Below are 114,425 nucleotides of genomic sequence, written 5' to 3' on the forward strand. Positions count from 1 at the left end.
CTGCCGCTCCTGGAACTGGTGGGCGCCGAAGCGCCCGCCGGCCCGCGCATAGGGCGATTCCATCTCGCTCAGATGGAAGGTGGAGATCGGCTGCACATTGGCCGGGTCGGCCGCGTCCATCACCCACAGGAAGGCATGCGGCTGGCCGGGCGTGTGGTCGTGCTCCTCGTCGATGATGAGCGCGAGCTCGCGCCCCGCCACCGGCTGCGCCAGCCGGAAGAAAGTGTGCGTCGGCTCGGGGATCGGCGGATGGTAGTTGAAGCTGCCGAGCGTGCGCGGCTTGGCGATGTCCGACACGTCGATCGTGTAGGCGCCCGCGTACCAGCAGCCCGCCCACATGATGTCGCCGACGCGCAGCGCGTGGTGGAGCCGGTGGCGCTGGCCCGGCCAGGACGGCACCTCGCCCGCCGCCACGTGCTGGCCCGGCATGTGCCAGCGCGACACCTCGCGCGGGCGGGTCGGGTCGGCAAGATCGTAGATGACGAGGATGTTGCCGACATAGCCTTCCATCTCGGTCGAGATGTAGGCGTAGCGCTCGTCCATGTCGAAGCGGTGCACGCCGATGCCGCCGGTGCGCACATAGGCGAGTTCGCGCGGATTGGCGGGGTCGGCGATGCTCCACACGCGGAAGCCGCCGTCCTGGTAGCCGCGCGCCATGCCCGCGCGCAGGTCCGCCACTTCGTGCGCCTTCACGCCCACAGCGGCGGCGATCTCGCCATCCTCGGGCGGGCGCCCGAGGCCGGCGGCGAGCTCCGCCGTCACCTCGGCGAGGCGCTCGCCCTTGCGGTAGAAATGCCGCTTGTGGCGCTCGACATTGGTGATCATCAGATCGCCCGCCACCCGCACCTTGTGGGTGTGCGAGTAGCCGTCCCGCGGGGCGATGGAGGCGACGAGCCGCGGCTCGCGCGGATCGCGCACGTCGTAGATGCTGGTGCCGAGCGGCGGCGACATGTGGCCGACATAGGCGTAGCCGTTCTCGACCGTCACCTGCCCGCCGCCCGGAATATCGAGGCGGGCGAGCGGGGTGACGTTGCGGCTGTGCCGCGTGCTGAGCGGTCCCGAAAGCGTCATGACCGGTGCTCCTCTCAGGCCGAGGCCAGCGACGCGCGGTTACGGCGCCACTTGGCGAAAGAGGGGATCAGCAGCGAGCAGGCCAGGGCAACCCAGAGCACGTTGCCGACCGGCGAGGAGAAGAACACCAGCGGATCGTCGCCGCTGATGCGCAGCGCCCGCATCACGTTGGCTTCCAGCATCGGGCCGAGGATCACGCCGATCAGCACCGCCACCACGTTGTAGCCGGTGCGCCGGCACAGATAGCCGATCACACCGAAGACGAGGGTGAGCCACAGGTCGAACATGTAGCCGCGCGGGGCGAAGGCGCCGACGAGGGTGAAGGCGATGATGATCGGCGCCAGCACGGTCGTCGGGATCAGCACCAGGCGCGAGACGTAGCGCGTCAGCGGCAGGGTGGTGAACAGCATCACCGCGTAGGCGACCATCATGGTGACGAACACGCCGTAGCCCATGCCCGGGTTCTGGATGAACAGGCGCGGGCCGAGCTGGACGCCGTGATAGGTCAGCACGATCAGCATCACCGCCGCGGTGGTGCCGCCGGGCACGCCGATGACGAGCAGCGGGATCAGGTCGCCCGAGGAGCAGCCATTATTGGCCGATTCCGGCGCGATCACGCCCTCGGGGATGCCGGTGCCGTACTTCTCCGGCGTCTTCGAGAACAGGCGCGACTGCTGGTAGGCGACGAAGGCGGCGATGGAGGCGCCGGCGCCGGGGATAATGCCGATGACGAGCCCGACAAGGCTGGTCCAGATCATGTGCCAGGTGCGGGCGAAGGCCATCTGCACCCCTTCCCAGGTCTCCTTCCATCCCGCCTGCTTCATCAGCTCGCGGCCCTTGTCGCTGAGGACCGAGGAGCTCTCCATCATGGTCAGCGCCTCGGAGATCGCGAACACGCCGATCAGCACCGCGATCAGCGGCACGCCGTCATAGAGCTCGATGAAGCCGAAGGTGGCGCGCGGGGTCGAATAGATGTGGTCGGCGCCGATGGCCCCGATCAGCAGGCCGAGGAAACCGGCGATCAGCCCCTTCAGCATGTTGTCGGAGGCGACCGAGGCGATCAGCGTGATGCCGAACAGCAGCACCACCACCATCTCGACGCTGTGCATGTAGTAGGCAAGGCGCGAGATGTAGGGCAGCAGGAAGATCGACAGGCCCGCCGTCACCATGCCGCCGACGGTGGAGGAGACGAAGGACAGCACCAGCGCCTGCTGGCCAAGGCCCTTACGGGCCATCGGATAGCCGTCGAGGCATGTCGCTGCCGCGCCGCCATTGCCGGGAATGTTCAGCAGGATCGAGGTGATGCCGCCGCCCATATGCGAGGCGACAAACAGCGAGATCATGAAGATCAGCGCCACGTCGACATGCACCGCCAGGGTGAAGGGCAGCAGGAGGATGATGGTGTTGGCGGCGCCGAAGCCGGGCATGGCGCCGATGATGATGCCGATCGTGGTGCCGATGACGATCAGCCACAGATAGCTGAAGTTCAGCGCGAACTGATCGGCGAGGATGCTCATACTGATGTGCATGTCGGGTCTCCCGTCCCCAGCCGTCTCAGAGGCCGGTCAGCGCCGCGACGAGGCGCTCGAAGGGTCCGGGCGGAAAGGCGGTACGCAGGATGAGGATGAAGAGCACGTAGCCGAACAGGGCGAGCCCCGCGGCGACGAGCGCGGCACGGCGCGGCGTCATCCGTTCGAGCCACAGGAAGCTCGCGAACAGGAAGCCGAAGGTGCTGAGGGTGAAGCCCGCCCAGGGGATGAGCGCGACGTTCGCCACGGTGAGCGCGAACAGCGATCCGCGCACGACGGCGAGCTTGTGGGACTCGTAGAGGCTGCGCAGCTCGAGATAGTGCGTGCCGCGCAGCAGGCCGATGGCGGTGCGCAGCGCGAAGATGGCGATGAGCAGGAACAGGACGACGGCGCAGAAGACGCCGCTGATCTTCGCCTCCCAGGCGAGATCCTTGATGGAAATCAGGTAGTAGGTCGCGAAGGCGGCGCCGAGGATCGGGATGATCCAGTCGGCACCGGTGGCGACCTTGCCGTCGCGGTCGTTCTTCATGGCGGATTCCTGCGCAGTCGGCCAACGGGACGAGGCGCGCGAGCCGGCGCCGGCCGCGCGCCCGGGGGCGCTTACCGGGCGGCGACCATCAGGAGGCGCTCGCCCGGACGCTCATGCGAGCACGCTCACCTGGAGCGAACTCACCTGGAGCGAACTCACCTGGAGCGAACTCACTTGGAAGCGGTCAGGAGCGAACGGTAGCGACCGGCCAGGGCGATGAATTCCTTGGCGGATTCATCGCACGAGGCGGCGTCGCCGTACTGGATGAACTCCCACGGCGTGCCGGCCTTCTCGGCGATCTCCTTGTATTCGGGATCGGTGAAGACCTTCTGCATGGTGTCGGTCAGCTTCTTCACCCGGTCCGGATATTCCTTGACCGCCTTGGCGTGGATGGCGATCGCGCGCTGGCCGGACATGGGCGGGATCTTGGTGCCGAACACCTGGTTCACCGGCGGCGCGTCATTGGTGAGCTTGGGCGCGTTGTTCTTGTTGTTGAACACGGTGAGGAACCGGATCTGGTCGCCAAGGCCGAGCGAGGTCGACAGGAAGGTCGCGCAGCCGTCCACCTCGCCGGTGATCGCCGCCGAACGGGCCGGGCCGCCGCCGCCATAGGGGATCATGCGCACCTTCATGCCGGTCGCCTCGGCGAGGGCGAGCACGCCGATCGTCGAGGGGTGCGGCAGGCGGCTGGTCGAGAGCGTGATCTCGCGCTTCTTGCCTTCCTCGACCAGGTCCTGAATGGTCTTGAACTTGCTGTCGGCCGCCACCCAGATGACGGAATCGTCGACGTCCATGCTGCCGATATAGACGAAGTCCTCGGGATACTTGTAGTGCACGTTCTGGGTCGCATACATGATCATCTCCGGGCCGATATTGCCGAAGAGGATGTTGTAGGCGTTGGGCTCGCGCTTAGAGATGAACACCTCGTAGCCGACCTGACCGGACGCGCCGGGGAAGTAGGAATACTCGAAATTGGCGCCGAGATATTTCGCCCAGACGCGGTCGAAGGCGCGCGCGGCCTGATCGACGCCGCCGCCCTCGCCGGTCGGCACCAGCACCTGCATCGGCTTGTCGGGGAAATCGTCGGCAGCACGGGCAGCCGAGGACAGCAGGCCGGGCGACGCCGCCGCGCCCAGAGCCGCCGCGCCGGACAGCATGAAATGGCGGCGATTGAGACTGAGTTTCATGAGGAACCTCCCTAGGCGGCGATCTGCGCGCCGTTTGGCCGCCCACCCGGCGGCGATGACTCGTCCGGACCATATCCAGACCTATTGGGTTTTGGTTATATATTGGTCGCCTGCCGAGTCAAGAATCTCGACGGAGACTCTCCGTCGGAAGTCGCATGCGCCTCCCCGCCCCGGCCGGACGTCGCGCCGTGCCATGGGAAGGCTTGGTGGACGTCGGCAGCCGTCGGCCGGCAATGCCTTTGTCACTCATACCTATCGTAGTGATGACGCTTCGGAAATTCCATCGGCGCGGCCGATCTGCCGGCCGGCGGACCGCATCGCCGGGCGGCGCGGGCCCGGTCGCGGTGCGGCCGAATTGGCCGCCCGTCGCACGTCAACCATTTGTCATATTGGTTGGCCGCATCCGGCCAAGCGACCGGCTGGCGCGCTATCGCGCCGCGCGGCGGCAACCGTCCGATGCCGGCAAGGCCGGTGCGGGCGGCGACCATTCCTGCACAGGAGACGCCGGGGCGTGATGCTTGGTCAGAAGCCGAGCAGCTCGCCGGCCGTGGCGAGGACGAGCAGCGTCGCAGCGGCAACGATGACGGCGCTGGTCGCCTTCACGAGGCGCCGGTCGGACGCCGCGACCACGTCGTCCCCGGCCTCGAAGCGCGCGCGAAGATGGGCACGGTGCAGCAGGGCGCCGGCCATGGTGCCGAGCAGCAACGCGGCGCACAGATGGAGCAGGCTCTCGGCGTTCATGCCGACCCGTACCAGCAGGAGCGCGACCAGCATCGCCAGCAGCCCGGTCCGCGACCAGGAAAGCCCCGTCCGCTCGGGCTGGAGCCCGGGATCGCCCTTCAGTCGCTCCCCGCGCGGCGGCGCGCCCGGCATCAGCCCACCATCACCAGCAGTGCGAGCCCCACGGCGAGGAAGGCCGTGAAGGCGGAGAGGATGGGAAGCAGGCGGCTGCGCGGCAGGTCCGCCTCGTGCCGCATCGCCTGCTCCGCCCGCTCCCAGCGCGTATAGGCCATGGCGCCGAGCCAGCCGCCGGCGCAGAACAAGATCAGCGAGAGCGCGAGCCGCAGATGGGCCGGGCCGAGATGCGAGGCGAACTGGTCGACCGCCGTCGCACCGGCGATCAGCGCCAGCGCGGTGCGAATCCAGGCGAGGAAGGTCCGCTCATTGGCGAGCGAGAAGCGGTAGTCGGGCCGGATGCCCCGCTCCCACCAGCGCGAGCGCTCCTGAGGATGCACGGATCTCGTCACGGCCGTTGCCCGCGGGATCGATCTGCGAGGAGTGATGCTGCACGGGACATCAGAGCGCCTCCGCCTCCAGCACCTGGCGTTGTTCGCCGCGCAGGTCGTCGAGCACGATCGAGGCCCCCTTCTCGCCGATCATCAGCGTCGCCGCATTGGTGTTGGCGGAGGTGATCTTCGGCATCACCGAGGCGTCGATCACCCGAAGCCCTTCGACGCCGCGCACCTTCAGCCGCGGGTCGACCACCGAGCCGCTATCCGCGCCCATGCGGCAGGTGCCGACGGCATGGAACACCGTGCCGCCCATATGCCGGATCGCGTCCCACAGCGCCTCGTCGCCGGCGACCGCGCTTCCCGGCACCACTTCCTCGTCCCAGAGCGGGCGGAAGGCCGACTGCTCGTTGATCTCGCGCAGCATGTTCACGCCCTCGACGATGGTCTTGCGGTCGATCTCGCGCTCGAAATAGCGCGGGGCGATGCGCGGCGCGGCGAGCGGGTCGTCGCCCGTGATCCGCACGAAGCCTCGGCTTTCGGGATGGCATTGCCAGACGGAACTCGTGAAGCCGGAATAGGCGTGCAGCGGCGTGCCCGGCTTGTCGACGGAGAGCGGCATGACGTTGAACTGCACGTCCGGCCGGCCGTTCATGGCGTAGGAGGTGCAGGCCGCGCCGCCGACCTGCCCGGCGCCCACCGTCAGGGGTCCTTTGCCGGCAAAAAGCCACTCGGCACCCATCTGCGCCAGCTTGAACGGGTTGCGGACGTCGTCGTTGAGCGACAGCTTGCGGTTCATCCGCACGATCAGCCGCATCTGGTAGTGGTCCTGCAAATTCTCGCCGACCTCCGGCGCGTCGACCGTCACCGCGATGCCGAGGGAACGCAGGTGCTCGGCCGGGCCGATGCCGGAGAGCTGGAGAAGCTGCGGCGACTGGATCGCGCCGGCCGAGAGGATCACCTCGCGGGCGGCCCGGATCGTCCGCCGCTCGCCGCCGGCGAGATATTCGATGCCGACCGCCCGGCCGTTCTCGATCAGCACGCGCGTGACGTGGGCGCCGGTCATCAGGTCGATATTCGGCCGCTTCAGCGCCGGATGGAGGAAGGTGGTGGCGGCGCTGGCGCGCCAGCGGCTGCCGATGGAGAGCTGGTAGGAGCCGACGCCGTAGGTCGTCGCGCCGTTGAAGTCCGGATTGTAGGGCAGGCCGTACTGCTGCGCTGCCTTGAGCCACAGCGCGCAGGCCTCGTTCTCGTTGCGCAGCTCGGAGACGGTGAGCTCGCCGTCGCGGCCGTGGAAGCGGTCCTCCCCATTGGGGAAGCTTTCCAGGTGCCGGAAATGCGGCAGCACGTCCTGATAGGACCAGCCGACGGCGCCGAGCTGCTGCCAGTCGTCGAAATCGTCCTTCTGGCCGCGGATGAAGATCAGCCCGTTGATCGAGCTCGACCCGCCGACGATCCGCCCGCGCGGCCAGACCACGTTGCGCCCGCCACTCCCTTCGGAGGGCTCGGTGTCGAAGACGCGCGAGAAGCGCGGGTCGTAGATGGTGCGGAAATAGCCGACCGGCAGGCGCAGCCAGTAGTTCCGGTCGCGGCCGCCGGCCTCGACCACGAGAACCCGGTTGTCCTCGTCGGCGGAGAGGCGGTTCGCCACCACCGAACCGGCCGAGCCGGAGCCGACGACGATGAAGTCGTATTCCTTCTGTCGCACGCGTGCCTCCTCGTGAATGTCCCGTTTTCCGGTGCCCGCCGGCATCCCCGCCCCCATCCGTGGGAAGCCAGGGCGGCGTCAGAACCGGACGTCCCGGGACCAGACCAGATAGCGGGAGAAATCGTCGATCATGGCGTCCTCGACGCCGATGCCGGGCGAGGTGTTCAGCTTCACGCGGCCATCGCGCAGCGTGTCGAACACGATGGCGGCAACCTCGCTGCGGATCGGGTTGGGGTTGAAATCGACCTCGACCAGGCCCGATCCGTCGCCGACCGCCGCCTTGACGTGGCAGGAGGTGAGCAGGCCCACGCCGCCACCCAGCCAATGCGGGCAGAAGGTCAGGCCCCGCTGCGCCAGCGAGCGGCCGACCGCGAAGATGCGGCCGACGCCGCCCCACCGCCCGAGGTCCGGCTGCACCACCCGCACATGCCGCGTCTCGGCCAGCGCGTCGAAGTCGCGCTGGCTGGTGTAGTTCTCGCCCGCCGCGAGCGGCGTGCGCATGGCGTCGCCGAGCTGGCGCCACTCATCGTCGGCGGCGGGATGGCACAGCGGCTCCTCGAGCCAGCGCAGCCCCGCATCGTCCGCCGTGGGGGCGAAGGCGAGCGCCTCGTCGAGATCCCAGGCCTGGTTGGCGTCGGCCATCAGCAGGCGGTCGTCGCCGATAAGCTGGCGCGCGCCGAGCAGATTCGCCCGGTCGAGCGCGGGATCGAAGCCGATCTTGATCTTGCAGCCGCCATAGCCGGCCTCGATGGCCGCCGCCGCCGTCTCCGGTGCGCCGGTGGGGTTGATGCCGCTGGCATAGACCGCGACGTCCCCGGCGGCGTCCGGCGCGAGGAAGGTCGCGAGCGATACCCCCGCCCGGCGGGCGGCAAGGTCCTGCAGCGCACATTCGAGGCCGGCCACGCAATGGGCCAACGGGCCCGGCTCGCCGGACTGGATGGCGAGCACGCGCAGCCTTTCGGTGAGCCAGGTCCACAGCGCGGCGGGCTGGTCGACGAGCCCGCTGCCACCGACCAGCGGCAGCACCACCGTCTCCAGCAGCCGCGCCCGGTGCTCGGCGCCGACGCTCGGGTAGTTGCACCACACCTCGCCATAGCCGAACGCCCCGTCATCGTCCTCGACGCGGACGAGGACGGAAGGCCGGTCATGCATGATGCCGAAGGACGTTCGGACCGGCGGTTCGGCGGGGACCCGGTGAACGAGAATCGTCGCGCGCATGGCGTTCTCTGCTAAGAGTACTGGTTATAGATGGCGTGCTCGGTCGTGTAGAAGGCGGCGGCCGAGGCGCCCACCGAGTAGGAGCCGAGGCCGGATTCGCCGATGCCGCCGAAGGGCATGTGGCTGTCCGGCACCGTGCCGTGGTTGATGTGGATCATTCCGCTCTTCACCTCGTCGATGAAGCGGTTGATCAGGTCATTGCGGTTGCTGAACAGCGCCGAGGTCAGGCCGTAGGGCGTGCCGTTCACGATCGCCAGCGCGTCGTCGAAGCTGGCGTACCTCATCACCGAGATGACGGGGCCGAAGATCTCCTCGCGGGCGATCCGCATCTCCGGCGTCACGTGGTCGAAGATGGTCGGGGCGTAGAAGCGCCCGTCCGGCCGGTCCGCCACCTCGCATCGCGCGCCGCCGAGCACCAGCGTCGCGCCGGCGGCCCTGCCCTCCTCCACCATCTCGGCCACCTTGGCGAGCTGGCCGTCGGTGGTGATGGCGCCGATGTCGGTATCGTCCGCCATGCCGTCGCCGATCCTGAAGGCGGCGCAGCGCCGGCGGAGCGCCTCGACGAGTTCGTCGGCGATCTCCTCGGCGACGATCACGCGGCTCACCGCCGTGCAGCGCTGGCCGGCACACTGCATCGCCGCGCCGACGATGGCGCCGACCGCCTTGTCCATGTCCGCCACGTCGTTGACGACCGCAGCGTTCTTGCCGCCAAGTTCCAGCGAGACCTCGGCGAGCTGATCGGCGGCGGCTTCCGCCACCTTCCGGCCGACGCCGATCGAGCCGGTGAAGGTGATGCCCTCCAGCCCCGACCGGCACAGCGCCGCCCCGAGCGGCCCTTCGCCGACGACGACCTGCACGAGACCGTCCGGCAGGTGCCGGGCCGCCAGCGCCTCGACGATCAGCGCCGCGCTCGGCGTGAATTCCGAAGGCTTCAGGATGATGGCGTTTCCGAACACCAGCGCCGGCGCGATCTTGCGCATGGGCGTGAGGATCGGGAAGTTCCACGGGGTGATCGCCCCGATCACCCCACGCGGGCGGCGGACGACCATGTTGCGCACGCCCGGCCGCGCCGAGGCGACACCCTGCGTGCCGACGGACATGCCATGCGCCGCCATCGCCCGCGCCTCGGAGACCGCCTTCAGCGTCTCCGCCCGCGCCTCGCGGATCGGCTTGCCCTGCTCGCGGGTGATCGCGGCGGCGATCTCCCCGGCGGCCTCGGCAATCGCTGCGAAGAAGGTCTCGAGGCGCTGCACCCGCTCGGCCATCGGCACCTTGCGCCAGACCTCGAAGCCGGCGCGGGCCCTGTCGACGATGGCCGGCAGGTCCGAAGGCTCGGTCATCGCGACCTCGGCGACCACCGTGGACGGCGCCGCCGGGTTGACCACCTTCATGGTGCGTGCGGGCCTGTGCGCCTGATGAAGCATGCGGTGTCTCCTGGTCTGTCCCGCGCAGCAGCGCGGAACGTGGGCGAGAAATCAGCGGCCTTGGTGCTGGCGTCACGAGTGACGCCCGGCGAGCGCGCAAGGCGGCTCCTGCGCGGCGGCGGGGAGCGCCGTCGCGGGGATCGATGTCGTTCGTCGGGCGGGCAGCCAGCGGCGCGCGGGGGCGCCGCCGCGCGAAGGCCGTTCAGCCCACCGCCTTGAGGAACAGGCTCGGATCGAAGTATTTCGACGCCGGCACGGCGTCGGAAATGCCGCCGATCTTGGCGTAGAAGTCGGTCACGCGGTTGAGCCAGGCCGTGACCGTGCCGTCCTTGTACATCTCGGCCCACTTCTCGGCCGGGAACAGCTTCTCCGCCTTGAACTGCTCCGTGAGCTCGGAGAGCGGCACGTCGGGATACTGCGTCTGCTGCAGCATCTTCAGCGTCGCGTCGGTGTTCTCGATGAGTTCCTTGTTGGCCGGCAGCCAGGTCTTGATGATGCGCTCCAGTACGTCCTTGCGCTCGTCGTAGAAGTCGTTGCGCGCCGCCCAGCCGCCGAGGATCGCCGCGTCGGGGTAGAACTTGGAGGCGTCGACCAGCATCTTCGCGTCCTTCACCCGCTCGCGGACCTGCAGGTTGAAGGGCACCCACAGCGCCACCGCCGGCACCGCGCCGGAGATGAAGGCGGTGGTGGCGTCCGGCATGCGCTGGTTGATGATCTGCACGTCGGACTTGGGATCGATGCCGTTCGCCCGCAGCGCGGTGTCGAGGAAGACGTGGGCGGTGGTGCCGATCGAGGTGGCGATGCGCTTGCCCTTGAGGTCGGCGAAGGACGACACGCCCATGGCCGGGTTGACCCAGAGCTGGGCGGTCGCGAACTCGACGCTGTTGATCAGGAACGCCTTGCCCTGCCCGCGCGAGGGGAAATTGGAGATGACGGCGCCGGTGGCGAGCACGTCGATCGAGCCGCCGACCATCGCCTGGAAGATCTCGAGGCCGGTGTAGAAGCGCGTGAAGGTCGGCTTCAGCCCCTGCTTCTCCCATTCCCCCTGATGCTGCGCGGTCCAGATCTGGCCGTCGACCGCGAGCGTGTGGAGATAGCCGACGCGGATCGGATCGGTGGAGCCGGCCGCGCGCACGATCGCCGGCGCGGCGAGGGTCATGAGGCCGCCGGCGGCCGCGGTCCTGAGCACGTCTCTTCTGTTCAACGTCATGTCGTCCTCCCGTGTTTCGTCTTGCCGTCTGGCTTTCTTGTTTTCAGCGCAGCTCTTGCTGCTGCGCGTATTGCTGCATGACCAGATCGCGCAGGTGGCGGCGCATCTCGATGAATTCGTGCGTGTCGAGAAGCTCGCGGTCGCGCTGGTCGCTGAAGGGAACGCGGATCTCCTCGACCACGCGCGAGGGCCGCGCCGAGATCACCAGGATCCGGTTGGACAGGTAGATCGCCTCCTCCACCGAGTGGGTGATGAGCAGAGCGGTCTTGCGTTCCGACTGCATGATGCCGAGGAGCAGGTCGTGCATGGCGCTGCGCGTCTGCGCATCCAGCGCGCCGAACGGCTCGTCCATCAGCAGAAAGTGGGGATTGGCGGCATAGGCGCGGGCGAGCGCGAGGCGCTGGCGCATGCCGCCGGACAGGTTCTTGGGCCAGGCGTCACGGAAATCGCCGAGGCGCATCAGCGCGATGTACTTCTCGACCGTCTCGCGCTTCTCCTCCTTCGACATGCCGCGCTTCACGCGCAGATCGAGGCCGAAGCGGATGTTCTGCTCGACGGTGAGCCAGGGGAACACGCCGTAGTCCTGGAACATGACCCCGCGGTCGGGGCCGGGGCCGTTCACGCGGTTGCCCTCCAGCAGCACCTCGCCACGGTCGGGCTCGGTGAAGCCGGCGAGCATGTTCATCATCGTGGTCTTGCCGCAGCCGGACGGGCCGACCAGCGAGATGAAGTCGCCTTCATTGATGTCGAAGGAGACGCCGTGGACCACCTCGATACGGCCATAGGTCTTGTACACGTCCCGGAACTGAACCTTGACGTCCGGGCTGTGCGCCGATGCGGCCGGTTCGCAGAGCTGAAAGCTAGCGGAAGCGTTCATTGTGCAACTCGGTCCTGCCAGTTGAGGAAATTGCGGGTGATCGCCCGCAGCACCGAGTCCATCAGCAGCGCGAAGAAGCCGATGGTGACGATGCCGGCATAGATGGTGGTGAGCTGAAAGAAGGCGCTGGCGTTCTGGATGACGGCGCCGATGCCGTTCTGCGCCGCCACCAGCTCGGAGGCGACGAGCGTCGCCCAGGCCACGCCGAGCGCGACGCGGGTCGCCGTCAGCACATGGGGAATGGTGAGCGGGATGATGACCTTGTAGAAGATCTCCCAGTCGGTCGCCCCAAGCGTGCGCGCCACCCGGACGAACAGCGGGTTGATCTGCGACATGCCCTCGTACATCACGATCACGCCGGCGAAGAAGGCGGCGTAGAAGAGGATCGCGACCTTCGCCACTTCGCCGATGCCGAGATAGACGATCACCAGCGGGATGAGCGCGATCGGCGGCAGGGCGCGGAAGAAGTTGACGAGCGGGTCGACGAAGCGCCGCACGCCGCGGTTCCAGCCGATCAGGAAGCCGACCGGCACCGCCAGCAGCATGCCGAAGAACAGGCCGAGCAGCACGCGGCGGACCGACATCCACGCGTCGAGCAGGAAGCCGCCGTCAAGGCTGCGGCGCCAGATCTCCACGAAGACGGCGTGGGGCGGCGGCAGCAGGCCCTGATCGACAAGGCCGCTCCAGCGCACCAGGTACCAGATCGTGATGGCGGCTATGAAGGGGAGCAGTCGCCATCCGAACTCTGCCAGTCGTTGCATTCGTTCCTCCCAGAGGAGCGCCCCGGCTTCTTGTTGTTGAGTGCGAACTGGACATCGATCCGCACATATTCACCCGGGTAGCGCGCGTAAGTGTGGGCAATAACCTGGTCGTTCCGATCGATGAGCGTGCGCATGATCTCGACGACGGGGGCGCCGAGCGCGATGCCCAGCGCGCGCGCCGACGTTTCGTCGGCGTTGGAAAACAGGATCCGCTGGCGGACCTCCTCGACGAGCTCGGCATGGCGCTCCGCCAGCACCAGCACCACCGGCACGGAGGCGAAGCGCTCGGCGTCGAGCTCGTAGACGTCCTCGCGCAGGTTGATGTCGATCAGGCAGTAGGGCTCGTCGGCGCGCGTGTGCACGCGCTGGAACCAGACGAACTCGCCCTCGGCCGATCCCGCCAGCACGCCCTGCAGGCTCGTCCCCGGCCGACGGTCCATCGGCGCGACGAGCTTGGGCGTGATGTTGCGCAGGCTGGCGAGAAGCCCGTCCCAGGTGGTGGGCAGGTCATGCGAGCGCCGCTCCGGCAGCGCGGCCCGCACGAAGGTGCCGCGCCCGCGATAGCGCTCGATCAGCCCTTCCTCCTCCAGCATTTCGAGCGCCTCGCGCACCGTCGCGCGGGAGAGGTCGAGCTCCGCCTGGAGGTCCTCGATCACCGGAAGCTGGCTGCCCGGCGCCCAGATGCCGCGCTCGATCTTGAGGCGCATCTGGCCCGCCGCCTGGATGTAGAGCGGCTGCCGGCTCCGGATGTAGAGGTTCGTATCAGTCATAAAGTTCGTATATGCGTACTTTATGATATTGGCAATGGGCGACGCACGTTTCGGGGCAAAAAGGCGGGCACCGGCTGCCCATCACGCGCTCATTATCGAGAATGTCGGCGAAGTGCCGCGCGCTTGACCGTCATGCATTCCGGAGAGGACGCGGCCGAAGCGGCTGAGGTGAGCGGCGCGGATGGCGGAGTTTCGCGCCGGGCACTCCCTTAGCTATTGAGCAATCACGCCGCGCGCCCGCAGCGCCGGCTTTCAGCGCGGAGGGCTGACGTCCCGGGCGAGACGCATGGCCCGGCCGGACCCACGTCTCGAATTATCGATAATTATCGACAGCCCCTCGCATCCATTGCGGCCGATTGACCTAAGTCATTGTCATAGCAAATATTTTAGTTCGCAAGCCACCGTTTGCCGCGCTCAAGCTTTGTGCACAGCATACCAGCACATTTCGGCCGCCGAACCGCCAATGCCGTCGGCCATATAACCGTTCATATCCAATATCTTACGCCCACATCCTGAGCCGTTTTCCGGCTGCTGGCACGATTGCTGCTAACCCAGGGGCGAACCCGCATTCCCGCTTTCGTGGAACATGATGCCTTCACAGCCCAATGGCCGGACCGCCGCGGCGAGTCCGGCCCCCGCCGACCCGTTGTCTGCCCCGCCCGGTCCCGCGACCGGCACCCCGCTCGTGCGCCTCTCCGGCGTGCGCAAGGTGTTCAACCAGCTCGAGGCGATCCGCAATATCTCGCTCGACATCGGCGACGGCGCCTTCGTCAGCCTGCTCGGCCCCTCCGGCTGCGGCAAGAGCACGCTGCTGATGATGATCGCCGGGCTGGTGCGCCCCACCTCCGGCGAGATCCGGGTGAACGGCGAAGTCGTCACCGGGCCGCGCGCGGATGTCGGCGTGGTGTTCCAGAGCCCGGTGCTGCTGCCCTGGCGCACGGTGCTCGACAACGTGCTCTTCCCCGTCGAGCTGCTGAAGCTGTCGAAGGCGAAGTACCGCGAGCGGGCGATGGAGCTGCTCGCCATGGCCAAGCTCGCCGACTTCGCCGGCGCCCTGCCGCGGGAGCTGTCCGGCGGCATGCGCCAGCGCGCCGCGATCTGCCGGGCGCTGATCCACAACCCGTCCACCCTGCTGATGGACGAGCCCTTCAGCGCCCTCGACGCCATTACCCGCGACGACATGTCGGTCGAGCTGCTGCGCATCTGGCAGGCCAACCGCAAGACCGTGGTGTTCGTCACCCATTCGATCCGCGAGGCCGCTTTCCTGTCCGACCGCGTGCTGGTGATGGGGCGGCGGCCCGCCACCCTGGTCGAGGACATCACCATCGACCTGCCGCGGCCGCGCCACATCGCGATGACGGAAGAAGAGAGTTTCAACGGCTATGTCAGGCGCCTGCGCCGCAGCATCGAGGCGAGCCATGCGGACGCTCCTTGACCGTTTCGTCTGGCCGCTGGCGGTGCCGGTGGGCCTGCTCGTCCTGTGGGAGGTGGCGACCCGGGCGCTCGGCATCCGCAGCATCATCCTGCCGCCACCCTCGGAAATCATCGAGGTGATGGTCACCCGCTACGATCTCATCCTCACCCATCTGTGGCCCTCGCTCTACCTCACGCTTACCGGCTTCGCGCTCTCGGCGGTGGGCGGGGTGCTGGTGGCGGTGCTCATCACCACCTCGCCGCTGCTGCGCAAGACCCTCTACCCGACCATCGTCGTCTCCCAGGTGGTGCCCAAGATCTCGATCGCGCCGCTGTTCGTGGTGTGGTTCGGCACCGGCATGACGTCGAGCCTGATGCTGGCGGTGCTGGTCGCCTTCTTCCCCATGACCATCAACGCCGCGATGGGCTTCCAGTCGGTGGACGAGGACATATTGCGCATGGCCCGCACCTATATGGGCTCGCGCTGGCAGATCTTCTGGAAGATCCAGATGCCGCACGCCCTGCCCTTCATCTTCTCGGGGATGAAGATCTCCATCACGCTCGCCATCATCGGCGTGATCGTGTCCGAGTTCGTCGCCTCGCAGGACGGCATCGGCTACCTGATCAAGTTCGCCGGCGGCCTGCTCGACACGCCGTTGATGATGGCGGCGATCACCGCGCTGAGCCTCACCGGCCTCGTGCTCTACTGGCTGATCGCCGAGGCCGAGCGCCTCACCGTCTACTGGCAGTCGACATCCGAGTTCGGCTCGGGCGGCCAGGTGTAGCGGCGATGAAGCATCTCGACGCCACGCCCTCCACCGTCCATTTCGGCTTCCACGACGCGTGCCTGCCGCCGGTCATGGAAGTCGATCCGGGCGAGGAGATCGTCATCTCCAGCGTCTCGGCTGATCCCGACGACGCGGTGCCCGCGCACTGGCTGCCGGCGGGGATCGCGGACATCTACGCCCATGCCCCGCGCGGCACCGGCCCGCACATCCTCACCGGTCCGGTCCATGTGCGCGGGGCGAAGGCCGGCGATACGCTGGTGGTGGACATTCTCGACATCCGCCTGACCCAACCCTACGGCTACAACATCGTCAGCCCGATGAAAGGCATGTTCCCGCAGGAACAGCCGACCCAGCGCACCACCTTCATGCCGACCGACCTCGACACCGGCCTGGTCGAGGTGGCGAGCGGCATCCGCATTCCCACGCGCCCCTTCTTCGGCCAGCTCCTGGTGGCGCCGCCGCCCGAATGGGGCCGGCTCGACAGCCGCCCGCCCAACCGGCACGGCGGCAATCTCGACAACAAGGAACTGGTGAAGGGCACGCGCGTACTGCTCCCGGTGTGGAACGAGGGCGCGCTCTTCAGCGCCGGCGACGGCCACGCCGCGCAGGGCGACGGCGAGATCAACCAGACCGCCATCGAGACCAGCATGGAAGGTCGCTTCCGCCTCTCCCTCCTCAAGGGGCGCAGCGTCGAATGGCCGGTCGCGGTCACGCCCACGCACCTGCTCGCCATGGCCTTCCACGAAGACCTCGACGACGCGGCGCGGCTCGCCATGCGCGCGCTCATCGCCCTGATGGAGGAAGCCGGCCTTTCCTTCCACGACGCCTACCGCCTCGGCAGCGTCGCGGCGGACCTTCGCATCACCCAGTTCGTCAACGGCAATCGTGGCGTGCACGCCATGCTGCCGCTCGAGATCGCCCGCGCCCTGCCGCGCCCCCCAGATTTCCTGCCCGCACCCGGAGAGCTTTCATGACCGTCGACCGGCGTTCCTTTCTCAAATTCGCAGGCACCGCAGGCGCAGGCTCCGCGCTCGGTCTTTCCATGCCGACGATCCTTCGCGCGGCATCGCTGCAGCCGGTGAAGCTGACGCTGCCCTGGCTGCCACTCGGCACCTTCTCCTATGCCTTCGTCGCCAAGAAGATGGGCTTCTGGGAGCAGCGCGGGCTCGACGTTACCATCGACCGCGGCTTCGGCTCCGGCAAGGTGTGCGTGCCGGTCGACCAGGGCCAGTACGAGTTCGGCATCCTCGACCTCGCGGTGATGATGAACTGCGCCGCGCGCAGCCTGTCGCTCACCGCCATCGCCGGCATCTGGCCGAAATGCCCGATCGGCATCTTCTCGCTGAAGGAATACGGCATCACCAAGCCGTCGGACCTCGAAGGCGAGCGCGTGGCCTTCAACGTCAGCTCGGGCGACTTCCAGCTCTGGCCGGCCTTCGTCAAGGCGACGGGCATCGACGACAAGAAGGTCACCAAGGTCACCATGGACCCCGGCGCCCTGATCAAGGTGCTGGTGGAGAAGCAGGTGAAGGCCGAGGGCAATTTCTACGGCTCCATCGCCCCGAGCCTGTGGGCCAACGGGCTCGAGATCAACTCGATCTTCTACGAGGACTACGGCATCAAGGCCTTCTCCAACGTGCTCGCCGCCAGCGAAGCCACGGTGAAGGACAAGCCCGAGCTCTGCCAGGCCTTCGTCGACGGCATGATGGACGGGCTGAAATACGTCTACCTCAACCCCGAGAAGTCCGTGCAGCTCCACATGGAGAGCGTGAAGGAGTTCCAGGGCGGCAACGCCATGAACGAGAAGGTGGTCGAATACGGCCAGGCGGTCAGCACCGCCCTTGGTCTCGTCCCCTCGGTAAAGGCGAACGGGCTCGGCTACATGGACCCGGCGCTGATCCAGGCCACCATGGACACGGTGAAGAACTACATGGGCGTGGAGAACCTGCCCCCTGCCGACAAGCTCTTCACCAACGCCTTCGTCGGCTCGGTGAAGGTGGACGACGCCCAGTGGTCGGCGATCGAGGCGCGCTCCGAGAAGTACATGCCCAGGAAGGCCTGACGTTCGATGTCCATGGAACGAAGCGGACATGCGCGCGCCGACGCCTCGGGCGTGGGCGCGGCGGTCCTGCGCAAGGAGGACGCGCGCTTCCTGGAAGGGCGCGGCCAATATGTCGCCGACATCCGCCTGCCGGGCACGCTCGAGGTCGCCTTCGTGCGCAGCCCGGTGGCGCATGCCCGGCTCAAGGCGGTGCACGTGCCGGCGGACCTCGAAGGCCGGGTGTTCACGGCAGAGGATCTGGCCGATGTGAAGCCGATCCGCGCGGCGACCGCCCTGCCCGGCTTCAAGCATTCCTCCGAGCCTGTGCTCGCCAGCGGCAAGATCCGCTATGTGGGCGAGATCATCGCCATGTGCGTGGCCCCGAGCCGGGCCGAGGCTGAGGACATCGCGGCGCGCGTCGGGCTCGACTATGAGGAGCTTCCCGCCGTGGCCGACGTCGCGCGCGCCATGGCGCCGGACGCGCCGCTCGTGCACGAGGAGTGGAGCGACAACGTCTTCGTCACCTTCAGCGAGGATGCGGGCGGCGACATCGACCGGGTCGCCGCCGAGGCCGCCATCACCGTGACGCGCGAGATCCGCACCGCGCGGCACTGCATGTTCCCGATGGAGGGGCGCGGCGTCCTCGCCCATATGGATACCCGGCTCGATTTCCTGACCGTCATCTCGGCGACGCAGATGCCGCATGTGGTGCAGCATGGGTTTGCCGAATGCCTCGGCCTGCCCGACGGCAAGGTGCGGGTGATCTCGCCCGACGTCGGCGGCGGCTTCGGCTACAAGGGCCTGCTGCTGCGCGAGGAGGTGGCGCTCGCCTGGCTCACCCGCCGCCTCGGCGTGCCGGTGCGCTGGCTGGAGGACTGCCGCGAACACCTCACCGCCAACGCCAATTGCCGCGAGCATGCCTATGCCATCACCGGCTACGCGGATAGCGAGGGCCGGCTGCTCGGCCTCGACTGCGTGGCGCATGTCGATGCCGGCGCCTATTCGGTCTACCCGACCTCCTCGGCGCTGGAGGCGGCGCAGGTGGCGAACCTCCTGCCCGGCCCTTACGACCTGCCGGTCTATCGCTGCCGCTCCCATGCGGTGGCGAGCAACAAATGCCCGATCCTGCCCTATCGCGGGGTGGCGCGCACCGGCGTGTGCCTGGCGCTGGAGACGGTGCTCGACGCCATCGCCGTCGAAGCCGGCATCGAGCCGTGGGAGCTGCGCCTGCGCAATCTCGTCGGGCCGGAGCGCATGCCGTTCGAGAACGTGCTGAAGAAGCATTTCGACAGCGGCGACTATCCGCAGTGCCTGCGCCGCGCGGTGGACGCCATCGACCTGCCGGCCATCCGCGAGCGCCAGAAGGCGCCCGAAGCGGACGGGCGGCGGATCGGCGTCGGCCTCGCCATCTTCTGCGAGCAGGGCGCCCACGGCACCTCGGTGCTGGCCTCGTGGGGGCGGCCCGTGGTGCCCGGCTACGAGCAGGCGACGGCGAGGCTTACCGCCGATGGCGAGCTCGAGATCCGCGTCGGCACCCACTCGCACGGCCAGGGGCACGAGACCACTTACGCCCAGATCGCGCACGAGATCCTCGGCCTGCCGCTGGAGCGTATCAAGGTGTTTCAGGGCGACACGCTGCTGGTGCCGTTCTCCACCGGCACCTGGGGCTCGCGCTCCATCGTCATGGGCGGCGGGGCTGTGGCGGAGGCCTCGCGCGCGCTGGCCCGGCGCATTGGCGCCATCGGCGCGTGGCTGCTGCAGGCCGAGGCCGATACGGTCGAGGTCGGCGCGGGCATGGTGCGCGGCGGCGAGGCCAGCGTCTCCTTCGGCGAGGTGGCCCGCGCCTGGTATCTCCAGCCGCAGCAGCTTCCGCCCGGCGTCGACACGACGGGGCTGGAGGTCACCGCCGGCTACCGCGCCGAACGCGACAGCGGCACCTTCTCCTACGCCACCCATGCGGCGCTGGTCGCCGTCGATACGGAGACCGGGCTGGTCGAGATCCTCGACTATGTGGTGGTCGAGGACGGCGGCGTGCTGGTCAATCCGATGATCGTCGACGGGCAGATTACCGGCGGCACGGCGCAGGGCATCGGCACCGGGCTCTTCGAGGCGATGCCCTTCGATTCCGAGGGCCAGCCGCTCGCCTCCACCCTGCTCGACTACCTGCTGCCCGGCGCGGCGGACGTGCCGGACATCCGCATCCTGCACATGGAGACGCCCTCCCCCTACACCGCCTTCGGCGTAAAGGGCATCGGCGAAGGCGGGGCGGTGGCGCCACCGGCGGCCCTCGTCTCCGCCGTCAACGACGCGCTGCGCCCGCTCGGCGTCGCCTTCTGCGACGTGCCGCTCACCCCCGACGCCATTCTCGGCGCCATACTGGCGGCGGGCGAGAAATGAAGCCGGCGCCGTTCGACTATACGCGCCCGGCAAGCGTGAGCGAGGCGGCGGCCGCGCTCGCCGCCGGCGAGGGAGGCGCGAAGCTCATCGCCGGCGGCCAGTCGCTCGGGCCCATGCTCAACCTGCGGCTGGTGCAGCCGCGCCTGCTGGTCGACGTGGCCGGCATCGAGGCGCTCCACGCCTTCGAGGAGACGGCGGACGCGCTGCGCATCGGCGCCGGCATCACCGCCGCCAATATCGAGGACCAGCGGATCGACACCGGCGCCGTCCCGCTGCTGCAGCGGGTGGCCGCGGGCATCGCCTACCGTGCGGTGCGCAACCGGGGCACCGTCGGCGGCAGCCTGTGCCATGCCGACCCGGCCGCCGACTGGGTGAACCTGATGCCGGCGCTCGGCGCGCGCTACGAGCTCGTCGGCCCGCGCGGGCGGCGCACCGTCGCCGCGGCCGACTTCATGACGGCGGCGTTCGAGACCGTGCTCGCCCCCGACGAGGTCCTCGCGACCGTCGTGATCCCGAAGCCGTCCCCCGGCGCGCGCTTCGGCCACGTCAAGATCGCGCGCAAGACGGGCAAGTTCGCCATGGCCATCGCGGTCGTGGTGTCCGACCCCGGGCGCGGCGTCTTTCGCGCTTTGATCGGCGCCACGCATGGGCGCCCGCTGGTCATTGAGGACGCGGCGAGCCTGCTCGGCAGCGACGGCAACACGCCCGATACCGCCCGGATCGCCGCCCTGCTGGCGGAGGCCGGCATTACCGAGCCCGCCGCCCGGCAGCTCCACCTGACGGCCCTGCGCCGCGCAGCGGCAGAAGCGTTTTCGAAGGCCCTTCCATCGTGACCGACATTCGCCTTTCCGTGAACGGGCGCCCCATTGCGGGCGCCTGCGAACCACGGACCCATCTCGCCGATTTCCTGCGCGACAGGCTCGACCTTACCGGCACGCATCTGCGCTGCGAGCAGGGCGTGTGCGGCGCCTGCACCGTGCTGATCGATGGCGCGCCGGCGCGCTCCTGCATCAACTACGCGGTGAACTGCCAGGGCGCCGAGGTCACCACCATCGAGGGCTTCGGCGGCGACCAGGTGATGAGCCGGCTACGCACTGCCTTCCACGAGGAGCACGCGCTCCAGTGCGGCTTCTGCACGCCGGGCATGCTGGTGACGGCGCGGGACATCGTGCTGCGCCTGCCGGAGGCGAACCCCGCGCAGGTGCGCACGGAACTGTCCGGCAATCTGTGCCGCTGCACCGGCTATGCCGGCATCGTGCGCGCCATCTGCCGCGTTCTCGACGAGCGCCGCGGCGCCGCCCCCGTCTCCGCCGGCCGTCTCGGCCCGGTGGGTGCCCGCCCGGGCGCCTCGGTGGCGAGCGAACGGCAGGCAACGCCCGCGGCGGGGACCGCGCCGGCCGCCGTTTCGGGCACGGGGGAACTCGGCCTCGGCGGACGCCAGCCGAATCTGGAGACGGCGCTGTCCTTCACCGTCCGGCGCCCGGTCCACGAGGTCTGGGCGGTGCTCGGCGACATTCCGCGCGTGGCGCGCTGCATGCCCGGCGCAAGCCTGTCCGCGCCCCCGTCCGACGGGCATGTGGAAGGGCGCATGAGCGTGAAGGTCGGGCCCATCGCCACCAATTTCGCCGGCACCGCGCGCATCGTGCGGCAGGAGGCGGAACAGCGCGGCACCCTGTACGGCGCGGGGCGCGACGGCCTCAGCGGCTCCACCGCGCGCGCCGAGGTCGCCTATGCGCTCGCCGCAGCCGGACCGGACGCGACCCGGATCGACATCACGCTGAAGACGGTGCTGGCCGGCCCGCTGGCGCAGTTCGGCCGCAGCGGCATCGTGAAGGAGCTGATGGCGCGCCTCGCCGAGCAGTTCGCCCGGCGGCTCGAGCAGACGCTGGAGCACGGCACACTGGACGACGAGGCCATGCCCGAGGCATCCCTGCGGCCGCTGGCGCTGATCGCCGGCCTCATCGCCGACAAGTTCCGCTCCCTGTTCAGGAGGGCCCGCTGAGGCGGGTGCGCTATGATGAAGATTGCCATTCCCGACCTCGTCTCCCCCTCCTATTTCCCCGCCGAGGCGGCCGTCGAGCTCGGCTGCTTCGCGGCCTATGGCGTCGACGCCGAGATCGAGCTCATCTCCCCGGTGGAGCGCGCCTATGAGGCGATGCGCGAGGGGGCGGTGGACATCGTCGCCGGCTCCGCCCATTCGGCGCTCTCCGCCTTCCCGCGCTGGGAAGGGGTGAAGCTGCTCTGCGCCCAGTCCCAGGGCATGTACTGGTTCCTCATCATGAACGCCGCCCTCGGCGCCACGCGCGGCGACATGAACGCGGTGAAGGGCCGGCGGATCGGCGCCGCGCCGTGGGTCGGGATGGGGCTGAAGCAGATGCTGATCCGCTCCGGCATCGATCTCGAGCGCGACCGCGTCACCATCGCGCCGACGCCGGGGTCGCTGGAGCCGCGGGTGAATTTCGGCCTCGCCGCCGTCCGCGCGCTGGAGGCGGGCATCGTCGACGGCTTCTGGGCCAACGGCATGGGCGCGGCGATCGCCACCGAGACCGGCGTCGGCACGCTGGTGCTCGACGCGCGCCGCGGCGACGGGCCGAAGGAGGCGTTCAACTACACGATGGCGACGCTCGCGACCACGGACCGGCTGCTGGCGGAAAATCGCGAGCTGGCGGAGATCGCCGTGCGCGCCGTGACCGACGCGCAGAAGATCCTCATCGCCGATCCCGGCCGGGCGCGGGAGGTGGGCGAGAAGCTGTTCCCCGAGGAGGTCGGGCGGATCGAGGCCCTGATCCGGCGCGACATTCCCTTCTACCAGGCCAATCTCACGCCCGAATTCGTCGCCGGCATGAACGACTTCGCTCGCGACCTCGGCATCCTCGACGTCGACGTGCCCTATTCCGCCGTCGTCGCCGAGGGCATGGAACGGCTGTGGTGAGCGGCGCGCGATCCCGGCGCGCGCGGAAGGCGCCGGCGCTCAGTCCGATGTGAGGTCGGTCAGCCTCACATCGGCGTCGTCCAGCGTCACCATGTGGCGCTCGGCCGTGTCGTCGATGTGCCGCGTCAGCGTGGCGACGGCCCGCGCCTGGTCGCCCTTCGTCACCAGCTCGAACATCGCCTCGTGGTCGGGCTTGCCGGTCGCGTCCACGGAGAGGCTGCGCGCATTGATGCGGCGGTAGCGGTCGATCTCGTCGTACCAGCGGCGCGCGAGGTCGACCATGGCGGGCATGCCCGAGCCCTCGACGAGCGAGAGGTGGAACTCCCGGTGCAGGCGCTCCCACTCGACGTTCTGCGGCCTGAGGTCCCCCACCTGCGCGTCGAAGGGCTGGAAGTCGGTGAAGGCGCGCTCCACCCGGCGCAGCCATTCCGGCCCGCCATTGCGCATCGCGGCGGCCAGCAGCCACGGCTCCACCCGGCGGCGCAGCAGCAGGAGATGGACGAGCCGGCTGCTGTCGGCGCCCGAGACCTGGAAACCGTGCTGGGCCTCGGCGACGACCAGCCCCTCCCCCACGAGGCACCACAGCGCCTCGCGCACGGGCGTCGCGCCCACGCCGTAGCGCTCGGCGAGCGCACGCACGGACAGGCGCGCCCCCGGCTCCAGCGCTGCGGTGAGCACGTCGCGCTTGATCGCCTGGCGCAGCGTGTTGGTCAGCGTGTCGGCCGCGTTCTCCGGCAGGGCGGCACCCTGGAGAACCGAGGCGATCTCATCCTTGCGGCGCTTCGCCATGAGCCCATCAATCCTGACCACGCGCGGGGGACGCATGGCCGCAAACCCGCCTGCCGGGCACGCATCGCCCGAGGCTCCTGCAAAATCGGTTTTTCGGGCGGCGCGATCAAGCGCCAAACCGCGGACCGGCGCGAAAGCCGGTCCGGCGGCAGAGCGGATTGCCTACGCCTCGGCCAGCCGGTAACCGACGCCCGGCTCGGTGATGATGAAGCGCGGGTCGGCGGCATCGTCGCCCAGCTTGTCGCGTATATGGCCGATGGCGATGCGCAGATAATGGGTATCGTCGGCATGGGCCGGGCCCCACACGGTCGTCAGGAACTGGCGGTGGGCGATCAGCCGGCCGGGATGGCGGGCGAGCAGTGCCAGCACGTCGAACTCCTTGCGGGTCAGCTTCACCTCGCGCCCCTCCATCCGCACCGCCCGGTTGGCGAAGTTGACGCTGAGCGGGCCGATCACCTGTTCGGCGGGCTCGGCCGCGCGGTCGAGGCGATTGCGCAGCAGCGCGCGCAGGCGCGCGAGCAGCTCGCCGGTGGCGAAGGGCTTGGTCACGTAGTCGTCCGCCCCGGCATCGAGCGCCGCGATCTTCTCGCCCTCGGCGTCGCGCACCGACAGGACAAGGATCGGCACCCGCGACCATCCGCGAATGGCCGCGATCACCGCCTTGCCGTCCATATCCGGCAGGCCGAGGTCGAGCACCACGCAGTCGGGCGCCGAGGTCGCCGCGAGCTCGATCCCCGCGCGCCCGCGGTCCGCCTCGAGGCTGTCATAGCCGCCGCTCGCCAGCGCGATCTTCAGGAAGCGCCGTATCGGCGCATCGTCCTCGACGACGAGGATGCGGGCGGAGGGGGTCGCGGCAGGGGTCTCGGTCATGCGCCGTCGTCCAAAGGCGTGGCGGCAAGCGGCAGCCGCAGCGTGATGGCGGCACCGCGCCCGCCGGCCCCGGCCTGAGCCTTCACCCGCCCGCCATGAGCTTCCACAAGCCCGCGCACGATGGCAAGGCCGAGCCCGGTGCCGGCGGGTCGCGCATCGCCCTGCGTGACGCGGTGGAACAGGTCGAACACGCGCTCGCGCTCGCCTTCGGGAATGCCCGGCCCCTCGTCGGCAACGGTGACTTCGGCCTCCCCGCCCTCGGCGCGCGCGGAAAGCGAGATGGTGGTGCCCGGCGGGGCGTATTTGGCGGCGTTCTCCAGCACGTTGGTCAGGGCCTGTCCGATCAGCACCGGGTCGACATCGAGCATGGGCAGGTCGCGCGGGATCGCCACTTCCACCCGGTGCCCGGCGAGGATGCGCGCGAGGTCGCTGCGCACCCGCCCGACGATCTCGCCGAGCTCGACCGGCGCGCGTTTGGGACTGAGCGCCCCGTGCCCGAGGCGCGTCATGTCGAGCAGGTTCTGCACGTAGCGGTCGAGCCGTCTCGCCTCGTCGAGCGCGGTGAGGACCAGTTCGCGCCGGTCCGCCGCATTGAGCGTCCCGGCCTCGTCCTCGGCGAGGGTCGAGACGGTGCCGATCACCGTGGCGAGCGGGGTGCGCAGATCGTGGCTCACCGAATTGAGCAGCGCGCCGCGCAGGCGCTCGCTCTCGGCCGAGACGCGGGCATCGGCCAGTTCCTCGGCGAGGCGTGCCCGCTCGATCGCCACCGCCACCTGGTCCTCGACCGCGAGTAGCAGCCGCCGCGTCTCGGGATCGAGCCCCCGGCTGCGGTCGCGGAACCGCACGCCGATGACGCCCAGCGCCCGCTCGCCGGCGGCGAGGGGCACGAACAGCCATTCGCTCATCGGCAATGTCGCGGTGCCCGAGCCGGCCGGCTCGTTCTTCTCGAATGCCCACCGCGCCGCGCCCTCCGCCCCCGCGTCCAGCTCCTCGATGGTGGGATGGCCCTGCACCTGCTCGAGCGTACCAGCCGCGTCCGGCATCAGGATCAGCGACTGGCAATCGAGCGTCGCCGCGATGTGGTAGGCGCCGGCCCAGAGCACGTCGTCGGAATTGCCGGCCGCAGCGATCTTGCGGGCGAAGTCATACAGCGTCTCGGTACGCCTCTGGGCGGCCCGCACGGTCTCGACCTGCGCCTTCAGCCGGCCGGCCAGCGTGCCGGTGAACACCGCGCCGACGAGAAAAACGAGGATCGAGACGATGTCCTCGGGATTGCTGACCGCGAGGGTGTAGTAGGGCTCGGTGTAGAAGAAATTGTACGCCATCGAGCCCAGCGCCGTCGCCACCAGCGAGGCCGCCAGCCCGTGCCGGGCGCCCACCACCAGCACCGCGGTGAGGTAGATCGCCGAGATCGCCCCGCCCGGTATCGCGTCCCACATGGCGATCGGCCAGGCGGCAAGGCTGGCGACCGCGATCGCCGCCACCGCCAGCGCATAGCCGCGCCAGTCCGGCTCCAGCAGGTGCGCGCGCCCCGCACCGCGCCGGGCTGGGCGGCCATGGGCGGTCACCACCGTCACCTCGAAGTCGGTCGCCTCGTCCAGCAGCCGGTCGGCGACGTGCTCGCGGAACAGGAACACCAGCCGGTCGCGCCAGGAGGCGCGCGAGCGCGCCCGGCCGACTACCACCCGCGAGACGTTGCGCGCCCGCGCATAGTGCAGGAGCTCGGCGACGACGTCGGATTCGGCGTGCAGCGTCGCCGTCTCCGCCCCCAGCGTCTCGGCGAGGCGCAGCGCGTCCATGGTCGCGGCGCGCGCGCCGGCCGGCATCGCCTCGTGGCGCGGGGTGAGAACGGTGGCGACGATCCAGGGGATCCTCGCCCGCTCCGCCATGCGCTTGCCCGCCCGCACCAGCGCCTTGGCGACCGGCGCCTCGTTGACGCAGACGAGGAGGCGCTCCTCGGTCGGCCAGGGGCCGCGAACCGCATTGGCCTGCATGTAGGCCAGCATCTCCGCGTCCACCCGGCTCGCCGCCGTGCGCAGGGCGAGCTCGCGCAGCGCCGTCAGGTTGCCGCGCGAGAAGAAATTGTCGAGCGCCCGCCCGACCTGATGGGGCACGTAGACCTTGCCCTCCTTCAGGCGCTTGATCAGCTCCTCCGGCGGCAGGTCGATCAGCTCGATATCGTCGGCCCGCTGCAGCACCTGGTCCGGCACCGTCTCGGCGACCTTCACCCCGGTGATGCGCGCGACGATGTCGTTGAGGCTCTCAATGTGCTGGATGTTGAGCGTGGTGGTGACGTCGATGCCGGCGTCCAGCACCTCTAGCACGTCCTGCCAACGCTTGGGATGGCGCGATCCGGGGGCGTTGGTGTGGGCGAACTCGTCGATGAGGGCGAGCTGCGGGCGGCGGGCGAGCAGCGCGTCGAGGTCGAGCTCGCTCAGCGTCTGCCCGCGATACTCGACCATCCGGCGCGGAAGTTGCTCGAGCGTGCCGAGCAGGCCGGCGGTCTCCGCGCGGCCATGGGTCTCGACCAGCGCCACCACCACGTCGACGCCGGCGCGCTGGCGGGCGCGCGCTTCGCCGATCATGGCGAAGGTCTTGCCGACCCCGGGTGCGGCGCCGAGGAAGACCTTCAGCCGGCCGGGGCCGCCGCGCTGGCGCGCCTCGGTGCGGGCCTCCTCCAGAAAAGCCTCCGGAGCGGGGCGCTCGTCGGCGGTGCTCGCCATCGGGACGTGCCTTGCGCGTCAGTGATCGAGGCCGTCGAGGGCGAGGTTGAGCGCCAGCACGTTGACGCGCGGCTCGCCGAGAAGGCCGAAGGTGCGCCCCATGATATGGCGGGCGACGAGCCCGCGCACCAGCGCTTCGTCGAGCCCACGCGCCTTCGCCACCCGCGCGACCTGGAACAGCGCCGCCGCGGGCGAGATGTCCGGGTCGAGGCCGGAGGCGGAGGCCGTTGCGAGGTCCGCCGGCACCGGGCCGCCGCCGAGCGCGGCGACGCGCGTGCGCACCTCGTCCGCCAGCGCGGCCGAGCTCGGGCCGAGATTGGAGCCGGCCGAACTTGCGCCGTTATAGGGGCTGGCGACGCTCGCCGAGGGTTGGTTCGGATCGGGACCCATGGTCGCCGAGGGCCGGCCGTGGAAATAGCGTTCGGCGGCGAAGGCCTGGCCGACGAGCGCCGACCCGACGACCCGGCCCTCGACCGTCACCGGCGAGCCATTGGCGGCGGAGGGAAACGCGGCCTGCGCCAGGCCGGTGATCGCCAGCGGATAGGCGAGGCCGGTGAGCAGGGTGAACAGCGCCAACAGCACCAGCGCGGGACGCAGATGGGGGATCATGGCTCTCTCCGTTCAGGCGAGGTGCAGGAGGTCGACCAGAAGGTCGATCGCCTTGATGCCGATGAAGGGCACGACGAGCCCGCCCAGCCCGTAGATCATCAGGTTGCGGCCCAGCAGGGTCGCGGCGGGCGCGGGCGAATAGCGCACGCCCTTCAGCGCGATCGGGATCAGCGCGACGATGACCAGCGCGTTGAAGATGATGGCGGACAGGATGGCCGATTGCGGCGTGCCGAGCCCCATCACGTCGAGCACCGCGAGACCCGGATAGGCGGTCACGAACAGCGCCGGCAGGATGGCGAAGTACTTAGCCACGTCGTTCGCCACCGAGAAGGTGGTGAGCGCCCCGCGCGAGATGAGGAGCTGCTTGCCGACCATGACGATCTCGATGAGCTTGGTCGGGTCGCTGTCGAGGTCGATCAGGTTGCCCGCCTCCTTGGCGGCGGGCGTGCCCGAATTCATCGCCACGCCGACATCGGCCTGCGCTAGCGCCGGCGCGTCGTTGGAGCCGTCGCCGCACATGGCGACGAGGCGGCCCTCCGCCTGCTCGCGACGGATCAGCTCCAGCTTCCGCTCCGGCGTCGCCTCGGCGAGGAAGTCGTCCACGCCCGCCTCGGCGGCGATGGCGGCGGCGGTGAGCGGGTTGTCGCCGGTGATCATCACCGTGCGGATGCCCATGCGCCGCAGCTCGGCGAAGCGCTCGCGGATGGCGGGCTTCACCACGTCCTTAAGATGGATCACCCCGAACACGCGTCCGTCCCGCGCCACCACCAGCGGCGTGCCGCCGGAGGAGCCGATGCGCTTGACGATCTGGTCGACCGCCGGGCTCAGCGGCGCGCCGGTGAGGGCCGCCATGGCGTCCGAGGCGCCCTTGCGGATGGTGGCGCCGCCGGGAAGGTCGACGCCCGACATGCGGGTATGGGCGCTGAAGGGCACGAAATTCGCCGCGCCCGCCTGCGCGGCGTCGAAGCCGAAGTCGCGCGCCGCCAGATCGACGATCGAGCGTCCCTCCGGCGTGTCGTCGGCGAGCGAGGCGAGGAAGGCGGCCTCGGCGAGCTGGCGCGCGGAGATGCCCGGCGCCGGCTCGAAGGCGTCCGCCATGCGGTTGCCGAAGGTGATGGTGCCGGTCTTGTCGAGCAGCAGCACGTCGATGTCGCCCGCCGCCTCCACCGCCCGGCCGGACTTGGCGATGACGTTCGCCTTCACCAGCCGGTCCATGCCGGCGATGCCGATGGCCGAGAGCAGCCCGCCGATGGTGGTCGGGATCAGGGTGACGAACAGCGCCGCGAGATAGACCACCGGAATGGTCGTGCCGGACCAGGCGGCGAAGAAGGGTAGCGTCGTCACCACCAGCAGGAAGACGAGGGTGAGGCCCGCGAGCAGGATGTCGAGGGCGATCTCGTTCGGCGTCTTCTGGCGCTTCGCCCCTTCCACCAGGGCGATCATGCGGTCGAGGAAGGTCTCGCCGGGTCGGGCGGTGACGCGCACCACCAGCCAGTCGGAGACCAGGCGCGTGCCGCCGGTGAGCGAGGAGCGGTCGCCGCCGGATTCGCGGATCACCGGTGCGCTTTCGCCGGTGATGGCGCTCTCGTCCACCGAGGCCACGCCCTCCACCACCTCGCCGTCGGTGGGGACGATGTCGCCCGCCTCGACGAGGATCAGCTCGCCGATCTCGAGCCGATCGACGTCGCGTACGCGGAACCCGGTGCGCTGCTGCGGGTCGGCGATCACCTTCGCCTGCACGCTCGAGCGGGTGGCGCGGAAGGCGTCGGCGCGGGCCCTGCCCCGCCCCTCGGCGACCGCCTCGGCGAAATTGGCGAACAGCACCGTGAACCACAGCCATACGGTGATCTGCAGGCCGATGGTGAAGGCCGGCCCGCCCTGAAGGCCCTCGCGCACCACCAGCACGGTGGAGAGGAGGCTCACCAGCGCGGTGGAGAAGATCACCGGGTTGCGCGCCAGCGACCTCGGATCGAACTTGCGCAGCGCCTGGCCCATGGCCGGGACGATGATGTCCGGCGCCAGCAGGCCGAACTCGACGGGAGAATGCTTGCTCATGGGATGCCTCTAGAAGGTCCGGCCGGCCAGCAGCGAAACCTGTTCCGCGATAGGGCCGAGGGCGAGGACGGGCAGGAAGGTGAGCGCGCCCACGATGAGGATGGTGGCGATGAGGAGCGTCACGAACAGCGCGCCATGGGTGGGAAAGGTGCCGGCGGTCTCCGCCGCGGTCTTCTTGGCGGCGAGGCTGCCGGCGATGGCGAGGATGGGGATGATGTAGCCGTAGCGCCCGAGCATCATGGCGATGCCGAGAAAGGTGTCGTGCCAGGGCGTGTCGGCGGAAAAGCCGGCGAAGGCGGAGCCGTTGTTCCCCGTCGCCGAAGAATAGGCGTAGAGCAGCTCCGACAGGCCGTGCGGCCCCGGATTGGGCGCCGAGCCCTGCGCCGTGCCGGCCGCGATGGCGAGCGCGGCGAGGACCAGCACGCCGAGCGGCATGACGAGCAGCGTCACCGCGGCGAGCTTCACCTCGCGGGCCTCGATCTTCTTGCCGAGATATTCGGGCGTGCGCCCGACCATCAGCCCGGCGAGGAAGACGGTGAGGACCACGAACAGCAGCATGCCGGTGAGCCCGACGCCGACCCCGCCGAACACCACTTCGCCGAGCTGGATGTTGAGCATGGCGACGAGCCCGCCCAGCGGCGTGAAGCTGTCATGCATGGCGTTCACCGAGCCGTTGGAGGCGGCGGTGGTGGCAGCCGCCCACAGCGTCGAGCCGAGGAGGCCGAACCGCACCTCCTTGCCTTCCATGTTGCCGGACACGGTCTCCACCAGCCCCGCCTGCAGCGGATTGCCGGCCCGTTCGGCGGCGTAGATGGCGGCGAAGCCCGCCAGGAACAGCAGCGCCATGGCGGCGAACAGCGCCCGCCCCTGCCGGCGGTCGCCCACCATGCGGCCATAGGTGAAGCAGAAGCCGGCCGGCAGGGCGAGAATGGCCAGCGTCGAGATGAAATTGCTCAGCGCGGTCGGGTTTTCCAGCGGGTGGGCCGAGTTGACGTTGAAGAAGCCGCCGCCATTGGTGCCGAGCTGCTTGATGGCGACCTGGCTCGCCACCGGGCCGAGCGCGATAGTCTGCTTCGCGCCCTCCAGCGTCGTCGCGTCGAAGGCGGCGGCGAGCGTCTGCGGCATGCCGCAAATGGCGAAGACGAGCGCGAGGAGGACGGCGCCCGGCAGCAGCACGTAGAGCGTGGCGCGGACGAGATCGACCCAGAAACTGCCGATCGCCCTCGCCTGCCGCCCGGCGAAGCCCCGCGCCACGGCGGCCGCGACCGCCATGCCGGTGGCGCCGGAGAGGAAGTTCTGCGTCGTGAGGCCCGCCATCTGGCTGAAATTGGAGAGCGTGGTCTCCCCGCCATAGGCCTGCCAGTTGGTGTTGGTGACGAAGGAAATGGCGGTGTTGAAGGCGAGCCGGGGGGACAGGCCGGCGAAGCCCTGCGGGTTGAGCGGCAAATGGCCCTGCCCCACCAGCACGAGGAACAGCAGCGCGAAGCCCGCCGCGTTGAAGACGAGCAGCGCGAGCGCGTAGGCGCTCCAGTACTGGCTCTGCCGCGCGCCGGCACCCGCCGCGCCGAGCAGCGCCCGCTCGACCGGCGCGAGGAAGCGCACCTCGCCGGCGAAGACCGCCGCCATATAGGCGCCAAGCGGGACGGCGATGGCCGTCAGCAGGACCGCATAGAGGACGAACTGAAGGAGATCGCTGGTCATGGCGCGCCCTCAGAACAGCTCGGGGCGCAGCAGCGCCGCGAGCAGATAGACAAAGAGGAGGACGGCCACGCCGAGGCCGAGGACGAGATCGAGGGGGATGGATGAAAAGGCCATGGCGCGCCTCACAGACGGTCTGCTGCGAGGACCGCCGCGCCGGCAAGGGCGAAGAGCACCAGCCCGCCGCCGAGATAGATGAGCATGTCCATGATGGTGAGCTCCGGTTCCGATGACCCGGAGCTACCCGTGAGCGGCGTAAAGGCGATAGGCGGAAACGTGGGAAGCGCGTAACGCCGGCGTAAAGCCGAGCGGCGCCTGCGTGTCGTGGCGCCGAGGGGGGCGGCTTCCGGCCTCAGTCGCGCGCGGTCAGCCCTTCGCGCCGGCTCCCGCGCGGCTGGGACGGAGGGTGAGCGCGGCCATCGCCTCGCTAGCCGCGCGCAGGCCGGTCTCATAGGCGCCGTGGGCGGTCGAGAAATCGGTCGGGTGGGTCGCCTCGCCGGCGAAGAACAGGCGGTCCTCGAACGGCCGGGCGAGCACGAGACGGGCCGGCGCACAGCCCGGCTGCGCATAGCTGTAGCCGCCGCCGATGGTGGGCGTGGCGGCCCATTCGGAGGCCATGAAGGGCCGCAGGCAGCCGCGCACCGAGGCGCCGAACAGCCCGGCAAGCTCGTCGATGGCGCGCGCATAGGCCGCCTCGTGGCCTTCCGCCTCCGCGGTACGGGCACCGGTGCCGCCGAGGAAGCACTCGATCACCGGCCGGCCCAGCGGGCGGATGTAGTAGGCACCGGTGGCGGGATCGTCGATGGCGCCGAGCACATGGGTCTCGGGTTCGAAGGGGCCGGTTCCGACGATCTCGAGGAACAGCTTCTCGTTGCGGCCGAGCGGCAGGCGCGTCGCCGCCTCGCGCCAGGGGTCGAGGCCGGCCGGCCACGCGATGGAATCGCCCGCCAGCACATGGGTCGAGGCGGTGACGATGGCGGCCCGACAGCGCACCGTGCCGGCCGGCGTCGCCAGCGCCACGCCATCCGCCTTGAGCGCGACCGCCTCGACCGGCGTCGCGAGCCGGAGCGGCGTATCGGCCGGAAGGCTGCTCGCGATCAGCGTTCCGTACCCCACCCGCGCCCGCCAGTTCCGATAGGTGGAGGCCTCGCTATAGGCGAGATAGTCGCGCGCGGAGATGCGCTCCAGCTCGTCCCCGCTGATATAGCCGCTGAGCGCCTGCAGATAGGCGGTCCAGCGCCCGCCCGGCTCCAGCGCGTCGGAGGCCCGGTCGCTTGCCGGAGGCTCAGCGGCCAGCCGCTCGCTCCAGTCGTCGAAGGCCTGCCGGGCCGCCCGCCACTGCTCGGCCGGGGCGCCGAGATCGCCAAATTGCGCACCCCAGCCGGGTTCGCTGCGATCGATGGCGAAACCCGCCTGTTCCGCGATGCCGCACCACGGGTTGCGGTCGGCCGAATGCAGCCAGCCGCAGCCGAGATCGACCGCGATTCCCGCCGCCTCGCGGGTCCAGGCACGGCCGCCGACGCGTGGGAGCGCTTCCAGCACCAGCACGGACAGCCCGGTGCCGGCAAGGCGCCGCGCCGCCCCTACGCCGGCCGCACCGGCGCCGATGATCGCGATATCGGCATCGTAGGCCATGGCGGATTCCCGATTGCTGGATGGAGCGAGCCTGACGACCGGCTACTCCCGAACGGCCGCACGGCTCAAGTGGAGCCGGAGGCCGCCGGCGCGCAAGCGTCGACCCACCCCCCCGCGGCCTTACCGTTGGAAAGGGCACGGCGAGCGGGTATTCTGGAACGCGCGCCCCGGGCCGGGTTCCCGTACATGCGCGCCATAAGACAAGTCGTGCCTTGAGACCGCGTGGAAACTTATGCGGGAGGCAAACGCGCCATGAAAAACATTCGCCAATCGTTGAGCTTAACGGCCGTCGTTGCGACGATGGTTGCGCTAGCACCGGCCCTCGCCGTCGCGCAATCCCCACCTCGCTACGCGCCGGACGTGCCGGCCAAGATCACCACGCCGGAGACTGTGGAGACACGCATCGGCACGCTGCGCTTCCCCAAGGGCGTTCCCGACGCCGCGACGGCGCAGAAGGCGTTCGACCAGCTCGATTTTGGCCGGGGGATCGACGCCTTCCTGAAGGGCATGTCGGCGACCTCGGTCCACGCGCTGTGCCGGGGCATGGCGGAGGCCGGGGCGCCGGCCAACAAGGGCATCGGCATCGCCGAGAGTCTCCTCGACGCCCGCTCCCTGTTCCTGACCGCCAACACCACCACCGTCTATGCCATGCTCTGCCTCGACCTCGCGGCGGGGCCGATGGTCGTGCGCATTCCCCCACGCGTGCTCGGGCCGGTCGACGACGCCGATTTCCGATGGGTCACCGATGTCGGGCTGACCGGCCCGGACGGCGGCAAGGGCGGCGACTATCTGTTCGTGCCGCCGGGCTACACGGGGAGCCTGCCGGCGGACGGTTTCCATGTCGCGAAGCCGCGCACCAACCGGCTCCTCGTCTTCTACCGCGCCTTCGTCGAGAAGGGCGACATCGCGGCGGCGGTGGCCGGCGTCAGGGCGAAGGCGGCCGTGTTCGCGCTGTCCGAAGCCGCGAACCCGCCGGCGACGCCGATCGTCAACCTCTCCGGCCGAAAGTTCAACACGATCAGCGCCAACGATTTCAGCTTCTACGAGGAGCTGAACGACGTGGTGCAGAACGAGCCGGCCGACTGGGTGGAGCCGGACGAGGTCGGCCTCTATACGGCCATCGGCATCCGCAAGGGCCAGCCCTTCGCGCCGGATGCGCGGATGAAGGCGATCCTGACGGATGCGGTGGCGGTGGGGAACGCCATCGCCCGCACCAACCTGTTCGCCTCCCGCGACCCGGAGACCCGGATCTATGCCGACCGGCAATGGTTCACGGCGTTCGTGGGCGGCAGCTACCGGTTCCTCGACGGCGCGGCGCGCCGCCTCGACGCGCGCATGATGTTCTTCTACTACGCGACCGGCATCACCCCGGCCATGACCGAAGCTCGGCCGGGCACCGGCTCGGCCTATGCCATCACCGTGCGCGACGCGGCGGGCGACTATCTGGACGGCGGCCGCACCTACCGGGTGACGCTGCCCGGCCCGATACCCGCCAAGGATTTCTGGTCCTTCACCGTCTACGACAACGTGACCCGCTCGCTGCTTCCAACCGACCAGAAGCTGGCCGGGATCGACAGCACACTGCCGGACGTGAAGCCGAACCCGGATGGCGGCGTCACGATCCGGTTCGGGCCGAACGCGCCGGCCGGCAAGGAGGCGAACTGGGTCCAGACCACCGCCGGCACGGGCTACAACATCATCCTGCGCCTCTACGGACCGCGCGAGCCGTGGTTCGACCAGACGTGGCGGCCGGGCGACATGACGCTCGCGCCCTAGGCGTCGCGGCCCGCCCGGTGGGCAAGCCGGCCGGCATCACATCCGGCCGAGGCCGGGCGGGGGCGGCTTGCCCTGCCCTTTCTCCACAATATCTGATGCGGAGGGGTCGGCAGCCGAAGACCCCGCCGCACCTCCGGTGAGACGAGGCGGACGTCCCCGCGCTGGGCTCGCTTCCGCGCGGGGCCGGCGGCAGAAGGAGGACGACATGATCGAACTGCTCGAAGGCTTTCCCCCGAACGTCGTGGCGGTCCGCGCGTCGGGCCAGATCAGCAGCAAGGACTACGAGACCGTGCTGACGCCCAAGGTCGAGGCCGCGTTCGCGACGCATGGCAAGGTCAGCGTCTATTACGAGGTGGAAGGCGACACGCTCGGCTTCGAGCCGGGGGCGATGTGGGCCGATCTCAGATTGGGCATGGGCCACATCACCGGCTGGGACAAGGTCGCCGTGGTCACCGACATCCCCTGGCTGCGGCACGCAACCGAGTTCTTCCGCTTCATGATGCCCGCCGAGGCCAGGGTGTTCGGGCTCACCGAAGCCGACGCCGCCCGGACCTGGATCAGCGCCTGAACCGGCGATCCGCCGCCCTCAGTCCGCGGGCGTCGCCTCGGGCGCGCGGGCGCCCGCCGGCGCGTTGGGGTCGCCCGGTTCGGTCTCCCAGGCGAGGCCCGGAATGGCGATGATGCGCCGGCCCTGCCCGTCGAGGCGGCACACGATCACCTGCCGCTCCTCCATATAGGCGAGCAACCGCCGCGCCCGGCCGGGCGAGCGACTGCCGAAGGCCTGCGCCACCTCGGCGTCGGACGGACAGGGACGGCGGTCGAAGGCGGCGCGCGCCACGGTGAGGAAGGTGCCCTGCATGTCCTCGGGCAGCGCGCCGGCCATGGCGAGCACTTCGCCCCACGGGGAATCGTCCGCCTCCGCCTCGGCGAGGTCGATGCCGGCATGGGCCACGGCGAGCCGGCGACGGAAGGCCGGCAGGCTGAGCGGCTCGCCGCCGACGCGGCGGATCCGGCAGCGCACCAGAAAGTCCTGATAGAGCACGGCGATGGTGCGGAAGGCGGCGTCGCTCTCGCTCAATATCTCGCGCAGCGCCGCGTCGATCGCCGCCTGGCGCTGCTCCGCCGACAGAGCGGGCACGGCGGGCGCCGGAGCCGGCGCGGACTGCGGGGCATTCGCCGGCGTACCCTCGGGGGCGCCGTCCGCGCCTGCGGGCACCTGCGGCACGCTGCGGGCGAGCTGGGCGAGCACATCGGCCGTGGAGGCCACCGGCGGCGGCCGCTTCGGCGCGAAGAGGCGGTCCTCGTCGGCGCCGGGCATGAAGATGAGGTCGTGCGCATCCTCGACCGAGGCGGGCTGCGGCATCGGCATCAGCTTCGGGCTGGTGGAGCGCGCGGCGGTCTGCACCGGGCCGATATGGACGGGCAGCGGGCGACGCGACAATGCCGGGCCGAGCGCGATGAAATGGCCGCTCTTCAGGTCGCGGAACATCTCCGCCTGCCGCCGCTCCATGCCGAGCAGGTCGGCGGCGCGGGCCATGTCGATGTCGAGGAAGGTGCGGCCCATGAGGAAGTTGGAGGCTTCCGCCGCCACGTTCTTGGCGAGCTTGGCGAGGCGCTGGGTGGCGATGACGCCGGCAAGACCGCGCTTGCGGCCGCGGCTCATGAGGTTGGTCATGGCGCCGAGCGAGACCTTGCGCGCCTCGTCGGAGACCTCGCCGGCCGCCATCGGGGCGAAGAGCTGCGCCTCGTCCACGACCACGAGCATCGGGTACCAGAAGTCCCGGTCCGCATCGAACAGACCGCCGAGGAAGGCGGCGGCGGCGCGCATCTGCTGCTCGGCGTCGAGCTCCTCGAGGTTCAGCACCACCGAGACCCGATGCTGGCGCACCCGCGCGGCGATGCGCTGGAGGTCCGCCTCGCCCCGCCGCGTATCCACCACCACATGCCCGTAGCGTTCCGCCAGGGTGACGAAGTCGCCTTCGGGATCGATCACCGCCTGCTGCACCCAGGGCGCGCTCTGCTCCATGAGGCGGCGCAGCAGGTGCGACTTGCCGGAGCCGGAATTGCCCTGCACCAGCAGGCGGGTGGCGAGCAGTTCCTCGAGGTCGAGCGCCGCCGGGCTCCCGTCGGGACGGGTGCCGAGATCGACGGACACCTTGGCGGCTGCCGTCATCGCGGCGCCGGTCCGGCAGCGTGGGGGCGAAGGGTCATGACAGGACTCATATCGATTCCCGCCCCGCGTTCAACCGCGCCGGGCAACGTTCCACCCCTCAATGCCGGGCGTGCGGTAAGCTTGTGACGACGCTCGCAAGCCGCGCGCCGGCGCGTTTCCCACCTCTGAAGCGGAAGGCGCGGAGGCGGCGGGCATGGCGATGGTGCTGAAAGCGCCGCGCTCGCCCTTCAGCGACGCGATAGCCGCCCGAGACGTGACGTGGTGGGCAGGACGCGTGATGACCGATCGCCGCCGCATCATCGCGTGCCCGACGAGCATCCGGGCATCCCCCTCGCCTCCGGCACAGCAAGGTGTCGGACGGCCGGAAAATCAAACGGCGGCATGACGTCCCTCGCGCCGCATTCCCGGAACACCGCCGTACCGGGGCGGGCCGACGTGTCACCTTCCGGCCTATGCAGCTTCTGCTTGCGCACCACGCGAAGTTTCGTCATGACCGACGCTGGCGTTTTACAATTTCACGACGGCCGGGAGGCGACGGATGGCGATTGACCGATCGGTGCCCCTCGTCCGCGCAAACGGCCTCGGTCCGCTTCCGGCGGTGTTGGAACAGCGGGCCGGCGAGCGCGCCCTCTGGAGCACCTTCGAACAGGAAGGACTGCCCGTCGCGATGCTCGGCGCGCCGCAGACGCCCGTGCCGCTGGGCTCCATGATCGCCGTCTTCGAAAGATGCGCTCGCCTTCTGGGCGACCGGACGTTCGGGGTCGATGTCGGCTTCGAAATGGCGAAGGCGTGGGGCTATGGCGTGTGGGGCATGTACGGCGCCGCCGCCCCCACGCTCGGCCAGGCGATCGAGCGCTATTGCCGGACCTTTCGCGCCCATGCCGTCAGCGGGAGGCTGGAGCTTGTCCAGCGCGGCGTCCACCAGGTCTGGCGCTGCGTGGGACCGCCGTTCAGCCTGCCGGCCATCCAACACGCCGATCACCTGATCGGACCGATGATACTCATCGCCAGAGAGTATCTCGGCTCCCGATGGGCGCCGAAATGGATCGAAGTCTCCTATCCCCGCGACGCTGACGCCCATGTGCTCGAAGACAGGCTGCAAATGCCGATCCGCTACGGTCTCGGCGGCACGGGGCTCGCCTTCGCTGCCGAAGATCTGCTCGCGCCGCGGATGCGCGATCCCGCGAAGGGCTCCGACGTCGTGACGCTGCGGGAAGTCGTCGCCGATCTGGTTCTGTCGCGCGCCTCCGAACCGGCCCGCTCCGTTTCGGCCATCGTGGCGCTGCGGCTTCTCGACGGGCAGACCGACATCGATGGGACCGCGCGCATGGCGGGCGCAAGCGTCCGCCACCTGCAGCGCATGCTTGGCCAGGAAGGCTACACCTATCGCGAGGTGATCGACGCGGCGCGCAGGGCGCGGGCGGTCAGCCTCTTGCGGAAATCCGAAAGACCGATCCTCGAAGTTGCGATGCTGCTCGGCTACGAGGATCACGCCAGCTTCTCCAGAGCCTTCCGGCGCTGGATGGGCTGCACGCCCTCGGAATTTCGAGCGTCACACGGCGCCGGAAGCGAACCCTTGATCGGCGTGCAGGACGGACCCGAGGAAGGATCGGCGGCCGAGGCCGGATTCGGTTCCTGAATCGCGAGATCGCGGTTCCGGTGATCGATGATGCCGCAGTGACGGGTGAGCCGGCCGAGCAGCGCGATGGTCAGCTTGGCGTCGCCGAAGACTCACGGCTCTCTCAGCTTTGAACCTTGTGACGCCTTACTCCCTCCGGATAAACCCGGGCGAGCGGCGGATCGCGCCGCCCCCATGCGCGGCTTGTCTAGGCAGCTCCTTCTCGCGGCTTTGCGGCGAGCTGCCCGAGAGGCAGCATTGCGCATGCGAGACCCTCGCCCCGGCCGCGCCGGAAAGGTGCCGCATGCGCATCGTCATCCCGTCCGCCGCGGGCCGCTACTGGGCCCTCTGGATCGGAAGCGCTTTGACCTTGGCGATCGCCGGCGGCGCCCATTTCCCGATCAGCGCCTCGGGACGCGGCGCGTAGAGCCGCATGGTCACGTTGAACGGTCCGTCGGGCGCCGGGAGCCAATTCGCCTCCTTGTCCTTGCCGGGGCTGTCCTTCTGGAAATAAAGGTCGATGGACCCGTCGGAATTGCGCTCGAGAGGCATCCAGCTCGAAAGCGCGAACCGGTTCAGGCTGTTCGCGACCTGGAAGCCGTCATTATCGTAGATGGTGACCGACCAGAACGCGTCGACCGGCGGAATCTGCGACGCCTCGAAATGCAGGACATAGCGGTTCGCGCCGTCGAGCGGCTGTCCGTCGCCGTCGGTCACCGCGATCGGGTAGATCGCGTCCTGCGGCACGTTGGCGCCGAGGCCGATCTGCGTGAGGATCGCCCGCTTCAGATAATAGTCGCCATAGACGCCCACCGTGTCGACGTCCATGGACCATCCGTTGACGGTTTCCGCGATCCTCGGTGCCTTCCAGGCCATCAGTTGCTGCGCCGTCTTCGGCGCGGCCTCGATGGCCGCCTTCACCATCGGATCGGCGCCGTCGAAATCGAAGCTCCCGCCGCGCCGCAGGCCGAGCCGCTCCATGCGCGCGATGATCGGCTGGTCCGTGAGGTGCGGAGGGGCGACCTTCAGAAGCTCGGCCGCGTAGGTGAAATAGTCCTTCCCGGCCATGGTATCGACCTGGACCTTCGGCGGCGTCTTGGTGTCGACGGTCGGGTCCGGCGAGAATTTCGGCGGCGAGATCTCCTTCCCCCATTTCGACAGGGGCGTGATCTTGAATCCGTCCTGGATCTTGTGAACGGCCGCGTAATCCGAAGGGCCGTCGGTCTTGGTGCGGCCGATGATCCAGACCAGCGGCGTCGGCGCTTCGATCCTGCGCGTGCCCTCGGGAAGGCCGAGCGCCTTCGCGAAATCCTCGCCCAGATCCGGCCGCCAGCCGGGCGGCGTCACGAGGAAGTTCGCCGCCTTGGTGCCGGTCGTCCGCCAGCCCGGTGAGGCGAACACATCCGTCCACATGTCGAGCATGGGAAGCAGGTAGTAGCGCCCGCCGGTATCGGGAACCGAGACGATCGCGGGCTCCTTGGTCAGGTCGAGGAAGGTGGAGGAGTAAAGCGTGTCGAAGTTCGGCCGAACCACCGCCTTCTCGTTCGCGGGCGGATAGGCGCGAACATTCGTGAACGAGTTCTCCGGCCCGCCGAAGGCGTTCTTGGCCGGATCGAGGCTGGTCATCTGCCGCCTCGTCAGGTCCATGGTGACGAGCGGATAGACGTACAGATACGCCTCCACAGCGATCGTGTTCGCCTCTTCCTGGGTGAGATTCTGAGTGTGGCCGGCTCCGGCTCCCAGCAGAAGGGAGGCCGCGAGCATCGTTGCCGCCATCGCCGTTCGTGGCTTCATTGCTTTTCTCCAGATCTTAAAATTCGTTTCGGTCGACTGGCCGGCGCGGTGCGAAGCCCCCGCCCTGCGCCTGCTTCCCATTCTTCAAGGCGGCCTCATTTCGCCCGCAGGGGACGGTTCACCGCCGCTCTTGTCGGCTTTCGTCCGGCGAGCCGTCGCCGCCGGGAATGACGAGCGGGATCGGCGTGTCAGCCATGGTCGCTTTCCTTGTTCATCCCGCACAGCGCGGCCGAGAGAAAGCCGGCGCCGAAGCCGAAGGCCGCCGCCAGCCAAAGGCCGAGGAGACATATCCAGAGCGAAAATGAGACGGTCGGGTTCATTGCGCCGCCTCCCGAAACCCTGAAGGCGCGCGGGTGATCGGCGCGGCATCGGCCGTCAATACGCCCGGGCAGGCGCGCAGCTTCGCCACCGGGACCGCGTGGCCGATCTGCTTGTCCGGCTCAGGCCTGGTGGCAAACGCATAAGTCGCCTTGTCGGAGTTGAACCCTATCCCGACCGTCAGTTCGCGCGGCTCTCCTCGTGCGGCGCGGCGCATGCAGTTTCCCAATCTCGGTTTCCTCGTTCTTCTTTTGCGAGGCCGACAATGGGATCAATCCGCGGCGAAGAGCTTTGCATTTCCCGCCATCGGCTATCACGGGTTGAGGATCTGACCCGCCCCTCGATTTCTGGACGCCTTCTTCCCTAAATTTTGAGACAAGGAGGCCGAGATGGGCGACGCGAAGGTGGGCACCGAAACTGACACACCAGGGAACGGACATTCCCAATGCATGCAAAAGATCAACACCGATAGTATCACAACATATATCTTCTAGGCACCTCCTAGGCGCCATAACATATTTGAGATTTGTTTTAAGAGTAGAAATTCATCCTACTCATGACGCCCAAACGTCTTTCTATTTGTGCTTAAAAGAACATGGAACGATTCCAATATAACACTCTGCAACAATTATAATGTATTGCCAGGAACTTAACTTCGGACAGACCACATGGTAGCTCTCTTCGAGTGCGCGGCGGCCATGTGGAGTACGAGCCGGTTTCATGCAGTCCGATCTGTCGTTTGTATTCTCAGCGCACGAGGCGGAGCTGCGGAGCTATCTGCAGCGCCGGCTCGGCGACGGACATACCGCGTGCGATCTGGTGCAGGACACGTTCGTAAACGTGCTGGAGCGCCCGGAAACGCGCATCCAGAACATCAGGGCCTATCTTTATACCATCGCGAGAAACCTGCTCCTCAATCATCGCAAGCAGGAAGCAAGGCGCCGCACCGACACGGTGGCACCGGAGGCCTTTGCCGAAATAGCTGCCGATGAGCCCTCGCCCGAGGATGTGGTCGATTCGCGCCTCCAGCTCGAACGTATCCACCTGCTCGTGCAGGAACTGCCCCGGCGCACGCAGGAAATCTTCGCGCTGAACCGCATTGACGGCCTCACCCATGCCGAGGTCGCCCGGCAGTTGCGCATTTCCGAGAGTTCGGTGCAGAAGCATCTCGCCCTGGCGATCGCGCATATGACGCGCCGGCTGCGCAACCGTTGAGGTCGCATCGCCGCAGATGCACCTTCGATTTACTGTGTCGCCCCAGCTCAGTTGTCCTATAGCGGGACGGTATCGAACTGCGAAAGCCCGGAAGTGAGCAGCATCGACGATCGCGCCGATGAGATCGGCATGCGTGCCGCCGAGTGGGTGGCGCGCCTCGATGGCTCGCCGTTGAGCGAGGAGGAGCAGCGCGCGCTGCGTTCCTGGCTCGAGGAGGCGCCCGACCACCGGGCCGCCTTTGAGGAGGCCGGCGCGACATGGCGGGAGCTTTCCCTTCTGCGGCATGACCCGGGTCCCCTGCGGGGCCTTTCGCGTACACGCCGGAAAAGCTCGGTGGCCCAGCGTGCGTTGAGGATCGGTGCGCTGCTTGGCCTTCTGGCGCTCGGCGCCGGCATTGCGCGCTATCAGTTCGGCGATCTGTGGCTGCTGGCGACGGCCGACTACCGCACATCGCCGGGCGAATTGCGGACGGTGACGCTGGCCGACGGCAGTTCGGTCGAACTGGGCCCGGCGAGCGCCATCATCGTCGACTTCGACGACAAAGAGCGGCGGGTGAAGTTTCTTGCCGGCGAGGTGTTCTTCTCCGCCATGCCGCGCACCGACCGGGAACCGCGCCCCTTCGTGGTCGAGGCGGCCGGCGGCACCACGACGGCGCTGGGCACGCAGTTCGTCATCGAGGAGGCCGGCAGTGGCGCCGACGTGTTGGCGATCGAACATCAGGTCAATGTGGCCTTGCAGCGGAACGGCGAGCGGCAAGGCGTCGTGCTCTCGCCCGGCGAAGAGGTGCGCTACACACCGGAGCGAGGCATGGGACGCGTGCGCTCGCGCGATGTCGAGACGGCAACGGCCTGGCGTCGCGGCATGCTGGTGTTCAACGGCACGCCGCTCCGTCATGTGGTCGAGACGCTTAACCGCTATCGACGCGGGCGCATCGTCATCCTCGACGAGACGCTTGCCCGCCGCCGGGTCAGCGGTGTGTTCGCGACCGACGACCTCGGGGATGCCATAGAGACGATGACCGCTGAACTCGGCATCAGCGCCCGATCGATTTATCCATTGATCACAGTGCTTTACTGATCGCGTCTGAATTTTCTCGACTTTTCGTTACGGACTCTGCCGGCTCAGTTGTCTTCCTTCCTGCGAACCGCCGCGCATTGCCGCCCGGCATGCGCTCCGTGCGATCTGGAAGGAACGACGCCTCATGACGACCCAAGTACATCGCAGCACAGGACGACTGCGCGGGCACTTTTTCGCCGGTGCGGCGGCCAATGCCCTGGTCTTCGGTCTGACGGTCGCAGGTCTCGCCCTCTCGATGCCGGCCGCCCGGGCGCAAGGCACGGCAAGCGTTGCGCCGGTGCGGATCGCTTTCAACATCCCCGCGCAGGATCTCAACCGGGCCATTCTCTCCTTCGCCCAGAAGGCTGGGGTGAGGGTGTTCTATGACACCGCGAAATTCGGTGGGCGCCGCTCTTCCGCGGTCTCCGGCACCTTGAGTGCGCCCGAGGCGCTTGACGCGCTGCTGCGCGGCACTGGCCTGACCTACCGCTTCACCGCGCCCAACCGCGTGACCATCGAGGATCCGACGTCTTCCGTGGGCACGCGTGGCCCCGACAGCGGCATCGCGCTCGACACCATCGCCGTCGAAGGCGAGGCCAGCGGTACGGTCGGCTATGTCGCCAATCGCGGCACGGTCGGTACCAAGACTGACACGCCCCTGATCGAGACGCCGCAATCTGTTTCGGTGGTCACACGGCAGGAACTCAATGACCGCAATGTGCAGTCGCTGACGCAGGCCGTGGACTACACGCCCGGCGTGCGCACCGGCCAGAGTGGCTATGACCCGCGCTTCGACGTGTTCACCATCCGCGGCTTCGACACCACCTATAACGGCATCTTCCGCGACGGCCTGCGCTGGCCCGGCGCGAACATGTCGGTGTTCAAGATCGAGCCTTATGGCGTCGAGAGCGTGTCGGTGCTGCGCGGCCCAAGCTCGGCGCTTTACGGCCTCGGTTCGCCGGGTGGCCTGGTCGATGTCCAGTCCAAGCGTCCCACCGAAGAGGCCTTCGGCGAGATCGAGCTGCAGGGCGGCAATTATGACTGGCTGCAGGGCCAGTTCGATATTGGCGGCCCGATCGACAAGGACGGCCAGTTCCTCTACCGCCTGACCGGACTGCTGCGCGATGCCGGTTCGCCGAACACGCTCGGCGGCGGCGTCAATGACATGACCTTCATCGCGCCGGCGCTGACGTGGAAGCCCACGGACCAGACCAAGATCACCTTCCTCGGCGAATATCAGAAGTCGGAGACCCCGGCGTCGCTGCCGTACTATGCCTGGGATGGCACGGGCAGCGAGACCTTCAGCCGGTCGCCCGGCGACTATAACAGCCAGCCGCAGGAACAGTGGCGTGTCGGTTACGAAGCCGAGCACGAGTTCAACGAGGTCTTCACCGTCCGTCAGAAGCTGCGCTACGGCAATGCCGACACGACTGTGCGCTACACCGGCCTGAACGATCTCGATCCGGACACCAACATTGCCAGCCGCTACACCGGCTATGTCCATGACCTCCTGGACGCCTTCGCCGTCGACAATCAGGTGGAGGCCAATTTCGCCACCGGCGCGATCGAGCACAAGCTGCTGGTAGGCCTCGACTATACCTATCTGTCGCTCGATGGCGGCATCGGCTTCGGCACCGCCGCGGATTACGACTACAACACCAACCAGCCGCTCGGCTCGACCGAGGATCCGCCCTTCAACTCGTCGCGCTATCGCCAGCGTCAGGCACAGACCGGCCTCTATATTCAGGACCAGATGCAGTTCGATCGCTGGATCCTGACCCTGTCGGGACGTCAGGACTGGGTCGACAGCAAGGACGAGGATCTGCTCAACAGCACGACCGAGAACATCGACGACAGCGAGTTCACCTGGCGTGCCGGCCTGACTTATCTGTTCGACAACGGCATTGCGCCCTACGTCAGCTACTCGACCTCCTTCGCGCCCAATCTTGGCGTCGATAGCAATGGCGATTCCTTCGATCCGACCACGGCGAAGCAGATCGAGGCGGGCGTGAAGTACCAGCCGGTCGGCTTTGACGGCTACTTCACCGCCGCCGTGTTCCAGATCAACCAGGAGAACGGGCTCGTCACCGACGAAAGCAATCCGCTCTACCAGGTGCAGACCGGCGAGGTGCGCGCCCGCGGCTTCGAGCTCGAGGCGGTCGCCAATCTCGGGGCCGGCTGGCGCGTTCGCGGTGCCTACACCTATCTCGACCTCACCAATGTGGCCGGCGATCCGACGACGATCGGCCTGACGCCTTCGGGCCAGCCGCAGAACGCTTTTGCGATCTGGGCCGACTACCAGTTCCAGCCCGGCACCACGCTGGCGGGCCTCGGTGTCGGTGCCGGCGTGCGCTACACCGGCGCGACCTGGGGCGACAGTCTCAACACCTTCGAGAACGACGCCTACACGCTCGTCGACGCCAAGTTGAGCTACGACTTCTCGTATCTCAATTCGAAGCTCAAGGGCTGGAGCCTGCAGGTCAACGCCCAGAACCTGCTCGACGAGGAATACGTCACTTGTGACGCGGGCTACTGCTATCTCGGTGCCCCGCGCACGGTTCTGGCGGGCCTGAAGTACCGCTGGTGATGCGCGGCTCCCTGCCATCCCGCCGGGCGCTCATGCTCGGCGGGCTCGCGGCCGGCGTCCTCGCGCGCCCCTTTCCGGCGGCCGCGACCACGGCCGGCGATGCGTCGGCCGGCACCCGGCCCCGCATCGCCGCGATGGATTTCGGCCTCGCCGAGACGCTTATCGAGATGGGCCTGCCGCCCATTGCGGTGCCGGACCCGAATACATGGGCGGACTGGGTGGTCGAGCCTCCCTTGCCGGTGGATATCGTCAATCTCGGCACGGATCGCGAGCCGAACCTCGAACTGCTCGCCGCGCTCAAGCCGGACCTCATCGTCACGACGCCGTTTCTCGACGACATCACCCCGCTGCTGGAGCGCTTCGCCCCGACGCGGACCTTCTCGGTCTATGCTCCGCCGCCGGGGCCGATCTACGCGCGCAGCGTCGCGGCCACGCGGGAGCTTGCCGCCGCCGTCGGCATGGAGAGTGCCGGCGAAGACCTCATTTCCGGGGCGCAAACAGTGATGGACGAGGTTCGCGAGCGCCTTGCCGCTGCGGGTCTTGCCGGAAGATCGCTGCTGATCGTTCAGTTCCTCGACACCCGGCATGTGCGTGTCTATGGCCGGGGCAGCCTGTTCGGCGACGTTCTCGAACGTTGCGGCCTGACCAATGGCTGGCCGCGAGCCAGCAATTACTGGGGCTTCAGCACGGTCGGCATCGAGGAACTCTCGGTAAGCCCGGCGAGCGGCATCGCCTATCTCGAGCCGATTGCGCCCGACACGCTGGACAGGCTCGCGGCCAGCCCGCTCTGGAACCGTCTGCCTGCGGTCGAATCCGGGCGCATCTATCGACTGCCGGCGGCGCTGATGTTCGGCATGCTGCCAGCGGCCATGCGTTTCGCGCGGCAGATATCGCTCGTGCTCGGCGGAGCGCCGTCCAATGGGTGATCTCGCCGTGTCGACCTCGGGCGGCATGCGTCCGAAGCTGCGCCCGCTTGCGCTGGTTCTGCTGCTGGGCCTCCCGGCGGTCCTCGCCTGCCTCGCCAACCTGTCGATGCAGCTGCCGCCCCAAAAATGGTGGCGTGCCCTCGTCGAGCCCGACACGGCCGACATCGCCGAATTGCTGGTGTTCTACAGCCTCGCACCGCGTCTCGCCGTCAGCCTGCTGGCCGGTGCTGCGCTTGGGCTGTCGGGTGCCCTGTTGCAGCAGGTGCTGCGCAACCCGATCGCCTCGCCGACCACGCTCGGCATCGAGGCGGGTGCCAATCTCGCTCTCGGCGCAACGCTGATCTTCGCCCCGGTGCTCATCGGCTTCGGGCGGGAATGGGTGGCGTTAGGGGGCGGGCTGCTCGCCATTCTGCTCGTATTGCTGCTGTCGCGGCGCAGCGGCTTTGCGCCGCTGGTCGTCATCCTCGCCGGCATGGTGACCGGCCTTGCCTGCGCTTCGCTGGCGGCGCTGCTCACCCTCTTCAAAAGCCACTACCTCGCCGGGCTGTTTCTGTGGGGCGCGGGTTCGTTGAGCCAGCAGGACTGGTCGGTTGCCGCGGAGCTGGCGCCGCGCATCGCCGTGGCAGGCATCGCGGCGGTGCTGCTGCTCCGGCCGCTGACGCTGCTGGGGCTTGAGGATTCCGCGGCGCGCAGCCTCGGCCTGTCGCTCAGGCTGCTCCGCTTTGCCGCGCTGACTGTGGCGGTGGCACTGAGCGCCTTCGTCGTCGCCAGCGTCGGCAGCTTCGGGTTCATCGGCCTGGCGGCTCCCGTGCTCGCCCGCCTGAGCGGAGCACGACGGCTCGGCTCGCGGCTGGTCGCGGCCGCGCTGCTTGGCGCTGCCCTGCTTTGCCTCACCGACCAGATAGTGATGCTGCTCTCCAGTTCCTATGAGATGATGCTGCCGACCGGCGCCGTCACGGCGATGCTCGGCGCGCCGCTGCTGCTGTGGATGGTGCCCCGGCTCAACCTGCCGCCGCACGGCGTCTCCGGGCTCATCTCGCCTGCGATGAACATGATCCGCCCGGCGCCGCTTCTCGCCGGGCTGGCCGTCCTGCTGCTGGTCGTTTCCGCGATTTCGGCAACCTTCGGGCCGGGCGTGGAAGGATGGGGCGCCGCGCTGCCGGGGGATCTGCTGTGGTCGCTTCGATTCCCGCGCCTTCTCGCGGCGATCGCGGGCGGAACGTTGCTGGCCGTGGCCGGCGGCATCCTCCAGCGCATGACCGGCAACCCGATGGCGAGCCCGGAAGTGCTGGGCGTGAGCGCGGGGGCGGCAGGCGGGCTCATGGTCGCGCTGTTCCTGTTCGATGTATCCGCCCGTTCCGGGCAGGTGCTCGCCACGACGGCGGGCGCATCGCTGGCTCTGGTCGTGATCCTGGCCCTTGCGCGGGCATCGAAAGGGGCGCCCGAGCGGGTGATCCTCGCAGGCATAGCCATCGGGGCGTTGCTCGATTCCCTCGTCAGCATCCTGATGGCGAGTGGCGACCCGCGCGCCATGCGCCTGTTCAACTGGATGACCGGCTCCACCTACGGGGTCGATACCGCGTCCGCCATCGGCAGCATCGTTGCCGCCGCGCTGGTGCTTGCCGCGCTGCCGATGGTGGCGCGCTGGCTCGAAATCCTGCCGCTCGGCGATGCCTCGGCGCGGGCGCTCGGTATCTCGTCGCTCTTGAGCCGTTCGCTGCTGCTCGCGCTGGCCGCGCTGGCCACCGCTCTCGCGACGCTGCTGGTCGGGCCGCTCTCCTTTGTCGGGCTGGTTGCCCCGCCGCTCGCCCGTCTCGCCGGGCTCAGGCGGCCCTTGCCCGAACTTGTCGGCGCCGCGTTGCTCGGGAGCGTGATCATGGTCGGCGCCGACTTCATCGGCCGCACCATCGCCTTTCCCTGGCAACTCCCCGCGGGTCTGGTCGCTTCGGCGATCGGAGCCCCTGTGTTCCTCTGGCTCCTCACACGCAGGCAGACACCATGAACGCCGCCCTCATTCCCCAAACGACGGTGTTCGATTTCGCGCCGGGCGATGGGAGTGCCACCTGGCGCATCTTCCTCTATCAGCCGCCGGGTGAGCCGCCGGCACAGGGTTGGCCGGTGCTCTATTACACCGATGCCAATGCGGTCGCCGGAACCGCGGCGGACACGATGCGGGTTCAGGCCGCCTGGCCGCTCGGCACCGGGATCGAGTGGGGCGTGATGGTCGGCATCGGCTACCCCGTCGACGACGCCTATGACGGCGTGCGCCGTTCCTGGGATCTCGGTCCGCCGCCCGGCAAGACCTATCCGCCCTTCACGACCGATGGCCCGGATGTCCGCACCGGTGGCGCCGACGCGTTCCTCGCCTTCATCGAAGACGAGTTGAAGCCCGAAATCGCCCGGCGCGTGCCGATCGACACGAGCCGTCAGTCGATCCTCGGCCATTCCTTCGGCGGGCTTTTCGTGCTGCACGCCTTATTCCGTCGTCCGACAACCTTCTCCCGCTGGATCTCCTCCAGTCCCGCCATCTGGTGGGAGGGCGGCGGGATCGTCGCCGCGGCGGAGGCTTTTGTCGCGAAGAGAGATACCCATGAGGGCCGGGTGATGCTGCTGGTCGGCGAGTATGAGCAGAAGCTCGCGCCGTTTCAGGTCGGCGCCTGCGATGAGGAGAAGCGGCTCGCCAACTTCGAGGAGAGCCGGATCGTCGACCACACGAGGGAGATGGCGGAACGACTGGCGATGGCGCCGGGGCTAACCGCGGAATACGTCTTCCTGCCCGGCGAGACGCACATGTCGGTGCTGCCCGCGACCATCAATCTCGGAATCCGCTTCGCCTTTGGCCGGGATCCGGCATGACGGACACTTCCGCAGAGACGCTGTTCGAGCTGGCCGACGCGCATTTCAGCGTGGAGGGACGCATGTTGCTGCATCCTCTCAGCCTTAAGGTGCCGGCGGGCAAGGTCGTCGGGCTGATCGGCCATAACGGGTCGGGCAAGTCCACCCTGCTAAAACTGCTCGGCCGGCAGCTTGAGGCGAGTGGTGGGCATATCGGTTTCGAAGGGCGTCCGCTCGACGACTGGAGCGCCCGCGCCTTCGCCCGCCGCGTCGCCTATCTGCCGCAGACCGCGCCGGCGACCGGCGGCATGACCGGGCGCGAACTGATCGCGCTGGGCCGCTATCCCTGGCACGGGGCGCTGGGCCGCTTCTCGGCCGAGGACCGCCGCAAGGTCGAGCAGGCGATCGAGCTGACCGGCACCGGATCCTTCGCGCACCGGCTGGTGGACACCTTGTCGGGCGGCGAGCGCCAGCGTGTGTGGATCGCGATGCTCGTGGCGCAGGATGCCCGCTGCCTGCTGCTCGACGAGCCGATTTCGGCCCTCGACATCGCCCACCAGCTCGAGGTGCTGGATCTGGTCCGCTCGCTCTGCCGCGAGAATAGTACGGGCGTCCTCGTCGTGCTCCACGACGTGAACATGGCCGCACGCTACTGCGACAACATCATCGCGCTGCACAGCGGCAGGATGATCGCGCGTGGCGCGCCGGAGGACATCATCACGCCGCCGACGCTCCGGGCGATCTACGGGATCGAGATGGAAGTGATCCGGCAGGAGAGCGGACGAGATGTTGCCGTGCCGCGGGAGTGATGGCGCGGTGGTGTGACTGGTTTCGGGGATAATCCACTGAATTGATGGCAGGCTGGCGAGCGCACAGCCAGGCGGGGCGTGTCGAACTCGATACCCGCCAACGCCAGCAGCGACCGGCAGGCTAACAACGTAGCCGGATCGTTCGGACGCGGCACGCCGCAGGCGACAATATCGGGTTCAACGCTTAGACAAAGTGTCTGCTTATGGCGCACCTTGATTTCACGCATCATAACAGAACGATATTTTTATTGCCGGTTCATCGCTTTGCCGTACGCTCGATATCATTGAGCAACGATCCTCAATGCGTTCAATGTTTCTGGTGTAGTTGTTCCCGTCGGCTTTCATTCATAATTTGCCTGCAGGCGCATCAGAGCGTCGCGCGTCCGCGGACCAACCTTGCCGTCAACAGGACGGCTAAAATTCGCTAGGCAGCTGGAGTTTTCACTTCTTCAGCCCACGGCCGCGCACTCACCACCGCAATAATGCGGGGTGAAATGGCGGTAAATTGATACGCTCACGTGAAGAGATCAGATAAAATCAACGGCTAACGTAATGACGTTGGCGGAAGCGGTGGGATTCGAACCCACGAACCCTTGCGGGTTGCTGGTTTTCAAGACCAGTGCCTTCAACCACTCGGCCACACTTCCATACCGTGCCGCCGGGATGCCCGTCGGCCCTTCGCGCGCCGAAAGCTGCCTGGCGGGTCGCCGGTAGCCAGGTCCTGACGGAGCACTGACGACCGATGCGCCGGGCGTTGCGCCCGAGTGCCTGCTTTAGTGCTCCCTCGCCGGCCGCGTCAACCGCCCGCGGCTCGCCCCTGCCCTTCCGCCCCAAGCGGCGAGCTAGGCGCCGCCGATCAGCCCCAGCCGGGCGCGGAAGGCGTCCCTTATGTGGGCGCGCGCGGCCTGCTCGGCGCGGTCGGCGTCGCGCGCGGCGATCGCCTGCAGGATCGCGGCGTGTTCCGCCGTCGCCTCGCGCGCGCGGCCGGGGACGGCGAAGGTCGTGGAACCCAGCAGCGCGATCGCGTCGTGCAGCTCGCTCGAGGCGCTGTCGAGATAAGGGTTGCGGGCGGCGCGGTGGATCGCGTCGTGGAACAGCCGGTTCAGCCGCGCCAACTCGCGCTCGTCATCCTGGGGATGAGCGGCGAAGCGCGCCAGCAGGTCCTCCATCGCCGCGAGCTCGGGCGCCGAGGCGTGCTGGGCGGCGAGCCGCGCCGCCGCGCCCTCGATGATCTCGCGCATCACATAGAGGTCGACGATCTCGGTGGCGGAGAGCGAGCGCACCACGAGGCCGCGCCCGCCGACCGGCTCCAGCAGCCGCTTCTCCACCAGCCGGCTGAGCGCCTCGCGCACCGGCGTCCGGCTCACGCCCAGCCGCTCGGCGATGTCCTGCTCGCGCACCCGCTCGCCCGGCTTGAGCTCGCCATTGCGCAGCGCGTCGAGCACGAAGCGGTAGACGAACGTCCCGAGCGGCACCTGGGGCGCGGATGGCGAGGCGGCGGGTGCGGGCTTGCGTGGATCCATCACATCTCGCGTTCCGTTCCGGCGCGGGCGCGACTTTCCCGCGCGCCGTCGCCGCTCCCTTTCATACATCAGCCATGCCCAGGCGAAAGCCGCCGGCCTGTCGATTGGACTCGTTAAAAGACGATTGCACGATTTCGTGCACGTACGTATACAATAACATGCAAATACGACGGGCGAACAGGCGGGAGCTATGGCGGCGAGGGAAAACGGAGCGGAATCGGGGCCCCGCGGCCCCTATGACGTGCTGGTGATCGGGGGCGGCAACGCTGCCCTGTGCGCCGCGATCAGCGCCAGCCGGGACGGCGCCCGGGTGCTGGTGCTGGAGGCCGCGCCGCGCTTCTATCGCGGCGGCAACACGCGCCACACGCGCAACATGCGCTGCGCCCACGACACCGCGACCGAGATCCTCACCGGCCCCTATACCGAGGACGAGTTCTTCGATGACCTGCTGCGCGTGACCGGCGGCCAGACCGACGAGGAACTGGCGCGGCACATGATCCACGAATCCAAGGACATGCTGAACTGGATCGTCGAGCAGGGCGTGCGCTTCCAGCCCTCGCTCGGCGGCACGCTCAGCCTGGGGCGCACCAACTCGTTCTTCCTCGGCGGCGGGCGCTCGATGCTGAACGCGCTCTACCGCACGGCCGAAGGGCTGGGCGTCGAGGTTGCCTACGATTCCGAAGTGGTGGGGCTCGATATCGACGACGGCACCTTCCGAGCCGCCACCGTCCGGCGCGGCGACGCGCTCGTCCGGATCGAGGCGCGCGCGCTGGTGGCGGCCGCCGGCGGCTTCGAGGCCAATATCGACTGGCTGAAGGAAGGCTGGGGCGAGGTCGCCGAGAACTTCCTCATCCGCGGCACGCCCTACAATCGCGGCACGGTGCTGAAGATGCTGATGGCCGCCGGCGTCGAGACCATCGGCGACCCGACCCAGTGCCACGCCGTGGCGATCGACGCGCGCGCGCCGAAATTCGACGGCGGCATCATCACACGGCTCGACTGCGTGGTGTTCGGCATCGTCGTCAACAACAGGTGCGAGCGCTTCTACGACGAGGGCGAGGACATCTGGCCCAAGCGCTACGCCATCTGGGGCCGCCTCGTCGCCGCGCAGCCGGACCAGATCGCCTACATCATCTTCGACGCCCGCTCGCTCGAGCTGTTCATGCCCTCGCTGTTCCCCCCGATCAGCGGCGCCAGCATCGCCGAGCTGGCCGGCAAGCTGGGGCTCGACGCGGAAAAGCTCACCGCGACGGTCGAGGGCTTCAACGCCGCCGTCCAGCCCGGCACGTTCGACGACAAGACGCTCGACGACTGCCGCACCGACGGCCTCTCGCCGCCCAAGACGCATTGGGCGCGGCGGATCGAGACCGCGCCATTCTATGCCTATCCGGTGCGGCCGGGCATCACCTTCACCTATCTCGCCACAAAGATCGACCGCGAGGCGCGGATGCGCATGGCCGACGGGCGCCCGGCGCGGAACATGTTCGCCGCCGGCGAGATCATGGCCGGCAACGTGCTCGGCAGGGGCTATGCCGCCGGCATCGGCATGACGATCGGCAGCGTGTTCGGCCGGATCGCGGGACGGGAGGCCGCCAGCAATGCTCGCCAATGAACGCATCCACGCCACCGACACGCTGGCGGAAGCCGACCGGCTGATGACGGTCTGCAACTCCTGCCGCTATTGCGAGGGGCTGTGCGCGGTGTTCCCGGCCATGGAGATGCGCCGCTCCTTCGCCGATGGCGACCTCAACTACCTCGCCAATCTCTGCCATGGCTGCGGCGCCTGCTACCATGACTGCCAATTCTCGCCGCCGCACGAGTTCGACGTCAACGTGCCGCGCACGCTGGCGGTGGCGCGGGCGGATTCCTACCGCGCCTATGCCTGGCCGCGCGCCTTCGCGCCGCTGTTCGACCGCAACGGGCTCGCCGTCAGCCTGATCGCGGCGCTTGGCGTCGCCGGCTTCATCCTCGCCTTCGCCGCCTGGCACGACCGCGACGTGCTGTTCGGCACCCATCTCGACGCCGGCGCCTTCTATGCGCTGATGCCGCACAACGCGATGGCGCTGCTGTTCGGCGGCGTGTTCCTCTATGCGATGGTCGCCGTCGGCATGGGCCTGCGCGCGTTCTGGAACGACATCGGCGAGCCGGCCGCGACGCTGGTCGCCCCGAAGCCGCTCTGGCAGGCGATCAAGGATGCGGGGCGGCTGCGCTATCTCGACGGCGGCGGCGTGGGCTGCATGAACGAGAGCGACAAGCCGGACGACAATCGCCGCTTCTACCATCACTGCACGTTCTACGGCTTCATGCTGTGCTTCGCGGCGACCTGCGTGGCGACGCTCTACCACTACCTGCTCGGCCGCGAGGCGCCCTACCCGATCTACGACCTGCCGGTTCTGCTCGGCACTGCCGGCGGCGTCGGGCTCTTGATCGGCCCGGCGGGGCTGCTCGCCGCCAAGCTGCGGCGCGAGCGCATCCTGGTCGACGAGGCGCGGCTCGGCATGGACGTCGCCTTCCTCGTCATGCTGTTCCTGACGAGCCTCACCGGGCTCGCCCTGCTCGCCTTCCGCGAGAGTGCGGCCATGGGTCTGCTGCTGGCGGTCCATCTGGGCGTCGTGTTCGCGCTGTTCTTCACAATGCCCTACGGCAAGTTCGTGCACGGCCTCTATCGCTTCGCAGCGCTGGTGCGCTATGCGCGGGAAATGGCGCGCCACGGCGACGACGCGGCCGCCTGACGGCGGGACAGGGACCGTCCCGCCGGCCCTCGCCGCCCTCCCGGACAGCCGGCGATCAGATCGCCCCTGCCCGTCCCGCCGGCCTCATAACCCGCCGTTATGTGCCGGCGGAATAATGTGATTGGTTCTCCCGGCCGGAATGGTCTCTCCTCACGGAAAGACCGGGAGGAACAAATGCCCGCCGAGGCATTCGCTGCCGCGCAAAGCGGGAGCACGCATGGCATCCGGCCGGCCCGGATGATCGGGACGGCCGCGAACGCATCCGCATATATCGTCCGCGCTGCTCGGCGCCCATCGGGCGCGACGGATGGCCCGCGCGCGAGCGGCCAGCCGTGATGCTGTCGGTCCTGCCCGAACTTTCGCCGGCCATACTCGGCGTGCGGCACACGGCGCCCTCCTTCGGCGTGCCCGCCGACGCCTGCGACACCCATGTGCACGTCTTCGCGCCCGGCACGCTCTTTCCGTTCGCAGCCGGGCGGCACTACACCCCGCCGCCTGCCAGCGCCGCCGATCTCGTTGCCCATCAGCGCGCGCTCGGCCTGGAGCGCGTCGTCATCGTGCAGGCGAGCCCTTACGGGACCGACAATGCGTGCCTGCTCGACGCGCTCGCGCAGTTGGGATCGCAGGCGCGCGGCGTCGCTGTCCTGCCGGGCGACGTGGACGAGGAGACGCTGCATGCGCTCCACGACCGGGGTGTGCGCGGCGTCCGGCTGAACATCGCCACTGGCGGCGGGGCCGTCGACCGCGGGGACATCGCCCGCGACCTCACTGCTACCGCCGAGCGCATCGCGCCGATGGGCTGGCACCTGCAGATCTATGCCGCGATGGACCTCCTCGCCGGCCTCGCCGACGAGATCGCCGCCCTTCCGGTGACGACCGCGCTGGACCATTTCGCCCGACCGAGGCTGGACGACGCCGGCTTCGCCCACGATGCCCGCCGCATCCTGCGGCTGCTGGAGCGCGGTACGGCCTACGTCAAGCTTTCCGCCCCGCGCCGGCTGGCCGATCCCGATTCCCCCGCGCTGGCCCGTTGGGCCCGGGCGCTCATCGGCGCCAATGCCGAACGGGTGCTCTGGGGAAGCGATTGGCCGCACCCGCGCGCCGGGGCCGATGCCGGCAAGATCTTCCATCCCGAGGATGACGGCCTCGCCCTCGACCGCCTGGCGGGCTGGGCGGACGGGGCGACGACCCTGCGCCGCATCCTCGTCGATAACCCGGCGCGGCTGTACGGCTTCACCTGATCGCGCCCCGCGCCAACGGAGACTCCCATGTTGCACTCGCCGCCGGACGCCGGCTCGACCTCGGCCAGGATGTATGCCCGGGCGCGGGACGCTGAGGCCTTCGCTACCCGCGTGGTCGCGGCCAACGGCCTTCCCGAGGCCGACGCCGCCATCGTCGCCCGCTGCCTGGTGCGGGCGGACCTGCGCGGGGTCGACACGCACGGGCTGCAATATCTCTCGCACTATCTCAAGCGGGTGCGCTCCGGCCTCATCAACCCGCGGCCGGCGCTCGCGCTCGAGAAGGCGACGCCGGTCGCTGCCGCGCTGGACGGGCAGAACGCCTTCGGCTTCGTCACCTCGACCTTCGCGATGGACGGCGCCATCGGCATGGCGCGCGAGTTCGGCATCGGGCTGGTCGCGGCCCGCAACAGCACGCATTTCGGCATGGCCGCCAACTACGTGCTGCAGGCGGTGGAGGCCGGCTACATCGCGCTCGTCGCCACCAACGCCTCGCGCGCCATGCCGCCCTGGGGCGGGCGTGCGGCGCTGTTCGGCACCAGCCCGTTCGCGGCGGGCGCGCCGGGCGGCAGCGAAATCCCCTATGTGCTCGACATGTCGCCGGCGGTCGCCGCGCGCGGCAAGATCCGCAAGGCCGCCCGCCACGGGCAGGAGATCCCGCTCGGCTATGCGCTCGACAAGGAGGGCCGGCCGACCACAGATCCCAACGCCGCGCTGGACGGCGGCGTCGTGCTGCCGATCGGCGGGCCAAAGGGCTCGGCGATCTCGATGCTGATGGACATTCTCGGCGGAGTGTTCTCGGGCGCCGCCTTCGCCGGCGCCGTCGCCAACCAGTTCGAGGATTTCGAGCGGCCGCAGAATGTCGGCCATTTCTTCCTCGCGATCCGGCCGGGGCTGTTCGTCACCGAGGAGGCGTTCCGCGCCCGCATGGACGAGCTGGTGCGCACCGTGCACGGGGCGCCGCTCGCGGAAGGGTTCGACGAGATCCTGATGCCGGGAGAGCTCGAGGGCCGGCTCGAAGCCGAGCGCCTGGCACACGGCGTGCCATACAGCGCCACCGATCTGGCGCGCATCCAGGCCGAGGCCGCCGCGGTCGGGCTCGCGCCGCTCGAGGTGCAAGAGACGCCGTTCGAGGAGTGAGCGTTCCGGCGCGGCGGCGCGCCTCTCAGATGACGCCGTCGCGCCGCAGGGCCTCGACCTCGTCCGGATCGAGCCCGAAGCGGTCGACGAGGACGGCCTCGTTCTGCTCGCCGAGCCGGCTGCTGGGAACCAGCGGCATGGGCGGCACGTCCTCGAAGCGGATCGGGCTGTTCTGCACCACGATGCGCCCGAACTGGGGATGGTCGATCCGTTGCAGGCTGCCGCGCGCGTGCATGTGCGGATCGTTCACCACCTCGTCGAGCCCGCGCACCGGCGCGTGCGGCACGCGGTGGGCGAGGAACAGCGTCACCAGCTCGCCCTTCGTCCGCTCACGGGTCCAGTCGCCGACCAGCCGGTCGATCTCCTCCATATGGGCGACGCGCGACTTCAGGTCGGCGAAGCGCGGGTCGTCGCGCAGCTCCTCGCAATCCATCGCTTTCAAAAGCGCATGGAAGTGCCTGTTGTTGTTGCAGATAATGGCGATAAATCCATCCTTGGCGGGATAGACGTTGTAGGGTGATTCCGCGAGACCGCCATGGCGATTGCCGGTCCGCGTCGGCGCCTTGCCGCCATTGCCGTGATATAGCGCGAGATTGGAGCTCAGCGAGGCGTAGACCGCCTCCTGCATCGACACCTCCACCAGGCGCCCTTTGCCGGTGCGCTCGCGCTCGTACAGCGCGGTGGCGATGCCGGCATAGAGGTGGATGCCGGCGAAGAAATCGCACAGCGCCGGCCCGGACTTCACCGGCGGGCTGTCCGGGAAGCCGGTGATGCTCATGATCCCCGACATCGCCTGCACGGTGATGTCCATCGCCGGATAGTCGCGATACGGGCCGGACCGGCCATAGCCGGTGCTCGACGCGTAGATCAGGCGGGGATTGACCGCCCGCAGCTCGGCCGGGCCGAGGCCGAGGCGCTCGGTGACGCCGGGCGCGAAGTTCTCCACCAGCACATCGGCCCCGCGCGCCATGCGCAACAGCAGCTCCCGCCCCCGGTCGGACTTCAGGTCGAGGCTGAGCGACTTCTTGTTGCCGTTGAGCATGGCGAAGGGCAGCGCGGCACCGCCGATGCCGGCGCGCACCCGCAAATGCTCGCCCGTGCCCGGCGGCTCGATCTTGATGACCTCCGCCCCCGCCATCGCCATCAGGAAGGTGGCGTAGGGGCCGGCATAGATGTGCGACAGGTCGAGCACCGTGACGCCGGCCAGCGGATAGGCCGGGGCAGCGGCCTGTGCCGAGGCCTCCGCGGGCGAGGACGCGTCCGCCATCAGAACGTCCCCAGCGCCGCGAAGCCGTGGACCTCGTCGAAATCGGCGATGATCTTCTTGCCGACAAGGTCCTTCAGCGTCTCCGTCGTGCCCCCGCCGAGCGTGCCGTAGCGCGCGCCCCGATAGAGGCGCGAGACCGGATATTCATCAGTGAAGCCGTAGCCGCCATGGATCTGGATCGCCTCGCTGGTGACCCGGTTCGACATCTCGTTGCAGTACATCTTGGCGAGCGCGGCCATGTAGGGATCGGGGAACGGGTCGGCGGAGGCGCAGGCCCGGTAGAGCATGCCGCGCCCGACCTCGATGTCCCGGTACATCTCCGCCAGCTTCCAGCGCATGCCCTGGAAATCGCCGATCGGCTTGCCGAAGGCGCTGCGTGAACGCAGATACTTCACCGATTCCTCGAACGCGCCTTCGGCGAGGCCGAGCGAGATGCTGGGATTGAGGCAGCGCTGGGTGTTGAAGGCCGAGAGCAGCCTGCGGAACCCGTCCTCGCGGATGACGACGTTCTCCAGTGGCAGCTCGCAATCGTTGAACTGCACCTCGGCGAGGTTCTCGCCGCCCATGGTGTGGTAGCGCGCGGTCACCTCCAGCCCCGGCGTGCCGCGCTCGATCAGCACGCAGCCGATCCCCTCGCGCCCGGGCCGCCCGTCTATGCGCGAGAACACGACGAAGGCGGCCGCCTCGTCGACGCGGCTGATCAGCGTCTTCACGCCGCGCAGCACCACGCGGTCGCCGGAGATGGTGACATTGGTCCGGTAGTTCGCCACGTCCGTGCCCGCATGCGGCTCGGTCATGCAGATGGCGAGGATCGCGTCGCCGCTGCACACGGCCGGCAGCAGGCGCTGCTTGAAATGCTCGGGCGCGTAGGTGGCGATGATGCGGGTCTGGGTGCCCACCTCGCCCAGCACCGCCATCGCCGTGACGTAGCAACCCTTGGCGATCTCCTCGAGCACCAGCGCGGTGTCGAGCACCGGCAGACCCATGCCGCCATATTCCTCCGGCACCGCCATGCCGAGCACGCCGAGCTCGGCCAGCCGGTGGATGTTCTCCCAGGGAAAGGTGCCGTCCATGTAGCGCTGCGCGCGCGGCTTGAACTCGGCCTGCGTCACCTCGCGGATCGTCTGCACGATCGCCCGCTGCTCGTCAGTCAGATTGAAGTCCATCGTCGATTGTCCTCCCGCCCCTCCGGCCTGAAGGCGATGCCGGCCACGGCGATCCGCGGCCGGCATCGGGCAAGGCTCGTCTTCCGTCGCGCGGCCGGCGGGATCAGAGCTCGCGCAGGGCGTTGAACTGGTCGACATAGCCGGAGCCGTCGATCCGCACGCCGATCACCGTCGTCCGGCCGGAGCGCAGCGCGGCGCCGATCGCGTCCTGCAGGCCGTTCTCGGTGTCGACCGTGGTGCCGTCGGCCCCGAAGCCCTGCGCGATTTTCTCCCAGTCGCAGCCGCCGATGCCGACGCCGTGCCGGGGGATGCCCTTGATCTCCTGCTTGACCCGGATCAGACCGATCTCCCGGTCGTCGAACACGATGACGATGATGGGAAGGTTCTCGCGCACCGAGGTCTGGAGGTCCGCGACCGCCATCAGGAAGCCGCCGTCGCCGGTGAACGCCACCACCGGACGGTCGGGGTAGGCGAGCCGCGCGCCGAGCGCGCCGGGCACGGCGTATCCCATCGAGCCGAGGCCGTTGGAGGTGAGGAATTCGCGCGGCCCGTAGGACTGCCATTTCTGCACCACCAAGAGGCGGCTCGCGCCGGCGTCGCAGGTGGCGACGGTCTCGCGCGGCAGCACGGCGCGCGCCAGCTCCACCGTGCGCTGCGGCGACAGGCCGGTGCTCGGCGTGTTCAGCGCGTTGGCGACGTCAGTACGGAAGATGGAGGCAGCCTTCTCGCCCCAGTTGCCGCCGCTCGACAGCGCCGCGACCTTGCCCAGCAGCGTCTTCAGATTGCCGAGCACCTCGATCTGCGCCGGCACCAGCGCGTCGAGCGAGGGCGTCGAGGACAGCGCCACGACCGGGATCGTGTAGGGCCAGGCCTTGGGCTGCAGCTCGACCGCGTCCAGCCCGACCGCGATGATGAGGTCCGACTCCATGACGAGCTGGCGCTCGATCAGGCCGCCGATGATGCAGCCCGCGCGTAGCGGATGGTCCTCGGGTATCGCGCCCTTGCACTTCGAGGTGACGAGCACCGGCGCGCCCAGCGCCTCGGCGAGGCGCACCAGCTCTGCCGACGCCTTGTCCCAGAACACGCCGAGGCCGGCGAGCAGCACAGGCTTCCTTGCCGCGCCGATGCGGTCCATCAACGGCTGGAGCGCCTTGGTGTCGGGCTCCGGGCTGAGCAGGTTGGGCGAGAGCGGCGGCTCGGCGACCAGTTCGGTCGCGTCCTTCATGGTCTCGCTCTGCGGGATGTCGAACTGCACCGGCCCCGGCGCGGGCGCCGTCGCGGTGCGGATGGCCCGGCGCAACTGCTGGCGGATGGTGCGGGCGTCGACCGTCGTGCCCCATTTCACCAGCGGCGCGTAGAGCGCGAGCTGGTCGATGCGCTGGCGCAGCCCCACCTCCTGCGCCGGCTGCGAATAGCGATCGGTCAGCACGATCAGCGGCGCGCGGTCGAGCGCGGCATAGGCGACGCCGTTGACCATGTTGGCCGCGCCCGGGCCGCGGGTGGACAGGCACACGCCCGGCGAGCCGGTGATCTCGCCCCAGGTGGAGGCCAGCATGGCGCCGGCGGTCTCCTGCTTCATCAGGATGAAGCGCATGTCGCGCTGGCGCGCGGCCTCCATCAGCTCGACCGATTCACCTCCGGGATGGCCGACGAGAAACGGCGTTCCTGCCTCCTTGAAGGCATCGGCCATCACTTCCACCGTTGTCGCCATGCGTCAGTTCTCCCATTCGATGCCGCGCTTACGCGGCTGTTCTGATTGCGGACGTCCGGCCGGGCGAGGGCCGGTCACGCGGCGTTCGAGGTCATCCCACGTGCCAGTAGAGGCCCTTGGGCTCCATGTAGGTGCGCATCCCGGTCCGCCCCTTCTCGCGGCCGAGGCCGCTCTGCTTGAAGCCGCCGAAGGGGGTCGAGATGGAGGTTTCCTTGTAGGTGTTGATCCACACCGTGCCGGCGCGGATCGCCCGAGCGACCCGCCACGCCTTGGCGAAGTCCCGGGTCCAGATGCCGGCGGCGAGGCCGAACTCGGTGTCGTTGGCCTGCGCCACCAGATCCGCCTCGTCCCGGAACGGGAGGACGACCGCGACCGGGCCGAAGATCTCCTGCTGGGCGACGCGCGCCTCGTTGTCGAGGCCGGCGATCACCGTGGCGGGGTAGTAGGCGCCGGCGCCGAGAGCGCCTTCGGTCGGGATCGCCCCGCCGGTCAGGACCTTGCCGCCCTCGGCGCGCGCGGCCTCGACGGCGCGGGCGACATGGTCGCGGTGCTGGAAGCTCACCATCGGCCCGAGCGTGGCGGCCGCATCCTCCGGCGGGCCCATGCGATAGGCCTGCGTGCTGGCGCAGATGGCCTCGAGGAAGGCGTCGTGGATCGACGCCTCGACGAAGATGCGCGAGCCGGCGACGCAGGACTGCCCGCCGCCGGAGAAGATGCCGGAGGCGACGGTGGTGCGCGCCCGCTCGAGATCGGCATCGGCGAAGACGACGTGAGGCGACTTGCCGCCGAGCTCCAGCACCACCGGCCGCAGCCGCGCGCCGCAGGCCTTTGCGATCGCCCGGCCGGACGCGGTGCCGCCGGTGAAGCTCACCATGTCGATGTCCGGGTGGTCGACCAGCGCCCGGCCGACATCGGCGGCACCCGTCACGACGTTGACCACGCCGGCCGGCAGCCCGGCCTCGATCGCCAGCCGCGCATATTCGAGCGCGACGCGCGGCGTCACTTCGGAAGGCTTCAGCACCACGGTGTTGCCGGCGGCGAGGATGGGCGCGAGCTTCTGCGCCTCCAGCGTCAGCGGCGAGTTCCACGGCGTGATCGCCGCCACCACGCCGACCGGCTCGTAGACCGTCATGGTCACGCTCGGGCCGCGCTGGGTGTTCACCTCGCTCTCGAAGGTCTCGCAGACGGCGCCGTAATAGCGGAACGTCGCCGCCGCGCTCGCGGCCTGGCTGCGGCACTCGGCGAAGGTCTTGCCGTTGTCCTCCATCTGCACCCGGGCGAGCTCGTCGAGGCGCCCGCCCATCAGTTCGGCGATGCGGAAGAGATAGGCCGCGCGCTCGTGGCACTTCAGCCCACTCCAGGCGGGATCGGCGAGCGCCACCCGGGCGGCGGCGACCGCGTCGTCGACATCCGCCGCGCCCGCGCCGCCGATGCGCGCGACCTCCCGGCCGGTGCTCGGATCGATGGAGGAGAAGGCCTCGCCCGCGCCGGTGCGCCAGCCATTGGCGATCATGAAGGGGTGGATGGTCATGCTTACCTCCTGCCGCGTGAGTTGATGGCGTCCCGCAGCGGGCTCAGGCGGCCGTCCGGGGCGGCAGGGGAACGAGGTCCTCTTCCGGCAGGTTCTGGCCGTGCAGGAACCGGCGGGCATTGCCGATCGCCCGGGCGAGGACGGGCGCGAAATTGTCGACCGTCCCTCCCGCGACGTGCGGCGTCACCACCGTCTGGTCGAGCGTGAGCAGCGGGTTGCCGACCGGCGGCTCGGCCTCGAAGGCGTCGAGCCCGGCGGCGTAGACCCGCCCTTCGACCAGCGCCTCGTGGAGCGCCTTCTCGTCGACCAGCCCGCCCCGCGCGCAATTGATGAGGATCGCGCCCGGCTTCAGACTGGCGATGCGGGCCGCGTCGAACAGCTTCGCCGTGTCCCTGGTCAGCGGCAGGTGCAGCGAGAGGATGTCCGCGCGAGCCGTGATTTCGTCCAGCGAGGCATAGGCGACGCCCAGTTCGCGCTCGACACCGAGGTCGGCGCGCAGCGGGTCGTAATAGAGCAGTTCCGCCCCGAAGCCGGAGAGCAGCCGAGCGACCGCCTTGCCGATGGCGCCGAAGCCGACGATGCCCACGGTCCTGCCGTGGATCTGCCGGCTGTTGCCGCGCGCTGCCTCCTTGTCCCAGCCGCCGGCGCGGGTCTGGCGGTCGAGATAGGGCAGGCGCCGGCAGGCGGCGAGCATGAGCAGCAGCGTGTGCTCGGCGACGGGGATCGAATTGCCCGCCTGCAGCCGCGCCACGGTGATGTCGTGCGCGGCGCAGAAGTCGAGATCGATACGGTCGACGCCGGCGCCGAGCTTCTGGATGAAGCGCAGCTTCGGCGCTTCGCGCAGCAGCGACGCGGGCATGGGCGCGGCCATGACGAAGGCGATGTCGGCCCTGCCGAGCGCCCTCGCCTTCTCTTCCGCGCTCTGATCGGCGGCAATACTCAGCGACCAGTCGTCAGGAATGCCGGAAGCAATCATCTCCAGGATCTTGGGATGGAAAGGATCAATGATCCCAACGACAAGATTTGCCATGAAACGCTGCGCCGTCACTTCGTTCGGTGGGCGCAAAGATGAGACTGAAGGTGATAACGGTCCAATCAGTATGTCGCAGGGGAACATCAACCACGCTTATGGGGAGGCGCCGCCAGGCGCCAGTTCCCGCCGCCGCCTCGCTGGCAGGCGGCGGTGTGAACGCACTCGATAAGGAGAATAAGGGTAGCGCCGCTCTAGCCGCCGCTCGTCGGCGTCGCATCCGCGCGGGCCGTCATCGCCCGATAGACGGCGGAGGCCGGCTCGCGGCCGAGCCGGGCATGGACGAAGCGCACCGCTTCGATCAGCTTGGGAAGCGCGACGCCGGTGCGCACGCCCATGCCGTCCAACATATAGACCACGGCCTCGGTCGCGACATTGCCGCTGGCGCCGCGGGCATAGGGGCAGCCGCCGAGACCGCCAGCGGAAGCGTCAACCACCGACACGCCCTCCTGCAGCGCGCCGTAGATGTTCGCCAGCGCCTGGCCGTAAGTGTCATGGAAATGGACCGCCAGCGCCCCGACGGGCACCTCGCCGGCGACCTCGCGCACCAGTGTGCGTGCCTGCATCGGCGTGCCAACGCCGATCGTGTCGCCAAGCGAGATTTCGTAGCAGCCCTGCCGGTGCAGGCGGGCGGCCAGGCGCACCACCGCGGCGGACGGCACGCGCCCTTCATAGGGGCAGCCGAGCACGCAGGAGATATAGCCGCGCACGGCGAGCCCCGCTTCGAGCGCCCGCTCGATCACCGAGGCGTAGCGCTCCAGCGAGTCGTTGATCGAACAGTTGAGGTTGCGGAGCGAGAACGCTTCCGACGCCGCGACGAAGACCGCGACCTCGCGCGCGCCGGCGGCGATGGCCGCCTCCAGTCCCGTCAGGTTCGGCACCAGCACCGGCAGGCGCGCGCCGACCCCCGCGAGCCGACGCAGCACCTCGTCGGTGCCCTGCATCTGCGGCACCCACCGGGGCGACACGAAGCTGCCCGCCTCGACGGTAGCGAGCCCGGCGTCGAGCAGCTTTTCGATGAACGCCACCCGGTCCTGCACCGCCAGATGCGCGGCCTCGTTCTGCAGCCCGTCGCGCGGGCCGACCTCGACGATGCGCACGCTGTCCGCCACGCTTAGCCCTCCCGGCGCCAACTGGCCGGCCGCCGCTCGAAGAAGGCGGCAATACCCTCGGCCGCCTCCGGCCCTTCGCGGATGGTGGCGATCCATTCGGCCGTCAGGGCGAGAAGGGCCTCGTCGCGCGGATGGTCCTTCACCGCCGCGACCAGCCGCTTCGCCTGCGCGCGGGCGCCGGGTGCCGCCGCGGTCAGAAGCGCGACGATCTCCTCGCCGCGCGATGCGAGCCTCTCGCCGGCGACGACCTCGTGGACGAGGCCGATGCGCGCCGCTTCGGCGGCGGAGAAGGTCTCGGCGGTCTGGAACAGGCGGCGTGCCTGCCGGCTGCCGATCGCGTCGATGACATAGGGGCTTATGACCGCCGGTATCAGCCCCAGACGCGCCTCTGTGAGGCCGAAGCGCGCCTCCTCGGCGGCGATGGCGATGTCGCAGCAGGCCACCAGCCCGAAGCCGCCGCCATAGGCCGCGCCATGGACGAGAGCGAGGCTGGTCTTGCGCAGGCCGTCCAGCGTCGCCATCAGCCGGGCGAGCGCCTGCGCGTCGGCAATGTTGCCGGCGCGGTCGCGCGTCGCCGCCTCGCGCATCCAGCCGAGATCGGCGCCGGCGCAGAAGCTTCGGCCCTCCCCGTCCAGAACGACGACGCTCACGCCGTCGTCGGCATCGAGCTCGGCGAGCACGCGCGTCAGGCGCTCGATCATCTCCGCGTCGAAGGCGTTGTGCCGCTCCGGCCGCGCCAGCGTGACCCGGGCGACGCCCGTGCCCGGGCGGGAGACGCGCACGCTCTCAGCCATGGCCGCGCCGACGCTCCGCTCCGACGGTGGGGATTGGCCCGACGACGGCCCCTGCCCCGCGCCCGCTCATTCCTCGAACGCCTCCTGTCGCCGGCTGCGGATGGCCGGGATCGCCACCATGATCAGCAATATGGCGGTGATCGCCAGCAGCACGGCGGAGATCGGCCGGGTCACGAAGACCGAGAAGTCGCCCTTGGAGAGAACCAGCGCGCGCCGGAAATTCTCCTCGATCATCGGGCCGAGGACGAAGCCGAGCATGAGCGGCGCCGGCTCGCAGTGGAGCTTGTGCAGCACATAGCCGAACAGCCCGAAGCCGGCGGCGAGATAGATGTCGAAGATCGAGTTCTGCACCGAATAGACGCCGATGCAGCAGAACAGGATGATCGCCGGGAAAAGCACCCGGAACGGCACGCTGAGCAGCTTCACCCAGATGCCGACCAGCGGCAGGTTGAGGATGACCAGCATCAGGTTGCCGATCCACATCGACGCGATCAGCCCCCAGAACAGCGTCGGATTGGTCGTCATCACCTGCGGGCCGGGCTGGATGTTGTGCACGATCATCGCGCCGAGCATCAGCGCCATGGTCGCGCTGCCGGGAATGCCGAGCGTGAGCGTGGGAATGAAGGCGGTCTGTGCGGCCGCGTTGTTGGCCGCCTCCGGCCCGGCGACGCCCTGGATCGCGCCCTTGCCGAAGCGCTCGGGCGTGCGCGAGGTCTTCTTCTCCAGGCTGTAGGCGAAGAAGGAGGCGAGCGAGAGACCCGCCCCGGGCAGGACGCCGACCAGCGAGCCGATGGCGCTGCCGCGCAGCACGGCGGGGGCCATGTCCTTGAAGTCCTGCCAGCTCGGCCAGAGCCGGGTGATCGGACTGCTGAGCGCGTCGCGTATCTCCTTGCGTTCCAGCGAGGTGATAACCTCGCCGAAGGCGAAGATGCCGACCGCGATGACGACGAAGTCGATGCCGTCCCAGAGCTGCGGCAGCCCGAAGGTGTAGCGCATCGCGCCGGAGGCGACGTCGGTGCCGACCAGCCCCAGCAGCAGGCCGAGCACGATCATGCCGATCGACTTGATCAGCGGCCCCGATGCGAGCGACACGGCGCCGACGAGGCCCATCGCCATCAGCGAGAAATACTCGGCCGGGCCGAAGCTGAAGGCGAGCTGCGTCAGCGGCGCGGCGAAGGCGGCGAGGATGAAGGTGCCGACGCAGCCGGCGAAGAACGAGCCGAGCGCCGCGGTGGCGAGCGCCACCCCCGCCCGCCCCTGCCGCGCCATCTGGTGGCCGTCGATCACCGTCACCACAGACGAGGTTTCGCCCGGCAGGTTCACCAGAATGGCGGTGGTGGAGCCGCCATAGGCCGCCCCGTAATAGATGCCGGCCAGCATGATCAGCGCCTCGAGCGGGTCGAGGCCGAAGGTGAAGGGCAGCAGCATCGAGATCGTCGCCAGCGGGCCGAGGCCCGGAAGCACGCCGATCAGGGTGCCGAGCACCGATCCCAGGAACGCATAGAACAGGTTGTTGAAGCTCAGAGCGGTCGAGAAGCCCAGAGCCAGATGGTCGAGCAGTTCCATGGCGGGTTCCTAGAAGGTCGCGAAGGGCGGCCAGATCGTGAACTGCAGATCCAGCAGCCACACGAACAGCGCCAGCGTGAGCGCGAGCAGCACGGCGGCCGTCGCCAGCGCCACGCGCCAGGAGAAGTCGGGCCCCGCGAAGCTCACCCCGATGACGAGGAACAGCACGGAGACGATCAGTCCGGCATGGGGAAGCAGGAAGCCGAAGGCGACCACGCAGGCGAGCACGGTGAAGAGCCCGCGCATCGACCAGCGTTCCATCGGCTCGGCGGCGACGCGGGAGCGGACGGCGTTGAAGATGACGACCGCGCCGATGACCGTGAGGATCACCCCCAGCCAGAACGGGAAATAGCCGGGGCCCATGCGCGCGGCCGTCCCCATGCGATAGCCCGAGGCCCCGATCGTGAACGCCAGTCCGAGCACGACGTAAAGCAGGCCCGCCCCGACATCCCTGTGGTTGACGGTCTTCATGCGATTGCTCATTCCCGTGGGATACCGAGGATCGATCCGGCAGCGGCGCGCCGCGGCCCCGCTGCCGGCTAAGGACTACTCGATCTTGATGCCCGCCTTGTCGGCCACTTCCGGCCACTTCTTGAGCTGGGCGGAGATCAGGTCGGAGAATTCCTGGACCGACATCGGCGTCGGGCGGCCGGCGTCGCGGGCGAGGAACTCCTTGGTCGCCTCGGTCGACATCACCTTGTTGATGTCGGCGTTGAGCTTCTCCACGACGTCCATCGGCGTGCCGGCGGGCGCCATGATGCCCCACCATTGCTGCACGTCGACGCCGGGAATGCCGGCCTCGTCGGTGGTGGGGATGTCGGGAACCACCGTGGCGCGCTCCTTGCCCGTGACGACGAGGCCGCGAAGCTGGCCGCCCCGGATCAGCGGCAACGCCTGCGTCATGCTGCTCATGAACATGTCGGAATGGCCGCCGATCACCGCGGTCATCGCCTCGGAGCCGCCCTTGTAGTGGACCGGCGTCAGGGTGATGCCGGCGCTCTGGGCGAACAGCTCGGCGCCGAACTGGTTGACGGTGCCAAGGCCGGAATCGGCATAGTTGAGCTCCTGCTTCTTCGCCGTCGCCACCAGCTCCTGCACCGTCTTGGCCTCGAGCGCCTTGCCGACCACGAGCACGAGCGGCACCTGCCCGAGCATCGCGACCGGCTGGAAGTCCTTGCGCGGGTCGAAGGGCAGGTTCGGCTGTACGGCCGGGTTCATGGTGAAGGTGACGGAGGCGATCAGCAGCGTGTAGCCGTCCGGCGCCGCCTTCGACACATGCGCCGAGCCGATGGCCGCGCCGGCTCCCGGCATGTTGTTGACGACGACCGGCTGGCCCCAGATCTTGCTCAGCCCGTCGCCCAGATGGCGCGCGAGGATGTCATTCGAACCGCCGGCCGCGAAGGGGACGATCAGCGTCACGGGCTTGTCTGGAAACTCTGCATGCGCTGCCGCCGAAAATAACAAGGCGGCCGCCGCCGCGATCGCGCTGCGCAGGTACCTCATGGGCTTTTCCTCCAGGCTTTATCTCTTTTGATTTTGCGGGTGCCGTCCCGTCGTTTTCGAACGCTTCTCCGTGGCAGGATGGGTCGAGGCTACCTCGCTGGACGGGCATCAAAGGCGATGCCCCCGATGGTGTCGAATAAAAAAAGGGCCGCCCGCCATAAACAGATCTTCTATATCTCGCCGTCGCGTATAACTTTTCGCAAATGGTCGACGAAGTCGTTGACGATGATCGAGCGCGGCGCGTCCTTGGGCTGGATGATCAGCGTCTTGGCCTCGATCCGCGGGCGCAGCTTACGCACGACCACTCCCGGGATACCCATGGAATCGACGAGCTGGGGATCGACGATGGCGACCCCCGCCCCGAACCGCGCCAACATGATGCCGGTCAGCGCGATGCTGACCTGGATGGCGATGACCGGGGCGATCCCGGCCTGGCTGAAGGCGCGGTCGACGAAGGGGCGGAACACGATCTGCGGCTGGTAGGTGATGATCGGATAGGGCTCGAGTTCGGCGACGTTGATCTCGTCGCGCTCGACCAGCGGGTGGTCGTCGGGCATGACGCAGGCGAGGCTCCAGCTCATCAGCTCCTGCGTGTCGACGGCGCTGCTGACGATCGGCTCATGGGCCAGCCCCATCTCGACCTCGCGGTTGATCACCCGGTCGAGCACCTGCGGCGAGGTGAGCGACTGCAGCGTGCAGCGCACATGCGGGCGCTCCACCAGGAACGAGGCCATCGCCTTGGCGAGATAGCCATTAGCGATCGGAAACGCCGCCGCCACCGACAGCGTGCCGAGCCGGCCGCCCACAAGGTCCTGCGCCAGGCGGCCTACCGCATGGACCCGGCCGAAGATCGCGGCGACGTCGGGAAAGATGGCGTGCGCCTCCTCGGTCGGCTGCAGCCGCCCGCCGCACCGCAGGAACAGCTTCATGTTGAGCCGGCTTTCCGCATGCTTGAGCACGGCGCTGATGGCGGGCTGGGTCACGTTGAGCAGCCGCGCCGCCCCCGTGACGGAACCCGTTACCATTATGGCATGAAAGACCTCCATATGACGAAGCGTCATCATGGCAGCGTTTCCTCCTCGACTCCCCGGCGGGGATAATTTTGTTTTATGTCTTGAGGCTAAACCTAGCGCCGAAAGTGATGACGGGTAAGAGCGGGCCTGCGCGTGGCATCGCGGGGGCTCTCCCGCTATGGTCGCCGCCGACCGGATCGCCCTCACCCTGGAATCGCCTCACCCCGGAGATGCCCGTGACCGATGCTGCTCCCCTCGTCCTCGATGGCCGCCTTTGGCGCTATGCGCTCGCCTTCTACGCCGCGCCGGGCGCTTCCGCCGCCTGCCTGCGGCTGCAGGACGAGGCCGGGGTCGACGTAGTCGAGCTGATCTTCGCGCTCTATGCCAGCCGCGTGCTGGGCCTGCCAGTCGACCGCGCCCTGCTGGAAGCGGCGCGGGACGACCTCGGGGTGTGGCGGCAGGACACGGTGCTGCCGCTGCGCGCGATCCGCCGCCGCCTCAAGCCGGGGCGCACCGACTGCCCGGACGCGACCAAGGAAGAACTGCGCCGCCTCGTTCAGCAGGCCGAGCTCAAGGCCGAGCAGATCCAGCTCGCCCTGCTTGAGCGGTGGGCGCAGGCGCGGCCTGGGGCCGGCGGGCCGGCCTCTTCCGCGATGGACGCGGTAGCCGAGGTGCTGGCGCTGTCGAACGCCACGCCCGAGGGCGCGCTTGCCGATGCCGTCGGCACGGTGATCGCGGCGGCCGGGGCGGCCACCTAGCTAGCCGGTCCAGAGTCCAAAGAGGGCGATCAGCATCCAGGCCAGCGCGCCGGCGAGCGGGGGCAGGTACCACGAGGCGGACAGGCGCGTGAGTACGAAGCGCGAGCCCATGAGCGGCAGTTCGTAGGACAGGATGCGATGCACCGCGAAGATCGACCACGACGCCAGGAACGCGATGATCTGCGGCCGCCCTGCCCCCATCTGCCAGACCGTCAGCGCGAGCGGGAAGGTCACCATCGGCCCGCCGGGCACGAAGGCGCCGAAGGCGGAGGCGAGGAGGATGCCCTTCCAGCCGCTGCCCTCGCCGATCACCGGGCCGATAGCCTCGGTCGGAACGAAGTGCTCGATGCTGGAGGCGACGTAGAGCGCCATCGGGATGCGCACGGCGAGGCTTCCGCCCTGCCGGCCGACCTGCGCCAGCGCGCCCTTCAGCCGCCCTGGCTGGCGGACCAGAACGGCGATGAAGGTGCCCGTCGCGAGGCACGCCATGATGATGAGGCCGATATTCACTCCGCCTCCTCCTCGCGGCGCATGCGGAAGAACTCCAGCCGCGAGGCGAGGAACTGCGCGCCCAGCCCGGCGAGGATCGGCAGCGGAAGGCTGCTGACGAGGCGCAGCAGCCCGAACTCGACGCCCATGAACGGGATCTCCCACACCAGCAGCCGGTTGACGCCGATGGCGGCCCAGGCGACGAGGAAGGCGGTGAGCGCCCCGACATCCGCTCCCGCCTGGTAGAGGGCGAAGACCAGCGGGAAGGAGGCGAACGGCCCGCCCGGCATGAGGGCGCCGACCAGGGTGGCGATGACGAGCCCGCGCAGCCCGGCTTCGGCGCCGAGCCATCGGGCCACGCGCTCGCGCGATACCAGTATGCTGCTGAAGGCGGCGATCAGCAGGCCGAACACCAGCTCCGGCGCCACCTGAAGCGCTTCCTCGGCGGCAAAGCCCGCGCTCTGCAAAGCGAGGGGCATGCCACCCTTCCACCAGTTGGCGAAGGCCGCCACGACCGCAAATCCGACGAACATCAGCGAGGTGCGGCTCAGCACGGGCACGGCTCCGGTGGAGACGAAAGGCGGCGCGCGCTCACGCCGCGTCGGGCTTGCGTTCGGCGAGGCGCGACAGCGCCAGATGCAGCCGCTGCGGCGTCACTGGAAGCTGGGTCACGGTCCCGGGCATGCCGAGCGCATCGTCGATGGCGCCGGCGATGACGGCGCCGACGGCATTGATGCCCCCCTCGCCCGCCCCTTTGATGCCGAGCGGGTTGCGCGGGCTCGGCGCCTCCTCGGTGATGAGGCATTCGATCGGCGGCGTTTCGCTGGCGGTCGGCATCAGATAGTCGGCGAAGGTGATCGCCAGCGGATCGCCGGTCTCGTTATAGGTGAACTCCTCCAGCAGCGCGCCGCCCAGCCCCTGCATGCAGGCGCCGACGAGTTGCCCGCGCACCAGCCGCGGATTGAGCGAGCGGCCGACGTCATAGGCGATGAGGAACTGCTCCACCGTCACCTGGCAGGTCTCGCGATCGACGCGGACCTGGGCGAAATGGGCGCCATAGGGAAAGACGGTGTGGTCGGTGTTGAACCAGCCCTCGGCGGTGAGCCCGGGCGAACGGCCGTCCAGCAGCGGCGCGCCGGGCGCCAGCTTGCCGGCGAGCTCGGCCAGTGTCATCACCGGCTCGTCCGGCGCGCTCAGCCGCACCACCGCGCCGCCCTTCAGGGATAGCTGGTCGGCCGGCGTCTGCAGCAGCTCGGAGGCGAACATCAGCGCGCGTTCGCGCAGGTTCATCGAGGCGACGTGCACCGCGTTGCCGGTGAGCACGCTGGCCCGCGCGGCGTGGGCGCCGATGCCGTGGGCGATGCGGTTGGTCTGGCCGTGGATGACGCGGATCATCTTGTAGTCGACGCCGATCGCCTCGGCGCAGATCTGCGCCATCACGGTCTCGAAGCCCTGCCCGACCGAGGCGCCGCCGGTCAACACCTCGACCCGGCCCGCGGTGTCGACGGTGATGCGCGCGCCGTCCGACGGGCCGCGCCCGCTCTCCTCGACGAACACGCCGACGCCGAGGCCGACGCATTCGCCGGCGGCACGGCGCCTCTCGACCTCGCGCCGGCGCCCCTCCCAGTCGAAGGCGGCCAGCCCCTTCTCGAACAGCGCGGGATAGTCGCCCGAATCGAGCGCCAGTTCCTCGACGCCGGGCTGATCGAAATGGATGGTGTGCGGCATCATCTCGCCCGGGATGATGTTGCGCCGGCGCAGCTCCACCCGGTCCATGCCGAGCTTCGCGGCGATGGCGTCCATCATCCGCTCGCGCACGAAGGTGCCCTCATAGCGGCCCGGCGCGCGATAGGTCGCCGCCGGCGTCTTGTTGGTCAGGCGGAAATGGCCGACCGAGCGATAGGCGCCGATGAGATAGGGCCCGGTAAGCATGCTCATGGTGCGCGCCACCACGCGGGCGCCATGGGTGCGCACATAGGCGCCCTGGTCGTGGAAGAACTCGTTGTCGAGCCCCAGCAGCCGGCCGTCCTTCGACACCGCGGCCCGCACCAGGTGGTGCTGGTTGCGCGAGTGGTTGGCGGCCATCAGGTGCTCGCGCCGGTCCTCGATCCACTTGACGGGACGGCGCAGGCGCTGGGCGGCGAGCAGCACCAGCACGTCCTCGGGGTAGAGCTCGCCGCGAATGCCGAAGCCGCCGCCGACATGGCCCTCGAACAGGTGGATCGAATCCGGCGGCCGGCCGAGCATGCGCACCAGCGTGTCGCGGTTGCGGTGCGGCACCTTGGCCGCGCCGTGCAGCTCGAGAATGTCGCGCGCGGCGTCATAGCGCCCGATCGCGCCGCGCGTCTCCATCGGCACGCCGGAATGCCGGCCGACCATCAGGTCCAGCTCGACGATGTGGTCGGCAGCGGCGAAGGCGGCGTCGATGTCGCCATAGGAATGGCGGATGACGGTCGGCTCGGTGTCGTGGCCGGCCGAGAATTCGCTCGGTGCCGCGCTCGGGTCGAGCACCGGCGGCAGCGGCTCGATGTCGGCGAGGATCATCTCGGCGGCATCCTCGGCCACATAGGGATCGGTCGCGAACACGGCGGCGACCGGGTCGCCGACATAGCGCACCTTGTCTTTCGCCAGCACATATTGGCGATAGGGCTTCAGCACGGCGGCGGAGGGGTCGCGGAAGTCGATCGGTGGCAGGTCGGCGATGTCGGCCTGGGTCCAGATCGCAACCACGCCGGGCAGCGCGCGCGCGGCGGACAGGTCGATGCCGCGCAGGTGCCCGTGCGCGTAGGCCGAGCGCACGATCCGCATGTGGAGCTGGTTCGGGAAGGAGATATCGCCCGCATAGGCGCCACGGCCCATCACCAGGGGACGATCCTCGAGGCGGTCGACCGCATGGCCGAGGATGTCACGATCTTCGGCGCGCGGCGGAACGGGATAATCGTGGCTCATGAAGGTCCTGTCGGATGCGGGGCGGTCCCTGGCGGCCGCGCCAGCCTTGTCGGCACGATCCAGCAGCCATGAAACCGAGTCTGCGTGCAAAAATCAACACTAATACCAAATATGGCACTACTCATCCGACCAACATCGCTTAAGCCGCTCCCGCAGCGCACCCGCGAACCCTTGTGCCGGCAAAGGTGAGGTGGATTCCGCCCCTATCGTCCGCTCCTTCGCCTCCAGCCGGGCCCGCCTCGTCCGCACTCAAGCCACAATCCAGTTTCCGCGCTAGCTCCGCCGATAATTTCCAAAATTCGTACTTGTCCTAATTTTGGTTGACTTGATCCCGGCGCTGCGTTCGGATTGAGGCCGGCAGGCTCGTCCAACGAGGCATGCCGGCGTCGCAGCGGCGCCAGGTTGCCTGCCCTGTTCAAACCAGAAGGGAACTCAAGCGCATGCGGAAATATGTGACGGCTCTCCTGGGTGTCGCGTCGTGTCTGGCGCTCGCGACCACCCACCTCAAGGCCGAGACGGTCGAGGAGTTCTACAAGGGCAAGCAGATACGGGCGATCATCGGCTACAGCGTCGGTGGCGGCTACGACACCTATACGCGCCTGCTCGCGGCCCATCTCGGCAAGCACATCCCCGGCAACCCGACCGTGGTGCCGGAGAACATGCCCGGCGCCGGCAGCCTGAAGGCGGCGAACTACCTGTTCAACGTCGCGCCCAAGGACGGCACCGTGATCGGCACCTTCGCGCGCGGCCTGCCGATGGAACCGCTGATCGGCGGCAGCGCTACCCATTTCGACGCCTCCGCCTTCTCCTGGCTCGGCAGCATCTCCGACGAAGCGAGCGTCTGCGTGACCGGGGCCAATTCGAAGGTCACGAGTTGGGACCAGGCGAAGACCACCGAGTTCACCGTCGCCGGCGAAGGCTCGGGCTCCGATCCCGACATCTTCGCGACCATGCTGAAGAACCTGTTCGACGTGAAGATGCGCCTCATCACCGGCTATCCCGGCACCAACGAGATGACCATGGCGATCGAGCGCAGCGAGGTCGACGGACGGTGCGGCTGGTCCTGGGCGGTGCTCAAGGCCACCAAGGCGGACGAGCTCAAGAACAACAAGCTGCACGTCATCCTTCAGCTCTCGCTGCGCGAGATCAAGGACCTGCCGGACGTGCCGAACGTGATGGCGATCACCACCACGGAGAAGCAGCGCGAGGTGCTGCGCCTCGTCCTCGCCCGGCAGGTGATCGGCCGCCCCTATGCCGCCCCTCCCGGCATTCCCAAGGACCGGCTCGAGGCGCTGCGCAAGGCGTTCGACGAGACGATGAAGGACCCCGCATTCCTCGCCGATGCCGAGAAGGCCGGCCTCGAGGTCGACCCGGTGAGCGGCGCGGAAGTGGAGGATCTGATCCGCGGCCTCTACGCGCTGCCCAAGGACGAGGTCGCCAAGGCCCGCAGCGTCATCGTCGAGTGATCGGTGAGGCGAGCAAAGGAAAGGGCCGCGACGGCAATGTCGCGGCCCTTTCTTTCGTCTGAAGGAGGCTCGGCGGCTATTTCGCGGCGCCGGAGATTTCCGCCACTTCGTCGAGCAGCGCCTTGGGCGTGGTGTAGAGCTGGTCGAGAAGTTGCTCGATGCGCTGGCCGGTGATGGGGCGCACGTCGAGCTTCTGCTTGGCGGCATCGGCCAGGAACTCCGGGTCCTTCACGGTCTCGTCGAACGCCTTGCGCAGCAGCGCCAGCGTCTCGGGCGGCACGCCCGGAGGGGCGGCATAGGGACGGCCCATGACGTTCGGCCCGAGGATGAAGGCGAGCAGGCGCTTCTGCTCGTCGGTCTTGGCGAAGTCCATCACGTTCGGCACGTCGATGGAGGGGTCTTTCTCCAGCCCAGCCTGCAGGATGATGCGGATCTTGCCCTCGTCGAGGAGCTGGCTGAAGCGGCTGCGCACCGAGCTCAGCGACACGCCGCACAGGCCGTCGATCTCGCCGCGCTCGACCGCGAGGAACATCTCGCTCGTGCCCGGATAGCCGGTGACCAGCTTGGTCTTGGTGCCGAACAGTTTCTGCAGCGCGATCGCCATCGTGTCGACGTCGGAGCCGCGGCCTTCACCGCCGAACACGTGGTCCTTGGTCAGCATGTCGTCCCAGGTGGCAATCGGCGACTTGGTGGAGGTCAGGCAGACCGTGGTCTCACCGGAGATCGAGCCGATCCAGCTGAACTTGCGCGAGTCGTAGCCGGCGTCGCCCAGCAGCGGCGCCACCGCCGCCTGCTGCGCGAAGGTGCCCATCACCGAGCCGTCCCTCGGCGCCACGCTGAAGATGTAGTTGGCCGCCTTCAGGCTTCCCGCGCCCGGCATGTTCTGCGGCAGGAAGACCGGCTCGCCCGGCAGGTGCTTACCCATGTGCCGCGACAGCAGGCGCGCATAGGCGTCATATCCCCCGCCGACGCCGTAGCCGATGATGACACCGATCTCCTTCGCCGGCGCCGGCTCGACCGCGCGCGCCGCCGGCATATGGAGCGCGAGCAGGGAGGCGGCGAGCGCCGCCACCGTGAAATGTCTGTGCATGGCTGGTCCCCGTCTGGTCCGTTTCTGTCCTTCGGCTCCCGCCGAAGCCGGCCCCAGAGTGGAAGCAATTTTTGCTCCAGGTCAATTAATTGTTTAAATATTGGCACAACTCACCGAAATTGGCCACATTTCCCGAAGTTGACGGGAGACCCATCTCGCCGACAGCAAAAATCCAGCTCGGGCGACGTCGCGACCCGCCCCTGCGCCGCACTCCGCGGCACTCGGCCGGTCGCAGTCATGCCCGTCCGGCGCCGGGCCGCTGCCTCGGAAACGGGCAAAATGCGAAGTAAACGCTGATGTTTGTCCGCCAATGACGAGATGGTTATTTTTTGAACAAAGACACCCATTGACGCGGGCCGCAGAGGGTGTTCCATTTTTCGTACATCCACGCAGATGGCAGCCGCGCAAGAAGGCTGCCCGGAGGTACGGTTCATGCTTCAGGCGACCACCCGCAACCAGGACCTGCGCTCCTGGATCGAGGAGATGGAGGCCGCCGGTGAGCTCCTCTCCATCATGGGCGCCGACCACGAGCGTGAGATCGGCGGCATCGTCGACATCTACCAGCGCAAGATCGGCGGCCCGGCGCTGCTGTTCGACCAGGTGCCGGGCTATCAGCCGGGCTTCCGCGTGCTGGCCAACCTGTTCGTCTCGGTGAAGCGCATCGCCCTCACCCTTGGCCTGCCGGAGGACATCAGCGAGGTCGAGCTGGTCCGCTTCTGGCGCGACCGCTTCAAGAATACGCCGGTGATCCCGCCCGAGGAGGTCGAGACCGGCCCGATCCTTGAGAACGTCGCGTTCGGCGACGACATCGACCTGCTGAAGATTCCGACGCCGCGCTGGCACGAGGGCGACGGCGGCTACTACATCGGCACCGGCTGCATGGTGATCATGAAGGATCCCGACAGCGGCTGGATCAATTACGGCGCCTATCGCGGCCAGGTGCACGACAAGGCGCTCGCCACTGTCATGGCCTCCAAGGGCAAGCATGGCGACATCATCATGCGCCGCTACCACGAGCGCGGCGAGCCCTGCCCGATCGCGGTGGTGGTGGGCGTCCATCCCGGCCTGTTCTCGGTCGCCGGCCTCGAAATCCCCTATGGCAAGAACGAGTATGACGTCGCCGGCGGTCTGATGGGCCAGCCGATCCGCGTCATCCGTGGCCCGAAGACGGGCCTGCCGATCCCGGCCGAGGCGGAGATCGCCTATGAGGGCTTCATCCATGAGGGCGACCGCGTCGACGAGGGCCCGCTCGGCGAGTGGACCGGCTACTATGCCGGCGGCCTGAAGAAGGAGCCGGCGATCCGCGTCGCCAGCCTGATGCATCGCAACGATCCGATCCTCACCGGCTGCATCCCCGCCGTGCCGCCCAATGATGACACCTTCTATCGCGGCACCTACCGCGCCGGCGCCGTCTGGCACGAGATGGAGGCGGCCGGCGTGCCGGAGGTGCGGGGCGTGTGGTCGCACGAGGCCGGCGGCAGCCGCATGTGGCTGACCGTCTCGATCAAGCAGATGTATGCCGGCCACGCCAAGCAGGCCGGCCTCATCGCCTCGCAGTGCCATGCCGGCGCCTATGCCAACCGCGTGGTCGTGGTGGTCGACGAGGACATCGACCCGGCGGACATGGACCAGGTGGTGTGGGCCATGTGCACCCGCTGCGACCCGCGCGACGACGTGGACATCCTCAAGGGCTGCTGGAGCACCACGCTCGACCCGCGCGCCTATCCCGACGAGACCCGCAACATGAACTCGCGCATGGTCATCGTCGCGTGCAAGCCGTGGAACCGCATCAAGGACTGGCCGCAGGTGGTGCGCAACAGCGCCGCGCTCGACGACCATCTCCGGGCGAAATTCGGCCCGTCCCTGCCGTCCTTCTTCTGAGCGGCGCCATGAACCCGGGGAGGCCAGCCATGCCCACCGCGCTCTCTGACACCCCCGCCCGCGACCTCGCCGCCGGCACGGGCCCGCGCGAGAGACCGGCGGCGGCCGATGCGCTGCTGAGCCTGCGCGGCGTGCGCAAATCCTATGGCGGCGTGGCGGTCGCGGTGGAAGGTGTCGACCTCGACCTCGCGCCGGGCGAGATCCTGACGCTGCTCGGCCCCTCGGGCTGCGGCAAGACCTCGACGCTGCGCATCGCCATCGGCCTCGAGCGGGCGAGCGACGGCGAGGTCTGGCTCGGCGGCCAGCTCGTCGACGCCCCTGCCCGGCGCATCTTCGTGCCCCCGGAGCGGCGCAACATGGGCATGGTGTTCCAGTCCTACGCGATCTGGCCGCATATGAGCGTGTTCGAGAACGTCGCCTATCCCTTGCAGGCCCGCCGCAGGCCGGCGGCGGAGATCAAGGCGGAGGTCGACCGCCTGCTCGACATGACCGGGCTCTCCAGCTTCGCCGACCGGCCGGGCACGCGCCTGTCCGGCGGCCAGCAACAGCGGGTGGCGATCGCGCGCGGCCTCGCCGCCGGCTCGGGCGTGCTGCTCATGGACGAGCCGTTCAGCAATCTCGATTCCCATCTGCGCAACCACATGCGCGCCGAGGTGAAGCTGCTGCAGCGCAAGCTCGGCATCGCCGTGCTGTTCGTCACCCACGACCAGTCCGAGGCGCTGGCCCTGTCGGACCGCATCGCGGTGATGCGGGCCGGCCGGATCGAGCAGATCGGCCCGCCGACCGAGCTCTACAACAACCCGGCCTCGGCCAATGTGCGCGACTTCCTCGGCGAGAACATGCGCCTTTCCGGCCGCGTCCGCGCGCGGGGGCGGGACGCGGGCCTCACCGTCGAGCTCAGCGAGGGCAATATCTGCCTGGTGGACGGGCAGGACCACACGGGCGGCGCGCCGGTCGGCTCGCCCTGCCTGCTCTCCATCCGGCCCGAGCATGTGCGCGTTGAGCCGGCCCCCGCCGGCCCGCACACGGTCGAGCCGAACGTGGTCGCCGGCCGCATCCTCGCCATGCTGTTCCTCGGCTCGGCCTTCGAGGCCAGCGTGCGGCTCGCCTCCGGCGCCGTGGTTACGACGATGCTCGGCTCCGACACCGAGCTGAAGGAAGGGCAGGCGGTGCGGCTCGTGCTGCCGAAGCTCCGGCTCCACGCCTGGCCGGAGGACTGAGCGATGAGCACCGCCGATCTCGCCGCCGTCTCGCCGCCGGCCCGGGTCGGCCCCCTCACCCTCGGCGCCGCCTACTGGCTGTTCATCGCCGCCGTCGCGGTCGTCACGCTGTTTCCCGTGGTGGTGCTGTTCGTCACCGCCTTCGAGGTCGGCACGTTCGGGCGCGAGACCGTGTTCGGCTTCGACAACTGGATCGAGCCGTTCCGCAGCCCGCGCCTGCTGGAGGCGCTGTGGAACACGCTCACCCTCAGCGCCGCGCGCCAGATCATCGCCCTCGTGGTGTCGATCGGCCTCGCCTGGCTGATCGCGCGCAGCAACCTGCCGGGGCGCGGCTGGCTGGAGGTCGGCTTCTGGATCGCCATGTTCATGCCGGCGCTGCCGGTGACCATGGCGTGGATCCTGCTCGCGGGCGGGCGCAGCGGCCTGATCAACATCTGGCTGCGCGACCTCTCCTCCTTCCTGCCCTACCCGCTGTTCAACATCTATTCCTGGGGCGGCATCATCTGGGTGCACCTCGTCACCTCGACCATCCCGATCAAGGTGTTCCTGCTCATCCCGGCGTTCCGCAACCTCGACGCCTCGCTCGAGGAGAGCGCGCGCGCCTGCGGCAGCGGCCTGATCGAGACCATCCGCCGGATCGTGGTGCCGCTGATGGTGCCGATTCTGGTGGTGACGACGCTGATCGGCCTGATCGGCGCCATGCAGTCCTTCGAGATCGAGCTGATCCTCGGCACGCCGGCGTCGATCGACGTCTATTCCACGATCATCTACAGCGCGATGAAGCAGGAGCCGCCGCTCTACGGCGTCGCCAGCGTGCTCTCGATCCTGTTCGTCACCGCCATCCTGCCCTTCGTGTTTCTGCAGAAATGGTATGGCGGGCGCCACACCTACGGCACGCTGGGCGGGCGCTTCTCCAGCCGCACGCAGGACCTCGGCCGCTGGCGCTGGCCGCTGTTCGCTCTGGTGCTGCTGCTGGTGATGCTCATGACCGTTGTGCCGACGGCGATGATCATCACCGGCACCTTCATGAAGCTGTTCGGCGCTTTCAACCTGCCGCAGCCCTGGACGCTCGAGCACTGGCACGAGGCGTTCTCGCAGAGCGAGCTTTACCGCTCGCTGACCAACACGCTGAAGCTCGGCTTCGGCGCCGCCTTCACCGGCATGATCGTCTATTCCGCCATCGCCTACATCACCGCCCGCAAGCGCTACATGGGCGGGGGGCTGCTCGACTTCCTCACCTGGATGCCGACCGTGATCCCCGGCATCGTGATGAGCATGGGCCTCTTGCAGATGTTCCTGCAGGTGCCGGTGCTGCGGCCGATCTACGGCACGACCTGGGCGCTGATCCTCGCCGTGCTGATCGGCGGCATGACGGTCGGCGCGCAGATCATCCGGGGCACCCTGCTCCAGCTCAGCTCCGAGCTCGAGGAGGCGTCCTGGACCAGCGGCGCCTCGCGCTGGCGCACCTTCCGCAAGGTGCTTCTGCCGCTGGTGGCGCCCTCGGTCATCGTCGCCGGACTGAACATCTTCGGCACCGGCGTCTCCGTCGTCAGCCTCGTCGTGCTGCTCGGCACCGGGCCCTCGCAGCCGCTGTCGATCCTGCAGCTCGCCTATCTCGATTCCGGCCATTTCGAGCCGGCGACGATCATCGGGCTGTTCATCCTCGCCATCGCCGTCACCGCCGCGGTCCTCGCCCGCATCGTCAGTGCGCGCTTCGTCCTCTCGCGCTGAACCAGAACCTGAGGGAAGAACCATGATCACGCGTCGTGCATTGCTTTCGACCACCGGCGGGCTCGTCGCCGCGGCGACGCTGGCCCCGGCGCTCTCGCGCGCCGCCGGCGAGCCAGACGCGGCGTTCGACGCGGCGGTGAAGGCCGCCAAGGGCCAGTCCCTGAACCTGATCGTCGACCCGCCGCAGGCCTATCGCGACATCGCCGCCATCTTCGCCAAGGCCTATCCGGATATCAACGTGCAGACCACGGTGATGCACCCGAGCGACGCGGCGCCCCGCGTCATCACCGAGCAGCGCAACAAGGTCTACTCCTTCGATGCCTGGTGGGGCACCTGCACCAACATGAACAGCATCGCCGCGCCCGCCGGCATCCTCGCCGAGCTGCCGCCCTATTTGCTGCTGCCCTCGGTGAAGGACGCCTCGAACTGGCGCCTGCCGGACATGCTCTACACCTCGCCGAAGCCGTTTGTCTTCGTGCACACGCTGGGCCTCATCAACCAGGGCGCCTACAACACCGACCTCGTGCCCGGGGGCGTGCTCACCCTCGACAAGCTGCTCGACCCCTCGCTCAAGAAGATGATCTCCATCCGCGTGCCGAGCCGCCCGCATGGCGGCTCGCTGATGCTGGCGCAGATCGCCAAGCAGAAGGGCTTCGACTTCGTCGAGACGCTGCTGCGCACCATGGAGCCGGTCTATGTCGACAACGACCGGCAGAACACCATGTCGGTGGTGCGCGGCGACACCGCGGTCGGCATCGGCACCTCGGAGGAGACGCTCTATTCCTGCCACCAGGAGAAGGGCTGCACCAATGTGAAGGTGTTCCCGACCGCCGACATGCAGGCGCGCGGCGTCTCGGTGCTGAACAACGCGCCGAACCAGGCGGCGGTGAAGGTCTTCGTCAACTGGCTGCTCAGCAAGGAAGGCCAGGAGACCTATGTCCGCGAATGGTCGAAGACCAATTTCGGCGGCGGCTTCTCCATGCGCAAGGACGTCGAACCCGGGCCGGGGCAGAGCGACTCCATGCCCGACATGAGCCACATCGAGACCTACAGCGCCGTCTCCTACGACAGCGGATGGGCCGACGTGCAGAAGATCATCTCGCTCTACAAGACCATCCAGGGCTGAGCGAACGAACCAGACAGGGAACCCACTTCATGTTGGATCGCAGGCAATTTCTCGCCGGCGCCGCCCTTGCGGGTGCCGCCGCGACCGGCCTTCCGCGCCCCGCGCGTGCGGCGGCCGACTGGGACGCGACCGTGGCGGCGGCCAAGGGCCAGTCGCTCAACCTCATCATCGACCCCTATCAGGCGCACAAGGACGTGGTCGCGGTCTTCGCCCGGAAGTTCCCCGGCATCGACGTCCAGGCCAGTACGCTCCACCCGAGCGACGCCGCGCCGAAGATGCTCACCGAGCAGAAGAACGGCGTCTATAGCTGGGACGCGTGGTGGGGCACCTGCTCCAACATGAACAATGTCGCCCTGCCGGCCGGCGGGCTCGACCTGATCGACCAGTATTTCGTGCTGCCGGAGGTGATCGAGGCTTCGAACTGGCGCCTGCCGAACCTGCGCTACACCTCCAAGCGCGGCAACTACGTGTTCGTGCACACGCATTTCCTCATCAATTACGGCGCCTACGACAAGGGCCAGGTGCCCGGCGGCGTGCTCACCCTCGACAACCTGAGCGACCCCTCGCTGGTCGGCCGCATCTCCATCCGCGTGCCGAACCGGCCGCATGGCGGGGCGATGATGCTGGCGCAGGTGGCGAAGGAGAAGGGCATCGGCACGGTGGAGACCATCCTCACCACCATGAAGCCGATGTTCGTCGACAATGACCGCCAGAACACCATGTCGGTGGTGCGCGGCGACAGCGCGGTCGGCATCGGCACCTCCGAGGAGACGCTCTACGACTGCCACCAGAGCGGGGGTTGCACCAATGTGGTGAAGTTCCCGGTCTCAGTGATGCATTCGCGCGGCATCTCGGTGCCGAAGAACCCGCCGCACAAGGAGGCGGCGACGGTCTGGGTCAACTGGCTGCTGAGCAAGGAAGGCCAGGAGGTGTTCGTCACCGAATGGGCGAAGTCCAATCCCGGCGGCGCGCTGTCGATGCGCAAGGACGTGGCGCCCGATCCCAAGCACCTGGAATCGGTGCCGGATTTCGACAACATCGACCAGTATGTGGCGGTGGCGCTCGACAGCGGCTGGACCGACCTGAAGCAGATCATCGACCTCTACAAGAAGGTCAACGGCTGAGGCTTCTGCGGCCGGCGCCAGCCGGCCTGCCCCTTCGGGCGGTAGGGATGTGTCTAGGAAGACCTCGACGTCCCAGCCACATAAAGGGATGATTTAAGAAAACGCCTTATCAGACGGTGATCGCGCGGTGGCGCTCGATCGCCGCCTTCAGCCGCTGCGGCGTCAGGGGGAGCTGGACCACGAGCCCGTCCATCCCCAGCGCCTGGTCGACCGCCGAGGCGATCACCGCGCCGACCGCCGAGATGCCCGCCTCGCCCGCGCCCTTGATGCCGAGCGGGTTGCACGGGCTCGGCGCATCCTCGGTCAGCAGCACCTCGATCGCCGGCGTCTCCGCCGCGGTCGGGATCAGGTAGTCGGCGAAGGTGACGGAGAGCGGCTCGCCGCGCTCGTCATAGCTGAACTCCTCGTAGATCGCCCCGCCGAGCCCCTGCGCGAAGCCACCCACGATCTGGCCGCGCACCAGCATCGGGTTGATGGCGCGGCCGATGTCGTAGGCGATCAGCAGGCGCTCGATGGCGATGGCGCCGGTCTCCTCGTCCACCTTCACCGAGGCGATCTGCAGCCCGTACGGATAGGTCTGGTGCGCGGTGTCGAACCAGCCGTCGGCGGAAAGGCCCGGCTCGCGCCCGCCACGCGTCTTCGCCGCCGGCACCAGCGCCTTCGCGACGGTGGCGAGGTCGATCGAGGGGCCGTCGGGCTGGTCGGTGCGCACCACGCGGCCGGCGACGATGTCGAGCCGGTCGGGCGGGGCCTGCATCAGCTCGGCCGCCATGTCGATCGCCTTGGCGCGCACCTTGGCGGCGGCGATGGCGGTGGCGTTGCCGGTCATCACGCTGGCGCGCGAGGCATGGGCGCCGACGCCGAACTCGATGCGGTCGGTGCGCCCGTGCGTCACCCGGATCTGCGCGTAGTCGACGCCGAGCTCCTCGGCGCAGATCTGCGCGATGATGGTCTCGAAGCCCTGCCCGACCGAGGCGCCGCCGGTGATCACTTCGACGCTGCCGGAGACGTCGACGACGACGCGCACGCCGTCGGTCGGCCCGAGACCGCTCTTCTCGACGAACATCGCCACCGCGGCGCCGACCTTCTCGCCCCGGGCGCGGCGCGCGGCGAGGCCGGCGCAGTGCTCCTCCCAGCCGAAGGCCGTCAGCGACTTGTCCAGCAGCCCGGCATAGTCGCCGGAATCATAGACGACATGCTCGCCGAGCGCGGCGAGCGGACGGGCGAAGGGCATCTCGTCGGAGGAGATCAGGTTGCGCCGGCGCACCTCCAGCGGCGGCAGGCCGAGCCGCACGGCGATGGCGTCCATCAGCCGCTCGCGCACGAAATTTGTCTCGTAGCGCGCCGGCGAGCGATAGGTCGCGGCCGGGGTCTTGTTGGTGAGGCGGAAATGGCCGAGTGCCCTGTAGGCCGGCAGGCGGTAGGGCCCCGGCAGCAGGCCGCAGGTCGAATCGGCAACGCGCGTGCCATGGGTGCGCACATAGGCGCCCTGGTCGTGGAAGAATTCGTTCTCGATGCCGAGCAGGTGCCCTTCCGCATCGACTGCGGCGCGGATGCGATGGCGCTGCTGGCGCGAGTGATTGGCCGCCATCAGGTGCTCGCGGCGGTCCTCGATCCACTTCACCGGCCGGTCGAGCCGGAGGGCGGCGAGGAGCACCAGCATGTCCTCGGGATAGAGCTCGCCGCGTATGCCGAAGCCGCCGCCGACATGCGGCTCGAAGCAGTGGATGCCGACCTGCGGGCGGCCGAGCATGCGGGCGATGAACTCGCGGTTCTTGTGCGGCACCTTGGCGGCGCCGTGCAGCTCCAGCGCGTCACGGGCGGCGTCGTAGCGTCCCACCGCGCCGCGCGTCTCCATCGGCACGCCGGAGTGCCGGCCGACCTTGAGGTCGAGCTCCACCACCGCATGGGCGCGGGCGAAGGCGTCGGCGATGTCGCCATAGTCCTGCGTGCACAGGGTCGCCTCGGTCGAATGGCCGGGCGAGAAGCCGCCGGGCGCCTCGTCGGCGGCGAGGATCGGCGGCAGTTCCTCGATGTCGAGCGTCACCGTCTCGGCCGCGTCCTCGGCGAGATAGGCGTCCTCGGCGAAGACGGCGGCCACCGGCTCGCCGACATAGCGCACCGTGTCGCGGGCCAGGATCGGCTGGCGGAACGGAGCCAGCTTCTCGTTCGGCCCTTCGCGGAAATCGATCGGCGAGACGCCTTCGAGATCGGCGCCGGTCCATATCGCGACCACGCCCGGCATCGCCCGCGCCGCGGCGGTGTCGACGCCGAGCAGGCGGCCATGGGCAATCGGCGAGCGCACGATGCGCATGTGGAGCTGGCGGGGGAAGTTGATGTCGCCGACGAAGCGCCCGCGCCCGCGAACCAGCGGCCGATCCTCGATGCGCGGAACGGACGCCCCGATGACCGGGCTGCGCGCCATGCTCAGGCCTGCATCTGGTTCATGGCGGCGCGCACCGCCTTGACGATGTTCTCGTAGCCCGTGCAGCGGCACAGGTTCGAGGACAGCACCTCGATCAGCTCGGCGTCGCTCATGCGCGGGTTGCGCTCGATCGCGCCGGCCGCCAGCATCAGGAAGCCGGGCGTGCAGAAGCCGCATTGCAGGGCGTGATTGGCGATGAACGCCTCCTGCAGCGGGTGCAGCGTCTCGCCCTGCGCCAGCCCCTCCACCGTGCGGATCGACGCGCCGTCGGCCTGCACCGCGAACATCAGGCAGGAGCGGACCGTGGCGCCGTCGACGATGACGGTGCAGGCGCCGCAGACGCCATGCTCGCAGCCGAGATGGGTGCCGGTCCAGCCGCAATCGTCGCGAATGGCGTCGGCCAGCGTCTTGCGCGGCTCGACCCGGATGTCGTGACGCTCGCCATTGATTGTGAGGGTGATGTCGATCCTGTCGCTCATGTCATCCGCTCCTCATCCGCTCCGTCAGGCGCCCGCATCGCGGGAGGCCGCCTCCAGCGCCCGCCGCACCACCGTGCGCACGAGGTCGCGCCGGTAGGCGGCATTGGTGTTCGCGTCTTCGAGCGGGTCGATCCCGGCCGCCGCAATCTCCGCCGCCGCCCTGAAGGCCGCCTCCCCCGGCGGCTGGCCGACCAGCGCGGCCTCGGCATCGGCGATGCGGCGCGGATGCGCCTCGGCGCCGCCGACGCCGAGCCAGGCGCGGGCGACAAGGCCGCCTTCCAGCTTGTAGGCGCACAGGCAGGAGGCGAGCGCGAAGTCGCCGGCGCGCCGGCTGAACTCGTAGAACCCGGCGCGCGCGTCCGCCGGCAGCAGCGGCAGGCAGACCTCGACGAGGATCTCCTCCGGCTCCAGCGTGGTCATCATGATACCGAGGAAATAGTCGCGCGCGGCGATCTCGCGCGTGCCCGAGCGGCTGCGGGCGACGAGGCGCGCGTCCAGCGTGACGGCGGCGAGGCACCATTCCGAGGCCGGGTCGGCGTTGGCGAGGCTGCCGCACATCGTGCCGCGCGAGCGGATCGGGAAATGGGCGATGTTGTGCGCCACGCGCGCCAGCAGGCGGCCGGTAGGTCCCGGCTCGACCGGCGTCTCGAAACGGACATGCCGGGCCAGCGCGCCGACCACCAGTTCGCCGCCCTCCACCGCCACGCGGTCGAGCTCGCCAATGCCGTTGATGTCGACCAGATGGGTCGGATAGGCGAGGCGCAGCGCCATCATCGGGATCAGGCTCTGCCCGCCGGCGATGACGCGCCCCTCGAGCGGCGCGACCTCGGCCAGCATGGCGACAGCCTCGTCAAGCGTTGTGGGGCGGTGATAGGCGAACGGCGCGGGCTTCATCAGGACCCCGGGTTTCAGTCGGTCAAATGTACCAAAAACGGTACAGTTCGCTTTTATGTTCCTATTTTGGTATTTGGACGAGTTCTCAAACGGCTGTCAAGCACGTTCCGGACCCACCGCCTCGATACGTCGCGTCAACGAATACAGCCATTGCCGCTCGATCGGATCGGGCCGCAGCCGTGATGCGAGGGCGATCTCGCCGGGCGTCAGCGACTCGACCGGGCCGAGCGCGCGCGCGGCGAGCTGCACGCCGGCATTGGCGGTGGAATGGACGGCGCGGAAGAACATCTCTTTCAGGCTGCGTCCGACCACGGTCGCCCCGTGCCGGCGCATCAGCACCACCCAGTGCGGGCCGAGCGCGCGCGCCAGCGAGGCGCCCTCCTCCGGGCGGACCAGCAGCAGGTTGGTGTCGCCGAACTCGTCCTGGCTGTCCCAGAACGGGGCTTCCTCGCCGATCACCGCGCCGAGCTGGTTGACCGGCACCAGCCGCTCCCGCGACAGGCAGAACGGCATGATGGCGGCGGCGTGGTGGTGGCAGACGGAGTTCACGTCCGGGCGGGCGCGGTAGATCTCGCTGTGGATCACGCCCTCGGAATAGACCCGACGGTCGGTCGGCTCGACCGGCCGGGCGTCGAGGTCGCAGACGATGATGTCCTCCGCGCGCACATTGATCGGCGCCTTGGAGACCGAGATCAGGAAGCGGCCGGGGTCCTCGGGATGGCGGACGCTGGCATGGCCGAAGGCGTCGAGCACGCCCTCCTGCGTCAGCATGCGGTTGGCGAGCGCCAGATCGCGCACCAGGTCGCCGAGATCCGCCGTCGCGGGAGCCGTTGTCATCTGCGCCTGTCCTTTCGAGCTGCCCGCGACCCGCTCACGGGCCGTCCGCGCGGGCGATGAGGTCGAGAATATCCATTGGCGACAGCGGCGCATGCGAGATCCGTACCCCGAAGGGCTGGAGCGCATCCTCGACCGCCGAGGCGATCACCGCCGGCGTCGGGATGACGCCCGACTCGCCGACGCCCTTGATGCCGAGCGTGTTGAGCGGCGACGGGGACTCGCGGTGGAACAGCTCGATGCTCGGCATCTCCGGCGCCGTCACCAGAAGATACTCGCCGTAATTGTTGGTCAGCGGCTGGGCATTGGCGTCGAAGCCCATCCACTCGAACAGCGCGTTGCCGATGCCGTGGGCAATACCGCCGATCACCTGGCCATCGACCAGCATCGGGTTGATCATCTGCCCGCAATCATGCGCCAGCAGATAGCGCAGCACCTGCACATGGCCGGTCTCGACATCGACCTCCACCTCGGCGACGGCGCTGCCGCTGGAGAAGGCCATGTCGTGCACGATCACCTGCTCGGTCGCCTCCAGCCCCGGCTCGAGATTGCCCGGCAGCACGTAGCCGGCGATGCCTTCGAGCGCGCGCGCCACTTCGCCCAGGCCGATGGCGCGGTTGTTGCCACGCATGCGGATATGGGTGCCGACGATGGTGAGTTCGTCCGGTTGCGCCTCCAGCATGTGCGCGGCCGCCTTGAGCGCCTTGGCGCGCACCTTCACGGCGGCGGCGTGGGCGGAGGAGCCGGCCATCACCGCCTGCCGGCTGTTGAAGCCGCCGAAGCCGAGCGTCATCGCCGCCGTGTCGCCGGTGGTCACCACCACGTTCTCTATCGCGCCGCCGAGCTGCTCGGCGACGACCTGGGCGAGCATGGTCTTGGTGCCCTGCCCCATGGCGGTGGCGCTGGAGGCGACATGAATGCGTCCATTGGCGGCCACGCGCACCCGCACCGGCTCGAATGGCCCGCGGCCTGTCCCTTCGACATAGTTGACGAGGCCGAGGCCGATATGGCGCCCCTGCGCGCGCGCCTCGGCCTGCCGGCGCGGGAAATCGTCCCAGCCGGCCTTCTCCATCACCAGCCGCTGGGCGGCGGGATAGTCGCCGCTGTCGAGCACCACGAAGGTGCCGCCGCGCAGCTTCATCGGCTTGCGGCACGGCATCTGCTCGGGCTGCACGAGGTTGCGGCGGCGGATCTCCACGCGGTCGAGACCCAGCCGACGGGCGGCCTGGTCGAGCAGGCGCTCCATCACGAAGGCCGCCTGCGGCTGGCCGGCGCCGCGGATCGGCGTGACCGGAACCTTGTTGGTCAGCAGCAGCTTGCTGGCGAGCCGGTAGGCGGGAACGTTGTAGGCGAGCGGCACGGTGATGGCAGAGGCGAAGACGACATTGGTCCCGCGCGCCGTATAGGCACCATGGTCGTGCAGCAGCGAGCCGCGCATGCCGAGGACACGCCCCTCGGCATCGAGCGCCATCGCCATCTCCCAGTGCTGGTCGCGCTCCTGGGTCGTGACGACGAAATGCTCACGCCGGTCCTCGATCCATTTCACCGGGCGCCCGAGCTTCACCGCGCTCGCCGCGACGACCGCCTCCTCGGGGTAGAAGACCAGCTTCGGCCCGAAGCCGCCGCCGAGCTCGGGCGTCACCACGCGGATGGCGTCGGAATCGCGCGCCAGCAGGTCGCACAGCAGGCGCTGGGCGACGTTCGGCGTCTGGGTCGAGCTCCAGACCGTGAGCCGGTCCTCCAGCGGGTCAAGGCTGGCGACCACGCCCCGGCATTCCATGGAATGCGAGCCGCCGCGATGCAGCCAGAACCGGTCCTCCACCACCTCGGCGGCGCCGGCGAAGGCGGCGTCGACATCGCCATACGCCGTGTCGAGCTCGGCGACGATATTGTGCGGCAGGTCGGCGTGGACGCGGGCGCCGCCCTCGGCCAGCGCCGCGTGGCAGTCGGCGACGACGGGGAGCGGGTCGTAGTCCACCTCGACCAGCGCCGCCGCGTCCTCGGCGAGGTAGCGCGAGGCGGCGATCACCACGGCAATCGCCTCGCCGACATGCACGGTCTCGTGCCGCGCCAGTATCGGGCGGTGCACCTCCAGCAGGTAGCTGGGGCTCGGCATGGCGACGACCAGCCGGTCGCTTGTCAGCACGTCCCGCAGGTCGTCGAACGTCATCACGGCGACCACGCCCGGCGCCGCGCGGGCGGGTTCGCAGTCGATGGAGCGGATGCGTGCATGGGCATGCGGGCTGCGCACGAAGGCGGCTTCCAGCAGGCCGGGCAGATGGATGTCGTCGACGAAGCGTGCGCGCCCGCGCAGCAGCGCATCGTCCTCCACCCGCGCCACCGGGCGGCCGAAGGTGTGGGGCGCAGGATCGGCGGCGGGACGCGACGCGGCGGCGGGACGTGGCTCGGCGGTCATCCGCGCACCTCGCGCCCGGCGGACGGCAGCAGGCTGCGCACCGCCGCGACGATTCCTTGATAGCCGGTGCAGCGGCAGATATTGCCGGACAGCGCGACCCGAATGTCCTCGTCCGAGGGGCTGGGGTTGTCGCGCAGCAGCTCGGTCAGTGTGGTGAGGATACCCGGTGTGCAGAAGCCGCACTGCAGGCCGTGATGGTCGGCGAGCGCCTGCTGCAGCGGCGGCAGCGGCTGGCCTTCCGTGCTCAGTCCCTCGATCGTGACCACCGCCTGGCCGTGGGCCTGCACCGCCAGCATCAGGCAGGAGCGCGCCGTATGGCCGCCCACCAGCACCGTGCAGGCGCCGCACACGCCGTGCTCGCAGCCCACATGGGTGCCGGTGAGCTGCAGCGTATGGCGCAGGAAATCCGCCAGCGTCAGCCGCACATCCACTTCCGCGCGGCGGACGACCTCGTTCACCGTCACGCTGATCAATCGCCGTTCGGCTTCGTCCATGGCTCGCTCCGCGCCGATCATGCCGCCACCTTTGCCATAGCGTGGCGCGCCGCCTGCTCCAGCGCCCGGCGCGCCATCACCGGCGCGATCCGGCGGCGATAGGTGCCGCTGACCAGCGCGTCGTCCATCGCCTCGATCGCGCCGCACAGGCGGCAATGGTCGGCGAAGATGGCCGCGGACGGCGCTTGCCCGGCCAGCGCCTCCTCCACCTCGCCCATGCGAAGCGGGGCGACGCCGACGCCGCCGAGCACCAGCACCGCGCGGGCGATGCGCCCGGCACCGTCGAGCTCGATCGTCGCCGCCGCCGAGACGATGGCGAAATCGCCGTGCCGGCGCGCCATCTCGACGAAACCGGCGCCGTGGCCGGCCGGCGGGACGGGAATGTCGATCGCGACCAGCATCTCGTCGAACTCCAGCGCGGGGGTCATGAAGCCCAGCGGAAACTCGGCCATCGCCAGCCGACGCTCACCCTGCGGCCCGCGCGCGACGATCTCCGCGTCGAGCGCCATGGCGACGGTGACGAGCTCGGCCGCCGGATCGAGATGGCAGAGCGAGCCGCCGATGGTGCCGCGATTGCGCGTCTGGCGATGCCCGACGTGGCGGAGCCCCGCCCCGATCAGCGGCAGCCTTTCGGCGACCAGCGGCGAGAATTCGAGGTCGCGCTGGCGGGTCATCGCGCCGATGCGGATGAGGCCCGCCTCCTCGCGGATGAAGGCGAGCTCGGGAACGCGGTTGAGGTCGATCATGTGATCGGGCTGGACGAAGCGCATGTTGAGCATCGGCATCAGCGACTGGCCGCCGGCCAGCAGCTTCGCGTTCTCGAGGCTCGCCAGCAGCCCGACCGCCTCGTCGGCCGTCTGCGGATCGTAGTAGCGGAAGGGAGGCGGTTTCATCGGCGGATGCGGGGGTTCGGGATGGGCTCGGTCAGGTGGATTTCAGGCCGAACAGGCCGCGCAGCCAACTCCAGAATGCGGAAAAGATCAGCGAGAAGCCGGAAATCGGCTTGGCCGGCGCCGAGCGCGGACGCGGCGCGGCGGGTGCTTCCGGCGGGACCGAAGCGGCTGACGGTGCTTCCGCCAGCGCCGGCTCCACGGCCGGCGGCGGGGCCGCGGCGATCTCGTTGGCGAGGTTCTTGGCGAACTGGCCGATGAGCTGGCCGGCCACACTCTGGATCATCCCCGCCCCGCGCCCGTACTGCGCGACCGCGCCGGAGAGGTTGAGGCTGGTGTCGACCGTCACCCGCGTGCCGATCTCGGACGGCGCGAGCGAGAACACGACGCTGGCATTGGCGCCGCCGCGCCCCTTGGAATCGGTGCCCTGCGCCTCCACCCGGGCGCGGTGCTCGGCCTCGACGATCTCGACGAAACGCGCCGTGCCGGTGAAGCTCAGCGCCACCGGGCCGAGGCGCACCGATACCTTGCCCTTGTAAGTCTGCGGATCGACGGTCTCGAGCAGTTCCGCGCCCGGCATGCAGGGAGCGATGCGCTCGATGTCCATCAGGACGGCCCATGCCCGGTCGGGGGGAAGCGGCACCTCGAAGATGTTCTGCAGATCCATGATCGTTCCTTGACCAGCCGTTCCCCGCGCCTTTTCCGTCAGGCCCCGTCAGCCGACGCCGAAGCGCCGGCCGATCCAGCGCGCGGCGCCGAGCAGCAGGGTTTCGCAATAGTGCGCCGCCACGAGCTGGATGCCGACCGGCAGCCCGTTCGGGCCGCGATGGGTCGGCAGCGTCAGGCTCGGCAGGTGGAGCATGGTCCAGATCTCCTGGAAGCGCGGATCGCCGGCATAGGCCAGCCCCTCCGGCGCCTCGCCCGGCACGCAGGGCGTCAGCAGCACGTCGACCTGCTCGAACAGCCCGGCGACGGCCCGCCGGTACTGCGCGACATGGATCTGTGCCTCGACATATTCGTGCCGGCCGATGGCGAACCCCTTCTCGCAGGTCGCGATCATCTGCGGGCTGAAGGCGTCGCGGCCGAACTGCCATTCGGCGGCGAGACTCTGGGCGCGCTCATAGGCGTTGATGACCGCGCGCTCGGCGGTCATGCGCTCGAAATAGGCCGGAACCGGGATCTCGATCACCGTGGCGCCGGCGCTGCCGAGCGTGTGGGCGGCGACCTCGATCGCCTCCACCGTCTCGGGCTGCGCCGTGTCCCACAGATGGGTGCGGAAGATGCCGACGCGCGGCGGCGTCTCCGGCACGACGTGCATCGCCTCGTCATTCGACAGCACCGAGGCGAACAGCTCGATGTCGTCGAGCGTGCGGGCGATCAGCCCGACCGTGTCGAAGCTCTCCGCCGCCGGCTTCACGCCGACCGGATTGAAGGTGCCGAAGGTCGGCTTGAATCCGATCACCCCGCAGAAGGAGGCCGGGCGCAGGATCGACCCGCCGGTCTGGGTGCCGTAGGCGACCGGCACCATGAGGTCGGCCACCGCCGCCGCCGAGCCGCTCGACGAGCCGCCGGGCGTGCGCTCCAGCGCCAGCGGATTGTGCGTGTGCGTCGGCGCCGAGCCGGCAAACTCGGCGGTGATGGTCTTGCCCAGCACCAGCGCCCCGGCCGCGCGGGCGAGCGCGACGCAGGCGGCGTCGACCCTCGGGCGATAGCCCTCGTAGAGCGGCGAGCCCATCGCGGTGGGAAGTTCGCCGGTATCGATCACGTCCTTCACGCCGAACGGCACGCCATGGAGCAGGCCCCTCGCCGACGTCCGGTCGGCAAGGCGGGCGGCGGCGAGCGCCTTTTCCGCGTCGAGCGCGGCCCACGCCTTCACCTCCGGCTCGCGCGCGGCGACGCGCTCGAGGCAGGCGCGCATCACCGCCTCGGCCGTGAAGCGGCCGCCGGAGATGCCGCGCGCCATCTCCATGGCGGAGAGTGCGTTGAGCGCCTCGGGAGCGACGGACCGGCTTGCGGGGGACGAGGCAGCCATGGCGGAAGCTCAGCCGACCACGCGCCAGGGAATGGTCTCGCCGCCGCGATAGCACAGGGCGCGCTCCTCCGGCCCCTCGACCAGGATCTCCTCGGGCGCCGTCCACGGCTCGCGCTTCAGCGTGATGGTCGCCTCGTTCGGCGCCAGCCCGTAATGACGCGGGCCGTTCAGCGAGGCGAAGGCCTCGAGCTTGTCGAGGCTGCCCTCCTCGTCGAACACCTGGGCGTAGGTCTCGATGGCGACGGGCGCGTTGTAGACGCCGGCCGCGCCGACCACGGCGAGCTTCTTCGCCATCGCATGCGGCGCCGAATCCGTGCCGAGGAAGAAGCAGGCGTCGCCCGAAGTCGCGGCCTCGCGCAGGGCCAGCCGGTCGCTCTCCCGCTTGATGACCGGCATGCAGTACATGTAGGGCCGGTTGCCGGCGCCGAGCCAGTCGGTGCGATTGAGCTGCAGATGATAGGGCGTGATGGTGCCGCCGAGCTGCGGCGCGGCGGAGCGCACGAAGTCGACCGCGATGCTGGTGGAGAGATGCTCCAGCACGATCTTCAGACCGGGGAAGCTCGTCAGCATCGGCGCCAGGCGCCGCTCGATGAACACCGCCTCGCGGTCGAACACGTCGACCTCGGGCAGCACCTCCTCGCCATGGATCAGCAGCATCATGCCGATCTTCTCCATGCGCTCCAGAACCGGAACGATGCGGGCGAAGTCGGTCACGCCGGCGGCGGAATTGGTGGTGGCGTTCGCCGGGTAGAGCTTCACGCCGGTCAGGACGCCGTCGCGAAAGCCGCGCTCGATGTCGTCGGGATCGGTGTCGTCGGTGAGATAGGCCGTCATCAGCGGGGTGAAGCCCGCCCCTTCCGGCAGCGACGAAAGGATGCGCCCGCGATAGGCCTGCGCGTCGGCGACGGTGCGCACCGGCGGGATCAGATTGGGCATCATGATCGCACGGCCGAAATGGGCGGCGGTGTAAGGCAGGCTGGCGCGCATCATCTCGTTGTCGCGCACGTGCAGGTGCCAGTCGTCGGGCTTGCGGATGGTGATTGTGTCGGACATCGCCTCGGCCTTGCGGGGGTCCGTGCCACGGCGGCGGCGCCGCTACGAACCTCGATCCATAAGGCAACTACACATCAAGCCCGTTCACAAATCAACCTTGAATACCGTTTTTTGAACAAAATGCGATAACGTGCCAGATATAGGTCATTATGCTCGATATCGGTTCAATTGGCGCTGCTTGACCAATTGACCGCCCCGATGGAGAAAGATGACGTAATGGTGGACACAGCGCCCGCGGGGGGAAGTTTGACGTTCCGATATGACGAGATCGGCAATCGGCTGAAAGCCTTTCGCCTCGGCTCCGGCCTGAGCGCCGACGAGATCGCCAAGCGCATCGGCGTCTCGCGCACCGCGCTGTACCGCCTCGAAAAGGGCGAGCTGGTGAAGCTGGAGACGCTGGAGAAGCTCTCGGAGCTGCTCGGCGTCTCGGTGCCCACCCTGCTCGGGGTCGGCATCGAGTACATATCGTCGGCGGTCAGCTATTTCGAGCGCCTGCGCCAGATCGAGGAGCGGGCCGAGCACATCATCGTGCTGGCGGGGCCGATCTCGTTCCTGCTCGCCACCGACCGCTTCCAGGACTCGCTGGAGCGCGTGCTGATCGAGAGCATCGGCGACGACGTGCCCGACCGCGAGCGTGCGATGGAAGACGTGCGCAAGGTCATGGAGATCCTGCGCGAGCGCAAACGCACCTATCTCGAGCGCATGCCGAACATCGTCAACCTCATCTCGGCGATGGACATCGAGCGCTTCCTGCGCAACGGCTTCACCGGCCGCACCTTCCTGCCCGAGGAGGTGCTGGCGCAGCGCCGCGCCCTCGCCCGCGCCGAGGTCGAGCACTTCGCCAGCGTGATCGAGGAGGAATCGATGGGCATCCAGATCGGCCTCGTCACCGCGACGCTGCCGCATACCGGGTTCCAGATCTTCCGCCAGGACAATCAGAAGACGCTGACCATCAGCCCGTTCCGCCTCGGCGAGCAGCCCAATGTGCGCGTCGGCGTGGCGATGATCACCTCCGCCCCGGAAGCGCTGGCGCTGCACGAGCGCACGGTGCGGGAGATGTGGCGCACGGCGCTGAAGGGCGCGGCCGCGGCGCGCTATCTGCGCGACCTGCTCGCCAACACCGCGCCCGCCGGCGGGCGCTAGGCGCCCATCCGGCCCGGCCGGACCAGGCGCGGGCGCGCTCAGTCCTGCAGCAGGACCAGCCGTCCCTTGGCGGTGCGGTCGCGGATGCTGGCCAGCGCCTCGGCGAAGCGGTCGAGGGTGAAGGTGGTCGCCGGCTGCGGGCGCACCTGCCCGGTCTCGTAGAAGTGGAAGACCTCCGCGAAGCACTCGGCGACCAGCTCAGGCCGGCGCTTGCGGTAGTCGCTGATCTGCAGGCCGGTGATCTCGATGTTCTTCAAAAGGATGTAGTTGACCCGGATCTCCGGGATTCGGCCGGCCGCGAAACCGATCACCACCAGGCGGCCGCACCAGGCGAGCGCGCGCACGGCGGCGTCGAAACAGTCGCCGCCCAGCGGGTCGAGGATGATGTCGGCGCCCCGGCCCTCGGTCAGCTCGTGGATCCGCGCGCGCAGCGAATTGCGCAGATCCGGCATGGAAAGGTCCACGATGCCGTCGACGCCGATCTGCGCCAGCGCGCCCTCGCGCCCGGGGCCGGAAATGCCGGCGATCACGCGCGCGCCCATCGCCTTGGCAAGCTGCACCGCCGCGAAGCCGACCCCGCCGGCCGCGCCCATGACGAACACCACGTCGCCCGGCTTGATCCGCCCGCGCTCGCGCAGCGCGAACCAGGCGGTGTCGTAGACCAGCGACATCGAGGCCGCCTCGAGGAAGGTCATCGCCTCCGGCAGCCGGTAGCACTGCTCCTGCCGCACCGCGACCATCTCGCCATAGCCGTCCTGCTCGGCCATGGCGAGCACGCGGTCGCCGACCCGCAGGTCGCTCACGCCCTCGCCGAGCGCGATCACCTCGCCTGCCGGCCCCTTCCCGGGCGTGAACGGGCGCGGCGGCAGGAACTGGTACTTGCCGCCGATCACCAGTATGTCGACGAAGTTGACGGCGGTCGCGCGGATGCGGACCAGCACCTCGCCCGGCCCGGCCGTCGGCGCCGCCACCTCTTCGATCGCCGGCGTATCGACATCGCCGAACTCGCGTACCCTGACGGCCTTCATGTGCAAAGCTTCCTCGCTGCGGGTGGCGGCGCGCCGGCGCCGGCTCAGGTGGTGCTGAAGGTGCCGCGGCCGACGGCGTAGATCATGCCGGTCTCGTCGGCGACCTCGATATCGGCACGGGCGATGGTGCGCCCGAGCTTCAGCACCCGTGCCGTGGCGGTCAGCTCGACGCCGGGCACCGGGCGCAGATAGTCGACGCGCAGGTCGATCGTCGGCGCGATGCGCCCGATCTGCACAGCGACGGCGGCATGGCCGGCGAGGTCGATCAGGCCGGCGACCACCCCGCCGTGATAATAGTCCGTCTGCACCGAGAAGCTGAATTCCGGCCGGTAGGCGACGCCAATCCGTACCGTGCCGGTCTCAGCGTCGTAGGAGCGGGCATAGGGGCGCAGGAAGGCGTGGTGGTAGGGCGGCGCGGCCATTTCGTGGCGCAGCCGCTCCATCCCGTTCTCGGGACCGGGACCGCTCGTCATGCCCTCAATCGCCCTGCGCCGGCGAGGCCGCCATGGCGGGCGTGCCGCCCTCTCCCGTCGAGCCCGTCGCCGGCTTGCTCTGCCAGCGCACCGAGACCGGCCCGAGCGTGCCCGCGCGCACGCGGTCGATGATGTCGCGCTTGAGGATCTTGCCGCTCGCCGTCAGCGGAATGTCGTCGAGCAGCAGGAAGTATTCGGGCATGTCGAACTTGGAGAGGCCCTCGGCGTCGAGGTGCTCCAGCATCTGCGCCCCGGTCACCGTGCGGCCCGCGATCGGCATCACCGCGAGGCAGACCCTCTCGCCCAGCCGCTCGTCGGCCACCGGCACGGCGGCGACGCGCTCGACGTCGCGGTGGCGCATGGCGAGCGCCTCGATGCGGGCCGGATAGATGTTGTGGCCGCCGCGGATGATGACGTCCTTCTTGCGGCCGCTGATGCGCAGATAGCCGGCCTCGTCCATCCAGCCGAGGTCGCCGGTCATGAACCAGCCCTGGGCGTTGAAGGAGCCTTCGGTGGCGCTCTGGTCGTCGAAATAGCCCAGCATCAGGCTGGCGCCGCGGCTGCCGATCTGCCCGACCGTGCCGGCCGGCACCTCGATTTCGGGATTCTCGGTCGACCAGATGCGCACCTCGAAACCGCGGCAGGCGCGGCCGGAGCTGCTGACGATGAGCTCGGGATCGTCGTCCGGCAGCGTGTAGTGGTGCGAGCCGGCCTCGGTCATGCCGTAGCCGCTCTGCGGCACCACGCCGTGCTGCAGCAGGCGCGCGACGACGTCGCGCGGGGCCGCCGCGCCGGAAATGCGGAAGCCCTTCAGCTTGCCGACCTCCGACCAGCCCCGCGCCTCGAGCTCGCGCAGCAGGTCGATGGCGTGGGTCGGCACGCCGAACATGAAGGTCGTGCCGGTCTCGACGATCCGCTCGGCGATGCTGGCGCGCGCCGGCAGGTCGTGCACCACCAGCTCCGCCCCGACCAGAAGCGCGGCGATCATGGCGCCGAAGCCGAGATTGTGGCTGAGCGGGCTCAGCGTATAGATGACGGAGTGCCGGTCGATCGACCAGTCGGCGACGATGGCGCGCGCATTGGCGAGCAGCGTGTTCGCCGAATGCATCACCCCCTTCGGCCTGCCCGTCGTGCCGGAGGTGAAGGCGAGATAGAGCACCGCATTCGCGTCCTGTGCCACCGGCAGGTCGTCGCCCCCACCGGTCTCGATCGCCGGGAACAGGCGCTCGCCGGCCTCCCCGGCGCGGCGCGGCGGCAGCGCGTGGACGCGGCGCACGCCGGTGCATCCTTCCAGGGTCTTGAGGAAGTCGTGCCGGTCGCCATCCGCGCCGTAGCCGCGCTCGGTGATCACCGCCGCCGCGTGCATCCGCTCGACCAGCTCGATGATCTCGGCGACCGTGTGGTTGCGGTGCAGGGACGGGCAGCAGACATAGCCGTTGCGCGAGCAGGCCAGCAGGGCGACCATGGTCTCGATCCGGCTCGGCATCCACACCGCGACGCGCTGGCCCGGGGCGACGCCCGCCGCCGCCAGATCCGCCGCCAGCCGGTCGGCCGCCTCCACCAGTTCTCCATAGCTGACCACGCCCGAGGAATTGCGTCCGGCCGGAGCATCGGGCGTGCGCTGCGCGTGGCCGAGCGCCAGCGCATACACCGTCTCGTCGCACCACAGGCCCGACGCATAGTGCGCGGCGAGCTGTGGTTTGCTCAGGGTCGTCAGCATCGTGTTTGTCATATGGAAACCTGCATAGCGGCTCGGGATGCGCCGCCGGGCCATCCCTGCCGCAGCGGCGGGACGGCGATGTCAGCACCTTCGCGGCGGAAGCTAACGCAGGTCGTGTTCCAAAATCAACCCAAGTGCCGTTTTTTTAACAGTCGGCGCGATCGTACGATTTCCCTGCCAAGTTCCCAGTTACGGCGGCATCGGCGACGCCAGGGCGGGGGCGCTAAGCGTGGGAAACCAATGGTCTACTAACGTAGCGAAACATTTTTGGCCCGAAGTAGCAAAATTTGCACATTGTCATTTTTTCGGTTGAAAGCTGCGATTTTGTGCCGGAAGATCGACCGAATGGCGGATTGAAACGACCGCCTCCATGACACGCGGAGATGCAAGCCGCGGACCTTCCAAAATCGGGTCGCCGCCCGGGAGGCGGCTACAAGCGCCACGAGGGGGAATTGTGGACGGATCGATGATCGACGCGGCAGGCCAGGCCCTGCTGATCCTGATGGACGTCCATCGGCTCATGTTCCTGGGCCTGGGCGTGCTGCTCGGCATCGTCGTGGGCATTCTGCCGGGCATCGGCGGGCTGGCGGGCACCGCGCTGCTGCTGCCCTTCACGGTCGGCATGGACACCTACACCGCCTTCGCCTTCCTGCTCGGGCTCGGCGCTACCACGGCGACCGGCGATCCCATTCCGGCGATCATGTTCGGCGTGCCGGGCGGCGCGGGCTCGGCCGCCACCGTGCTCGACGGCCTGCCGATGGCCAAGCGCGGCGAGGCCGGGCGAGCGCTGAGCGCGGCCTATATGTCGTCCATGCTGGGCGGCCTGTTCGGCGCCGTGCTGATGGGCTTCACCCTACCCCTGCTGCAACCGATCGTGCTCTATGTCGGCTCGCCCGAACTGCTGGCCTTCGCCGTGTTCGGCATTTCGGCCGTCGCCGTACTGTCCGGCAAGGCGCCGCTGCGCGGCCTCGTCGCCGCCTGCCTCGGTGTGATGCTGGCGATGATCGGCGCCGACCCGCAGACCGGCACGCTGCGCTGGACGCTCGGCAGCTTCTACCTGTGGGACGGCCTGCCGCTGATGCCGCTGATCCTCGGCCTGTTCGCGCTGCCCGAGCTGTGCGACCTGCTGATCGCGCGCACCTCGATCTCGCCGACGGCGCGCTACAGCATCGCCACCGGCATGCTGCAGGGCGCGCGCGACTGCTTCCGCAACTGGTGGCTGGTGCTGCGCTGCAGCTGGATCGGCGCCGGCTTCGGCATCATTCCCGGCATCGGCGGCTCGGTGATCGACTGGCTCGCCTATGGTCACGCCCTGCGCACCGAGAAGGATGCCGCCAAGACCTTCGGCAAGGGCGACGTGCGCGGCGTCATCGCTTCGGAAAGCTCGAACAACGCCAAGGAAGGCGGCGCCCTCATCCCGACCATCGCCTTCGGCGTGCCGGGAAGCGCGGGCATGGCGGTGCTGCTCGGCGCGTTCCTGTTCCACGGGCTGGTGCCCGGGCCGGACATGCTGACCAAGCACCTCCAGCTCTCCTATTCGATGGTGTGGTCGATCGCGATCGCCAACGTGCTGGGCGCAGGCATCTGCTACCTGTTCAGCGGCCATTTCGCCCGGCTCGCCACCCTGCGCTACACGCTGATCCTGCCGTCCGTGCTCGGCATCATCTATATCGGCGCGTTCGAGGGCTCGCGAAGCTGGGGCGACCTGTACGCGCTGCTGCTGCTCGGCATTTTCGGCTGGGTCATGAAGCAGCTCAACTGGCCGCGCGCGCCGCTCATCCTCGGCTTCGTGCTTGGCGACACGATCGAGCGCTACCTGTTCATATCGGTCGAGCGCTACGGCGTGGACTGGTTCACCCGGCCACTGGTGATCCTTCTGTTCGCCCTCGCCTTCTACGGGCTGATGCGCCCGCTGGTGCAGGACATCCGCGCGCTGGGCGGCATACGGGGCGTCACCTCGCGGTTTTCCCCGCGCCCGCACTTCCATGCCAGCGACCTGTTCACGGTGGCGCTGATCGCGCTGTTCGCGGTGATGCTCTGGCAGGCCTCGGGCTGGCGTCAGAACGCGATGATCGTGCCGGCGACGGTGGGCGGCATCGCGCTCGTCCTCGCGACCATCAGCCTGCTCAACCGGATGTTCCTGCCGCCGGTGCCGGCCGGGCTCGACGCGGAAGGCTCGGCGCGCCACGAGGTCGGAGACCGGATCCACATGGATCTCGAATCCGACACCGGCCACCTGCCGCGCCGCACCGTGCTGCTGCGCGCGTCGGTGTTCTTCGGCTGGCTGCTCGGCTTCATGGTCTCGATGGCCCTGATCGGCCTGATCCCGACCGTGCCGATCTTCGTCGTCGCCTTCATGCGGCTGGAAGGGCGCGAGCCGTGGAAGCTGGTGCTGCCGCAGGCGATCATCCTGACGCTCTTCATCTACGTGCTGTTCGACCAGATCATCCACATCCCGTGGCCGGAGACGGTGCTGGGCCAGATGTTCCCGGCGCTCCGCCCGTTCTTCCCCTCCATGTGACGCCTCGCTCACGCACCGCACCCGCGGCTCTCCCAGCGCAAGGAACCCCCATGTCCGTCAAGATTCCGCTGACCCTGGCCTGTGGCGACTACGAGATCGTGCGCCCCCTGAAGGAGGGCGTCGTCAAGCCGGACGGCATCGACCTCACCGTGCTGACCTCGATGGATTCGACGACGCGGCACTGGCGCTTCCTGCGCAATGGCGACTTCGACATGGCCGAGACCTCCGCCTCGTCCTATGTGGTGGCGCGCGACTACGGCTACGAGCTCAACGCCCTGCCGGTGTTCCTGCACCGGCGCTTCCGCCACGGCTTCGTCTACATCAACACCTCGAAGGGCATCACCAAGCCGAGCGACCTGATCGGCAGGAAGGTCGGCATCAAGTCGTTCCTGGTCACTGCCGGCCACTGGATGCGCGGCATCCTCGAGCATGAATACGGCGTGCCGCACAAGTCGATCGACTGGTATGCCGAGCTCGACGAGGACGTCGACTTCGTGCCCCCGCCCGGGCTTCGGCTGAACCGGCTGCCGCACGACAAGTCGGTGGAGACGATGCTGGCGGAAGGCGAGATCGACGCGCTCATCCATTCCAGCCTGATCAAGCCGATCGTCAACAAGGACCCGCGCGTCGGCCGCCTGTTCCCGGACTACAAGGCCGAGGAGCAGGCGTATTATAAGAAGACGGGAATCTTCCCGATCATGCATGTGCTCGGCATCAAGAACGAGGTGCTGGCGCAGCATCCGTGGGTGGCGATCAACATGTTCCACGCGTTCAACGAGGCCAAGGCGATCGCCATGAAGCGGATGGAGAACCCGCGCCTCGTGCCCCTCGCCTGGTATCGCGAGGCGTGGGAGGAGCAGGAGGAGGTTCTCGGCAAGGACCCGTGGGAATACGGCCTCACCGGGAAGAACCGCCACACGCTGGAGACGCTCGCCGGCTATTCGCACGAGCAGGGGCTCACCCGCCGCCCGATGCCGCTCGACGAGCTGTTCGTCGACCTGTCGCAGGGCCGCAAGCGCGGCGACGAGTTCCGCATTTGAGCGACATCCCGGCGTCGGCGGGCGCGCCCGGCCCGCGGCGGCTGATCGTCGGCATCAGCGGCGCGTCGGGCGCGATCTATGGCGTGAGCGCGCTGGAGATGCTGCGCGGACTTGGCATCGAGACCCATCTCGTGATGACCCGCTCGGCGCAGATCACGCTGGCGCACGAGACCCGGCTGAAGGTGGCCGAGGTGCAGGCGCTCGCCAGCGTCACCTACAAGGCCGACGACATCGGCGCCGCCATCTCCAGCGGCTCGTTCCGCACCATGGGCATGCTGGTGGCGCCGTGCTCGATCCGCAGCCTGTCGGAGATCGCCACCGGCGTGACCAGCGGCCTGCTCACCCGCGCCGCCGACGTGGTGCTGAAGGAGCGCCGCCGGCTGGTGCTGATGGTGCGCGAGACGCCGCTGCATCTCGGCCATCTGCGCAGCATGGCGCAAGCGACCGAGATGGGCGCCATCGTCATGCCGCCCGTGCCCGCCTTCTACGCACGCCCGCAGTCGATCGACGAGATGGTCCGCCACAGCGTCGGCCGGGCACTCGACCTGTTCGGGCTCGACAGCGGCACGGTCTGCCGCTGGGGCGAGAAGACGCCCTAGACGCCCGAACCGCCGCCCCACGGCGGCAGACCTACCCGCCGTTGAGGTTCATGCCGGGAAAGCTCCAGTTCGGGGCCGACCAGCCCGGAGCCGTCCATTGCGGCTTGGCCGGCGCCGTAGAGGCCGCTGGCGCGGAGGAGGATGACGAGGCGGCGGGCGCGCCCTGCTCCGCCTCCGCCGGAGCGGTCGGCGGTGTCGGTACGGCCCGCGCTTCGCGCTGCCTCATGAAGTCGGACGTCCTGTTGAGGATGATCGCCTCGACCGCCGGATGGGTCGGCAGCTGCGCATGGGCCACGAACTTCGCCCCCGATGCCCAGGCATCGATGTTGAGCGCGCCGCGCACATTGGGAAAGCCGGGGCCGTGAATGTTGATGCAGCGCGCCACCGGGCAGGAGGGCGGCGCCGGGGCGGCATCTATGGTAATGACCAGGGGCGCCGGCTGGCCGGAGGCGACGAGCTTGCGCGCATAGCGCAGGGCCGTGTCGCCGCCCATCGAATGGCCGATGATGATGTCCGGCACGATCCCCCTGGTCTTGTTCATGAGGTGGGTATCGGTCCGGGTGCGAAAGCCCTGCTGGCGCAGCGGCCGCGCCAGGGCCGAGACGCCGACATAGTCGGTCTCGACATAGACGCCCAGCCCGTCGAGCAACAGCACCAGCGGCGGCTGCGCCGCGGCAACGGGCTGATCCTGCGCTTCGGCCGGGGCGGGAGACCACACGGTGAGAGCCGGCAGCACCGCCAGAAACGAGGCCAGCAGGAAGAAAAAACGCTCGATTACCCTCACCGTGCCGCCAATGCCTCGACCTCTACCCGACGGAAGACTTCTTCCGAAGCCAACCGCACGGCCAAGGCAATCTCAAGGCAGCTTTCCCGCGCGCGCCCGAGCCGGGCGCACGCGCTCGCGTTGGCGGATTCAGGCCGCGCTGCGCCAGCTCGGATGGTCCGGCAGGAGCCCGCAGGCCACCGACCAGGTCTCGAAGGCGACCCAGGCCTCCGTCTTCTGCTCGGGCGTGCGCGCCGATTCCATCTGCGCCAGCAGCATCTCGGCGAAATGGCCGAGCCGGTCGTGGCGCAGCGAGCGGATCAGGGCGATCGCGCCGTCCAGCGAGCTGATCTCGAGAACCTCGCTGCCGACATGCACGGTCAGGGCACGAATGCGGGGCGTGGCCGGCGCCACGGGGGCGTGCGGGCCTGCGCTTTGGGTGGGCGTGTAGCTGATGGTCATGGCGCGGAATCTCCTTGTGGCATTTGGCGCTGCCGGTGTTCCGTCCGTCCGGTGTGCCGCTTTGCGGACCGAAATGACACTGTCAACAAAATCGATAGCTGACTTTAGCACTTTACACGACGGCCATGACAATTCGGCCACACCTTTTGGTGAAATCCACCGAGACTTTTTGCCATGAAGAATATGGCGCATCGTACATGGAATGTGGCATTCCAGCGACTTGGCGCGGACCCCGCGACCCGCCCATAATATTACTGGTGGCATACCACCACTTTACGCAACGGCGGAATGATTTCATGGCCACCAAATCAGGACACCCTCGCGACCTTGGCCGCGGATGCTGAACATTATCAGATCGATCGCGCGCGGTGGGAAAAATAGACATATATACTACATCATGATTTTCGATTATTTCGCCATTGCGAAGCGTCATCGACTTTTCATGCTGCTATGCAGCGTCTAATACCTATTGCCTTATAGTTGATACTTCATGTTACGTTGCGACCGGGCGGCAGAAAGACCGCCCTGAGGAGGAAACGTCATGAACATCCGTATCCAGATTGCCGCGGTCGCAGCGGCGATGACCCTTGTGGGCGTCGCCCCCAGCTTCGCGCAGGACGAGGCAGCCCACGTCAAGCCGGTGACCGCCTATGTGCAGAAGAACGTCCAGCCCTGGCTGAGCGACCCGGTGATCATCGCGGCGATCGTCGAGTCCAACAAGAAGCATGCCCGGCTCATGCAGACCGACATCACCGACCTCGACAACAAGTGGAAGGCCAAGGACCAGGCGCTCATGGACAGCACCATGAAGAACGACGCCGCGGCCTTCCTGGTCGAGAAGAAGAACGCCTCGGGCGGCGTCATCACCGAGGCCTTCGTCATGGACAACCGCGGCCTCAACGTCGCGCAGACCGACGGCACCTCGGACATGTGGCAGGCGGACGAGGCCAAGTGGCAGAAGTCCTACGGCGCGGGTCCGGACGCGATCTTCGTCGACGCGGTCGAGGAAGACGGCGGCAAGCACATCGCCCAGGTCAGCATGACCATCTCCGACAAGGACCAGGCTGTCGGTGCCATCACGATCGGCATCGACGTCGACAAGCTGAAGTAATCCGGCGTTCGGTTGTCTCTCCCGGATGTCCGCGGGGCGGCTTCGGCCGCCCCTTTTTTTGCCCGAACGAAGCATCGACCGGGGCCGGCGCTTCGGGTAAGTCTGGCGGGCCGGGCCAAGCCAAGGAGATCGCGCGATGTTTCTCGCCATGAACCGCTTCAAGGTAAAGAAGGGCGCCGAAGCGGATTTCGAAACCGTCTGGCGCGAGCGTGACAGCCAGCTCACCAGCGTGCCCGGCTTCGTCACTTTCAGCCTGCTGCGCGGCCCCGACCGCGAGGACCACACGCTCTACGCGTCCCACACGATCTGGCGCTCCAAGGCCGATTTCGAGGCCTGGACCCGTTCCGAGGCGTTCCGCGCCGCGCACCGCAACGCCGGCGGCAACAAGCCGCTCTATCTCGGCCACCCCGAGGTCGAGCTGTTCGAGAGTGTCATCGAGCTCTCGATGAGCGACAAGGCGGCCTGAGGCCCCTTACCGACCCGGCATTGCGGGACCGGTGCGGATCCCCGGCTGGCATGGATGACGGCGGGCGCGATCGTCGACGCGGGCCCGCCGGGCGCGCCCTCGTGAGTTGACGAGCGCGCCCGGCTCCATTAACCGCTCGCGATCCTTATAAAGCCGGGCCGAACCGAACATGGCGAATATCGCGTCCTCCGACGCCCTCAACGACGCACGCGGCGGCGACGCACCGCGCATTTCCTTCGTCTCGCTCGGATGTCCCAAGGCGCTCGTCGATTCCGAGCGCATCGTCACCAGCCTGCGCTCGGAGGGCTATGAGCTCTCGCGCCGGCACGAGGGCGCCGACCTCGTCATCGTCAACACCTGCGGCTTCCTCGACAGCGCCAAGGCGGAAAGCCTCGCCGCCATCGGCGAGGCGCTGAAGGAGAACGGCAAGGTCATCGTCACCGGCTGCATGGGCGCCGAGCCGGAGCAGATCCGCGCCGCCCATCCCGGCGTGCTCGCCGTCACCGGGCCGCAGCAATATGAAAGCGTGCTCGCCGCCGTCCATCAGGCGGTGCCGCCGCGGCACGATCCGTTCCTCGACCTAGTGCCGCCGCAGGGCATCAAGCTCACGCCGCGGCACTACGCTTATCTCAAGATTTCAGAAGGTTGCAGCAATCGGTGCACCTTCTGCATCATCCCCAAGCTGCGCGGCGACCTCGTCAGCCGGCCGGCCGGCGACGTGCTGCGCGAGGCGGAGAAGCTGGTGGCGGCCGGGGTGAAGGAGCTCCTCGTCATCTCGCAGGACACCTCCGCCTACGGCATCGACACCCGCTACGCGCCGAGCCTGTGGAAGGACGGGAACGGCGACGCGCGCGAGGTGCGCACGCGCTTCCTCGACCTCGCCCGCGAGCTCGGCACGCTCGGGGCCTGGGTGCGCCTGCACTATGTCTACCCCTATCCCCATGTCGACGAGGTGATCGGCCTGATGGCGGACGGGGTGGTGCTGCCCTATCTCGACATCCCGTTCCAGCACGCCTCGCCCAGCGTGCTGAAGCGCATGAAGCGCCCCGCCGCGCAGGAGAAGACGCTGGCGCGCATACAGGCCTGGCGCGCCGCCTGCCCCGACCTCACCCTGCGCTCGACCTTCATCGTCGGCTTCCCCGGCGAGACCGAGGCCGAGTTCCAGGAGCTGATCGACTTCCTCGACGAGGCTGAGCTCGACCGTGTGGGCTGCTTCAAATACGAGCCGGTCGCCGGCGCTCCAGCCAACGAACTCGGCGCGGCCGTGCCGGAAGAGGTGAAGCAGGAGCGCTGGGACCGCTTCATGAGCGCGCAGCAGAAGATCAGCGCGCGCCGGCTCCGCCGCAAGGTCGGCACGCGCCAGCAGGTGATCATCGATTCGGTCGGCCCGACGGTCGCGGTCGGCCGCTCCAAGGCCGACGCGCCGGAGATCGACGGCGTCGTCCATGTCGCCTCGCGCCGACCGCTCAGGGTCGGCGAGATCGCCACCGTGAAGATCGAGCGGGCGGACGCCTACGACCTGCACGGCACGGCCGTCGGTTTCTAGAGCGCCCTCGCGCGACGCGCCTTACGCGTCGCGCGTCTAATTCCCGGAGCGACCGGCCGAAGGCCCGGCCGGCGGGCCGCCGTTCGCTGGCATCGCTACTCCGCCGGCGTGAGCAGGTCGCGCAGCGTGCCCTCGATCACCTTCGTCGCCGCCGCGAGGTCGGAAATGCGCACATGCTCGTCGGCGGCATGGGCGTTGGCCTCGAGGATGGAGCGCGGCCCGGCGCCGTAGAGCACGGTCGGGATGCCGGCCGCCGTGTAGTGGCGCGCGTCGGTGTAGAGCGGCACCGCCGTGGCGGGCGGCACCTCGCCGAGCACCTCGGCGGCGTGCTTCTGGATCGTCTCGACCAGCTTCTCGGTCCCCGGCACGGTGCGCAGCGGCTCGGCGAGGATGATGCGGCGGCACTCGACCTCGATGCCCGCCCGCCCCTCGGCTGCGGCCTCGATCAGCGCGGCGAGCTCCGCCTCCACCGTCTCGCCGTCTTCCTCCGGCGTCAGGCGGCGGTCGATCCGCATGGCGATGCGGTCCGGCACCACATTGGTGTTGATGCCGCCCGAGATCAGCCCGACCGTGATCTTCGGCGAGCCGATGCCCGGCGTGGTGCTGGTGATGCCGTAGAGCCGGCGGCGCTCGGCATAGATGGCGTCGAGGATGCCGGTCGCCGCCTCCAGCGCGTCGGCCCCGGTCTCGGGCATGGCGGCATGGGCCTGGCGCCCGTGCACGATGACCTCGAGATGCAGGCAGCCATTATGGGCGATCACCACCGCATAGGAGAAGCCGGCCGAGATGGCATAGTCGGGCTTGGTCAGCTCGTGCTCAAGCAGCCATTTCGGCCCGAGGAAGCCGCCGGCCTCCTCGTCATAGGTGAGATGCAGCTCGACCGTGCCGTCGAGCCCTTCCGGGCGCTGCTTGAGCGCCAGCAGGGCGAAGGCATAGGTGGCGAAGTCCGACTTGGAGACCGCCGCGCCGCGCCCGTAGATCGCCCCGCCCTTCTCCTCGGCGCCGTAGGGGTCGAAGGTCCAGCCCTCGCCCGGCGGCACCACGTCGCCATGGGCGTTGAGGGCGATGGTCGGCCCCTCGCCGCTGCCGAAGCGCTCGCGGATGAGCAGGTTGACCACCGACTTCATGCCGTAGGTCTTCACGAAGGGCTCGGGCACCGCATGGTGCTCGACGGCGAACCCCAGCTCCTCGAGCAGCCGGCCGGCGATCTCGGCATGCGGCGCGCAGTCGCCCGGCGGGTTGTCGCTCGGCACGCGCACGAGGGCCTTGAGGAACTCGACCTCGCGGGCCAGGAGCTGCGCGCTGTCGTCGTCGGAAAGGGTCACGTCTCTGCTCCGCTGGTGTCGTTTTCCAGATGCGGAAGTTGGAAGCGCTCGATGAACCGCACCAGAGCCGCCACCGCAAGTCCCATGTCCTGCGGCGAGGCGAATTCCGCCGGATTGTGGCTTATCCCGCCCCGGCAGCGCACGAACAGCATGCCGATCGGGCAGAGCTTGGACATCGCCTGCCCGTCATGCCCCGCACCCGAGGGCATGGCGACGGCGCGATGGTCGACATCGGTAATGGCACGGCGCAGGCGAAGCTGCAGGTCCTGATAGCAGGGCACGGTCGCCACCTCGTGGAAGGCCGAGATGACGACGCCGAGCTGGCGCTGACCGGCGATACGGTGCGCCTCGCGCTCGAAGCGGGTCAGCGCGTCGCGCCGGGAGGTGTCCGAACCCGAGCGCAGGTCGACGGTGAACACCACCCGCGAGGGGATGACGTTGATCGAGCCGGGATCGATGTGCATCCGGCCGACCGTGGCGACCATGCCGTGTTTGTCCGCCCGCGCGATGCGCTCGACCGCCAGCGCCATCTCGGCGGCGCCGAGCAGCGCGTCGTGGCGCATGCGCATGGGCACGGTGCCCGCATGGCCCGCCTCGCCCGTCACCGTCACCGACAGCCGGGACGCGCCGGCGATGGCGGTGACGACGCCCAGCGGCTCGCCTTCCGCCTCCAGCACCGGCCCCTGCTCGATATGCGCCTCGACATAGGCGATCACCTTGTCGGGGTCGTAGGCCGCGGCGGGAATGTCCTCCGGGTCCTTGCCATAGGCGACGAGCGCCTCGCGGTAGCTGACGCCGTCGGCGTCCACCATGGCGAGGTTGGCCGGCGAGAAGATGCCCGCCACCGCGCCGGAGGCCGAAAGCGTAGTGGGAAAGCGCGTGCCCTCCTCGTCGCCGAAGGCCAGCACGTCGACGCCGTAGGGCCGCGGCAGGCCAAGCCGCGTGATCGCCTGCATGGCGAGGATGGCGAGGACCACGCCCATGCTGCCGTCATACTTGCCGGCGTCGGCGACGGTGTCGATGTGCGAGCCGATCAGCAGGCGCGGCGCGTCGGGGCCGGCGGGGTGCCAGTGGCCGCGCACCGTGCCGAGCGCGTCCTCGCTGACCTCGAGCCCGGCCTCGCGCATCCAGCGGCCGACCAGATCGGCCGCGCGGCGATGCTCGGGGGTGAGGAAGAAACGGGTGAGATTGTCGGGCGACTGCGAGATCGCGCCGAGTTCTTCGATCATGCTCGCCGCGCGCTCACCCAGCGCGGCGATGTCCAGCGGGATGCTCATGGTGTCGGTGCGGCGCCTCCGGGCGGGGCCTGCCCGCGATCCGCGCAGCGCCGCCCGGCTGCGCAATCGCACAGGAACGGCCCTTTGGCAACGCGCCCGGCGGACCGCCCGATCCGGCGGCGGCGTGCGGCGCGCCGCCGGAAGTGCCGCAGAGCCGGGCACGGAGCGAACGCCGGCCAGGCCCGGAGCCTGTGCCGGCGGGCCCGGATCGCCTGCCGCCGGGCTCGCGCCGTCGGCTGTCGGCCGTCGGGCTACTTGCCCGGCACCGTGTCGTCGATGCCCTTCACGTACCAGTTCAGCGAGAGGATGTCCTTGTCGGGCAGCACCTCGCCCTCCTTCACCACCAGCTCGCCGGCCTGGTTGTAGATCGGGCCCTGGAAGGGGTTCAGCTCGCCCGACTTGATCTTGGCCTCGGTATCCTCGGCCATCTTCTTCACGTCGTCGGGCATGTTGGTGTAGGGCGCCATCTGCACCTCGCCGTCCTTCAGGCCGGCCCAGGTGTCGGTCGACTTCCAGGTGCCGTCCATCACCTCCTTGACACGCTCGATGTAGTAGGGCGCCCAGTTGTCGACGATCGAGGTGAGCTGGGCGTGCGGGCCGAAGCTGATCATGTCGGAGGACTGGCCGAATGCCTTCACACCGCGCGCCTCCGCAACCTGCATGGCGGCCGGGCTGTCGGTGTGCTGGGCGATGATGTCCGCACCCTGATCGATCAGCGCCTTGGCCGCGTCGGCCTCCTTGGCCGGGTCGAACCAGGAGTTCACCCAGACGATCTTGATCTTGATGTCCGGGTTGATCGACTGCGCGCCGAGCATCATCGAATCGATGCCCGAGATCACTTCCGGGATCGGGAACGAGGCGATGTAGCCGATGGTGCCGGACTTCGACATCTTGGCCGCGATCTGGCCGATGATGTAGCGGCCCTCGTGGAACTTGGCGTTGTAGGTCGCCATGTTCTTGGCCTGCTTGTAGCCGGTGGCGTGCTCGAAGAAGGTCTTGGGATGGCGCTTGGCGACCTTCAGCGTCGGCTCCATGTAGCCGAACGAGGTCGTGAAGATGATGTCGTTGCCGGCGCGGGCGAGCTGCTCGATCACGCGTTCCGCGTCGGGGCCTTCCGGCACGTTCTCGACATAGGTGGTCTCGACCTTGTCGCCGAACTCCTTCTCCACCGCCTTGCGGCCCTGGTCGTGCTGGTACGACCAGCCGAAATCGCCGACCGGACCGATATAGATCCAGGCCGCCTTGACCTTCTTGTCGGCCGCGTGCGCCTGCACGCCACCCATGCCGGCGAGGGCGAGCCCCGCGGCCAGTGCCAGCGCCGTCGACAGGATCTTCCGCATGGACGTCTCCGTTCCCATCCTTCACGACCGCTGGAGAACCGCCTCCGCGCGGCCGTGACCGCGGAGGCTGGGCCGCGCCGTGCGGCCGGATTGAACGGCTCCGGCGCCGCCTCAGCGGTCCGGAACGAACGGCACGCCGAGCGAGGCGGGCGCGCCCTGCCCGCGCTTCAGCGCCGATATCACCACAAGTGCGGCGATCGTCGCCAGATAGGGCAGCGAGGAAAGAAGCTGCGAGGGAATGCCGAGCCCGAAGCCCTGCACGTGGAGCTGCAGGATCGAGACCGCGCCGAACAGATAGGCACCGCCGAGCAGCCACAGCGGGCGCCAGGCCGAGAACACCACCAGCGCCAGCGCGATCCAGCCGCGCCCGGCGGTCATGTCGCTGGCCCAGAACGGCGTGTAGGCGAGCGAGAGCTGAGCCCCCGCCAGCCCCGCGCAGGCACCGCCGAACATCACCGCAAGCGTACGAATCTTGCGCACCGGATGGCCCAGCGCATGGGCCGCCACATGGCTTTCGCCGACCGCGCGCAGCACCAGCCCGGCCCGTGTGCGGGCGAGCCCGTAGGCGACGATGGCGAGGAGCGCGATCGAGGCATAGGCGAAGGCGTCCTGCCCGAACAGCACCGGCCCGACGATCGGCAGGTCGCTGAGCACCGGAATGTGCAGGGCGGGCGCGGCGGTGAGCGTGGTGCCGACGAAGGGCGAGCCGATGAGGCCGGCAAGGCCGAGGCCGAGAATGGTGGTGGCGAGGCCCGAGGCGACCTGGTTCGCCGCCAGCCATATCGCGAGGCCGGCGAAGACGAGGGAGAGCAGCGTGCCCGCCAGCATGGCCGCGATGGTGCCGAGGATCAGGCTGCCGGAGCCGTAGGCGGCGGCGTAGCCCACCGCGGCGCCGACGATCATCATGCCCTCGACGCCGAGATTGAGCGTGCCCGCCCGCTCGGCTACCAGCTCGCCTATCGAGGCCAGCAGCAGCGTGGTGGCGGCGGCGACGATGCTCGCGAGCACGGCGCCGATGATGGCGGCATCAAGCATGGCTCGTCCCCTCCACGCGCCGGATGCGGTAGCGCACCAGCACGTCCGCCGCGAGGATCGCGATCAGCAGCGTTCCCTGGAACACGCGGGTGACGTCGAACGGCATGCGCATGGTGATCTGCGCCGCCTCGCCGCCGATATAGGTCAGCGCCAGCACCAGGCTGGCGACGAGGATGCCCACCGGGTGCAGCCGGCCGAGCATCGCCGCGATGATGGCGGTGAAGCCGTAGCCCGGCGAGATCGAGGGCTGGAGATTGCCGATCGGCCCCGCCACCTCGATGATGCCGGCGAGCCCGGCGAGCCCGCCCGAGACCGCGAACACGCCATAGGTGACGCGCCGCTCGTCGAAGCCGGCGAAGGCGGCCGCGCGCGGGGCCGAGCCGCCGAGCTCGATCGAGAAGCCGATCAGCGTGCGCCCGAGCACGAAGGTCGCCGCGATCACCACCACCACGGCGATGATGATGCCCGCATGCAGGCGCCCCTCGTCGGACAGCAGCGGCATGATGGCGTTGTCGTCGAAGGTCACGCTCTGCGGGAAGTTGAACCCCTGCGGGTCCTTCCACGGGCCGCGGACGAGGTAGTCGAGCCCGAGCTGGGCGACATAGACCAGCATCAGCGAGGTCAGGATCTCGCTGGAGCCGAAGCGCACGCGCAGGAAGGCCGGGATCAGACCCCACAGCGCGCCGCCGACCATGCCCAGCGCCAGCATGGCGGGAAGTACCCAAGGGCCGGCGTCGGTGCCGTGGGTGGCGAGGGCGAGCCAGGAGCCGAGCACGGCGCCAGCCACGTACTGTCCCTCGGCGCCGATGTTCCAGCGGTTGGCGCGGTAGCAGAAGGCGAGGCCGACGCCGATCAGCATCAGCGGGCACGCCTTCACCACCAGCTCCTGCTGCGTGTAGGGATCGAGCAGCGGCTCGATGAAATAGACGCTGAAGGCGCGCAGCGGGTCCTGCCCGAGCGCGGCGAACATCACCGCGCCGACGACCAGGGTGAACACCAGCGCCACTAGCGGCGCCGCGACCAGCCCGATCGCGGGCACGTTCTCCTGCCGTTCCAGCCTAAGCGGCATGGACGCCCTCCCCGCCATCCTCGGCACCGCCCATGGCAAGGCCGATCGCCTCGCGCGAGGTCTCCGCGACCGGAACCGGCACGGTGAGCCGCCCCTCGCACATCACCGCGATGCGGTCGGTGAATTCCAGCAGCTCGTCGAGATCCTGGCTGATCACCAGCACAGCACAGCCCTCGGCCGCCTTCTCGCGCAGCGTGTTGCGGATGAAGGCCGCGGCCGCGGCGTCGACGCCCCAGGTCGGCTGGTCGACGATGATGAGC

99 protein-coding genes, 1 tRNA gene and 1 pseudogene (2 of these 101 cut by a window edge) are annotated in these 114,425 nt (G+C 68.9%); 38 read left to right on the plus strand and 63 right to left on the minus strand.

Translation table 11 applies throughout. From position 1 onward, the window contains the following. The 13 genes from NVS83_RS14730 to NVS83_RS14790 form a co-directional block, all read right to left on the minus strand. Positions 1-1,071, minus strand: partial view of an LVIVD repeat-containing protein gene (locus tag NVS83_RS14730; RefSeq protein ID WP_258739986.1) — the 5' portion only. 216 nt of this gene lie to the left of the window's left edge; 1,071 of the gene's 1,287 nt are visible here — the first part of the coding sequence; the start codon lies at positions 1,069-1,071; its stop codon lies off the left edge, out of view. 14 nt (positions 1,072-1,085) lie between these two features. Next, positions 1,086-2,600, minus strand: coding sequence for a tripartite tricarboxylate transporter permease (locus tag NVS83_RS14735; protein WP_258739987.1), 1,515 nt, complete (start codon positions 2,598-2,600; stop codon positions 1,086-1,088). A 25-nt stretch (positions 2,601-2,625) separates the two neighbouring features. Beyond that, entirely contained in the window at positions 2,626-3,129 is a 504-nt protein-coding gene (locus NVS83_RS14740; RefSeq protein ID WP_258733655.1) for a hypothetical protein, read from the minus strand. 170 nt (positions 3,130-3,299) lie between these two features. Next, positions 3,300-4,316 (minus strand): Bug family tripartite tricarboxylate transporter substrate binding protein, encoded by a 1,017-nt coding sequence (locus tag NVS83_RS14745; RefSeq protein ID WP_258739988.1) that lies wholly within the window; start codon positions 4,314-4,316, stop codon positions 3,300-3,302. A gap of 522 nt (positions 4,317-4,838) precedes the next feature. Further along, on the minus strand, positions 4,839-5,189 hold the full coding sequence (locus NVS83_RS14750) for a DUF202 domain-containing protein (protein WP_258739989.1): 351 nt from the start codon (positions 5,187-5,189) through the stop codon (positions 4,839-4,841). Next, positions 5,189-5,563, minus strand: coding sequence for a YidH family protein (locus tag NVS83_RS14755; RefSeq protein ID WP_258739990.1), 375 nt, complete (start codon positions 5,561-5,563; stop codon positions 5,189-5,191). The genes NVS83_RS14750 and NVS83_RS14755 overlap by 1 nt, the downstream gene beginning before the upstream one ends. Before the next feature lie 49 nt (positions 5,564-5,612). Beyond that, a complete protein-coding gene (locus NVS83_RS14760; RefSeq protein WP_258739991.1) occupies positions 5,613-7,253 on the minus strand; it encodes a GMC family oxidoreductase in 1,641 nt (546 codons plus the stop codon). A gap of 78 nt (positions 7,254-7,331) precedes the next feature. Beyond that, positions 7,332-8,471: a mandelate racemase/muconate lactonizing enzyme family protein gene (locus NVS83_RS14765; protein ID WP_258739992.1), complete on the minus strand. Its 1,140-nt coding sequence runs from the start codon at positions 8,469-8,471 to the stop codon at positions 7,332-7,334. A gap of 11 nt (positions 8,472-8,482) precedes the next feature. Further along, on the minus strand, positions 8,483-9,895 hold the full coding sequence (locus tag NVS83_RS14770) for an aldehyde dehydrogenase family protein (protein ID WP_258739993.1): 1,413 nt from the start codon (positions 9,893-9,895) through the stop codon (positions 8,483-8,485). 202 nt (positions 9,896-10,097) lie between these two features. Next, the gene (locus NVS83_RS14775) at positions 10,098-11,099 is read right to left on the minus strand and encodes an ABC transporter substrate-binding protein (protein WP_258733662.1); all 1,002 of its coding nucleotides are present in this window, start codon (positions 11,097-11,099) and stop codon (positions 10,098-10,100) included. Positions 11,100-11,148: 49 nt separating this feature from the next. Next, positions 11,149-11,982 carry an ABC transporter ATP-binding protein gene (locus NVS83_RS14780; protein ID WP_258739995.1) on the minus strand — a complete coding sequence of 278 codons (834 nt, stop codon included), beginning with the start codon at positions 11,980-11,982 and terminating at the stop codon, positions 11,149-11,151. After that, a complete protein-coding gene (locus NVS83_RS14785) occupies positions 11,979-12,743 on the minus strand; it encodes an ABC transporter permease (protein ID WP_258733664.1) in 765 nt (254 codons plus the stop codon). Before NVS83_RS14785 ends, NVS83_RS14780 begins: the two co-directional genes overlap by 4 nt. Further along, complete coding sequence (locus NVS83_RS14790; RefSeq protein ID WP_258739996.1) at positions 12,698-13,513, minus strand: GntR family transcriptional regulator; 816 nt, start codon at positions 13,511-13,513, stop codon at positions 12,698-12,700. Before NVS83_RS14790 ends, NVS83_RS14785 begins: the two co-directional genes overlap by 46 nt. A gap of 589 nt (positions 13,514-14,102) precedes the next feature. Between NVS83_RS14790 and NVS83_RS14795 the strand changes: the two genes are divergently transcribed. The 9 genes and pseudogenes from NVS83_RS14795 (at position 14,103) to NVS83_RS14830 (ending at position 23,084) form a co-directional block, all read left to right on the plus strand. Further along, entirely contained in the window at positions 14,103-14,948 is an 846-nt protein-coding gene (locus NVS83_RS14795; protein WP_258739997.1) for an ABC transporter ATP-binding protein, read from the plus strand. After that, positions 14,932-15,711, plus strand: coding sequence for an ABC transporter permease (locus NVS83_RS14800; protein WP_258739998.1), 780 nt, complete (start codon positions 14,932-14,934; stop codon positions 15,709-15,711). Before NVS83_RS14795 ends, NVS83_RS14800 begins: the two co-directional genes overlap by 17 nt. Before the next feature lie 5 nt (positions 15,712-15,716). After that, positions 15,717-16,688, plus strand: a complete 972-nt coding sequence (locus NVS83_RS14805) for an acetamidase/formamidase family protein (RefSeq protein ID WP_258739999.1) — start codon at positions 15,717-15,719, stop codon at positions 16,686-16,688. Continuing rightward, positions 16,685-16,756, plus strand: a pseudogene (locus NVS83_RS23555) (twin-arginine translocation signal domain-containing protein); the annotation flags it as partial. The gene NVS83_RS14805 and the pseudogene NVS83_RS23555, both read left to right, overlap by 4 nt. Next, positions 16,757-17,776: an ABC transporter substrate-binding protein gene (locus NVS83_RS14810; protein ID WP_258740000.1), complete on the plus strand. Its 1,020-nt coding sequence runs from the start codon at positions 16,757-16,759 to the stop codon at positions 17,774-17,776. 12 nt (positions 17,777-17,788) lie between these two features. After that, positions 17,789-20,152, plus strand: a complete 2,364-nt coding sequence (locus NVS83_RS14815) for a xanthine dehydrogenase family protein molybdopterin-binding subunit (protein WP_374115072.1) — start codon at positions 17,789-17,791, stop codon at positions 20,150-20,152. Then, entirely contained in the window at positions 20,149-20,985 is an 837-nt protein-coding gene (locus tag NVS83_RS14820; protein ID WP_258740002.1) for an FAD binding domain-containing protein, read from the plus strand. Before NVS83_RS14815 ends, NVS83_RS14820 begins: the two co-directional genes overlap by 4 nt. Then, entirely contained in the window at positions 20,982-22,154 is a 1,173-nt protein-coding gene (locus tag NVS83_RS14825) for a xanthine dehydrogenase family Fe-S subunit (RefSeq protein WP_258740003.1), read from the plus strand. The genes NVS83_RS14820 and NVS83_RS14825 overlap by 4 nt, the downstream gene beginning before the upstream one ends. 12 nt (positions 22,155-22,166) lie before the next feature. After that, the gene (locus NVS83_RS14830; RefSeq protein ID WP_258740004.1) at positions 22,167-23,084 is read left to right on the plus strand and encodes an ABC transporter substrate-binding protein; all 918 of its coding nucleotides are present in this window, start codon (positions 22,167-22,169) and stop codon (positions 23,082-23,084) included. 39 nt (positions 23,085-23,123) lie between these two features. On the opposite strand, the gene NVS83_RS14835 is transcribed toward NVS83_RS14830, so the two are convergent. From NVS83_RS14835 to NVS83_RS14870, 8 genes are all read right to left on the minus strand, one after another. Further along, positions 23,124-23,873 (minus strand): GntR family transcriptional regulator, encoded by a 750-nt coding sequence (locus tag NVS83_RS14835; RefSeq protein ID WP_258740005.1) that lies wholly within the window; start codon positions 23,871-23,873, stop codon positions 23,124-23,126. Between the two features lie 162 nt (positions 23,874-24,035). Beyond that, on the minus strand, positions 24,036-24,743 hold the full coding sequence (locus tag NVS83_RS14840; RefSeq protein ID WP_258740006.1) for a response regulator: 708 nt from the start codon (positions 24,741-24,743) through the stop codon (positions 24,036-24,038). Next, entirely contained in the window at positions 24,740-27,466 is a 2,727-nt protein-coding gene (locus NVS83_RS14845; RefSeq protein WP_258740007.1) for an ATP-binding protein, read from the minus strand. The genes NVS83_RS14840 and NVS83_RS14845 overlap by 4 nt, the downstream gene beginning before the upstream one ends. Positions 27,467-27,484: 18 nt before the next feature. After that, positions 27,485-28,075 carry a potassium-transporting ATPase subunit KdpC gene (gene kdpC / locus NVS83_RS14850; protein ID WP_258740008.1) on the minus strand — a complete coding sequence of 197 codons (591 nt, stop codon included), beginning with the start codon at positions 28,073-28,075 and terminating at the stop codon, positions 27,485-27,487. A 12-nt stretch (positions 28,076-28,087) separates the two neighbouring features. Continuing rightward, positions 28,088-30,130, minus strand: coding sequence for a potassium-transporting ATPase subunit KdpB (gene kdpB, locus NVS83_RS14855; RefSeq protein ID WP_258740009.1), 2,043 nt, complete (start codon positions 30,128-30,130; stop codon positions 28,088-28,090). A 9-nt stretch (positions 30,131-30,139) separates the two neighbouring features. Next, a complete protein-coding gene (kdpA, locus tag NVS83_RS14860) occupies positions 30,140-31,831 on the minus strand; it encodes a potassium-transporting ATPase subunit KdpA (RefSeq protein ID WP_258740010.1) in 1,692 nt (563 codons plus the stop codon). A gap of 9 nt (positions 31,832-31,840) precedes the next feature. Further along, positions 31,841-31,945, minus strand: a complete 105-nt coding sequence (gene kdpF, locus NVS83_RS14865; protein WP_258733680.1) for a K(+)-transporting ATPase subunit F — start codon at positions 31,943-31,945, stop codon at positions 31,841-31,843. 249 nt (positions 31,946-32,194) lie between these two features. Continuing rightward, a complete protein-coding gene (locus NVS83_RS14870; protein ID WP_258740011.1) occupies positions 32,195-33,463 on the minus strand; it encodes a flavin monoamine oxidase family protein in 1,269 nt (422 codons plus the stop codon). A 300-nt stretch (positions 33,464-33,763) separates the two neighbouring features. Here NVS83_RS14870 and NVS83_RS14875 point away from each other — a divergent pair, with 300 nt between their 5' ends. Next, positions 33,764-35,239, plus strand: coding sequence for a DUF1254 domain-containing protein (locus tag NVS83_RS14875; RefSeq protein WP_258740012.1), 1,476 nt, complete (start codon positions 33,764-33,766; stop codon positions 35,237-35,239). Between the two features lie 205 nt (positions 35,240-35,444). Further along, on the plus strand, positions 35,445-35,807 hold the full coding sequence (locus NVS83_RS14880; RefSeq protein ID WP_258740013.1) for a SpoIIAA family protein: 363 nt from the start codon (positions 35,445-35,447) through the stop codon (positions 35,805-35,807). 18 nt (positions 35,808-35,825) lie between these two features. Here the strand turns inward: NVS83_RS14880 and NVS83_RS14885 are convergent, their stop codons facing one another. After that, entirely contained in the window at positions 35,826-37,412 is a 1,587-nt protein-coding gene (locus tag NVS83_RS14885) for an ATP-binding protein (protein WP_258740014.1), read from the minus strand. Positions 37,413-37,605: 193 nt separating this feature from the next. Here NVS83_RS14885 and NVS83_RS14890 point away from each other — a divergent pair, with 193 nt between their 5' ends. Together NVS83_RS14890 and NVS83_RS14895 are read left to right on the plus strand one after the other, a co-directional pair. Next, complete coding sequence (locus NVS83_RS14890; RefSeq protein ID WP_258740015.1) at positions 37,606-37,797, plus strand: hypothetical protein; 192 nt, start codon at positions 37,606-37,608, stop codon at positions 37,795-37,797. 153 nt (positions 37,798-37,950) lie between these two features. Beyond that, positions 37,951-39,051 (plus strand): helix-turn-helix domain-containing protein, encoded by a 1,101-nt coding sequence (locus tag NVS83_RS14895; protein WP_258740016.1) that lies wholly within the window; start codon positions 37,951-37,953, stop codon positions 39,049-39,051. Between the two features lie 315 nt (positions 39,052-39,366). On the opposite strand, the gene NVS83_RS14900 is transcribed toward NVS83_RS14895, so the two are convergent. From NVS83_RS14900 to NVS83_RS14910, 3 genes are all read right to left on the minus strand, one after another. Further along, on the minus strand, positions 39,367-40,824 hold the full coding sequence (locus tag NVS83_RS14900; RefSeq protein ID WP_258740017.1) for a DUF1254 domain-containing protein: 1,458 nt from the start codon (positions 40,822-40,824) through the stop codon (positions 39,367-39,369). Positions 40,825-41,012: 188 nt separating this feature from the next. Then, positions 41,013-41,144 (minus strand): hypothetical protein, encoded by a 132-nt coding sequence (locus tag NVS83_RS14905; protein ID WP_258740018.1) that lies wholly within the window; start codon positions 41,142-41,144, stop codon positions 41,013-41,015. After that, positions 41,141-41,359, minus strand: coding sequence for a hypothetical protein (locus NVS83_RS14910; protein WP_258740019.1), 219 nt, complete (start codon positions 41,357-41,359; stop codon positions 41,141-41,143). Before NVS83_RS14910 ends, NVS83_RS14905 begins: the two co-directional genes overlap by 4 nt. 503 nt (positions 41,360-41,862) lie before the next feature. On the opposite strand from NVS83_RS14910, the gene NVS83_RS14915 reads away from it, so the two are divergent. From NVS83_RS14915 to NVS83_RS14945, 7 genes are all read left to right on the plus strand, one after another. Continuing rightward, a complete protein-coding gene (locus tag NVS83_RS14915) occupies positions 41,863-42,357 on the plus strand; it encodes an RNA polymerase sigma factor (protein WP_258740020.1) in 495 nt (164 codons plus the stop codon). Positions 42,358-42,450: 93 nt separating this feature from the next. After that, complete coding sequence (locus NVS83_RS14920; RefSeq protein WP_258740021.1) at positions 42,451-43,434, plus strand: FecR family protein; 984 nt, start codon at positions 42,451-42,453, stop codon at positions 43,432-43,434. Positions 43,435-43,558: 124 nt separating this feature from the next. Then, the gene (locus NVS83_RS14925; protein ID WP_258740022.1) at positions 43,559-46,000 is read left to right on the plus strand and encodes a TonB-dependent siderophore receptor; all 2,442 of its coding nucleotides are present in this window, start codon (positions 43,559-43,561) and stop codon (positions 45,998-46,000) included. Beyond that, positions 46,000-46,926, plus strand: a complete 927-nt coding sequence (locus NVS83_RS14930) for an iron-siderophore ABC transporter substrate-binding protein (RefSeq protein ID WP_258740123.1) — start codon at positions 46,000-46,002, stop codon at positions 46,924-46,926. Before NVS83_RS14925 ends, NVS83_RS14930 begins: the two co-directional genes overlap by 1 nt. Then, on the plus strand, positions 46,919-48,928 hold the full coding sequence (gene fhuB, locus NVS83_RS14935; protein WP_258740023.1) for a Fe(3+)-hydroxamate ABC transporter permease FhuB: 2,010 nt from the start codon (positions 46,919-46,921) through the stop codon (positions 48,926-48,928). Before NVS83_RS14930 ends, fhuB begins: the two co-directional genes overlap by 8 nt. Next, a complete protein-coding gene (locus NVS83_RS14940; RefSeq protein ID WP_258740024.1) occupies positions 48,925-49,782 on the plus strand; it encodes an alpha/beta hydrolase in 858 nt (285 codons plus the stop codon). The genes fhuB and NVS83_RS14940 overlap by 4 nt, the downstream gene beginning before the upstream one ends. Next, positions 49,779-50,570, plus strand: coding sequence for an ATP-binding cassette domain-containing protein (locus tag NVS83_RS14945; protein WP_258740025.1), 792 nt, complete (start codon positions 49,779-49,781; stop codon positions 50,568-50,570). Before NVS83_RS14940 ends, NVS83_RS14945 begins: the two co-directional genes overlap by 4 nt. A gap of 559 nt (positions 50,571-51,129) precedes the next feature. Here the strand turns inward: NVS83_RS14945 and NVS83_RS14950 are convergent. Together NVS83_RS14950 and NVS83_RS14955 are read right to left on the minus strand one after the other, a co-directional pair. Beyond that, positions 51,130-51,217 (minus strand) — tRNA-Ser (locus NVS83_RS14950). 195 nt (positions 51,218-51,412) lie between these two features. Further along, positions 51,413-52,093, minus strand: a complete 681-nt coding sequence (locus NVS83_RS14955) for a GntR family transcriptional regulator (RefSeq protein ID WP_258740026.1) — start codon at positions 52,091-52,093, stop codon at positions 51,413-51,415. Positions 52,094-52,283: 190 nt separating this feature from the next. Between NVS83_RS14955 and tcuA the strand changes: the two genes are divergently transcribed. The 4 genes from tcuA (at position 52,284) to NVS83_RS14975 (ending at position 57,203) form a co-directional block, all read left to right on the plus strand. Then, positions 52,284-53,705: an FAD-dependent tricarballylate dehydrogenase TcuA gene (gene tcuA, locus NVS83_RS14960; protein ID WP_258740027.1), complete on the plus strand. Its 1,422-nt coding sequence runs from the start codon at positions 52,284-52,286 to the stop codon at positions 53,703-53,705. A gap of 4 nt (positions 53,706-53,709) precedes the next feature. Further along, a complete protein-coding gene (gene tcuB / locus NVS83_RS14965) occupies positions 53,710-54,825 on the plus strand; it encodes a tricarballylate utilization 4Fe-4S protein TcuB (RefSeq protein WP_309486206.1) in 1,116 nt (371 codons plus the stop codon). Between the two features lie 335 nt (positions 54,826-55,160). After that, the gene (locus NVS83_RS14970) at positions 55,161-56,066 is read left to right on the plus strand and encodes an amidohydrolase family protein (RefSeq protein ID WP_258740124.1); all 906 of its coding nucleotides are present in this window, start codon (positions 55,161-55,163) and stop codon (positions 56,064-56,066) included. 27 nt (positions 56,067-56,093) lie between these two features. Beyond that, a complete protein-coding gene (locus NVS83_RS14975; RefSeq protein ID WP_258740029.1) occupies positions 56,094-57,203 on the plus strand; it encodes an Ldh family oxidoreductase in 1,110 nt (369 codons plus the stop codon). Between the two features lie 25 nt (positions 57,204-57,228). On the opposite strand, the gene NVS83_RS14980 is transcribed toward NVS83_RS14975, so the two are convergent. From NVS83_RS14980 to NVS83_RS15030, 11 genes are all read right to left on the minus strand, one after another. Then, the gene (locus NVS83_RS14980) at positions 57,229-58,470 is read right to left on the minus strand and encodes a CaiB/BaiF CoA transferase family protein (RefSeq protein ID WP_258740030.1); all 1,242 of its coding nucleotides are present in this window, start codon (positions 58,468-58,470) and stop codon (positions 57,229-57,231) included. After that, on the minus strand, positions 58,470-59,636 hold the full coding sequence (locus NVS83_RS14985) for an acyl-CoA dehydrogenase family protein (RefSeq protein ID WP_258740031.1): 1,167 nt from the start codon (positions 59,634-59,636) through the stop codon (positions 58,470-58,472). The genes NVS83_RS14980 and NVS83_RS14985 overlap by 1 nt, the downstream gene beginning before the upstream one ends. Before the next feature lie 103 nt (positions 59,637-59,739). Next, positions 59,740-61,347 (minus strand): thiamine pyrophosphate-binding protein, encoded by a 1,608-nt coding sequence (locus NVS83_RS14990; protein WP_258740032.1) that lies wholly within the window; start codon positions 61,345-61,347, stop codon positions 59,740-59,742. 91 nt (positions 61,348-61,438) lie between these two features. Continuing rightward, a complete protein-coding gene (locus tag NVS83_RS14995) occupies positions 61,439-62,878 on the minus strand; it encodes an aldehyde dehydrogenase family protein (RefSeq protein WP_258740033.1) in 1,440 nt (479 codons plus the stop codon). A 43-nt stretch (positions 62,879-62,921) separates the two neighbouring features. Further along, positions 62,922-63,908, minus strand: coding sequence for a 2-hydroxyacid dehydrogenase (locus NVS83_RS15000; RefSeq protein ID WP_258740034.1), 987 nt, complete (start codon positions 63,906-63,908; stop codon positions 62,922-62,924). A 194-nt stretch (positions 63,909-64,102) separates the two neighbouring features. Beyond that, positions 64,103-65,020 carry a hydroxymethylglutaryl-CoA lyase gene (locus NVS83_RS15005; protein WP_258740035.1) on the minus strand — a complete coding sequence of 306 codons (918 nt, stop codon included), beginning with the start codon at positions 65,018-65,020 and terminating at the stop codon, positions 64,103-64,105. A 2-nt stretch (positions 65,021-65,022) separates the two neighbouring features. Beyond that, the gene (locus NVS83_RS15010) at positions 65,023-65,814 is read right to left on the minus strand and encodes an enoyl-CoA hydratase-related protein (RefSeq protein ID WP_258740036.1); all 792 of its coding nucleotides are present in this window, start codon (positions 65,812-65,814) and stop codon (positions 65,023-65,025) included. Between the two features lie 66 nt (positions 65,815-65,880). Next, entirely contained in the window at positions 65,881-67,380 is a 1,500-nt protein-coding gene (locus NVS83_RS15015; RefSeq protein ID WP_258733706.1) for a tripartite tricarboxylate transporter permease, read from the minus strand. A gap of 9 nt (positions 67,381-67,389) precedes the next feature. Then, positions 67,390-67,851 (minus strand): tripartite tricarboxylate transporter TctB family protein, encoded by a 462-nt coding sequence (locus NVS83_RS15020; RefSeq protein ID WP_258740037.1) that lies wholly within the window; start codon positions 67,849-67,851, stop codon positions 67,390-67,392. A gap of 75 nt (positions 67,852-67,926) precedes the next feature. Beyond that, on the minus strand, positions 67,927-68,799 hold the full coding sequence (locus tag NVS83_RS15025) for a Bug family tripartite tricarboxylate transporter substrate binding protein (RefSeq protein ID WP_258740038.1): 873 nt from the start codon (positions 68,797-68,799) through the stop codon (positions 67,927-67,929). 254 nt (positions 68,800-69,053) lie between these two features. Further along, the gene (locus tag NVS83_RS15030; RefSeq protein WP_258740039.1) at positions 69,054-69,947 is read right to left on the minus strand and encodes a LysR family transcriptional regulator; all 894 of its coding nucleotides are present in this window, start codon (positions 69,945-69,947) and stop codon (positions 69,054-69,056) included. A gap of 185 nt (positions 69,948-70,132) precedes the next feature. Between NVS83_RS15030 and NVS83_RS15035 the strand changes: the two genes are divergently transcribed. After that, complete coding sequence (locus tag NVS83_RS15035) at positions 70,133-70,654, plus strand: TIGR02444 family protein (RefSeq protein ID WP_258740040.1); 522 nt, start codon at positions 70,133-70,135, stop codon at positions 70,652-70,654. On the opposite strand, the gene NVS83_RS15040 is transcribed toward NVS83_RS15035, so the two are convergent. The 3 genes from NVS83_RS15040 to NVS83_RS15050 are packed head-to-tail and all read right to left on the minus strand — an operon-like array spanning position 70,655 to position 74,092. Continuing rightward, positions 70,655-71,164 (minus strand): hypothetical protein, encoded by a 510-nt coding sequence (locus NVS83_RS15040; protein WP_258740041.1) that lies wholly within the window; start codon positions 71,162-71,164, stop codon positions 70,655-70,657. Beyond that, positions 71,161-71,697: a permease gene (locus NVS83_RS15045; protein ID WP_258740042.1), complete on the minus strand. Its 537-nt coding sequence runs from the start codon at positions 71,695-71,697 to the stop codon at positions 71,161-71,163. Before NVS83_RS15045 ends, NVS83_RS15040 begins: the two co-directional genes overlap by 4 nt. 37 nt (positions 71,698-71,734) lie before the next feature. Further along, entirely contained in the window at positions 71,735-74,092 is a 2,358-nt protein-coding gene (locus NVS83_RS15050; RefSeq protein WP_258740043.1) for a xanthine dehydrogenase family protein molybdopterin-binding subunit, read from the minus strand. Positions 74,093-74,544: 452 nt separating this feature from the next. Here NVS83_RS15050 and NVS83_RS15055 point away from each other — a divergent pair, with 452 nt between their 5' ends. Beyond that, positions 74,545-75,558 (plus strand): Bug family tripartite tricarboxylate transporter substrate binding protein, encoded by a 1,014-nt coding sequence (locus NVS83_RS15055; protein WP_258733714.1) that lies wholly within the window; start codon positions 74,545-74,547, stop codon positions 75,556-75,558. 76 nt (positions 75,559-75,634) lie between these two features. Here the strand turns inward: NVS83_RS15055 and NVS83_RS15060 are convergent, their stop codons facing one another. Beyond that, the gene (locus NVS83_RS15060; protein WP_258740044.1) at positions 75,635-76,648 is read right to left on the minus strand and encodes a Bug family tripartite tricarboxylate transporter substrate binding protein; all 1,014 of its coding nucleotides are present in this window, start codon (positions 76,646-76,648) and stop codon (positions 75,635-75,637) included. A 432-nt stretch (positions 76,649-77,080) separates the two neighbouring features. On the opposite strand from NVS83_RS15060, the gene NVS83_RS15065 reads away from it, so the two are divergent. From NVS83_RS15065 to NVS83_RS15085, 5 genes are read left to right on the plus strand one after another with little or no spacing between them, the layout of a single operon-like run. After that, positions 77,081-78,529 carry a UbiD family decarboxylase gene (locus NVS83_RS15065; RefSeq protein ID WP_258740045.1) on the plus strand — a complete coding sequence of 483 codons (1,449 nt, stop codon included), beginning with the start codon at positions 77,081-77,083 and terminating at the stop codon, positions 78,527-78,529. 29 nt (positions 78,530-78,558) lie between these two features. After that, positions 78,559-79,749, plus strand: a complete 1,191-nt coding sequence (locus NVS83_RS15070) for an ABC transporter ATP-binding protein (RefSeq protein WP_258740046.1) — start codon at positions 78,559-78,561, stop codon at positions 79,747-79,749. A gap of 3 nt (positions 79,750-79,752) precedes the next feature. Next, positions 79,753-81,480: an ABC transporter permease gene (locus tag NVS83_RS15075; RefSeq protein WP_258740047.1), complete on the plus strand. Its 1,728-nt coding sequence runs from the start codon at positions 79,753-79,755 to the stop codon at positions 81,478-81,480. 22 nt (positions 81,481-81,502) lie between these two features. Further along, positions 81,503-82,606 (plus strand): ABC transporter substrate-binding protein, encoded by a 1,104-nt coding sequence (locus NVS83_RS15080; protein ID WP_258740048.1) that lies wholly within the window; start codon positions 81,503-81,505, stop codon positions 82,604-82,606. Between the two features lie 29 nt (positions 82,607-82,635). After that, positions 82,636-83,730, plus strand: coding sequence for an ABC transporter substrate-binding protein (locus NVS83_RS15085; protein ID WP_258740049.1), 1,095 nt, complete (start codon positions 82,636-82,638; stop codon positions 83,728-83,730). Between the two features lie 109 nt (positions 83,731-83,839). Here NVS83_RS15085 and NVS83_RS15090 read toward each other — a convergent pair whose 3' ends face one another. From NVS83_RS15090 to pyrC, 10 genes are all read right to left on the minus strand, one after another. After that, positions 83,840-86,155 (minus strand): xanthine dehydrogenase family protein molybdopterin-binding subunit, encoded by a 2,316-nt coding sequence (locus NVS83_RS15090; protein ID WP_258740050.1) that lies wholly within the window; start codon positions 86,153-86,155, stop codon positions 83,840-83,842. A gap of 2 nt (positions 86,156-86,157) precedes the next feature. Next, on the minus strand, positions 86,158-86,634 hold the full coding sequence (locus NVS83_RS15095) for a (2Fe-2S)-binding protein (protein WP_258740051.1): 477 nt from the start codon (positions 86,632-86,634) through the stop codon (positions 86,158-86,160). A 24-nt stretch (positions 86,635-86,658) separates the two neighbouring features. After that, positions 86,659-87,528 (minus strand): FAD binding domain-containing protein, encoded by an 870-nt coding sequence (locus NVS83_RS15100; protein WP_258740052.1) that lies wholly within the window; start codon positions 87,526-87,528, stop codon positions 86,659-86,661. 96 nt (positions 87,529-87,624) lie between these two features. Then, positions 87,625-88,365: a class II aldolase/adducin family protein gene (locus tag NVS83_RS15105; RefSeq protein WP_258740053.1), complete on the minus strand. Its 741-nt coding sequence runs from the start codon at positions 88,363-88,365 to the stop codon at positions 87,625-87,627. A gap of 34 nt (positions 88,366-88,399) precedes the next feature. Beyond that, entirely contained in the window at positions 88,400-90,778 is a 2,379-nt protein-coding gene (locus NVS83_RS15110; protein ID WP_258740054.1) for a xanthine dehydrogenase family protein molybdopterin-binding subunit, read from the minus strand. Next, positions 90,775-91,272 carry a (2Fe-2S)-binding protein gene (locus NVS83_RS15115; RefSeq protein ID WP_258740055.1) on the minus strand — a complete coding sequence of 166 codons (498 nt, stop codon included), beginning with the start codon at positions 91,270-91,272 and terminating at the stop codon, positions 90,775-90,777. Before NVS83_RS15115 ends, NVS83_RS15110 begins: the two co-directional genes overlap by 4 nt. Before the next feature lie 17 nt (positions 91,273-91,289). Beyond that, entirely contained in the window at positions 91,290-92,165 is an 876-nt protein-coding gene (locus NVS83_RS15120) for an FAD binding domain-containing protein (protein WP_258740056.1), read from the minus strand. A 31-nt stretch (positions 92,166-92,196) separates the two neighbouring features. Beyond that, positions 92,197-92,829 (minus strand): SRPBCC family protein, encoded by a 633-nt coding sequence (locus tag NVS83_RS15125; protein ID WP_258740057.1) that lies wholly within the window; start codon positions 92,827-92,829, stop codon positions 92,197-92,199. Positions 92,830-92,877: 48 nt separating this feature from the next. Then, complete coding sequence (locus tag NVS83_RS15130; protein ID WP_258740058.1) at positions 92,878-94,194, minus strand: amidase; 1,317 nt, start codon at positions 94,192-94,194, stop codon at positions 92,878-92,880. Between the two features lie 9 nt (positions 94,195-94,203). After that, positions 94,204-95,247 carry a dihydroorotase gene (gene pyrC / locus NVS83_RS15135; protein WP_258740059.1) on the minus strand — a complete coding sequence of 348 codons (1,044 nt, stop codon included), beginning with the start codon at positions 95,245-95,247 and terminating at the stop codon, positions 94,204-94,206. 246 nt (positions 95,248-95,493) lie between these two features. On the opposite strand from pyrC, the gene NVS83_RS15140 reads away from it, so the two are divergent. Then, entirely contained in the window at positions 95,494-96,390 is an 897-nt protein-coding gene (locus tag NVS83_RS15140; RefSeq protein ID WP_258733731.1) for a helix-turn-helix domain-containing protein, read from the plus strand. A 38-nt stretch (positions 96,391-96,428) separates the two neighbouring features. Here the strand turns inward: NVS83_RS15140 and NVS83_RS15145 are convergent, their stop codons facing one another. From NVS83_RS15145 to NVS83_RS15155, 3 genes are read right to left on the minus strand one after another with little or no spacing between them, the layout of a single operon-like run. Further along, positions 96,429-97,418, minus strand: a complete 990-nt coding sequence (locus NVS83_RS15145) for an NADPH:quinone oxidoreductase family protein (protein ID WP_258740060.1) — start codon at positions 97,416-97,418, stop codon at positions 96,429-96,431. Positions 97,419-97,462: 44 nt separating this feature from the next. Next, positions 97,463-97,891: a PaaI family thioesterase gene (locus NVS83_RS15150; protein ID WP_258740061.1), complete on the minus strand. Its 429-nt coding sequence runs from the start codon at positions 97,889-97,891 to the stop codon at positions 97,463-97,465. Positions 97,892-97,895: 4 nt separating this feature from the next. Further along, positions 97,896-99,611 (minus strand): class I adenylate-forming enzyme family protein, encoded by a 1,716-nt coding sequence (locus NVS83_RS15155; protein WP_258740062.1) that lies wholly within the window; start codon positions 99,609-99,611, stop codon positions 97,896-97,898. A 466-nt stretch (positions 99,612-100,077) separates the two neighbouring features. Between NVS83_RS15155 and NVS83_RS15160 the strand changes: the two genes are divergently transcribed. The 3 genes from NVS83_RS15160 to NVS83_RS15170 are packed head-to-tail and all read left to right on the plus strand — an operon-like array spanning position 100,078 to position 103,771. Then, complete coding sequence (locus tag NVS83_RS15160) at positions 100,078-102,132, plus strand: tripartite tricarboxylate transporter permease (RefSeq protein ID WP_258733735.1); 2,055 nt, start codon at positions 100,078-100,080, stop codon at positions 102,130-102,132. A 50-nt stretch (positions 102,133-102,182) separates the two neighbouring features. Further along, positions 102,183-103,172, plus strand: coding sequence for an ABC transporter substrate-binding protein (locus NVS83_RS15165; protein ID WP_258740063.1), 990 nt, complete (start codon positions 102,183-102,185; stop codon positions 103,170-103,172). Positions 103,173-103,177: 5 nt separating this feature from the next. After that, positions 103,178-103,771: a UbiX family flavin prenyltransferase gene (locus NVS83_RS15170; RefSeq protein WP_258740125.1), complete on the plus strand. Its 594-nt coding sequence runs from the start codon at positions 103,178-103,180 to the stop codon at positions 103,769-103,771. A gap of 31 nt (positions 103,772-103,802) precedes the next feature. On the opposite strand, the gene NVS83_RS15175 is transcribed toward NVS83_RS15170, so the two are convergent. Then, positions 103,803-104,555, minus strand: coding sequence for a hypothetical protein (locus NVS83_RS15175; protein WP_258740064.1), 753 nt, complete (start codon positions 104,553-104,555; stop codon positions 103,803-103,805). Positions 104,556-104,684: 129 nt separating this feature from the next. Further along, the gene (locus NVS83_RS15180) at positions 104,685-104,996 is read right to left on the minus strand and encodes a hypothetical protein (protein ID WP_258740065.1); all 312 of its coding nucleotides are present in this window, start codon (positions 104,994-104,996) and stop codon (positions 104,685-104,687) included. A 541-nt stretch (positions 104,997-105,537) separates the two neighbouring features. On the opposite strand from NVS83_RS15180, the gene NVS83_RS15185 reads away from it, so the two are divergent. The 3 genes from NVS83_RS15185 to rimO all read left to right on the plus strand — a co-directional run bounded on the left by NVS83_RS15185 (position 105,538) and on the right by rimO (position 108,119). Next, positions 105,538-106,107 carry a hypothetical protein gene (locus tag NVS83_RS15185; RefSeq protein ID WP_258740066.1) on the plus strand — a complete coding sequence of 190 codons (570 nt, stop codon included), beginning with the start codon at positions 105,538-105,540 and terminating at the stop codon, positions 106,105-106,107. Between the two features lie 136 nt (positions 106,108-106,243). Then, positions 106,244-106,573 carry a heme-degrading protein HmuQ gene (hmuQ, locus tag NVS83_RS15190; RefSeq protein ID WP_258733740.1) on the plus strand — a complete coding sequence of 110 codons (330 nt, stop codon included), beginning with the start codon at positions 106,244-106,246 and terminating at the stop codon, positions 106,571-106,573. Between the two features lie 169 nt (positions 106,574-106,742). After that, positions 106,743-108,119: a 30S ribosomal protein S12 methylthiotransferase RimO gene (rimO, locus tag NVS83_RS15195; protein WP_258740067.1), complete on the plus strand. Its 1,377-nt coding sequence runs from the start codon at positions 106,743-106,745 to the stop codon at positions 108,117-108,119. A gap of 95 nt (positions 108,120-108,214) precedes the next feature. Here the strand turns inward: rimO and NVS83_RS15200 are convergent, their stop codons facing one another. From NVS83_RS15200 to NVS83_RS15225, 6 genes are all read right to left on the minus strand, one after another. After that, positions 108,215-109,444, minus strand: a complete 1,230-nt coding sequence (locus NVS83_RS15200) for an ArgE/DapE family deacylase (RefSeq protein ID WP_258740068.1) — start codon at positions 109,442-109,444, stop codon at positions 108,215-108,217. Continuing rightward, entirely contained in the window at positions 109,441-110,721 is a 1,281-nt protein-coding gene (locus tag NVS83_RS15205) for an allantoate amidohydrolase (RefSeq protein WP_258740069.1), read from the minus strand. The genes NVS83_RS15200 and NVS83_RS15205 overlap by 4 nt, the downstream gene beginning before the upstream one ends. Positions 110,722-110,972: 251 nt before the next feature. After that, positions 110,973-112,061, minus strand: coding sequence for a BMP family ABC transporter substrate-binding protein (locus tag NVS83_RS15210; RefSeq protein WP_258733744.1), 1,089 nt, complete (start codon positions 112,059-112,061; stop codon positions 110,973-110,975). A gap of 111 nt (positions 112,062-112,172) precedes the next feature. Continuing rightward, positions 112,173-113,096, minus strand: coding sequence for an ABC transporter permease (locus NVS83_RS15215; RefSeq protein WP_258740070.1), 924 nt, complete (start codon positions 113,094-113,096; stop codon positions 112,173-112,175). After that, on the minus strand, positions 113,089-114,165 hold the full coding sequence (locus NVS83_RS15220; RefSeq protein WP_258740071.1) for an ABC transporter permease: 1,077 nt from the start codon (positions 114,163-114,165) through the stop codon (positions 113,089-113,091). Before NVS83_RS15220 ends, NVS83_RS15215 begins: the two co-directional genes overlap by 8 nt. Then, positions 114,155-114,425, minus strand: the final stretch of a protein-coding gene (locus NVS83_RS15225) for an ABC transporter ATP-binding protein (RefSeq protein WP_258740072.1). 1,283 nt of this gene lie beyond the right edge of the window; 271 of the gene's 1,554 nt are visible here — the last part of the coding sequence; its start codon lies off the right edge, out of view; its stop codon occupies positions 114,155-114,157. Before NVS83_RS15225 ends, NVS83_RS15220 begins: the two co-directional genes overlap by 11 nt.

Origin of the sequence: Ancylobacter mangrovi (assembly GCF_024752335.1) — a bacterium.
Taxonomy (GTDB): Bacteria; Pseudomonadota; Alphaproteobacteria; order Rhizobiales; family Xanthobacteraceae; genus Ancylobacter; species Ancylobacter mangrovi.

Bases quoted from the DNA above. Each gene is read 5' to 3' on its own strand.
- NVS83_RS14765 (WP_258739992.1), bottom strand. From the start codon at position 8,471: ATGCGCGCGACGATTCTCGTTCACCGGGTCCCCGCCGAACCGCCGGTC.
- fhuB (WP_258740023.1), top strand. From the start codon at position 46,919: ATGGGTGATCTCGCCGTGTCGACCTCGGGCGGCATGCGTCCGAAGCTG.
- NVS83_RS14985 (WP_258740031.1), bottom strand. From the start codon at position 59,636: ATGGACTTCAATCTGACTGACGAGCAGCGGGCGATCGTGCAGACGATC.
- NVS83_RS15030 (WP_258740039.1), bottom strand. From the start codon at position 69,947: ATGATGACGCTTCGTCATATGGAGGTCTTTCATGCCATAATGGTAACG.
- NVS83_RS14795 (WP_258739997.1), top strand. From the start codon at position 14,103: ATGCCTTCACAGCCCAATGGCCGGACCGCCGCGGCGAGTCCGGCCCCC.
- NVS83_RS15115 (WP_258740055.1), bottom strand. From the start codon at position 91,272: ATGGACGAAGCCGAACGGCGATTGATCAGCGTGACGGTGAACGAGGTC.
- NVS83_RS14885 (WP_258740014.1), bottom strand. From the start codon at position 37,412: ATGACGGCAGCCGCCAAGGTGTCCGTCGATCTCGGCACCCGTCCCGAC.
- NVS83_RS14975 (WP_258740029.1), top strand. From the start codon at position 56,094: ATGTTGCACTCGCCGCCGGACGCCGGCTCGACCTCGGCCAGGATGTAT.
- NVS83_RS14930 (WP_258740123.1), top strand. From the start codon at position 46,000: ATGCGCGGCTCCCTGCCATCCCGCCGGGCGCTCATGCTCGGCGGGCTC.
- NVS83_RS14900 (WP_258740017.1), bottom strand. From the start codon at position 40,824: ATGAAGCCACGAACGGCGATGGCGGCAACGATGCTCGCGGCCTCCCTT.
- NVS83_RS14905 (WP_258740018.1), bottom strand. From the start codon at position 41,144: ATGAACCCGACCGTCTCATTTTCGCTCTGGATATGTCTCCTCGGCCTT.
- NVS83_RS15085 (WP_258740049.1), top strand. From the start codon at position 82,636: ATGTTGGATCGCAGGCAATTTCTCGCCGGCGCCGCCCTTGCGGGTGCC.
- NVS83_RS15110 (WP_258740054.1), bottom strand. From the start codon at position 90,778: ATGACCGCCGAGCCACGTCCCGCCGCCGCGTCGCGTCCCGCCGCCGAT.
- NVS83_RS14845 (WP_258740007.1), bottom strand. From the start codon at position 27,466: ATGGCGAGCACCGCCGACGAGCGCCCCGCTCCGGAGGCTTTTCTGGAG.
- NVS83_RS15100 (WP_258740052.1), bottom strand. From the start codon at position 87,528: ATGAAGCCCGCGCCGTTCGCCTATCACCGCCCCACAACGCTTGACGAG.
- NVS83_RS15220 (WP_258740071.1), bottom strand. From the start codon at position 114,165: ATGCCGCTTAGGCTGGAACGGCAGGAGAACGTGCCCGCGATCGGGCTG.
- NVS83_RS15165 (WP_258740063.1), top strand. From the start codon at position 102,183: ATGTCCGTCAAGATTCCGCTGACCCTGGCCTGTGGCGACTACGAGATC.
- NVS83_RS15120 (WP_258740056.1), bottom strand. From the start codon at position 92,165: ATGAAACCGCCTCCCTTCCGCTACTACGATCCGCAGACGGCCGACGAG.
- NVS83_RS15075 (WP_258740047.1), top strand. From the start codon at position 79,753: ATGAGCACCGCCGATCTCGCCGCCGTCTCGCCGCCGGCCCGGGTCGGC.
- kdpC (WP_258740008.1), bottom strand. From the start codon at position 28,075: ATGATCCCCCATCTGCGTCCCGCGCTGGTGCTGTTGGCGCTGTTCACC.
- rimO (WP_258740067.1), top strand. From the start codon at position 106,743: ATGGCGAATATCGCGTCCTCCGACGCCCTCAACGACGCACGCGGCGGC.
- NVS83_RS15215 (WP_258740070.1), bottom strand. From the start codon at position 113,096: ATGCTTGATGCCGCCATCATCGGCGCCGTGCTCGCGAGCATCGTCGCC.
- NVS83_RS15125 (WP_258740057.1), bottom strand. From the start codon at position 92,829: ATGGATCTGCAGAACATCTTCGAGGTGCCGCTTCCCCCCGACCGGGCA.
- NVS83_RS14875 (WP_258740012.1), top strand. From the start codon at position 33,764: ATGGTTGCGCTAGCACCGGCCCTCGCCGTCGCGCAATCCCCACCTCGC.
- NVS83_RS14770 (WP_258739993.1), bottom strand. From the start codon at position 9,895: ATGCTTCATCAGGCGCACAGGCCCGCACGCACCATGAAGGTGGTCAAC.
- NVS83_RS14970 (WP_258740124.1), top strand. From the start codon at position 55,161: ATGCTGTCGGTCCTGCCCGAACTTTCGCCGGCCATACTCGGCGTGCGG.
- NVS83_RS15130 (WP_258740058.1), bottom strand. From the start codon at position 94,194: ATGGCTGCCTCGTCCCCCGCAAGCCGGTCCGTCGCTCCCGAGGCGCTC.
- NVS83_RS15060 (WP_258740044.1), bottom strand. From the start codon at position 76,648: ATGCACAGACATTTCACGGTGGCGGCGCTCGCCGCCTCCCTGCTCGCG.
- NVS83_RS14815 (WP_374115072.1), top strand. From the start codon at position 17,789: ATGGAACGAAGCGGACATGCGCGCGCCGACGCCTCGGGCGTGGGCGCG.
- NVS83_RS14910 (WP_258740019.1), bottom strand. From the start codon at position 41,359: ATGCGCCGCGCCGCACGAGGAGAGCCGCGCGAACTGACGGTCGGGATA.
- NVS83_RS14745 (WP_258739988.1), bottom strand. From the start codon at position 4,316: ATGAAACTCAGTCTCAATCGCCGCCATTTCATGCTGTCCGGCGCGGCG.
- NVS83_RS15080 (WP_258740048.1), top strand. From the start codon at position 81,503: ATGATCACGCGTCGTGCATTGCTTTCGACCACCGGCGGGCTCGTCGCC.
- NVS83_RS15205 (WP_258740069.1), bottom strand. From the start codon at position 110,721: ATGAGCATCCCGCTGGACATCGCCGCGCTGGGTGAGCGCGCGGCGAGC.
- NVS83_RS15180 (WP_258740065.1), bottom strand. From the start codon at position 104,996: ATGACCATCAGCTACACGCCCACCCAAAGCGCAGGCCCGCACGCCCCC.
- NVS83_RS14915 (WP_258740020.1), top strand. From the start codon at position 41,863: ATGCAGTCCGATCTGTCGTTTGTATTCTCAGCGCACGAGGCGGAGCTG.
- NVS83_RS14925 (WP_258740022.1), top strand. From the start codon at position 43,559: ATGACGACCCAAGTACATCGCAGCACAGGACGACTGCGCGGGCACTTT.
- NVS83_RS14780 (WP_258739995.1), bottom strand. From the start codon at position 11,982: ATGAACGCTTCCGCTAGCTTTCAGCTCTGCGAACCGGCCGCATCGGCG.
- NVS83_RS15185 (WP_258740066.1), top strand. From the start codon at position 105,538: ATGAACATCCGTATCCAGATTGCCGCGGTCGCAGCGGCGATGACCCTT.
- NVS83_RS14870 (WP_258740011.1), bottom strand. From the start codon at position 33,463: ATGGCCTACGATGCCGATATCGCGATCATCGGCGCCGGTGCGGCCGGC.
- NVS83_RS14940 (WP_258740024.1), top strand. From the start codon at position 48,925: ATGAACGCCGCCCTCATTCCCCAAACGACGGTGTTCGATTTCGCGCCG.
- NVS83_RS14995 (WP_258740033.1), bottom strand. From the start codon at position 62,878: ATGACCATCCACCCCTTCATGATCGCCAATGGCTGGCGCACCGGCGCG.
- NVS83_RS14835 (WP_258740005.1), bottom strand. From the start codon at position 23,873: ATGGCGAAGCGCCGCAAGGATGAGATCGCCTCGGTTCTCCAGGGTGCC.
- NVS83_RS15070 (WP_258740046.1), top strand. From the start codon at position 78,559: ATGCCCACCGCGCTCTCTGACACCCCCGCCCGCGACCTCGCCGCCGGC.
- NVS83_RS14955 (WP_258740026.1), bottom strand. From the start codon at position 52,093: ATGGATCCACGCAAGCCCGCACCCGCCGCCTCGCCATCCGCGCCCCAG.
- kdpA (WP_258740010.1), bottom strand. From the start codon at position 31,831: ATGACCAGCGATCTCCTTCAGTTCGTCCTCTATGCGGTCCTGCTGACG.
- NVS83_RS14990 (WP_258740032.1), bottom strand. From the start codon at position 61,347: ATGGCGACAACGGTGGAAGTGATGGCCGATGCCTTCAAGGAGGCAGGA.
- NVS83_RS14800 (WP_258739998.1), top strand. From the start codon at position 14,932: ATGCGGACGCTCCTTGACCGTTTCGTCTGGCCGCTGGCGGTGCCGGTG.
- NVS83_RS14820 (WP_258740002.1), top strand. From the start codon at position 20,149: ATGAAGCCGGCGCCGTTCGACTATACGCGCCCGGCAAGCGTGAGCGAG.
- NVS83_RS14980 (WP_258740030.1), bottom strand. From the start codon at position 58,470: ATGGCGGACGCGTCCTCGCCCGCGGAGGCCTCGGCACAGGCCGCTGCC.
- NVS83_RS15150 (WP_258740061.1), bottom strand. From the start codon at position 97,891: ATGACGAGCGGTCCCGGTCCCGAGAACGGGATGGAGCGGCTGCGCCAC.
- kdpB (WP_258740009.1), bottom strand. From the start codon at position 30,130: ATGAGCAAGCATTCTCCCGTCGAGTTCGGCCTGCTGGCGCCGGACATC.
- NVS83_RS14880 (WP_258740013.1), top strand. From the start codon at position 35,445: ATGATCGAACTGCTCGAAGGCTTTCCCCCGAACGTCGTGGCGGTCCGC.
- NVS83_RS15210 (WP_258733744.1), bottom strand. From the start codon at position 112,061: ATGCGGAAGATCCTGTCGACGGCGCTGGCACTGGCCGCGGGGCTCGCC.
- NVS83_RS15020 (WP_258740037.1), bottom strand. From the start codon at position 67,851: ATGAAGACCGTCAACCACAGGGATGTCGGGGCGGGCCTGCTTTACGTC.
- NVS83_RS14895 (WP_258740016.1), top strand. From the start codon at position 37,951: ATGGCGATTGACCGATCGGTGCCCCTCGTCCGCGCAAACGGCCTCGGT.
- NVS83_RS14740 (WP_258733655.1), bottom strand. From the start codon at position 3,129: ATGAAGAACGACCGCGACGGCAAGGTCGCCACCGGTGCCGACTGGATC.
- NVS83_RS15095 (WP_258740051.1), bottom strand. From the start codon at position 86,634: ATGAGCGACAGGATCGACATCACCCTCACAATCAATGGCGAGCGTCAC.
- NVS83_RS15145 (WP_258740060.1), bottom strand. From the start codon at position 97,418: ATGAAGGCCGTCAGGGTACGCGAGTTCGGCGATGTCGATACGCCGGCG.
- NVS83_RS14735 (WP_258739987.1), bottom strand. From the start codon at position 2,600: ATGCACATCAGTATGAGCATCCTCGCCGATCAGTTCGCGCTGAACTTC.
- NVS83_RS15160 (WP_258733735.1), top strand. From the start codon at position 100,078: ATGATCGACGCGGCAGGCCAGGCCCTGCTGATCCTGATGGACGTCCAT.
- NVS83_RS15105 (WP_258740053.1), bottom strand. From the start codon at position 88,365: ATGACAACGGCTCCCGCGACGGCGGATCTCGGCGACCTGGTGCGCGAT.
- NVS83_RS14840 (WP_258740006.1), bottom strand. From the start codon at position 24,743: ATGACCGAGACCCCTGCCGCGACCCCCTCCGCCCGCATCCTCGTCGTC.
- NVS83_RS14805 (WP_258739999.1), top strand. From the start codon at position 15,717: ATGAAGCATCTCGACGCCACGCCCTCCACCGTCCATTTCGGCTTCCAC.
- NVS83_RS14790 (WP_258739996.1), bottom strand. From the start codon at position 13,513: ATGACTGATACGAACCTCTACATCCGGAGCCGGCAGCCGCTCTACATC.
- NVS83_RS14810 (WP_258740000.1), top strand. From the start codon at position 16,757: ATGCCGACGATCCTTCGCGCGGCATCGCTGCAGCCGGTGAAGCTGACG.
- NVS83_RS15010 (WP_258740036.1), bottom strand. From the start codon at position 65,814: ATGGCTGAGAGCGTGCGCGTCTCCCGCCCGGGCACGGGCGTCGCCCGG.
- tcuA (WP_258740027.1), top strand. From the start codon at position 52,284: ATGGCGGCGAGGGAAAACGGAGCGGAATCGGGGCCCCGCGGCCCCTAT.
- NVS83_RS15000 (WP_258740034.1), bottom strand. From the start codon at position 63,908: ATGGCAAATCTTGTCGTTGGGATCATTGATCCTTTCCATCCCAAGATC.
- NVS83_RS15015 (WP_258733706.1), bottom strand. From the start codon at position 67,380: ATGGAACTGCTCGACCATCTGGCTCTGGGCTTCTCGACCGCTCTGAGC.
- NVS83_RS14750 (WP_258739989.1), bottom strand. From the start codon at position 5,189: ATGCCGGGCGCGCCGCCGCGCGGGGAGCGACTGAAGGGCGATCCCGGG.
- kdpF (WP_258733680.1), bottom strand. From the start codon at position 31,945: ATGGCCTTTTCATCCATCCCCCTCGATCTCGTCCTCGGCCTCGGCGTG.
- hmuQ (WP_258733740.1), top strand. From the start codon at position 106,244: ATGTTTCTCGCCATGAACCGCTTCAAGGTAAAGAAGGGCGCCGAAGCG.
- pyrC (WP_258740059.1), bottom strand. From the start codon at position 95,247: ATGTCCGACACAATCACCATCCGCAAGCCCGACGACTGGCACCTGCAC.
- NVS83_RS14945 (WP_258740025.1), top strand. From the start codon at position 49,779: ATGACGGACACTTCCGCAGAGACGCTGTTCGAGCTGGCCGACGCGCAT.
- NVS83_RS15155 (WP_258740062.1), bottom strand. From the start codon at position 99,611: ATGCTGACGACCCTGAGCAAACCACAGCTCGCCGCGCACTATGCGTCG.
- NVS83_RS15050 (WP_258740043.1), bottom strand. From the start codon at position 74,092: ATGAGCCACGATTATCCCGTTCCGCCGCGCGCCGAAGATCGTGACATC.
- NVS83_RS15065 (WP_258740045.1), top strand. From the start codon at position 77,081: ATGCTTCAGGCGACCACCCGCAACCAGGACCTGCGCTCCTGGATCGAG.
- NVS83_RS15090 (WP_258740050.1), bottom strand. From the start codon at position 86,155: ATGGCGCGCAGCCCGGTCATCGGGGCGTCCGTTCCGCGCATCGAGGAT.
- NVS83_RS14830 (WP_258740004.1), top strand. From the start codon at position 22,167: ATGATGAAGATTGCCATTCCCGACCTCGTCTCCCCCTCCTATTTCCCC.
- NVS83_RS14785 (WP_258733664.1), bottom strand. From the start codon at position 12,743: ATGCAACGACTGGCAGAGTTCGGATGGCGACTGCTCCCCTTCATAGCC.
- NVS83_RS14890 (WP_258740015.1), top strand. From the start codon at position 37,606: ATGGCGATGGTGCTGAAAGCGCCGCGCTCGCCCTTCAGCGACGCGATA.